Origin of the sequence: Variovorax sp. IB41 (assembly GCF_016405905.1) — a bacterium.
GTDB lineage: Bacteria > Pseudomonadota > Gammaproteobacteria > Burkholderiales > Burkholderiaceae_C > Variovorax.
The window spans coordinates 1-115,343 of the sequence record NZ_JAEFCB010000005.1 but is presented as its reverse complement, the minus strand read 5'-3'; the positions used below and the strand labels follow the sequence as shown (position 1 = coordinate 115,343).

The window sequence follows — 115,343 nt, the reverse complement described above, 5'->3', positions numbered from 1 at the left end:
GGCAATGCGCCCGCCATCGCGCGCACGCTGCCGTGCGCCGACATCAGGAGCTGCGGCCATTCGGCGAGCTCGGCCTGCCACGCGCCGAGCGCGCGCTCGTGCTGCTGCGGCATCGCGCCGAGCAATGCGGCCACGCGCTGCGGCGCGCGGTGCGCGGCGGCAATGGCGACCATCGACGCCACGGGGTTGCGTTTGTGCGGCATGGCCGACGAGCCGCCGCGGCCCGGTTCGCTGGGCTCGGCGACTTCCGCGACTTCGTACTGGCCGAGCAGCGAGATATCGACCGCCACCTTGCCGAGGCTGCCCGCGATCAACGCGAGCTCGCAGCCGAGCGCGACCCATTCGTCGCGCTGCGTGTGCCACGTCGCGCCGGGGTCGCCCAGGCCCAGTTCCTTGGCCATGCGCTGGCGCACCGCGGCGCCCAGCCCGTTCATCTGCGCGAGCGTGCCGACCGCGCCGCCCAGTTGCAGTTTCAGCGCGTGCTTCGCCGCGTTGTGCAGGCGGATGCGGCTGCGCACCAGCGGCGCCGCCCAGCCCGCGCACTTGAAGCCGAAGCTGGTGACCGAGGCCGGCTGCATCAGCGTGCGCGCGAGCATCGGCGTCTCGGCGTGCTGCACGGCCAGGCGCAGCAGCGCGCTGACCGCCTTGGACAGATCCGCCGCAATGAGCGTGACGGCCTCGCGCGTGACCAGCGCCATCGCGCTGTCGATCACGTCCTGGCTGGTGCTGCCGAAGTGAACGAACGGCGCGGCCTGCGCATTGAACAGGCCCACGGCCTCGCGCAATGCCTTGACCAGCGGAATGGCGACGCTGCCCGCGCGGCCGCTCTCGCGCACGATCTTGGCGACGTCGAACAGCTCGACCTTGCAACTGCCGACGATCGAGTGCGCGGCGCTCTCGGGGATCAGCCCCTCGGCGGCTTGCGCGCGCGCGAGCGCGGCCTCGAAGCGCAGCATCGCGTCGACGAATGCGCGGTCGCTGAAGGCGTCCAGCGTTTCGGAGGTGGAGAGAAAGCCTTCAAAAATGCTCATGCGATGGCCTTGGTGTTCATCAATATTTCAGCTGCGCAACGGCGCGCAGTTCTTCCGGGGATGCGGTGCCGAAGCCGAAGAATTCGAGGTACGCGGGGATCATCTCGAACAGCATGTCGGTGCCCACCTGCACCGCGCAGCCCTTGGCCTTGGCGGCCTGCAGCAGCGGCGTGTATTCGGTCTTCATGACGACTTCGCCGACGAAGGTGTGCGGGTCGATGCGGTCCACGTCGAACGGCAGCGGGTCGCTGTCCTTCATGCCGAGCGGCGTGGCGTTGACCACCACGTCGTAGCCGGCCGGGTCCTTCGAGCCCGTGGCGACCTTCATCTGCGGGTAGTGCTCGCGCAGCCGCGCGGCCAGTGCCTGTGCGGACGCATCGCTCATGTCGAACAGCATCAGCTCGGCCGCGCCGGCTGCGGCGATCGACGCCGCAATGGCCGAGCCCACGCCGCCCGTGCCCGACACCAGCACGCGCGCGCCCTTGAAGAGACGCCCCTTGCGCTCCACGCCGCGCACGAAACCCGCGCCGTCGAACTGGTCGCCCAAGAGCGTGCCGTCGGGCCGCTTGAGGATCGCGTTGCAGGCGCCCGCGATGCGCGCGGTGGGCGTCACTTCGTCCACCAGCGCCATCGTCGTGACCTTGTGCGGCATGGTGACGAGCGCACCGCGCAGGTTCGAGAAGCGGAACACCTGCGGCAGCGTGGCCGCGTAGTCCTCGGGCTTCACGCCCATCGGCACTACCACCGCGTCGATGCCCTGCTTGTCGAACCAGGGGTTGTAGATCATCGGCGCCTTGAAGGCCTCGGTCGGGTAGCCGAGGTGGGCGATGAGCGTTGTCTTGCCGGAAATCATGAAGACCGTTTCGTTGAAAAAATGGAAGGCTCAGGCGACGCTGGGCGAGTGGTAGCGCAAGGGATTCGCGATCTCGGCATGCATCGCCGGCGGGTAGACGATTTCGCGCAGGAAGTTCGCATCGGCCTGCAGCGCCTCGGCCGCATCGAGGTGGCCGAAGTAGCGCAGGTAGTGCGGCATCTGCTGGATCAGCATCTCGAAGCCGGCCTGCGCATGGAGCCCGCGCGCCCGTGCCGCGCGCACCAGCGGCGTGGGCTGGTTGCGCAGGAGGATGTCGAAGAGCGCCGCGTGGCTTTCCATGCGCGAGACGTCCAGCGGCAGCGCATCGCCCTCCACCAGGCCGAGCGGCGTGGCGTTGATCACGAGGTCGTAGCCCTCGGGCGCGTTGCTCTCGACCGCGACCACGGTCGCATCGAAGAAGGCATCGAGCTTGGCAGCTACGCCCGCCGCCTTGCCGGCCGCGGTGTCGTGAAAGGCGATGTGCTCCGCGCCATTCACCGTGCCGCCCTCGGCCAGCGCCACGCCGATGGCCGCGGCGCTCACGCCCGCGCCCAGGATCAGCACGCGCTTGCCGCGGAAAGGAATGTTGCAGTGGTCGAGCGCGCCGATGAGGCCCTCGCCGTCGAACAGGTCGCCCTCGAGCTGGTCGCCTTCGGTGCGGCGCACCACGTTGACCGAGCCCGCCACGCGGCCGAAGAGGCCGCAGCCGTCGAGCAGGTCGACCACCAGCGGCTTGTGCGGCGGCGCGATCACCATGCCGCGCACGTTGCGCGCGAGAAAGGCCGATTTGAAGAACACCGCGAAGTCGCGCACCGGCACCTGCATCGGCAGCAGCACCGCGTCGATGCCGAAGCGCTCGAAGGTGGCGTTGAACATGCGCGGCAGCCGCACGTTGCGCACCGGATCGCCCGGGATCAGGTAAGCCTGGGTGCTGCCGCTGATGGATTGGCTCATGTGCTGGGTTCCGTTCGTCAATCGCTCTTCGAGGGGCGGATGGCCAGCTTTATAGACCCATCAGTTGACCTTTGCGGTGTCGAAGTTTACAAAACGCTCGCTGATCGATCACTAGAATTCAATAATCGATCAAACCAAGGGTTTTTACCCGGAATGAATGCAAATCGCCGACCCGCGGCCGGAGGCACACTCCCGACCATGAGCCAGGACAACAAGGACAGCACGGACCCCATCGACGACCAGTCCCCGCCCGCCGGCCTGGACAAGCGCGATTGGATCGCCGGCCTGGAGCGCGGCGTGAGCATCATCGAAGCCTTCGACGACGCCAACCCGCGCCTGACGGCCAGCCAGGCCGGCCAGCGCACGAACATGACGCGCACCGCCGCGCGGCGCTACCTCCTGACGCTGCAGCACATGGGCTACGTGGCGAGCGACGGCAAGCTCTTCTGGCTTACGCCGCGCGTGCTGCGGCTGGGCCGCTCGTACCTGGAATCGGCCCGCCTGCCGCGCGTGGTGCAGCCCTTTCTGCAACGCGTGGCGGCCGGCACCAACGAGATTGCGTACCTGAGCGTGATGGACGGCGACGAGGTCGTCTACATCGCGCGCAACGGCCCCAACCGCAGCATGAGCACCGGCTACGTGCTGGGCGCGCGCGTGCCGGCGCAGGTCACGGCCTCGGGCATGCTGATGCTCGCGCTGCGCAGCGACGCCGAGCTGAACGCGTGGCTGGCCACGCGCGAGCTCACCGTGTTCACCTCGCACACCATCGCGAGCATGGAGCGCATGAAGCTCGAGCTGGCCCGCATCCGGGCGCAGGGCTGGGCGCTGTCGGAGCAGCAGCTGGATTTGAATTCGCGCGGCATCGCGGTGCCGCTGCGCGACCGGCACGGCGCGCTGGTGGGCGCGCTCAACATCACGATGCCGATGGGGCACGAGAGCTCCGAAGACGCGGTGGCGCGCGTGCTGCCGGTGCTGCGGGAGACAGCACAGGCGATGCGCAACCTGATCTGAAGCGGGCCGGCCGCGCGCCGGCGATGCCGGCGCTGTCGATGCGGCCTCACATCACCATTTCACGCGCACGCCCGCTGCTGCGTTGATGGAACTGCCCACGCGGGCATCGCCACTTGCGGCCCACTGCTTGCCCAGTTCGCCGTAGAGGCTCGTGCGCTGGCTCACCGACAACGTGAAGCCCGCGGCCAGTTCGGTGCTGGTGCCGCCGATCGGGGCCCCTACCGGCGTGATCGCCGCCGGGTTCACGAAGCGCGCGACGTCGTTGCCCTTGGCGCTGCGGTAGACGTTCACGCGCGCATAGGGCTGCAGCGTGCCGGCGCCCGTGGCGAAGCTGCCTTTGATGCGCACGCCCACGCGGCCGATCCAGCCGCTGTCGGCGTCCTGCTGCACGAGCGCGCCAGGAATGGACGCGTCGTCCAGCCGCAGGCGCTGATGAATCAACTGCAGTTGCGGCTCCACGGACCAGCCGCCCGAGCCGATCGCGAAGGCCTTGCCCACCTCTATCGATGCCAGGAGGCTGTTGCCCTTGCCCTCGACGCCTCCGCTCAGCAGCGGCTGCACGGTGTAGCGGTGGCGGCCGGCCTGCAGCACGGCGTCGGCATAGAAGCCGTCTTCGGTGGCATAGGTGCCGTACAGGCCCAGGTACTGGCTGCGCAGATCGTTGCGCCCCGTTGCTGTGTTCAGGAGGCCGCTGCCCAGGCCGCTCACGCGGGTGTCTCCATCGAGCTGGCCCACGTAGATGCCGGCACGCCAATCCGGATTGGCCCACAGGTCGGTGCCAGCCTGCAGCCCGGTCAGGCGACCTTCGCTGTGCGGCGAGACAGTGCCGCCCTGGCGAATGTCCATGTCGGTGGAGATCAGCCGGCCCCAGGCGCGGCGGTAGCTGCCGTCGGTGCCGGAGGTGGCGCCTGCGCCGCCGCGCACATCGTCGTCGCCGATGCGCTGGCTGCGGCTTGCGAGCATGCCCAGGTTGCTCTGGCGCAGCTGGTTGGGCAGCGCCGCGAACAGCGAGGCTTCGGCGCGGTAGGTCGGAAGGCCTGTGCCGCCAGGATTGCCCGGTGCACCCGGCGTGCCCGGCGTGTCCGGCCCGGCCTCGGTGCGCAGATACCAGTTCTCGCCGCCGCCGCCGGCGTCGCCCGCGTACAGCCGGTACTCGAAGGCACCGGCATCGACGTGGCCGCCTGCGAGCGCAAAAGCGTCCTTGGTGGTCTGGGCGGTGGTGGTCGCGCCGTTGCGTGCACTGATGAGTTCGATGCCCGCGCCGCTGGTGCGCGCGCCCAGGCCGCCGAGGTTGGCGACCTGCACGCTGGTCTTGCCGCTGGCCGCGCCGCCGTCGATCACCAGCCGGTCCGACGGCCCCGCGCCAGCGTTGAGCACGGTGCCCAGCTTCAGCACACCGTTGTTGCCGACGTAGTTGCCGTTGACCGTCAACGTGGTGCCGGCCGCAGCGCCTGCCAGTGCCACGGTGCCGCTGTTGCTCAGGCCGGCCACTGTCTGGTTGAAGCCTGCGAGGTTCAGCGTGGCGCCGCTGGCCACCACGGCGCTGGAGGCCGCGCTGAAGGCGTTGGCCGCGCCGGCCTTCAGAGTGCCCGCCGCGACGCGCGTCTCGCCGCTGTAGCTGGCTGTTCCTGCAAGCGTGAGCGTGCCTGCGCCGACCTTCACGAGCGAGCCGCCGGCACCGGTGATCGCGCCCGAGATCGTGCTGTCGCCGCCCATCGCACCGGTGGTCAGCGCCTTCGCGCCGAGCACCACGTCGCCCGCGCCGCCGAGTGCGCCGATGCTCGCGCCGGTGGTCGCCAGGTCGATACGCACCTGACCGCCAGCCGCGTTGCTCACCGTGGCGCTCGCGGCATTCGCGCCGTCCAGCAGCCGCAAGGTGCCCTGGTTATCGATGGCGAGCTTGCCCGCGTCGGCCTTGCCGCCGAACTGCAGCGCAGCGGCCGAAGCGATGCTCACGGCGCCCGTGCCCAGCGCGCCGCTGGTGTCGGTGGTGAGCGTGCCCGCATCGACCAGCGTGCCGCCGCTGTAGCTGTTGGCATTGGCCAGCGTCAATGTGCCGGTGCCGATCTTGCGCAGCTTGCCGGTGCCGCTCATCGCACCTGCGTAGGTGCCCGCGGTCGCGCCTTGATCGAACGCAACCTCGGCGTTGTTGACGATGGCGCCCTGCAGGCTGGTGGCGCTGCCCTGCAGCACGCCGCCCTTCACGGTGGTGCCGCCGGTGTAGGTGTTGGCACCGCCCAGGATCAGCCGGCCCGCGTCCTCCTTCGAGATGCCACCCGCGCCCGAGAGCGCCACATTCAGCGTGGCGGTCATGTTCGCGCCGGCAGCCGTGCCGTCGCCCACGCGAATCACCGAGTTGGCGTTGTTGACGACGATGCCGTCGCCATTCACCACGTAACCATCGACCGCGAACTGCGCGCCCGCGATGCGCACCGCGCCTGCAGCGCCGTCCACGGTGACCGTGCCGCTCTTGCCACCGAACACCGCGAACTGGTCTTGCGCCCAGTTGGCGTTGAGCTTGCCGTCCATGTCGGTCCAGCCATCGCCCGGACTGCCCACGCGCCAGGTGCCGCTGCCGCCGGCCACCTGGCCGTCGTTGTATTTCCTGCTGTCGCCGCCGTCCCAGAAGTTCAGCGACAGGCCGGCGCGGTTGAGCAGGTTGACCTGCTGCGCGACCGAGGTCTGTAGCTGCAGATCGGCCACGGCGCCCGGTGCGGTGCCGATGTCCAGCCCGTTGTCGGTGAGCGTGCCGCCGTAGCTCATGAGGCGGTACAGCCCTGGCCCGAAGGTGCCGCCGGCCGACTGCGCGATGTTCAGCGTGCCGTCCAGCTGCAGGTTGCCGCCCACGTCGATCAAGTCGTTCAGCGCGCCGCCGGGCACGCCCGCCTGGCCGAGTTCGTAGTTCAGCGTGGAGCCGCCGGCCAGCGTGAGTGCGCCCACGGTCAGCGTGCCGGGGCTGTTGCCCGCGGCAAGGATGCCGCCCTTGGCGATGGTGACCGCGCCCGCGATGGTGCCGCTGCCCGCCAGCGTCGCGCCGCTCTGGATCTGCACGAAGCCCGTGCCGGTGCCGCTGCCGCTCTTGTTGTTCACGCTCAGCGTGCCGGCGGCCACCGTGGTGCCGCCCGTGTAGGTGTTGGCGCCCGTCAACGTGAGCGTGCCGCCGCCCACCTTGACGACCGAGCCGCCGGTGCCGCTGACGGTGCCCGACAAGGCGTTGTCGCCGCCGCTGCCGCCGAGCGTGAGCGCCTTGGCCCCGAGCACGACATCGCCCGCACCGTCGAGCGCGCCGAAGCTCACGCCGGTGGTCGCCTGGTCGATGCGCACCTGCCCGCCGGCCTGGTTGATCACCGTGGCCTTGTCGGCCGAGGCGTTGCCGGCAAGGTCCAGCACGCCGCCCGCGGCGTTGGTGAGGGTCGATGCACCGGCGCTCGCCTTGTCCTGCAAGCGCACGGTGCCCTGGTTGCCGATGGCGGTGGTGCCGGCATCGAATGCGCCCCCCAGTTGCAGCGTGGCGCCCGTGGCCACGCTTGCCGCGCCGCCGCCCAGCGCACCGGTCACGTCGGTGGCCAGCGTGCCCGCATCGACGAAGGTGCCGCCCGCATGGCTGTTGGTGCTGCCCAGCAGCAGCGTGCCGCTGCCGATCTTGCGCAAGCGACCGGTGCCGCTCATCGTGCCCGCGTAGGTGCCCGCGGTCTTGTCCTGGTCGAACGCGACCTCGGCGTTGTTGACGATGTCGCCCTGCAGGCTGGCGGCACTGCCCTGCAGCACGCCGGCCTTCACGGTGGTGCCGCCGGTGTAGGTATTCGTGCCGCCGAGGATCAACCGGCCCACGTCTTCCTTCACGAGGCCGCCGGTGCCGATGAGCGCGACATTCATGGTCGCACTGCGCGTGGTGTCGGTGCCCGAGCCATCGCCCACGCGCACCACCGTGCCCGAAGCGCCGAGCTCGATCGCATCGCCCTGCACCACGTAGCCGTCGGCCGCGAACTGCGCGCCGGTGATGCGCACCGTGCCGCCTGCGCCGTCGACCGTGACGGTGCCGCCCGTGCCCGCGAACACCGCGAACTGGTCCTGCGCCCAGGCCGCATTGACCTTGCCGTCGGCGCCGGTCCAGCCGTCGCCCGGCACGCCGACGCGCCAGGTGCCCGAGCCACCGGCGATCTTGCCGTCGTTGTATTGGCCGGCGTCGCCGCCGTCCCAGAAGTTCAGCGCGAGACCCGCGCGATTGACCAGGTTGACCTGCTGCGCCACCGCGGTCTGCACCTGCAGATTCTTCGCGGCCGTGGGTGCGCTGCCGATGTCCAGGCCGTTGTCGGTGAGCGTGCCGGTGTAGTCGATCAGGCGGTAGACGCCCGCGCCGAACACGCCGCCCTTGGACTGCGCCACATTGAGCGTGCCGTCCAGCTGCAGGTTGCCGTTGACCCTGACCAGGTCGTTGAGCGCGCCGCCGGCGACGTTGGCCTGGCCCAGGTCGTAGTCGAGCACCGCGCCGTCGGCGAGGTTCAGGCTGCCCGTCGTGAGCGTGCCGGCGCCACTGTTGCCGGCCGACAGGATGCCGCCCTTGGCGATCGTCACCGCACCGGCCAGCGTGCCGGTGCCGGCAAGCGCCGCGCCGCCCTGGACCTGCACCGCACCGCTGCCGGTCGCGCTGCCGCTCGCGTTGTTCGCGGCGAGCGTGCCGGCCGCCACCGTGGTGCCGCCTGTGTAGGTGTTGGCATTGGCCAGCGTCAGCGTGCCGCTGCCGCTGTACGAGAGGGGGCCGGTGCCCGAGATGACGCCGCCGAGCCCGATGTTGTTCGCCCCGCCGATGTCCAGGCCCGCGTTGAGCAACAGCCTGTTGCTCAGGTTCACATTCGCGCTCGCGTCGAGCGCGGCGTTGCCGTTCACCGTCAGCGTGCTCAGGCCCAGCGAGGTGTTGGTCCCCACGCGCAGCGCACCGCCCTGCAGATCCACGCCGCCCGAGAAGGTGTTGGCGCCGCCCAGCGTGAGACGGCCCGTGCCGGTCTTCCTGACGATGCCCAGGCCGGTGAGGGTGCCGTTGAGCGCGAGGTCGTTGCTGCCGCCCGCCGCGAGCGTGGCGTTGAGGCGGAAGTCGTTGCCAAGGCTCACCGACTTGTTCGAAGCGAGCGAACTCGCGCCGCTGACCGTGACGCCGCTGCCGCCCAGCGCGGTGTCGTTGCCCACGGTGAGCGCGCCGCCGCCGATGTTGAAGCCGCCGGTGAAGGTGTTTGCGCCGTTGAGCGTGACGCCCGGCGCACCGGCCAGGCTGATGCCGCCCGCGCCGCTGATCACGCCGTCGAGCGTGAGCGCGCCGCCGCTGCTGCCCGCGCCGAAGTTCAGGGTGCTGTTGAGCACCACGTTGTTGGCGAGCACCACCCCGGCCGCGCCGGTCAGCACGGAGGCGCCGTTGATGGTGAGGTCGCCGGTGCCGAGCGCCGTGTTGCTGCCCACGTCCAGCCTGCCGCCGCCCAGCGTCGTGCCGCCGCCATAGGTGTTGCTGGCGGCCAGTGCGAGGTTGCTGCCGTTCACCGTCAGGCTGCCAGCCCCCGAGATGAGATTGCCCAAGGTCAGCGTGCCTGTCCCGTCGAGCGTCAGCGCGCCGTTGAGCTGCACCTGGTTGTTGAGCGTGCCGGTGAAGGTGGTGTAGAGATCGGCATTGCCGCTGACCAGGAACAGGCCCGAGCCGAGCGCACTCGCGTTGCCCAGCGTCACGCCGCCGCCGTTGAGCGCGAAACCGCCGCTGAAGTTGTTGATGCCGTTCAGCGTGAGCGTGCCGGTGCCGGTCTTGGTGATGCCGCCGCCGCCGCTGACGGTGCCGCCCAGCGTGAAACCGTTGTCGCCCAGCACCGTCAGGCCGCCCGTGAGATTCACGTTCTGGGCCAGCGTGATGCCGCCCACCGAGGCCTGCATCGCGCCGCCGTTGCCCGTCAGCGTGCCGGCGCCGAAGGCGCCCGCGTCGTCGAAGATCGTGAGGCCGCCGTTGAGCAGAGTGCTGCCGCTGACCACCGCGCCGTTCAGGGTCCAGGTGCCGCTGTCGACCTGGAGGTTCTCGAAGTTCAGGTACTGCGCGGCCTTGATCCCGCCCGTGCCGGCAGTGCCCGAACCGGGGCCGCCCACCCTGTTGCGCAGCACCAGCATGTCGGTGCCGCCGAGGCCCGCATCGACCGTGCCGCCGGCCGCGAAGTTCAGGCTGCCGCCCGAGGGCGTCGCCACCGCGATGGCCGGTGCCGACCCGCCGGTGATGCTCGAGCCTGTGACCGCGAAGAAGGTGTCGTCGCGCTCCCCGGTGCCGAGCGAAACGCTGCCGTCGATCGTGCCTGCGTTGGTGAAGGTGTGGCCGCCGCTGGCCGCGCTCTCGAACGCGATGCGGCCGGTGATCGTGCCGGTGGCGTCGTTCAGCATGTTGACCTGGCCGCCGCCATAGACGGCGACCACGGCCGCATCGGCCGCGGCCAGTGTCGCGCCGACGATGGCCCCCGTCGTCATCGTTCCCGTGTTGGTGATCGTCGTGATGCCGCCGGGGCCGTTGCGTACCGTGAGCGCCAGGCCGGCCAGGTCGACCGACGACTGCCTGGTGCCGCCTATCGTCGCGTTGTTGACGGCGACGATCGTGCTGGTGCCGGTGTTGCCCATCACGACGCCCGTGGACAGCTTCGTGGTGTTGCTGCCGAACAGCAGTGGATCGATCAGGCCGTTGTTCGTGAGCCTGACGCCGGAACCCGTCAGCGACACTGCGCTTCCACTGACGCCCAGCAACACGCCGAGGCTCGCCCCGGGGTTCATCACCAGGTTCAGATTGTTGGCGCCGTTCGCATAGCCCGGCGCCAGCGGGTTGGCAGCGCCGTTGCAGGTCACGTCGCTGCCCGCAGTCGTGCAGAAGGCCTGCGCCGGCAAGAAGCTGGTCGCAAAAAATGCAAGCGCCGTCAGCATGCCGACCTTCGTCAGCCCCCCGAGACCTGCCGTGCGACCCGCGCGCCGACTGGTGCTTCGCTTGCCCCGCGCGCGCGTCGTTTCCGAGACGGCCACCCATGCACCGATCGCGGCGTTCCAGACGGTCTTGTAGGCGGTATTCATGGACGGTTCTCCTCCGTAGGCAGCGTGCAAAAAGCGCTGCGACAAAAAGCCAATTCAGCCGAGGACCAAGGGTCGAGGGCTGTCGTACTGCTGTTCATGGGGGTCTCCTCCCGCCATGCAAGCGCGCGCGGCGCGCGGCATGTGCGGCATCACTGCGTTGCCGCTTCGAGCGAAATTCTCAAGCGCCACCCTCTCGTTTGCACCTTACTTTTTCTTGCAAACGGGCCCACGGTCACCTACGGAAAACCGTGGTTTTGCCGACGACAAAGGAGCTTGGCAGGCGCGTGGTGACACGCGTTCCGGTGGTGCCGGCTGTGCTGCAGCCAGGCGAGCCGGATGCGCGGGCGCAGGCTCACCGGTCATTCGACCAGCAGCGCTCACCGCTCGATGCGCACGTTCCCCTGGAAGCTGTAGCCCTCGCCGCGCACCGCGACGATCGGCAGCTTCTCGCCACTGGCCTGCTCGGCCTTGCGGCGCAGCCGCGAAACCGTGACGTCGAGGTTGCGTTCGTAGGCCTCCAGGCCCGGGCGCCCCATCGCCGCAAGCAGCGTGGCCCGGTCCACCACTTCACGCGGCTGCTGGATCAGGCACTGAACGAGCCGCGCTTCCGCGCTGGACATCTGCACGCGCTGGCCGGCAGGCGACAGCAGCAGCCAGGTGGCGCCGTGATAGCGCCAAGGCGCCTGCGCGGCGGGTTCCTCGGCTGCAACGGCACCCGGCTCGCGCGTGCCTTGCCCCTGCGCTTCCTGGCTGCGCTGCAGCAGGTTGTGCAGCACCATCTCGAGCTCGCGCAGGTTCACCGGCTTGACCAGGTAGTAGTCGGCGCCGAGGCCAAGGCCATGCAGCCGGTCGTTCGCCATGCCGCGCGCGGTCAGCATCACGATGCGCATGGCACTGCGCGATCGCAGACGGGCCAGCACGCTGAATCCGTCTTCGCCCGGCAGGTTGACGTCGCACACCACGGCATCGAAATCCTGTCGTACCAGTTCCGCGTCGAGCCCCTCGGCGCTCTCCAGTCCGCGGGCCAGCATGCCGACACCGCGCAGGTACCGCAGCAGCGTGTCGCGCAGGTCGTCGTCATCCTCGATGACCAGCACACGGGCCGGGGTGCTCATCATCTGCAGCCTCCCTGCCCAAGCGCCACCGCGTTGCCGGTGCCCCGGGTTTCCGGTCCCTCGGCACTTCCAAGAAGAGGCAGGGTCAGGGTCAGCACGGCGCCCTCGCCGGCTCCATTGGAGGCGACCACGCTGCCACCATGAACCGTGGCCACGCGGTGCACCATGTGCAGGCCCAACCCGATGCCCGGAATCCGCCGGGTACCGGCCGCGCGGTAGAAGCGCTCGAAGACGTGCGACAGGTCATGCGGCATGAAGCCAGGGCCTTCGTCGCACACCTGGATGCACACGTCCGGCACCGTGTCGCCTTCCGCAAGATCATTCGACCGGCCGCGCCGGATTCCCGCGCCGACCAGAATCGGTGAATGCGGCGGCGCGTACTTGATGGCGTTGGTCAGCAGGTTGTCCAGGGCGATGTGCAACAGCGTCTCGTCCGCCAGCACCGGCAATTCGCGCGCACCGAGATGCAGCGAAATGCGCCCGCCACCGACGCCTTCGTTGTGCTCCTCGATCTTCTCGCGCAGGAACCCCGCGAGCTCGATCGGGACCATGCACAGGTTTTCGCTGGACGCATCGAGCCATTCGTCGGCCAGCAGGGTGTCCACCAGATCGCGCATGCGAAGGACGGTGCGGCTGATCTTCTCGGCCTCCTTCAGGACCTCCTCGCGAGCAAGGCCGAGCCGGTCGTCCGCAAGGATCTGCGCCGCGCCGCCGATCGTGCCGAGCGGCGTGCGGAACTCGTGCGACACCATGGCCAGCAGGCCGCGCTGCTCGCGCAGCGCCAGGGCCAGTTGGTCGTGCGTGCGCTGGTGCTGCGTGATCTCCTGGCGCAGATCGAGGGTGCGCTCGTTCACGCGTTGCGCCAGCCGCGCGCGATGTCGCAGGGACAGCGAGAGCGCCCGCCGCTCGCGATGGCGCACGCGCCAGCCCAGCGCGAAGAAGAAAGCCATGATGTGGAGGATGCTGCCGAGCGCATAGCTGTACTGGGTGGCCTGCGTGTAGGGCAGCCACTGCAGGTTCTTGGCGAAGTGCACCGCGCCCATCATGAGGTAGACGACATAGCCGACCAACCCCGGCCAGACATGGCTGTTCCGGCGCAGCGCAACGGCGCACATCGGCACGATGCAGGCCGCGAAGAGCAGCCACAGCAGGTTCAGCGGTCGCGCGACGTACCCGTACCCGCCGGCCAGGGCGATCGCGCAGGCCGCCAAGCAGACGAGCGTCATCACCTGGAACACGCGGTTCATGCGCGGGAACTGCCGCTCCATGTCCAGCAGCACCCTGGCGAATCCGAACGCGGCGGCCGTGTGCAGGCAGACCGAGAGGTTGTGCAGGCGAACGGCAGCCAGGGGATTGTTCTGCAGCCACAGGGACACCGGCAGGCCCTCCGAGCTCGCGAACACCATGGCGAGCGTGAGGAGATAGCCGGCGTAGGCGACGAACCGGCGGTCGGGCAGCGCGATGCCCATCATCAGGCTGACCACCGCCATCAGCAGGGCCATGCCGACGACAGCCGCGTCGGCGTAATCGAGCCGCTGCTGCACCTCGGCCAGTTCCCGCAGCGGCGAAACGCCGCCGACGAGGCTCAGCGTGCGGTCGCCCGCCAGTCGCACCCACACCCAGCGCGGCTCGGTATCGCGCAGTTCGGGCAGGCGCGTCGCCGGGATCGACCAGGGCAGCTCGCGCTGGGAGCCGGCCCGCATTCCGCCGAGCGCCCGGTGTGTGAATCCACCACTCGCGCCGGCTTCTGCATCGGGCCACCACACGTCCAGGTAGTCGGCATACGGCGCGTTCAGCCGCAACCACCAGCCACCCTGGAGTGGGCGTGCCACCTGCTCGGGCGAAGCCTCGATACGGAAGCGCACCCACCAGGCACCGCGGTCGTAGCCGCCGTTGAAGGCGCCCTTGAGCGTCTGGAATTGCTGCGCGTAGGGCGGCGACGCCACCTGCTCACGCGTCAGCAGGCCGGTGGCGTCGTGGAAGGCCTGCGAGCGTCCCTCGAGGTTGCGCTCCAAGAGGCTCAATCCCGCATCGAGCTTCAGCGGCTCCACCTGTGCATGGCCCGGCATGGGCAGGCATGCCAGCAGGAACAGGGCGAGCCCCGCCATCGCGCGGATCGCAGCGAGCCGCAACCCGAAATTCGTCAAGCAGAGTGCGATGAACAAAGTTGCCGTCCGAGTCCTCGAAAGTGCCATCGCGGCGACGTCTGCGTCGCCGCTTCGCAACGGATTCTGGGGCGCGGCCGCGGAGTTTGCACCTTACTTTTTCTTTCATTCCGCACTGACAGCATTCCGACAGCCCCCGCCGGGCACCATGCGGCCTTCCCGACAAAAACCACGGAGACGCCTTCATGCACGCCAAGCCTTTTTCCCTGTCCTCCAGCCGCCGCCAGTGGCTGCAATCCGGCGGTGCCCTCGCCCTGGGCGGCCTTTTGCCCTCGCTGGCCTCGGCCCAGTCCGCATGGCCCAGCAAATCGGTGCGCTTCGTCGTGCCCTTCGCGCCGGGCGGGAGCTCCGAGATCGTCGCGCGCTCCACAGCCGCGGAGCTTTCCCGCACGCTCGGCCAGAGCGTCTTCGTCGATAACAAGCCCGGCGCAGCCGGCAACATCGCGATGAGCGAAGTGGCGCGCAGCACCGACCAGCACACGCTGATCCTCGGCCACATCGGCACGCTGGCTGTGAACCCGTACATCTTCGCCAAGCTGCCCTACGACCCGAACAAGGACTTCAAGCCCGTGAGCCTGCTGGCCAAGGTGCCCAGCCTCTACGTGGTGCACCCCGACGTGCCGGCCAAGAACCTCAAGGAATTCATCGCCTACGCCAAGTCGAAGCCGGGCAAGCTCAGCTACGGCTCCGCGGGCAACGGCAGCGCCGGCCACCTGGCCTTCGAATACCTGAAGATGACCGCCGACGTGTTCATGCTGCACGTGCCCTACCGCGGCACCGGCCCGATGGTGACCGACCTGCTCTCGGGCCGGCTCGATGCCTCGGCCATCGGCGCGGCGGCGATCATTCCGTTCATCAAGGCCGGCAAGGTGCGCTGCATCGCGACCGGCTCGGCCAAGCGCCTGGCGCAACTGCCCGACGTTCCGACCGTCGCGGAACAAGGCTTTCCCGGCTTCGAGATGACGCAGTGGTACGGCATGCTCGCGCCGGCCAACATCGAGCCCGCGAACCTCGCCAAGCTCTCGGCCGAGACGATGAAGGCGGTGAAATCGCCCGATTCGATGCAGCGCCTGACGGCCGATGCGGCCGAGGCGGTCGGCGGCACGCCCGAGCAGTTCGCGCAGTTCATCGCGGCGGAACAAACGCGCTGGCAAAAGGTGATCGCCCGGGCAAACATCAAGCCTGATTGAGCGCCCGAGGCCCTAGCATCGGCGCCATGCGCATCCTGCTGGCCGAAGACGAACACACCCTGGGCACCTGGCTCTGCAAGGCGCTGGAGCATGCGGGCATCCAGGTCGAATGGGTGGACGACGGCCGGCTCGCGGACCGCGCGCTGCAGCAGCGCGACCACGATGCGCTGGTGCTCGACCTGGGCCTGCCCGGCATGGACGGCCACACGGTGCTGCAGCGGCTGCGCGAACGCGACCAGCGGCTGCCGGCGCTGATCCTCACGGCGCGCGATTCGGTCAACGAGCGCGTCGCCTCGCTCAACGCGGGCGCCGACGACTTTCTCGCCAAGCCTTTTGCGCTCGCCGAACTCGAAGCGCGGCTGCATGCGCTGGTGCGACGCGCGCGCGGCGTGGAGCATCCGCGCCTGGCTTGCGGGCCGCTCGTGTACGACGGCGCGCGCCGGCAGTTCGTGCTGAACGGCGAGGCGCTGGCGCTCTCGCCGCGCGAGCACGCGGTGCTGCGCGTGCTGGTGCAGCGCAGCGGCGAGCCGCTGTCGAAGCAGCAGATCCTGGAGCGGGTGTTTTCCGACGACGAAGAGGTGCACCCCGAAGCGGTCGAGGTGTTCGTCTATCGCCTGCGCAAGCGCCTGGATGGCACCGGCGTGCGCATCGTCACATTGCGCGGCCTCGGCTATGTGCTCGAGGCCGACTGAGTGCGCGTGATGCGAAGCTTCCTGCGCCGCGCGAGCCTCTGGCAGCGGCTCGCGCTGCTGCTGTTCCCCGCCCTGCTGGTGGTGACCGGCCTCGAACTCTGGATGACGCGGCACGACGCGCTCGCCGCGGCCAACGCGGCCTACGACCGCTCGCTGCTGGGCGCGCTCAAGTCCATCGACGCCAACATCTCCACAGCTTCCGGCGGCCTCTCGGTCGAGCTGCCGTACACGATGTTCGAGTTCTTCGAGCTCACGGCGAGCGGCCAGGTATTCTTTCGCGTAGCGACGTCCGACGGGCTGGTGGAGTTGGGCAGCGCCGACCTGCCCGCGCCACCCGCCGAACTGAAGATGGGCGTGCCGGCCTTCTACGACGCCACCTATTTCGGCGAGGCCGTGCGGCTCGCGGCGTACCGGCGCGACCTGGACCGCGCGCCGGCCGGCAGCACCGGGCGCAGCGTGCTCATCCAGGTCGGCGAAAGCACGCGCTCGCGGCAGGAGTTCAGCGCGCGCTTCGTGCGCAGCGCCGCGCTGCGCGACGGGCTGGTGCTCGCGCTGCTGCTGTGCGGCACCGCCATCGCTCTGGCCGCGGCGCTGCGCCCGTTGTCGCGGCTCGCGCGCGACGTGCAGGCGCGCACGCCCGACGACCTCACGCGCATCCCCGAGGCCGACCTGCCCGCCGAAGTGCGCCCGCTGGTGGATGCGGTCAACCAGCAGATGTCGCGCACGCAAGACCTCGTGACGCAGCAGCGCCAGTTCCTGGACGACGCCTCGCACCAGCTGCGCACGCACCTCACCACGCTGCAGATGCAGGCCGACTACGCCCGGCGCGAGGAAGACCCTGCGCAGGTGCGCGCCGCGCTCGATGCGCTCGGCACCGAGATCGGCCGCGCCACGCGCAGCGCGCAGCAGTTGCTCGCGCTGGGACGCAGCGACACGGTGGCGGTGGAGCCTGCCGAGTTCGACCTCGCGGCGCTTTTGCGCGAAGTGGCGGTGGACCTCCTGCCGCTCGCGCGCGCCAAGCGCATCGACCTGGGCATCCATGCGCCCACGCCCGAATTCCTCGCGGTGGCGGACCGGGGGCTGCTGCGCGAAGCGCTCAGCAACCTCGTGGCGAACGCGATCACCTACACGCCCGCGGAAGGCACGATCACCCTCTTCGCCGCGGGCGATGCCGCGGGCTGGAGCCTCAATGTCGAGGACAACGGGCCGGGCCTGACCGACGAAGAGCGCACCGCGCTGGGCCAGCGCTTTCGCCGCGGCGCGCGCGCGGGCAAGGGCGGCTTCGGCCTCGGGCTGGCCATCGCGCGGTCGATCGCGCAGCGCCACCGGGGCGAATTGCGGCTCGAGGCGCGCGAGGCCGGCGCGGGGCTGCATGCGATCATCTGGTGGCCCCGGCCGGCCGCCAGCTAGCGGCGCACAACGCCATGCAGATGCCCTCTTCCACCCGCCGCCATGCGCTCTGCGCGCTCTCTGCATTGCTCGTGCCCGGCATCGCCACGGCGCAGTCCGGCGACCCCTCGCTGGCCGCGGCCGACTGCGTGATCCCCGCCAAGGCCGGCGGCGGCTTCGAGCTCACCTGCACCCTCGCGCGCGATGCGCTGCAGGCGGTGCGCCCTTCGCGCCCGCCACTCGGCCAGCGCTACCTGCCGGGCGGCATCGGCGCCGTCGCCTTCGATCGCATCGCCACCGGCCAGCTGGGCGGCGCGGGCACGCTGGTCGCGTTCTCCAGCGGCTCGCTGCTCAACCTCGCGCAGGGCCGCTTCGGCCCGCATCCGCCTTCGGCCGTGCGCTGGATCGCCACGCTCGGCACCGACTACGGCGTGATCGCCGTGCACCGCGACTCGCCCTACAAGCGCCTGCAGGACCTGGTCGCGGCCCTGCGCCAGGACCCTTCGCGCATGGCCTTCGGCGCGGGCGGCACGGTCGGCAGCCAGGACTGGGTGAAGGCCGCGCTGCTGGTGCGCGCCGCGGGCCGCGACCACAAGGCGATGCGCTTCGTCTCCTTCGAGGGCGGCGGCGATGCGCTGGGCGCGCTGCAGGGCAAGCACGTCGATGTGTTCCCCGGCGATGCGGCCGAGGCGCTGCAGGCCATCGCGGGCGGCGCGGCGGTGCGCCTGCTGGCGGTGCTGTCGGGGGCTCGGCTCGGCGGCGCGCTCACCGGCGTGCCGACCGCGCGCGAGCAAGGCGTGGACATCGTCTGGCCCACGGTGCGCGGCCTGTACCTGAGCGCGAACGTGCCCGACGCGGCCGTGCGCGCCTGGACCGCCGCCTTCGCCGAAGCCACGGCCTCGCCCGGCTACGCAGCGCTGCGCGAGCGCCACAGCCTTTATCCTTTCGCGCTCACCGGGGCCGCGCTCGACGACTGGGTGCAGGCCCGCATCAAGACCTACCAGGCGCTCGCGGACGACCTCGGCCTGCGCCGCTGGAAGCCCTGAGCCCACGAACATCGCCATGACCGAAGACGACATCACCCAGCACATCATCGACACGCTCGGCGGCGGCCATTTCCAGGTCGCCGACGACAACACCTTCTTCTTTCACGGCGCGGACAACAGGTTTCCGTTCGCCACCATCGTGACGAAAGACCACGAATCGGACAGCGCCTCGAAGCTGGACAGGCCCGGCGTGTTCCGCCTCAACATCGGCGTGGGCAAGGAGACGTTCCGCGCGCTGTTCGGCGAGGCGCCGGCGGGCACCGACTTCACCGCGCTCGACACGCTGATGCCGCATCCGGTGTACGCGAAGATGCATTGGGTCAGCGTGATCAACCCGAGCGGCAAGACCTTCGAGACCGTGAAACCGCTGATCGCCGAAGCCCGCGGACTCGCGGCCGCAAGAGACAAGAACAAATAGGGGCCGCGCTCACGCCGACGAACGCGACAGCGTCGCCAGCTTCTTCTTCGCACTCTGCAAGAGCCCGACCCGCTCGACGGGCAACTGCGCCTTCGTATCCCCAAGCTTGACGACCTCGAGCGCCGAAGGCTTCGGCATGAGCGCATCGCGCGGCGTGAGGCCGTTGAACCGCGCGTTCGAGATGACGTGCACCTTCAGGTGCCGGTGGATGTTCTTCGAGAGCTTCTGGCAGGCCGCCGCCATCGCGGCTTCGTCGGGCATCAGCTGGCCGTGCACGACGAGCAGCTCCAGCGTGCCGTCCTTGTCCTCGCCCAGGATGAAGGCGCGCACGACCGAATCCTTGAACTTGCCGCGCAGCATCGCACGCACCGGCTCGGCGGCGGCGAACGACTTCAGCGCGATGCTGCGCAACTCGGCGTGAAAGAGGAACGCGCGGTCGATCGAGACGGTTTCGGCGTCCTCTGCCTTGGGCTTGTGGCGCTTCAGGATGCCGCTGCCGATCAAGTGCTCCAGCGTGCGCGCCACATCGTCGGGCGCGAGCTTCGTGCGCTGGGCCAGGTCGCTGGAAGAAAACGGCTGGTCGGGCGCCGCGTAGGCGACCATCAAGAGCTTCTGCACCTCGGGGGCGAAGAGGAAATCTGCGGCACTCATTCTTTTGCGGTTCTCTACAAATGGGTTTGCATTATCGAAAGTCCGGCCCGGGCGAAGCGGTCGGCCGCACGACGCGGTTTTCTCCCCGGCATTTTCGAGGCGGATTCCGTCATGGCGCATGGCGCAGGCCTACAGCGGCGCCGGGTTGTGGCCGGTAAAAAACAGCTGAACCGAACAAGGAGCTTCAGCCATGGGCCTCGAACAGACGATCGACAAGATCAAGCAAGTGGATGCCGCGCGCGCCGACTATCCCGGCGAGCACCTCATGGTGCTCGGTGCCGGCGTGTTGCTGCTGCTGGCTGCGGGCCGCAGCCGCTCGTTCCTCATGCGCATCGCCGCGGGCGCGGCCGGCGGCGCGCTCATCGGGCGGGCCGCGAGCGGCACCGGCGGCATCGCGAAACTCGCGGGCGCACTGCAGAGCGGAGGCCTGCCATGGCCGCGGCGCTGAGCTCTCGCGCCGCACCGTCCAGCGGCGGTTCCGAACGGTACTGGGCGCCGTGCCTCGCCGTGGCGCTCGTTGCGATGTCGCTTTTCTACGTGACGTTGAAAGACCTCGTGCACGAAAGCGCGGCGCGCGCGCCCACGCCGCCGCCGGCGGTGATGCCGGCTTACGTCGAGGCCACCGAATCGGCCGGCCGCCTTGCGTTGCCCGACCCGGTGACTTCCTCGTCCGTGCGGGCGGCCATGCCCGCGTACGTTCGCGCGCCGCTGACGAATGCGAACTTCGACGCGTCGTCGACGGTGCAGCCTGCCAAGGCCGCGCCCGCGGTCACCGAGGTGCACAAGTGCGTGATGCCCGAGGGCGATGCGGTCTATTCCGATGGGCCCTGCCCCGAAGGCTCGCGCGCGAGCACGCTGCGGCTGCCGCGCGATCTGAACGCGGGCGCAAGGCTCTGAGCGGCTGAGGCCGGTCCCTGCGCAGGCGCTCAGGCCGCCTTCAGGAATACATCGTGATCCGGCGCGAAGTTCGCATGGAGCGGCAGCATCGCGCCGCCCAGCGCACAGGCCTGCGCCCCCACCCTGCCCCCGTGCAACTGCGGCGGCCACAGGCCTTCCCAGTTGCATTGCGCGAGCGCTGCGCGCGTCTGGTCGAGCAGCGCCTGCAGCAATGCGCGTGACATCGATCCATCCATCACCACATCGGCCAAATCGAGCACCGCGGTGCTGCTGACGATGGCATGCGCCAGCGCCAGCGACGCCGAGCCGAGCCAGGCCTGCGTGGCCGCGGCGTATGGCGCCTGCAACGCGCGGTCGTCGTAGGCCGCGGCGGGGTCGAGCCCTTCGCCCTGCAGGCGCTGCTCGAGCTCCCACAGCGAGGCTTCGGCCATCACCTGCGGCGGCAGCGCGCCCCCTGCACGCACCGGCTGCATCGGCAACGAAGCCAGCGCGCCGGCATTGCCGTTCGCGCCCGCGTGCAGGTGCGAATCGATGACCAGCCCGCCGCCCACGAAGGTGTCCACGAAGATGTAGAGAAAGCTCTTGAGGTCATGCCCGCGCCCGCCCACCAGTTCGGCCACGCAGGCGGCCACGGTGTCGCGCGCGAAGCTCACCGGCACCTCGGTGCGCGCGCGCACCTCGGCCAGCAGGTCCATCTGGTTCCACTCGTCCGACTGCGCTTTCGACAGGCCCAGCGTGCGGTGCCAGCCGCCCAGCAGGTACGGCGCGGCGAGCCCCGCGCCGACATTGCGCGCGGCGAGCGCACCGAGCCCGTCGCGCAGGCGATGGATGTGCTCGGCAATCGCGGGCAGCAGCGCATCGGCATCGGGAAAGTCGTAGCTCATCGCATGGCGCTCGCGCACCTGCGCGGTGAAGTCGATCAAGAGCCACTCCGCGCCGCGCCGCCCCACCTTGATGCCGATGGCAAACGCCCCGTCGGGGTTCAGCGCGAGCGGCACCGAAGGCTGCCCGATGCGCCCGCGCACCCGGTTTTGCTTGACGATGAGTTGGTCTTCTTCCAGCCGCGCGGTGATGAGCCCGATGGTCTGCGCGCTCAGCCCCGTGAGGCGCGCGAGGTCGGCCTTGGGCAGGCTCGTGTGCACGCGCAGCGCCTGCAGCACCACGCGCTCGTTGAACTGGCGCATGCCGACCTGGTTGGAGCCGCGCGGGCGCAGCAGGTCGGGCGAGCGCGCTGCAGTGGGTGCCTCCACATCAGGCATGCGCGTCCGCGGGCAGCTGGTCGGCGGTCATGGCGCCGGTCATCACGGCCACGGTGTCGCTCATGCTGATCTTCTTCGGGTTGAGCACCGCGGCGCGCTTGCCCAGCCGCGCGACGTGGATGCGGTCGGCCACCTCGAACACGTGCGGCATGTTGTGGCTGATGAGCACCACGGGCAGGCCCTTGTCGCGCACCCGGCGGATGAGTTCCAGCACCATGTTGCCCTCCTTCACGCCGAGCGCGGCGGTGGGCTCGTCCATGATGACCACGTGCCGCGCGAAGGCCGCACTGCGCGCCACGGCCACGCACTGGCGCTGGCCGCCCGAGAGCGTTTCGACCGCCTGCGTCATCGACTGGATGCCCACCTTCAGGTCGGCCATGCGCGCGGCGCTTTCCTGCAGCATCTTCTTCTTGTCGAGCATGCGCAGCACGTTGCCCAGGAACCCGGGGCGGCGCAGTTCGCGGCCGAGAAAGAGGTTCTCGTAGATGGTCATAGCGGGTGCCACGGCCAGGTCTTGATAGACCGTCTCGATGCCCGCGCGGCGCGCATCGAGCGGATTGCGAAAGTGCACCGGCGCGCCGTCCAGCAGGATCTCGCCCTGGTCGGGCACCACCGCGCCCGAGAGCGCCTTGATGAGCGAGGACTTGCCCGCGCCGTTGTCGCCGATCACCGCGAGGATTTCGCCTTCGCGCAGTTCGAAGTCGACGCCGTCCAGCGCGGTGACCTGGCCGTAGCGCTTCACGAGGCCCTTGGCCTGCATGACGATCTTGGGGTTGGCAACGGTGTTCATCAGCGTGCTCCCTTGCGCGAGAGTTGGTCGGCCGCCACTGCGAGGATCACGAGCACGCCCGTCACCAGCACCTGGTAGATCGAGGACACGCCCATCAGCGTGAGCCCGTTGCGAAACACCCCCACGATCAGCACGCCGATCAGCGAGCCCAGCACGATGCCGCGGCCGCCGAAGAGGCTGGTGCCGCCGAGCACCACCGCGGTGATGGCGTCCAGGTTCTCGGTCTGGCCCGCATTGGGGTCGCCCACGCCGGTGCGCGCCACCGACAGCAGCGAAGCGATGCCATAGAGCGCGCCCGCCGCCACGTACACGCCCAGCAGCACGCGCTGGGTCGGAATGCCCACCAGGCGCGTCGCCTCGGCGTTGTTGCCCACGGCGTAGATGTGGCGGCCCGCGCCCGTCTCGCGCAGCACGAACCACGCGAGCAGGTACAGCAGCACCATCAGCACCGCGCCCCAGGCGACCTCGGTGCCGCCGATGGCGAAGGTGGTGCCCAGCCCCGTGAGGCTCGCGGGCAAATCGGTGATGGTCTGCGACGACGAATACAGCTGCGTGATCGCGAACGCGATGTTCAGCGTGCCCAGCGTCACGATGAAGGGCGGCAGCTTGATGCGCGTGACCAGGAGGCCGTTGACCAGGCCGAAGAGCGTCGTCACGCCCACGCCGCAAAGAATGGCCACCGGCACGGGCAGCCCGAGCTCGGTGGCGAACTTGCTCATGACGATGCCGCCCAGCGCCATCACCATGCCGCACGACAGGTCGATGCCCGCCGTGAGGATGATCAGCGTCTGGCCGATGGCGATCACGCCCACCACCATCACCTGCTGCAGGATGAGCGACAGGTTCTCGCCGGTGAGGAACCGGTCGGACTGCGTCGCGAAGAAGATGCATGCGCCCAGCAGGGCCAGCCAAGGCCCGAGGGCGCCCCACGGGATGTGGTGCGTCGGGGATTTCGTCGTCGTCATTGTTGTGTGCTCCCTGCGGTCTCGTTCTTGCGGTGCCTGATTACTTCTTGCCCCAGCACAGCTCGGCGCCGGTCTTGGTGTCCTTGCTCTCCACGCCCGCCACGCTCTTGCCGGCGATCAGCGTGACACCCGTGTCGACATAGCCCGAGGCCTTCTTGCCGGTCTTGGCGAATTCGACGCCCGCGGCCACGCCCATGGCGGCCATCTTCAGCGGGTACTGCTGCGAGGTTGCGGCGATGACGCCGGCGTTGGTGTCCTTGATGCCCTGGCAGCCGCCGTCGACCGAGACGATCATCACGCCCTTCTCCTTGCCCGCGCGCTTGAGCGCGGTGTAGGCACCGGCCGCGGCGGGCTCGTTGATCGTGTAGACCAGGTTCACGTCGGGCGCTTTCTGCAGGCAGTTTTCCATCACGGTCTGCGCCTTGGCCTGGTCGCCGAAGCTGTCGGCCATGCAGACGATCTCGGGCGCCTTGGAAAGCTCGTTCGACTTGGCATCGTTCGCCGCCAGGCCGAAGCCCTTCATGAAGCCGTTGTGCCGCTGCGCGCCCACCGGGTGGCCCGGCAGCAAGTCGAGCGCGATGATCCTGGGCGTCTTGCCGGCCATCGCGGCCTTGGCGTATTCGCCGATCAAGACGCCCGCGGTGTAGTTGTTGGTGGCGAAGAGCGCATCGGTCGCGTCCGGCGGATCGGCCGGGCTGTCCAGGGCGATCACCATGATCCCCTTGTCGCGCGCCTTCTTGATGGCCGGCACGATCGCCTTGGCGTCGCTGGGCGTGATGAGGATGGTCTTGGCGCCGGCCGCGATCATGTTTTCCATCGCGGTGATCTGGCCCGCGTTGTCGCCGTCGGCCTTGCCCGCGCCCGACAGCAGCTTGGCGCCGAGCTTCTTGGCTTCTTCCTGCGCGCCCTCTTTCATCTTCACGAAGAAGGGGTTGGTCTCGGTCTTGGTGACCAGGCCGATGACCGGCTCGCCGGCCGCGAAGGCCGTGGATGCCGCAAGGGCGGCGACGGAAAGGACTGCGAGGGCCAGGGCTGGCCGGCGGCTGCGCGAACTGAGCATGGGTGTGTCTCCTTGGGATGGGCGATGGGTCTTGTGACTGGGGAACGGGGGCAACTATGTTTCAGCGCGGCGACTAAATCAAGTGCCTGTAGTTATCGAAAACCCGGGGGCCGGGCTGTCGATCGGCGAATTTCATTCCCGGCCTCCGGATTTGCGAATGTAGGGCAAACCGGCTAATCAGCCTTATAGGGATAGGCCTATTGTTTTAGAAATTCAAAGGCGTCCAATCGCGCGCCATTTAAATTTTCACAAATATTTTCAATGTTGATTTATCGTCACCTTCAATCGCCAATTCAATTCCTCCATTTATTACCGACGCAATGCTTTCAAGCATGAGAAACGCCTTGTCCCGCAAGGGAAAAACCCGGTGATGGCGGACGCGGCCGGCATCCTCAGGAGCCACCCGGAAATAGCGCTTTTTCTCGTGCTCGCCATTGGCTACGCGGTCGGACAGATCCGCTTCGGCCCTATTCAGCTCGGCGGAATTTGCGGCACCTTGATTGCCGCGCTGGTGGTCGGGCAACTCGGCATCAAGCTCGACGACAGCGTAAAGAATGTTTTTTTCATGCTCTTCATCTTTGCGCTGGGCTATGCGGGCGGGCCACAATTCTTTGCAAATCTCGATGCCAAGGGCTTGCGTCTCGGGCTCCTTTGCCTGGTCGAAGTGGTCACCGTTCTGGCGCTGGTGCTGGGCGCCACCGTCTTTCTCTCGCTCGACCAGGGCACCGCCGCCGGCCTGATGGCGGGCGCGGCGACCGAATCGGCGGTGGTGGGCACGGCCACCGACGCGATCTCCAAGCTCGCGCTGCCGCTCGCCGACATCCAGCAGCTGCAGGCCAACGTGGTGACGGCCTACTCCATCACCTACGTGTTCGGGCTCATCGCCATCGTGGTCGCCACGAGCCAGGTTTTTCCGCTGCTCCTGCGCGTGGACCTGCGCGCCGAGGCCGACAGGCTCTGGAAGACGATGGGCGGCGGCGACGAGAACCCCGCCTCGGCCAGCGCCACGCCCGAGATGGTCGGCCGCGTGTTCCTCGTCACGGTGGGCCGTGGGCGCACGGTGGGCGAGCTCATGTCGATCCTGGGCGGCCACGCGAGCATCGAGCGCGTGGTGCGGCGCGGGCAGAAGCTGAACGTGGAGCCCGCGCTGCGGCTGCAGGCCTACGACCAGGTGCTGGCCATCGGACGGCGCAGCACGCTGGTGAACGTGGCCGAGCTGCTGGGCCGCGAGTTCGCGGACACCACCGCCTTCGATGCGGTCGTGGAGACCACCGAGGTGGTGGTCAACCGGCGCGAGTGGTTCGGGCGGGGCCTGCGCGAGCTCGATGCGCAACTGCCGCCCGCGCTGCAGATCGTGGGCCTGGCGCGCGACGGCCACGTCATGCCGCTCCTGCACCAGGTGAAGCTGCAACGCGGCGACGTGCTCCAGCTCTACGGGCCGGCCGCCGACGTGGCGCGCACGCTGCCGCTGGTGGGCGACCGCGTCATCGCCTCGACGCGCAGCAACATCAGCTACGCGGCGATGGGCATTCTTCTGGGCGTATTCATCGGCGGCTTCAGCGTCAAGCTCGGCGGCATTCCGTTCTCGCTCGGCACGGGCGGCGGCGCGCTGGTCACGGGCCTGGCCTTCGGCTGGTACCAGTCGAAGAACCCGCACCGCCTGAGCGTGCCGCCCGATGCGCTCGCGCTCATGAAGGACCTGGGCCTGGCCACCTTCATCGCCTGCGTGGGCCTGGCCTCGGGGCCGCAGGCGATCGCGCTCGTGAAGAAATTCGGCGTCGCGCTGCCGCTGGTGGGCGTGGCGGTGGCGGTGGTGCCGGCGTGCATCTCGCTCTTCGTCGGGCGGCGCCTGCTCAAGCTCGAGGCGCCGGTGCTGCTGGGCGCCATCGCGGGCCAGCAGTGCAGCACGCCGGCGTTGAGCGCGGTGCAGAACGCGGCGGGCAATGCCACGCCGCTCCTGGGCTACACGATCACCTATGCCATCTCGAACGTGGTGCTGCCGCTGATGGGGCCGCTGATCGTGGCCCTCGCCGGGCTGGTTCACACCGCCAAATAACCTGAAAGGACAAAAACCCATGGAATGGCTTCATGACCTCTTCAAGAAGTCGCCCGAGATGGCGCTCTTCCTGTCGCTGGCGGTCGGCTACTGGATCGGCAAGATCAAGTTCGGCAAGTTCCAGCTCGGCGGCGTGGCCGGCTCGCTGCTGGTGGCGGTCGTCGTGAGCCAGGTGGGCGTGCAGGTCGATGCGGGCGTGAAGGCGGTGCTGTTCGCGCTCTTCATCTACGCGGTGGGCTTCGAGAGCGGGCCGCAGTTCTTCAGCTCGCTGGGCAGGCAGTCGGTGAAAGAGATCATCCTGGCCGCCGTGATGGCCGCCACGGGCCTTGCGACGGTGGTGGTCATGGCGAAGCTGTGCGGGCTGGACAAGGGCCTGGCCGCGGGCGTGGCGGCGGGCGGGCTCACGCAGTCGGCCATCATCGGCACGGCCGGCGATGCCATCGGCAAGCTCGGGCTCGCCGCAGCCGAGACCGCGCGGCTGCAGGCCAACGTGGCGATCGGCTATGCGGTGACCTATGTGTTCGGCTCCTTCGGCGCGATCATCGTGTGCGTCAACATCCTGCCCAAGTTCATGGGCCGCACGATCCGCGACGACGCCATCGCGGCCGAGACGGCGCAGCAGGCCGGCGTGAAGGTGCTCGGCGCCGACCAGGAAGCGGCGGCGCCCTCGCTCGTGGGCCGCATCTACGAACTCGCGACCGACCCGCAGCGCACGGTGGCCGACATCGAGAACGCGAACCCTGCGACCACCATCACCATCGAGCGCGTGAAGCGCGATGGCAAGTTCATCGAGGTGAGCCCCACGCTCGCGCTGCGCCAGGGCGACATCGTGCTCGCCGTGGGCCGGCGCGATGCGGTCGTGGCGAGCGCGCCGCTCTTGGGCAAGGAAGTGTTCGCCGTCGACGGCATGGAGCTCACGCTGGAGAAGCGCGAGATCGTGCTCACCAACAAGGAGTTCGACGGCAAGACGGTGGACCAGATCCGCCAGGCCACCGCGGGCGGCGTGCGCCACGGCATCTTCGTGACGGGGCTCGCGCGCATGGGCAAGGCGCTGCCGATGCAGCCCGACACCGTGGTGCAGGCCGGCGACCTGGTGTCGATCTTCGGCGCGGAACAGGACGTCAAACGCGTGGCGGCGCTGGTCGGCGACGTGATCGTGCCGAGCGCCAAGACCGACTTCGTGTATCTGGGCGCGGGCCTCGTGGTGGGCCTTCTCGTCGGCCTCTTGAGCGTGAAGCTCGGCAACATCCCGCTCACGCTCGGCTCGGGCGGCGGCGCGTTGCTCGCGGGCCTCGTCTTCGGCTGGTACCGCGCTAGGCGCCAGACCTTCGGCGCGCTGCCGCCGGCCGCGGTGCAGCTGCTGAAAGACCTGGGCCTTGCGGGCTTCGTCGTGGTGGTGGGCCTGTCGTCGGGCCTGCAGGCGGTGGAGACCGTCAAGCAGCTGGGCCTCACGATCTTCGGCGTGGGCGTGGTCGTGACCATCGTGCCGATGCTCTTGACCATGCTGTTCGGCAAGTACGTGCTGCGCTACGCCAACACGGCCGTCTTCGCGGGCGCGCTGAGCGGCTCGCGCAGCGCCAACCCGGCGTTCGGCGAGGTGCTGGGCAAGGCGGAAAACTCGATTCCCACCGTGCCCTTCGCCATCACCTATGCGCTGGCGAACGTGTTCTTGACGCTGCTCGGGCCGCTGATCGTCGCGCTGGTCTGAGCACGGCGCGGCCTCTCCCGTTTTCCCTTCTTCTTTTTCAACCAAGGAGCATCCAATGGATTTCAGCGACGTGAAGAAACTGGCGGGCCTGAGCCCGTTCGAACTGAAGGACGCCCTGATCCAGGTCGCGAGCCAGAGCGACCGCCTCATGCTCAACGCGGGGCGCGGCAACCCGAACTTCCTGGCCACCACGCCGCGGCACGGCTTCTTCCAGTTCGGCCAGTTCGCGATGAGCGAGGCCGAGCGCTCCTACATCTACATGGAGCACGTGGGCGGCTTTCCGCGGCGCGAGGGCATCGAGGCGCGCTTCGAGATCTTTGCCAAGGCGCATGCGGGCGCGCCGGGCACGCGCTTCATCGAGGCGGCCGTGTCGTACGTGCGCGACCAGCTGGGCCTGTCGGCGGGCGACTTCATCTACGAGATGTGCGTGGCCATCCTGGGCTGCAACTACCCGGTGCCCGACCGCATGCTGCGGCTCTCGGAAATCATCGTGGGCAAGTACATCCACCAGGAGATGATCGGCACCCACCCCTTCGTGGGCACCTTCGACATGTACGCGGTGGAAGGCGGCACGGCCGCCATGACCTACCTCTTCAACAGCCTGCGCGAGAACAACGTGCTCTCGCCCGGCGACACCATCGCGCTGGGCATGCCGATCTTCACGCCCTACATCGAGATTCCGCACCTGAACGACTACCAGCTCGTCGAGACGCTGATCGACGCGCCGCCCGAGAACAACTGGCAGTTCACCAAGAAGGAGTTGCAAAAACTGCTCGATCCGAAGGTCAAGGCCTTCTTCCTCTGCAACCCGAGCAACCCGCCCTCGGTGAAGATGAGCGACGAGGTGCTGGGCTACATCGCGGACATCGTCAAGCAACGGCCCGACCTCATCATCCTCACCGACGACGTGTACGGCACCTTCGCGGACAACTTTCTCTCGCTGTTCGCGATCGCGCCGCAGAACACCATCCTGGTGTATTCGTTCTCCAAGTATTTCGGTGTGACCGGCTGGCGCATGGGCGTGGTGGCCACGCACGAGGACAACGTCATCGACCGCAAGATCGCGGCCCTGCCCGAGGCGAAGAAAAAGGAACTCGACGCGCGCTACAGCTCCATCACCACCGAGCCGCGCAAGCTGAAGTTCATCGACCGCCTGGTGGCCGACAGCCGCACCGTGGCGCTGAACCACACGGCCGGCCTTTCGACGCCCGTGCAGGCGCAGATGGTGATGTTCTCGCTCTTCTGCCTCATGGACGAACCGCAGGCCTACAAGCAGTCGATGAAGCGCATCGTGCTGCGCCGCAAGGAAGCGCTCTACCGCGAGCTGGGCCTGCCGATGCAGGAAGACCCGAACTCGGTCAACTACTACCACCTGCTCGACCTGCAGGACATTGCCACGCAGATGCATGGCGAGCGCTTCGGCAAGTGGATCGCGACGAAGCTGCAGCCCAACGAAGCGCTCTTTCGCATCGCCGAGGAGACCAGCATCGTGCTGCTGCCGGGGCGCGGCTTCGGGGGCAAGCACGCGTCGGGGCGGGTGTCGCTGGCGAACCTCAACGAATACGACTACGCGAACATCGGGCGGTCGCTGCGAAAGCTCGCGTCGGAATACTTCGCGCGGTTCGAGAAGGAGAACGGGGGCGGCAAGGAGGGCAAGGGGCGCAATGCGAAGACCGCGGTGACCAAGCCGGTGAAGCGGGGCAAGAAGTAGCGCGCCGCGGCACACCGGAGCCAACGCGCGAGCGAATGACGGACGAAAAAAAGCACCGCCTGGGCGGTGCTTTTTTCGTGGGCTGTCGCTATCGATGCATCGCGTCAACGCATCGCGGCGCGCATCGGGAAACCTACCACTGGAAGCCGACGCCTGCCGTCGCGCCGACGTCGCCGCGGGTGTTGGCGGAACCGCTGAACTTGTACGTCCAGCGGGTGTCGGCGGACAGCATCGACACCCCGGCGGCGATCGCGGTCTGCCCCTTGTAGGTCGAGACTGCGGCCGAAGCCATCGGCCGGCCCGGCACCGCCGCCTGCGGCAGGCCCGCCATGGCCATCGCGGCCGCGGTGCCGCTGTCCGCATCGCGCCGCAGCTCGTTCACCTTCGAATCGGTGTACGCGTTGGCTTGCCGCAGGGCCTGGGCGGAGGTCTGGCGCGAGATCCCGACCGCCTGCTGCAGGTTGACGGCGTCCGTCGCTTCGGTGGCGGGCGCCACGTTGGCGATCTGGCGCTCGGCGCCCTGCGCGCCCACCGACACGGTGTTGGCGCGATCGGCCAGCGAACCTGCCCCGATGGCGACGGCGCCCGGCGCGGTCGCAGCGGCATTGCTGCCGATCGCCACGCTGTTGTTGGCGGCTGCCAGCGAATCCGGACCGACCGCCACTGCGCCCTGACCCTGGGCGTTCGCCTTCGGCCCCACGGCAACGCCCCGGCTGCCGGCTTGCACCACGGCGGCGTCGGAGCCATCGGGGTTGGCGTCGACCGCCACCGTCGCGCTTTGTGCCTGGATGCGATCCACGCGCTCCTTCGCGGCATCGGCGACCGTTCTGGCCGCCTTCACGTCGCCGCGGACGTCGGCGATGTCGGCGGTGTTCGTGGCCACGCGGCCGTCCAGGTCCTTCACGGACTTTTGCGCTTCGCCGGCTTGGGTCTTCGCATCGTCGGCGGTTGCCTTGGCGGTGTCCGCCTTGGCATCGGCCGTGGTCGCGGTGCGTTGGGCCTCGTCGGCCTGGGTCTTGGCGGCGGTGGCAGCGCTGGTCGCCGTGTCGGCCTTGGTTGCCGCCGCGGCGGACTCGGCCTTCGCGGCGCCGGCCAGCGACTGGGCGGCCGTTGCCTTGCCGTCCACGCCTGCGATGTCGGCGGTGTTCCTGGTCACGCGGCCGTCCAGGTCCTTCACGGACTTCTGGGCTTCGCCGGCTTGCGTCTTTGCATCGTTGGCTGTTGCATTGGCCGCGTCGGCCTTGGTGTCCGCGGTGGTCGCGACGGCGTGCGCGTCGTCGGCGCGGGTCTTCGCATCGTTGGCCGTTGCGCTGGCTGCATCGGCCTTGGTGTTCGCGGTGGTCGCCACGGCGTGCGCGTCGTCGGCGCGGGTCTTCGCATCGTTGGCGACGGAGGCAGCGGAATCGGCGGCCGACTTCGCGGCGGTTGCCTTGTCGTCGATGCGCGCGATGTCGGCGGTGTTCTTCGTGACGCGGCCGTCGAGTGCGGCCACGGACTTCTGCGCTTCGCCTGCTTGCGTCTTCGCATCGTTGGCCGTCGCATTGGCCGCGTCGGCCTTGGTATCTGCGGCGGTCGCAACGGCATGGGCGTCATCGGCGCGGGTCTTGGCGTCGGTCGCGGCGGCGGTCGCCGAATCGGCCTTGGCAGACGCGGCGGCCGACTCGGTCTTGGCCGCGTTGGCCACGGCCTCGGTGGCCGTCGCCTTCTTGTCGAGGCCGGCGATGTCGGCGGTGTTTTGCGTGACGCGGGCGTCCATGGCCGCGGCCGTTTTCTGCGCGTCGGCAGCCTGGGCCTTCGCGGCGTCGGCGGCCGATTTGGCCGAATTGGCGATATCGACCACATTGCCGGCCTTGGTGTCGGCGGCGGCGGCCGCATCCGCCGCCGCTTTCACCGAGAGGGTCAGGCGCTGATCGAGCTCGTTCAATTGGGAGCCGTTGATCGCTTCCTTGCTGTCGTTGGAAATCAGCCCGGGATTCACACCGCCGAGCTTTTGATTCTGGAAATCGACAATGCCCGTTCCGCCAATGACGGTTTTTCCATTCTTCGATGCATCGGATTCCGCGTTGATGAAAACGCCCGTCGCGCCCGCCAGATGGGAGCTCGTACCGGCAATCAAATTCATGTAGCTACCGGAAAAGAGTTCGACTTCATTTGCCGCTTTGAGGCGCGCCCAAGATCCGGCGCTCATGTCGATATTTGCATTGCTGGTCATCCTCAATTTCCCCGTGGTGTCCAAAGACAATCCACTGCTGTTTCCGGAAATACTTGCGCTGGATCCAGCGAGCGTGCCGCCACCCTCCCCGTCCAGGCCGGTCGAGATGGCGAAGTTGCTGTTGCCGTTGGCGGTGCCGCAGTCCAAGGTGGAGAGGCCGGTCGAGTCATGACCCATGCGGGCTCCCGCGGTTCCAGCCCCGCACAATTGCAGGCCCGCTGCCTGGGCGCTGCCGGGTGCGCCTGCCGAAACGATGGCCGCGACAAAGAGAATGCCGGCGCCGGCATGCACTGTGGATTTGCCCTTCCCTTTTGCGGTTTCACAAGCTGCGACCCACAGTTGCGCGGATGCATTCCAGACGAGGCGAAAAATTCGATTCATGATCTCAAAGAATAAATAATTGAATAACGGCAAATGACCTGGCCATTGCCAGCGGAAATAAATCATTTGCAAGCCCATGGATTGCGAAATTGAATTGGCAATTCGCGTCGGGGAAAATCAATCGCTGACTGCCCGAATCCGGACCGAACTTTAGGGTTTACTCGACTTGCAGCGGAATAAAAATCGCCTGAAAAGTGATGTTCAAGACAATTCAGGTTCGCAAATTACCAATTTGCCAACGAATTCACATTTGAAAAATTAGCGTTGTTTTTTGATTTTTTTGAACCTGAAAGTGATGTCCGAGACATTTAGGTATTGCGAGGACATTGCGAGAAGAAGTGCGCATTCGGATTTGCGTGTTCTCCGTGCCACAAGGCGCGGCGCGACGAACCCGATGGCGCGCGCGGCAGAAACAGCAGCGCGCCGCCGGCTTGGGGCAAAAAAAGAGGCCGCTTTCGCGGCCTCTTTGTGTTCGTGCCCCGGAGGGCCGTCGTCAGAACTTCATCGCAAAGCTCGCACGCAGGCTCTGGTCGTTCGCCTTGGCGCCATACCGGCCCGAATAGGTGAGGCTCAGGTTGGCTTGCGGCGCGACCTTGAAGTTCAGGCCGGCTTCGACAAGAGCCGCATCGCGTGCGATGGGCGTGCCCTCGATCTCGAAGCTGCGCCCGCCCGCGAGGCTGAAGCGCGCGTCGGGCACCGTGTCGCCGAGCGCGTGCTGCCAGCCCAGCGTGCCCTTGGCCGTGACCGGCACGCCGCCCAGCGCCCACTCGGCTTGCGCATGCACGCCAAGCGTGGTGAAGGCGGCGTCGTTGTCCGTGCCGCTGCTGCGCAGTGCCGCCTCGCCGCCGCGTTCGTTGAACCTGTTGGTGTGCAGGTTCACGTACGCGAGATTGGCGAAGGGCTCCAGCGCGACGGCGCCGGCCTGCACCTGGTAGCCCAGCTCGCCGAAGGCCTGCGTGGTCGAGGCGCGGTACTGGGCTTCGGGCTTGCCGCTGAAGCCGCTGAAGCTCACGTTGCGCGTGGTGTCGATGTCGTGCCGCGTGTAGGCCGTGCCCAGGCGCAGCGCGAGGTCGCCCCAGCGCGAGCCGCCGTACACGCCCAGGTGGTAGTCGTCGCTCTTGGCCGAGGCGTGGCGCGCATCGGCCTGGAACGACGAGTGGCTGTAGCCGGTCATCACGCCCAGGCGCCAGGTGTCGCCCACCGCCACGTCGGCGCCGGCCGCGAAGCCGCCGATGGTGCGATCGAGCTGCGCGGCGTGGCCCCATGAGCCGAAGGTAGAGGCCCAGACGGTCGGCGTGCTCCTGCTGGCGCTGCAGCCGCTGGCGGCATTGCACGACGCATCGCGCAGGCGCTCCAGCGCGGCGCCGCGCACGAAGCGGCTGTCGTCCAGCAGCGCGCCCTTGAGCGAGGCATGCACGTCGCCCGAGAGCTGGTCGAACGCGGCGCGGGCGGCTGCGTCGGTCTGCTGGTTGAGGAGGGCCGTGGTCAGCACGCTGCGCGGCGGTTGCGCCTGGGGGGCGCTGGGTGTCGCTGGCGGGGCCTCAGCCGGTGCGGAGGGCTGGCTTGCAGCCGCAGCGGTCGGCTGCGTCGCAACTGGCGCAACCGGTCGGACCGCAGTCGGTGCGGTTGGCCGGACGACGACCGGTGCGGTCGGCTGAACCACAGCCGGTGCGGTTGGCTGAACCACAACTGGTGCAGTCGGCTGAACCACGACCGGCGCGGTCGGCTGAACCACAACCGGTGCAGTCGGCTGAACCACGACCGGTGCAGTCGGCTGAACCACGATCGGCGCAGTCGGCTGAACCACGACCGGTGCGGTCGGCTGAACCACGACCGGTGCAGTCGGCTGAACCACAGCCGGCGCGGTCGGCTGAACTGCAACAGGCGGCGCCGGCTCGGCCGCGGTCGGCGAGGCTGGCCGTTTGCCCGCCCGAATAAAGTTAGAAGTGGGTGGAGCGATCGGCGCAGCAGGATCGATGGCATTCGCCACGGCCGTTTGGTTAGGCGTAACAGCCACCGCGGCCAGCGGCTTGGCCTGGAACGTCTCCAGGTACAGGACGTTGTCCGCTGTGCCCTGGCGCAGGCCGATGAATGCCGACAGGTCGGTGTCGCCCGTGAGGGTGTAGGCGCCCGTGATTCCGGTCTCCGCCTGGAGCACGTTGTACTTGGCACCGAGTGAGTAGTCGTGCGCCTTTGTCTTCACCACGTTCAGAACGGCGCCTTCTTCAAGCGTGGCGGCTCCGATCACGGAGATCTTGTCGGACCTGCCGAGCATCACTGGATTGACCTTGGCCTGGTAAGTCGAACCCGCCGCCTGCGTGAAGTCGCCGTTGATGATGAACGTGGCCATCCCGTCGCCGGTGCCAAGGGTGCCGCCCGGGGCGATGGTGCCGCCCGCCAGGATCCGCGTCGTCCCGATGGCGCCCTTGCCCTTGAGGGTGCCGCCGCTCGCCACCGTGATGCTCGAATCGATCAGCAGATCGTTCACCACCGAGAGCGCGCCCGCCTCGACGCGCGTGGCGCCGGTGAAAGCTGAGCCTTGGCCCACGAAGTCGAGTTGCCCCGCGCCGCGCTTGGTCAAGTTGCCCTTGCCCGACAGCGCATTGTTGAAGGCCGCATTGACCGCCTGGTCGACGACCAGTTCGCCGTCGTTGGCGATGGCGCCGCTGCCGAAGCTGGCGGCGGTGCCGGCCAGCGTACCGCCCAGGATGGCGGTGCCGCCGCTGTAGGTGTTGGCGTCGGCCAGCCGCGTGGTGCCGGCATGCACCTCGACGCTGCCCGGGCCGCTGATCACCGGCAAGAAGCGGTAGTCGGTGTTCGTGTGGTTGAACACCAGCTTGCCGGTGCCTTGGCCGAACTCGACCGTGGGCGTGTCGAGCGTGCCGGCGCCGGTGGCGGCGGCATCGGCGCCGGCGCCGATGTTCAGGGTGCCGATGGCGCCTGCTTTCTGGGCGATGGAAACCTTCGAGGCCTTGACCGAGCCGTCGTTGCCCACCGTCAGCGAACCGGTGCCCTTTGTCGCCACCTGCAAAGCGCCGGTGGTGTTCCACGCCGAGCCCCTGCCGTCGACAACGACCGCGCCTTTGGCCTTCTCGTCTTTCGCCACGTCGCTGACATCGTCCGAGACTCTGCCGCCGCCGCGGATCGTCAGAGTGCCTTCGCTTCCGTCGGCAACTTCGAGTTCGCCCTGGATCTCCCACGCGGACGCAGGCCCTTCCACCAGGACCGAACCGGTGCCGCCCGGGAACATACCGATGCGTGCAGAAATCTCGCCCGTCTTCGATGCCGCGCTCTTGACCAGCCCTGCGTTGCGGATCGTCAGCGAACCGTTCCCAGCGACGCCGACTGCAAAGCCCTCATGGCTTTCCCAAGTGGAGCCGGCGCCATCGACGACGACCGCGCCCGTGCTGCCGACATAGAACGCCGTACCCGTAAGAGCCATATTGACGACCTTGCCACCCCCGCCGATTTTCAAGGTGCCGGACCCGCTGCGACCCACATACAAAATACCGTCGCTCCTCCAGAGCGAGCCATTTCCATCGACGGTGACGGAACCGTTGGCGCCGGTCTCCATGCCTATGAATGCGTGCGTGTTCGTGACTTGACCGCCGTTGGTGACCGCCAGCGAACCCGTGCCCGCGGCGCCAACGGCCAGGTCACCTGCATTCGCCCAAGTCAAGCCCTCGAAGCGTTCTGTGCCGCCCTTGGGCGCCACGAATGCACCCGCGCTGGTCACTTCGCCAGCCTTGGGCGTCAGCGGGCCGGAGCCGCCGACGCCCACGCCCAGGTCCTTGCTGCTTGCCCACAGTGAATCTTTCCCGTCGACCACGACCGCACCCGTGGAATTCGCGACGGCTCCAATCTTTGCGCCGCCGTTCTCGACGTGTCCACCGTCGCGAATGCTCAGCGTGCCTTCGCCGGCATATCCAACGCTGAGGTCCCCTCGGTGTTGCCACGTGGAGCCGCCCCCTTGAACCACAACCGAGCCGACGGCGCCCGCCTCGGTGCCAACGTGGGCGCTGCTGTGTCCATCGGCCTGGCCGCTCCTCACGACGCCGCCGGTGCTGATCGCCAACGAGCCGGTGCCACGGGCCCCCACGAAGAGACTGCCGCCACTGGCCCACACGGAATCCTTGCCATCGACGGCGACATTGCCCACGCCGTTTTGCTGCGCGGCGATCTGCACCACGCCGTCGTTGACGACCCGCGCGCCGTCGCGAACGCTCAGCGTGCCTTCGCCAAACTGGCCGACGTCGAGCCTGCCCTTGCTCTCCCACACAGAGCCAGGCCCTTGCACCTGCACCGAGCCCGCGGCACCCGCATAGCCGCCGATCACGCCACTGACTGCGCCATCAGCCTCCGCGCTCGTCACGGTCCCCCCGTTCCTGATCGTCAGCGAGCCGGCTCCCCGCCCGCCTACGTTCAGGCCTGCGCTGCTCGTCCAGGTCGAGCCCGTGCCATCGACGGTGACCGTGCCCTTGGACTTCTCCAGGTTGCCGACGATGGCCGTGTCGTTGGTGACATGCCCACCCTCAAGAAGAGTCAACGTGCCTTCACCCTTCTGCCCGACAACGAGTTCTCCCTTGCTCTCCCATGCGGACCCCTGCCCCTGCACCTGGACCGACCCGACACCGCCCGCCTCGGTGCCAATGGAGCCACCGACATTGCCGTCGGCACTGACGCTCTTCACGACGCCTGCACCACTGATCATCAACGTCCCTGTGCCGCGGCCACCCACAACGAGATCCTTGCCGTTCGCCCACACGGAGTCCTTGCCATCGACATGGACCGTGCCATTGGATTTGTTGGCCGCTGCGATGGCGCCGGAGACGCTGGAGACACGTCCGGCGTCATGCAGGCTCAGCGCGGCCGACCCCCCGCTCGCCGTGCCGACCTTGGCGATGGCCGCTTCCAGTTTGCCCGCCGAGACGGTCAGTTCGCCCTTGGTTACCGCAAGGTCGCGGATGGCCGCCGAGGTGGCAGCGCCGATCGCCGGCGTGAAGGTGGCACCGCCAACCGTCACGTCGTCCGTGACACCCGGAACGCCCGCGGGGCTCCAGTTGGCCGCGTCGGACCAGTCGGTGCTGACCGAGCCTTGCCAAACGACCGCATGGGCCAGGGGGACAAATACACCCGCCAGCGAGGTGATGAAAAGCGAGGTGAAAAGGCGCGGTACGGTCCGGCGTGGTTTGAAATTCTTTGGGATCACGGTCAGGGCTCGATTCGGTTTTGAAAAGGCAAATCGCCTTTTGCCTTTTGAATAATCAAAAGACAAACTTTATTCAGCAGGCAAAAGCCCGCGGGCCCAACGCCATGAATAACGATTGATTTGCCGCACGATGGACGCGCGCGCGCTCGCGTTTCTCGAGCGTGCACAGAGGAGGATCGCCGCAGTCGGGCATCTCCCTGTCCGGAATCGACTTTAGGAGTTCGTGGAATTAGAGCGGAATTGAATTGGCATCGAAAGCAAGATTCAGGACGTTTGCCACGCAACAACCGTCTCGAGTGCCAAAGATCGCACAGATAGATAAGGTGCGATGTTTCCTTTTTGCCGCAGGCGTTCGGCCATTAATTCTCAAAAGAATGAATAGGCTCCATTCATTGAATGCCTGATCTGGGAAAAATTGCAAACAACCAATTCCAATGCACGCGCCTCGGTGCAATTGAAAAGCTCGCGGGCGCGGCGCCCGACAGGCGCAAGACGCACGACGCACGACGCACGATGGAATGGGGTTGGGAACGCGCCTGCGCCGGGCTCGGGGCGGGCCTAAGCGCCCGCGCGCTCGGCCTGCTCCAGCCGCACAACTCGCCACGCGCAGAGGCTGCCCACCACCGCCAGCAGCGCCGCCGCGGTGAACATCGCGCGGTAGCCAAACTCCTGCGCCACCGCGCCGCCCAGCAGCACGCCCAGCACGCCGCCGAAGCCATAGCCGATCACGGTGAAGAGTGCCTGCCCCCTGCCGCGCAGCCGCCCCGGAAAGCGCCGCGACACCACCGCGATGCAGGTGGTGTGGTGCGCCGCGAAGCTGAGCGCGTGCAGCCATTGCGCGACGACCAGCGCGGCGATGAAGCCGCCCAGGCCGGCCGTGAGCCCCAGGCGCGCGACGGCCGCGATGCCGCACACCAGCATCCAGCGCGGCATCGGCAAGAGGCCGATGAGCCGGCCCTGCAGGTAGAACCAGACGATCTCGGCCACCACCGACAGCGCCCACAAAAGGCCGATGGTGCTCTTGGTGTAGCCGATCGAATCCAGGTACAGCGAGAAGAACGCGTACACCGAGAAGTGCGACATCACCTGGAAGAACAGCGCCGCGAAGAACCACCGCACCACGGGGCTCTGCAGCACCGGGCCGATGGGTTCGCGCGCGGCGTCGTGCGCGGCCACGGGCTCGCGCACGTCGGGGAGCTTCATCGTCGCGACGAGCACGATGGCCAGCGTGCCGGCGGCCCAGGCCGGAAAGTGCTTCATGCCGAAGCGGTCGAACCACTCGCCCGCGACGAACACGGTGACCAGGAAGCCGGCCGAGCCGCACAGGCGTATGCGCCCGTAGCGGCCCCAGTCGCCGGCCACCAGCTGCGCCATGGCCGCCTCGGTGAGCGACATCATCGAGCTGGTGTGGGTGAACATGACCAGCAGCACCAGCGCGAGCCACCACGCGCCGCCGTGCCACCAGAGCCCGAACGAACTGGCCAGCGCCACCGCCGCGCTGAAGCGCAGCAGCATCACGCGGTGGCCGGTGTGGTCGCTGAGCGCGCCCCAGGCATAGGGCGCGAACACGCGCGTGACCGACTGCACCGAGGCCAGCAGGCTGATCGTGAAGATCGGCAGCCCCAGGTCCTTGAGCCACAGCGGCAGGTAGGGGTTGAAGAAACCGATGTGCGCGAAATAGCTGGCCGACAGACCAGCGAATGCCAGCAGGTGGCCGCGCTGGGCGGCCACGGGTGGCGGGGCTTGCACTAGAGGAAAGAGGCCTGCGGGGACGCGGCTTCGCTCTTCTGGGCGTCGGTCTGCACGTCGCCGCACTGGGCGCGGTTGCGCAGCACGTGCTCCATCACCACCAGCGCGAGCATCGCCTCGGCGATGGGCGTCGCGCGGATGCCCACGCACGGGTCGTGGCGGCCCTTGGTGACCACCTCGACGGGGTTGTTGTGGATGTCGATCGACTGGCGCGGGCTGATGATCGAGCTGGTGGGCTTGATCGCGATGCTCACCTCCAGGTCTTGCCCCGAGCTGATGCCGCCCAGGATGCCGCCCGCGTTGTTGGTGACGAAGCCGGTCGGCGTGATCGAGTCGCCGTGCGTGGTGCCGCGCTGGGTGACGCTGTCGAAGCCGGCGCCGATTTCCACGGCCTTCACCGCGTTGATGCCCATCATGGCGTAGGCGATTTCGGCATCGAGCTTGTCGAAGAGCGGCTCGCCGAGGCCCATGGGCACGTTGGTGGCGGTGACGCGGATGCGCGCGCCGCACGAATCGCCCGCTTTGCGGAGGCGATCCATGTAGGCCTCCAGTTCGCTCACGTCGGCGATGGGGGCGAAGAAGGGGTTGTTGGGCACGTGGTCCCAGCTCTCGAAGGGAATGGCGATGTCGCCGATCTGCGTCATGCAGCCGCGAAACACCATGCCGTATTTTTCGGCGAGCCATTTCTTGGCGACCGCGCCGGCCGCGACCATGGGCGCCGTGAGCCGCGCCGAGGAGCGCCCGCCGCCGCGCGGATCGCGGATGCCGTATTTCTTCCAGTAGGTGAAGTCGGCGTGGCCGGGGCGGAACTGCTGGGCGATCTGCCCGTAGTCCTTGCTGCGCTGGTCGGTGTTCTGGATCAGGAGGGCGATGGGGGTGCCGGTGGTCTTGCCCTCGTACACGCCCGAGAGGATCTGCACCGCATCGGGTTCGTTGCGCTGGGTGACGTGGCGGCTGGTGCCGGGGCGGCGGCGGTCCAGGTCGCCCTGGATGTCCGCCTCGCTCAATGCCATGCCCGGGGGGCAGCCGTCGATGACGCAGCCGATGGCCGGGCCGTGCGATTCGCCGAAATTGGTGACCGCGAAGAGTGTTCCGAAAGTGTTGCCGCTCATGGCCGGGATTATCCCTACAAAGCGGCGGCCCCCTCGCCCGACCCCTCAGGAGGCCGTGCTTTCGGAGGCGCCTTCCAGGCGCTTGGTGAGCGCGCCCACCTGCAGCTCGATGGAGAACAGCCGCTCGTTCAGCACGGCCGTCTGCAGCCGGATCGCCTCGATGATGGCCTTGGTCTGCGGATCGGTGGTGTTCTCGCAGAGTTCGGCCAAGTCGTGCAGCTTCTTGCGCAGTTCGTTGCTCATGGGAGGCTCCGGTGGTCTCGTCGTGGAAGCGCCAGTATGGGTGTTCGTCAGCGCTCCGGCAATGCGGCGGCACCCGGTGTTCGAGGGGCATTGGGCTCGCCGGCCTCACCCGAGTCACGCAATCGGAAGGCGACGAGGCCGGCCACGATGAGCAGCACCGCGGCGCAGATGCCGGCCGTCAGGCGCAGGCCGTGCAGCAGCGCGGCGCGGCCCGCATCGAGCAGTTCGGTGCCCGCGCTGCCCGTGAGTTGGCCAGCGAGCGCCACCGCGCCGCCGAGTGTGCTGCGCGCAGCCTCCACTTCGGCCGCACCCGCCAGCCCCGTGGGCACCGCATCGGCCATCGTGCTGCGGTAGATCGCCGCGCCGATGCTGCCGAGGATCGCGATGCCCAGCGCGCCGCCGAATTCCGAACTGGTCTCCGAAATCGCCGAGGCCACGCCGGCCCGCTCCGGCGGCGCGCTGCCCACCACCACGTCGGTGGCCAGCGTGAACACCGGCGCGAGGCCCAGCGACGAGATGACCGCGCTCGCGACCAGCCAGGCGAGCCCGCCTTGCGCGGCCGACGCGGGCAGCACCACGAGCATCGCGAACCCCACCGCCGCCACGGCCAGCCCGCCGCCCATCACGTAGGCCGGGCGCATGCGCCGCACGAGCGCCGAGACGACCATCGAGCCGACGATGAAGGCCCCCGCGCCCGGCACGCTCCACAGGCCCGCATGCAGCGGCGACATGCCCAGCACCAGCTGCAGGTACTGCGCGTTGTACAGAAAGAGCCCGAACATCACGAAGCACGCGAGCATGTAGGCCGCGAGCGAGACGGTGAAGGCCGGCAGGCGAAAGAGCTGCAGGTCGATCATCGGATTGGCCAGGCGCTTCTGCCGTCGTGCGAACACCCAGCCGAGCGCCACGCCCACCGCGATCGACAGCGCGGGCACGACGCCCGGCCCGTGCTCGGCGATCTGCTTGATGCCGTAGATGACGGCCAGCACCGCGCCCAGCGACAGCGCCACGCTGGCCAGGTCGAGCCGCCCCGCATCGGGGTCGCGGTACTCGGGCAGAAGAATGGGCCCGAGCACCAGCAGCAGCACCATCACCGGCACGCCGATGAGGAACACCGAGCCCCACGGAAAGAACTGCAGCAACACCCCGCCCAGCACCGGGCCGATGACGGCGCCGGCCGAATAGCTCGATATCCACACGCCGATGGCCACGGTGCGCTGCGCCGGGTCGAGGAACATGTTGCGGATCAGCGAGAGCGTCGAGGGCGCGAGCGTCGCGCCCGCCACGCCCAGCAGCGCGCGCGTGGCGATGAGCATGTTCGCGCTGGTCGAAAACGCGGCCAGCACCGAGGCGATGCCGAACGCGGCCGCGCCGATCAGGAGCAGCCGGCGCCGCCCGATGCGGTCGCCCAGCGTGCCCATGGTGACCAGGAGGCCCGCGACGAAGAAGCCGTAGATGTCGACGATCCACAAGAGCTGCGAGGCCGTGGGCTTGAGCTCCTCGCTGATCGAGGGGATCGCGAGGTTCAGCACCGTGAGGTCCATCGAATAGAGCATGCACGGCAGCGCGATGACGGCCAGGCCGGTCCATTCGCGCACCGTGGCGCGGGCCGGGGGCGCGGCGGGCGGCGTTGCGGGCGGCGCGCCGCTCATGGCGTTCGCTCCGCGCCACGCGTGCTGCCCTTCACGCGCCGCACTTCGACACTGCTGAAACGCGCGGACGGAATGCCGGCCGCGAGTTCGAGCGCCTCTTCGTCGCTGTCGGCTTCGACCAGGTAGAAGCCGCCGAGGTATTCGCTGGTTTCGGCGAACGGGCCGTCGGTGACCGAGAGCTTGTCGCGGCGCATGCGCACGACGGTCGCCGTCTCGGCGGGCTGCAGCGCCTCGGAGGCGACGAGCTTGCCGCGGGCCTGGAGGGCGTGGTCGTAGTCGAGGTGTTCGTTCACGTAATGGTCCATTTCGCGGGGAGAGAGGTGCGCGGTTTCGGCGTCGGTGCCGTAGATGATGCAGAGGTACCTCATGCCGCTCTCCGTTCGAGGGTTTCTACAGGCCGGACTTCGATGGCGCCGTAGCGTGCCATCGGAATGCGCCCCGCCAGCTGGATCGCCGCATTGAGGTCGCGCGCCTCGATGAGGATGAAGCCGCCAAGCTGCTCGCGCGCCTCGGCGAACGGGCCGTCGACGTGCGAGCGCTTGCCGCCGCGCACCTGCACGACCTTGGCGGTCTTACGGGTTCGAGCGCGTTCGAGGCGATGTAGTGGCCGGCCCGCTCGAGCGCGCGATCGTAGGCGGCCGATTCGTCGCCCAGCGCCTTGAGTTCATCGGGCGGCATCGTGTCGATCACCGCTTCGTCGTAGTGAACGAGGCAGAGGTATTTCATGGCGGTATCTCCTTGAAAAGGGAATGAAGGGAATGTAGACACCACTGGTCGATTGGCCATGGCGGAAATCGACATGTCCGGCACACCCGATCCAAAAAAAATTTCTACTTGAGGTGCAGCAGGGTCAGTTGCCGCTCCAGGAATTTCCGCTCGGGCAGCTGATGCGCCAGCGACAGCGCACGCTCGTAGGCGCCGCGCGCGTCGCCGATGCGCCCGAGCCGCCGGCACAGTTCGGCGCGGGCGCCGTGGGCCAGGTGGTAGTCGGCCAGCTCGCCGCGCGCGAGCAGTGCATCGATGAGCGCCAGCCCCGCCGCGGGCCCGTCGCGCATGGCGATGGCGGCGGCGCGGTTGAGCTCGGCCACGGGCGAGGGGTCCAGGCGCAGCAGCACGTCGTAGAGGCCGACGATCTGCGGCCAGTCGGTGGTGGCGGCCTCCTTCGCTTCGGCATGCACGGCGGCGATGGCCGCCTGCAGCGCGTAGGGGCCGAAGCGGCGCGACAGCAGCGCGCGCTCGACCAGCGCCGCGCCCTCTTCGATCTGCGCGCGATGCCAGAGGCGGCGGTCCTGCGCATCGAGCAGCACGAGCTCGCCGCCCGGCGAGGTGCGGGCCGCGCGGCGCGAGTCGTGCAGCAGCATCAGCGCGAGCAGGCCGAGCGCCTCGGGGTCGGGCAGCAGGCCGGCGAGCAGGCGGCCCAGCCGGATCGCCTCGGCCGAGAGATCGGCGCGCGTGACGCTCTCGCCCGACGAGGCCGCATAGCCTTCGTTGAACACGAGGTACACGACGCGCAGCACCGCATCGAGCCGCTCGGGCAGCTCTGCCAGCGAGGGCACCTGGTACGGAATGCGCGCATCGCGGATGCGGGCCTTGGCGCGCACGATGCGCTGCGCGATGGTGGGCGCGGGCACGAGGAAGGCGCGGGCGATTTCCTCGGTGGCGAGGCCGCACACCTCGCGCAGCGTGAGCGCCACCTGCGCGTCGGGCGCGAGCGCGGGGTGGCAGCAGGTGAAGACCAGGCGCAGGCGATCGTCTTCGAGGTCCTCGGCGTTGTCGTCGTCCCACGCCGGCGCGGGATCGGCCAGCGCCGCGGTGTGCTCGGCCGCGTCGTCCCACGCGGTGAAGCGCGCTCGCCGGCGGATACCGTCGATGGACTTGAAGCGCCCCGCCGACACCAGCCAGGCGCGCGGGTTCGCGGGCACGCCGTCCCGCGGCCATTGCTCCAGGGCGCTGCGGAAGGCATCGTGCAGCGCCTCTTCGGCCAGGTCGAAATCGCCGAGCAGGCGCACCAGCGTGGCGAAGATGCGGCGCGACTCGGTGCGGTAGATCGCTTCGAGCGTGTCGGCGATCGGTGCGGTGGTCATGCGGTGGTCATGCGGTGTTCATGCGGTTGCGCCGTGCAGCCGCTGTTCGAGCTTGACGAGGGCGCCGCTCCAGCCGTGCGCGTGCGCGTCGCGCGCCGCCTGGTCGAAGAACTGCTCGTGCATCAGCACCAGTTCGCAGCCGTTGCCATCGGGCTCGATCTGCACGGTGACGCGCGATTCGCGCTCGGGCGTGCTGCGCCAGGCCCAGCTGAAGACCAGCTTGCGGTTGGGCACGATCTCCAGGTAGGTGCCGCTCACGTCGTGCGTCTGGCCGTCGTCGGCGAGCATGGTCACGCGAAAGCGCCCGCCGACGCGCAGGTCGATTTCCACGAGCGGCACCGAGACGATTTCGCCGGGGCCGAACCAGAGCCTCAGCGCTTGCGGGTCGGTCCACGCGCGCCAGACCTTGTCGGGCGCGACGCGGTAGTGCCGGCGGAGGGTGAGCGCGGGGCGCTCTTGTTCTTCGGCTTCTCGGTCGGGATGGGGGTCGGGGTCGGCAGGGTGTGCCATTCGGTCTCCTCCTGGTGGTAGAGAAAGCGCGCCAGTGCATCGAGGCGCCCGGTCCAGAATTTCTCGTAGCGCGTGAGCCACACGGCCGCCTCCTGCAGCGGCCGGGGCGACAGCTCGCAGCGCACGATGCGGCCCTCTTTCGTGCGGGAGATGAGGCCTGCGTTCTCCAGCACGCGCAGGTGCTTCATGAAGCCGGTGAGCGACATGCCGTGCGGCGCGGAAAGCTCGGTGATGCTGAGGCTGCGCTCGCCCAGGGTTTCGAGCACGGTGCGGCGCGTGGGGTCGGACAGCGCGGCAAAAACGGCGTCGAGGGTGGCGGCGTCGGGGGCGGCTGCTTCGGGCGGGGCGGCGGGGTGAACCATGCGGTTGAGTATGGGAAGGGGGTCGGGGAGCGTCAAGGGTGTTCATCGAGGGCTGAGGTGGCGTGAATGCCGTGGGCCCTCACCCCGCCCTCTCCCAGAGGGAGAGGGAGAAAGTCACGAAGCGCGCCCGTCGTCAGGAACGCTTTATGCGTGCTGCGCCGCAACACAACCACCCTGCGAAGGAGCGCCCCATGCTGGACCGTACCGCCACCCAGTTCTCCCACGTCAAGCCCGGCGACACCGAGTTCGTGCCGGGGGGCCTGCGCGATTTCTTCGTGTACCGCGACCTGGGCGTGGCCGAGGCCACCAACGGCAAGGTCATCGCGCATCTGGTCAAGGCCAACATGGCACCGGAAACGGGCACCGGCTGGCACCGCCACGAGGCGGACTTCCAGATCGTCATCATGGTCAAGGGCTGGGCCCGCTTCATGTACGAGGACAAGGAAACCCTGGTCGAGGCCGGCGACGTGGTGCACCAGCGGCCGGGCATCCGGCACTTTTTGTTCGACTACTCGCCCGACATGGAGTACCTGGAGATCGTCTCGCCGGCGGACTTCAAGAGCATCGACGTCGAGCCGGTGTGCGAGATTCCGCCGCCCACGCCCTGGCCCTGAAAACGCACTGTTGGGCCTGGGCGAGTGCGCCGATAAACTCCTCGCGTCTCACAAAAACCGACAACAACCGAGGAGAGAGAACTTGCGTATTCATACTGCCCGCCTGACGGCCGGCTTGCTGCTCGCGTGCGCCCTTGCGGCCACCAACACCGGCAACGCCGCGCCCCCCGCCACTTCCACCGCGCCTGCCACGGCCTCCGCAGCGAACTCGCTCGAAGCCGAACAGGAAGCCGCCTTCAAGGCCGCCAAGGCCGTGCAGAAGGCCGGCCCCGCCGACATCCCGTTGCGCGACCAGGCGCACCTGAAGCTGCCCGAGGGCTACATCTGGGTGCCCACGCCCGCGGCCGCGCAGCTCATGCGCAGCATGGGCAACCGCACCGACGACACCTTCATCGGCGCGATCTTTCCCGCCGACGACGCCGACTGGATGGCCGTCGTCAAGTTCGTGAAAGAGGGCTACATCAAGGACGACGACGCGAAGGACTGGAACGCCGACGACCTGCTCAAGAGCCTGAAGGAAGGCACCGAGGCAGCGAACGAGGAGCGCGCCAAGCGCGGCATCCCGGGCATCGAGGTCACCGGCTGGGCGCAGAAGCCGCAGTACGAAGCGCAGACGCACCGCCTCGTGTGGTCGGCCCTCTCGAAGAAGAAGGGCGACACGGGCGACAGGCAGGGCGTGAACTACAACACCTACGCGCTGGGCCGCGACGGCTACCTGAGCCTGAACCTCATCACCAACGCCAAGGACCTGGACACCTACAAGCCCGACGCCGCCAAGCTCCTGGCCGCGCTGCAGTACGACGACGGCAAGAAGTACGCGGACTTCAATTCGTCCACCGACAAGGTCGCCGCCTACGGCCTCGCGGCACTGGTGGCCGGCGTTGCGGTGAAGAAGCTGGGCCTCTTCGCGCTCGCCCTCGCGTTCCTGGCCAAGTTCGCGAAGATCGCGGTCGTGGCCGGTGGCGCTGCGCTCTGGGGCATCGCCAAGATCTTCAAGAAGAAGACGCCCGAGGCCTGAGCGCCGAAGGACTGAAGGGCGATCCATGGTCAAGCTGCTGCTGGTCCTGCTGAGCGCGGGCAAGCTGGGCAAGCTGCTGCTCTCGGGCGGCACGATGCTGCTGTCGGTGGTGGCCTATGCCTTCGTGTTCGGCTGGCGCTACGCGGCGGGTTTCGTCGCGCTCATCCTCGTGCACGAGATGGGCCACTACCTCGCGGCGAAGCAGCGCGGCCTGGATGTCGGGCTGCCCACCTTCATTCCGTTCGTGGGCGCATGGATCGAGCTGAAGGACCAGCCGCACGACGTGGAGACCGAAGCCTGGGTCGGCTTCGGCGGCCCGCTGCTCGGCAGCCTCGCGGCGCTGGCCTGCTACTTCGTGGCGCGCGAATCCGACAGCCGGCTGCTGCTGGCGCTCGCGTATGCGGGCTTCTTCATCAACCTGTTCAACCTGATTCCGCTCTCGCCGTTCGACGGCGGGCGCATCACCGCGGTGCTCACGCCGCGCGTGTGGCTCGCGGGCGTGCCGGTGCTCGCGGCCCTCTTCTTCTGGCGGCCGAGCCCGATGCTGATCCTGGTCGCGGTGCTCGCCGCGCCGCAGGTGATGCGGGCTTGGAAGTACGACCCGAAGGACCCGGCCAACCAGCAGTACTACGCCGTCTCCACCGAGACGCGGGTGACGTACAGCGTGTACTACATCGGCCTCCTGGCGTTCCTTGCGGTGATGGCGCACGACACGCACGAGATGCTGGGCGCGGCGCGCGTGCTGGGCGGCTGAACGGCCGCGCCCGCGCGGCGCTGCGCGCACCGGAACGGCGGGTGGGCCCGTTCTGACAATGTGCGAAAAATCAGAACAATATTGACGGAATATTGATCCAAAGCGATTGGTTTCCGGGACTAATCTCGCAGCGATCCGAGCACCACAGGATCGTTCATGTCCCCTCACCTTCACGCCGTCTTCGCCCGCCTTGCCGCAGGACTTGCCACCCTGGGCCTCCTGCTGTCGGGCCCCGCTGCGCAGGCGCAGAACAAGCCGCTCAAGCCCGTGACCATCGCGCTGGGCACGCAGGTGGTCAATGTCACCTACCCCTGGCTCACGCTGCCCATCGCGCTGGGGTACTGGAAGGCCGAGGGCTACGACGTGAAGATCGTCACCACCGGCGGCTCGCTGCAGGGCATCCAGCAGATGGTGGCCGGCGGCGTCGATTTCGCTCAGGTCAACTCCACCGGCCTCATCCAGGCCAACACCGACAACAACGTCGCCGTGCGCGGGCTCATGGGCACCGGCGTGATCGACTGGGGCATCGGCGTGCCGCAGGACAGCCCCGTGAAGACGGTGGCCGACCTCAAGGGCAAGAAGATCGGCATCTTCAGCCTGGGCACGGGCGGCATGCCGCTGCTCAAGGGGTACCTGCGCGCCAACGGCATCAACCCCGACACCGAGGTGCAGATCATCGCCACCGGTGCCGGCGCGCCGGCGCTGGAGGCGATGCGCACGGGCCGCGTGCAGGCGCTGATGTTCTGGGGCTCCGCGCTCACGGGCTTCCAGAACGCGGGCGCGAACATGCGCGTGCTGTTCGATCCGGCGTGGCGCTCGCTGCCCGACTTCACTTTCGCCACCATGCAGAAGACCATCGATGCCGACCCGGCGATGGTCGAGGCCATCGCGCGCGGCGCGGCCAAGGCGACGCTGTTCGCGCAGACCGCCCCCGAGTGCGCGCGCCAGATCCACTGGAAGTACTTTCCCGGCGGCAAGCCCACGGGCGCCGACGAGGCCACGCTCGCCAAATGGGACCTGGCGCTGCTGAAGACGCAGCTGGAGACGATGGCCGATGCGCAGACCATGAACGGCGGCAAGCTGATCGGCGCGATGAGCCCCGCCGCCTACGGCCGCATGCAGGACGCGATGCAAAAGGACGGCCTCATCAAGCGCACGCTGCCGCCCGAGTCGATGCTGTACCTGAAGCCCGGCTTCGTGGAGGCCATCAACCGCTTCGACCGCAACGCCGTCATCGAGGCCGCCAAGGCCTGCAAGGGGCTGTGACATGACACCCGCGCAATTCGTGGCGGGCCTGCCCAAGGCCGAACTGCACATGCACATCGAAGGCTCGATCGAGCCTGCGCTCTTCCTGCAACTGGCCCGGCGCAACGGCGTGGCGCTGCGCTGGCAGACCGAGGCCGAGTTGCGCGAGGCCTACCGCTTCACCGACCTGCAGGACTTCCTGAACCTGTACTACGACGGCTGCCGCGTGCTCGTGCAGCCCGAGGACTTTTTCGACGTGACGCGCGACTACCTGCGCCGCGCCCACGCCGACCGCGTGCTGCATGCGGAGATGTTCCTCGGCGTGCAAGGCCACACCAGCCGCGGCGTGCCGCTGGCCGCGGTGATGGAGGGCGTGTTCGGCGCGATGGCCGCCGCGCAGGCCGGGGACGGCATCAGCGCGGGCCTGATCGTCGTCGTGCAGCGCCACCGCAGCGAAGACGAGGCGCTCGCGCTGCTGGAGGAACTGCACCCCTGGTACGGCCGGCTGCTGGGCTTCGGCCTCGGCGGCGCGGAGGTGGGCAACCCGCCGTCCAAGTTCGCCGAGTTCTTTCGCCGCTGCCGCGAGCGCGGCTTCAAGGTGGTGGCGCATGCGGGCGAGGAAGGGCCGGCCGCGTACGTGCGCGAGGCGGTCGAGCTGCTGCAGGTGCAGCGCGTGGACCATGGCAACGCCTGCCTGGACGACCCCGCGCTCGTCGCGCAACTGGTGCAACGGCGCATCCCGCTCACGGTGTGTCCGCTGTCCAACCTGAAGCTGCGGCTGGTGCCCTCGATGGCCGCGCATCCGCTGCGCAGGCTCATGGACGCGGGCCTGTGCGTGACCGTCAACTCCGACGACCCCTCCTACTTCGGCGGCTACGTCAACGACAACTACCTCGCCTGCCAGGAGGCGCTGGGCCTCGGGCGCGACGACCTGGCGAGCCTGGCGCTCAACAGCTTCGAGGCCGCCTTCATCACGCCCGAGCAGCGTTCGGCGGCGGTCCGCGCGGTCGATGCGTGGGTCGCCCTCGCCGGCGGCGAGCAGCAGGCGGCGGCATGAGCGCGCAGGTCCAGTTCCCCGTACAGCGAACGACGCTGCACGAGGCATCGGGCGCCGTGCCGGCGTTCCGCTTCCAGGGCCTGCACAAGACCTTCCGCTCGAAGGACGGCGCCGACGTGGTCGCGCTGCACGACGTGAGCTTCAGCGTCGCGCGCGGCGAGTTCGTCACCGTGGTCGGCCCGAGCGGCTGCGGCAAGAGCACGCTGCTGCGCATCCTGGCCGGGCTGGAGCGCGCGAGCCGCGGTACGGTCGAGCTGGGCGGGCGGCGCCACAGCGGGCCGAGCCGCGATGTCGGCGTGGTGTTCCAGTCGCCCGTGCTGCTGCCGTGGCGCAACATCATCGACAACGTGCTGGTGCCCGCGCAGATCCAGGGCCGCGATGCGAAGGTGGCGCGCGAACGCGCCCTGCACTACCTGCACCTGGTGGGCCTGGAAGGCTTCGAGACCAAGTACCCCGGCGAGCTCTCCGGCGGCATGCAGCAGCGCGTGGGCATTGCGCGCGCGCTGGTCAACGACCCGATGCTGCTGCTGATGGACGAGCCCTTCGGCGCGCTCGACGCCATGACGCGCGAGACCATGAACGTGGAGCTGCTCAAGCTGCGCGAGCGCACCGGCGCCACGATCATGCTGGTGACGCACAGCATTCCGGAGGCCGTGTTCCTCGGCGACCGCGTGATCGTCATGTCGCCGCGGCCGGGACGCGTCACGCAGGTGATCGAGGTCGACCTGCCCGCCGTGCGCACGCTGGACCTCATCAACACCGAGCGGTTCGGCAGCCACGTTCGCGGCATCCGGACCAACCTGAATGCCAGTGGAGGGCTCGACGGATGAACACCGCGCACATCACCAACACCACCAACACCGAAAGCATCGGGAACATAGGGAACACCGACTTCGAGCCGCCCGCCCCGTGGCTCACCCCCGCGCGCCGCAAGGCGCTGATCGTGGCCGTCTTCGTGGCCGTGGTGGCCGCGTGGCAGCTCGCGGTGAGCGCGCTGGGCGTGTCGCACCTGATCTTTCCGGGGCCCGTGGGCGTGGCCCGCTCGATCCTCGACATCTTCCAGTCGGGCGAGGTGTGGCCGCACCTGTGGGTGACGCTCTACGAGATCCTCGCGGGCTTCGCGCTCGGCGCGTTCGCGGGCTTCGTGCTGGGCGCGCTGATCGGCCAGAGCGCGCTGCTCGAGCTGGTGCTCTACCCCTACGTGGTCGCCTTCCAGACCGTGCCCAAGGTGGCGGTGGCGCCGCTGTTCGTGCTGTGGTTCGGCTTCGACACCACCTCCAAGGTGGTGATCACCGCGACCATCGTCTTCTTTCCGGTGCTCGCCAACACCATCGTGGGCCTTCGCTCGGCGCCCCGGGACCAGATCGACCTGATGCGCGCGTTCACCGCCTCGCCCTGGCATGTGTTCCGCATGGTGCGGCTGCCGCATGCGCTGCCCTATGTGTTCGCGGGGCTGGACATCGGCATCGTGCTGGCCGTGATCGGCGCGATCGTGGGCGAATTCGTGGGCGCGCAGGCGGGCCTGGGCTACCTCATCCTGCAGCGCAACTTCTCGATGGATGCGGCGGGCATGTTCGCCATCCTCATCGTGCTCTCGGCCATCGGCATCGTGCTGCACGGCCTGATGAAGGCGATCGCGCGGCGCGTGGTGTTCTGGGCCGAGGCGTTCACCGACCTGTCCCGCGGCACCTGAAGCAACAACAACCCAACCCCGACAAAAAAGGAGCAACGCAATGAACCCCGACGAACAGAAGCTCGAAGCCCCCCGCAGGGCCTCCGCGCAGGAGATGCCGATCCTGGACCTGGGCCCGTGGCTGGCCGGCGGCCCGATCGGGCCGGTGGTCGAGCAGTTCAAGGCCGCCTGCACCAACACCGGCTTTTTCTACGTGAAGAACCACGGCGTGCCGCAGGCCGTGATCGACACGGTGTTCGACGCCACCCGGCGCTACATGTCGCTGCCGATGGAGGAGCGCCTGAAGGACCGCATCGACGAGCGCTTTCGCCGCGGCTTCATGCCCATGGGCGTCACGCAGCACCCGGGCCACAAGCCGGACCTGAAGGAGAGCTACGAGCTAGGCATGGACCTGCCGCTGACCGACCCCGATGTGGCGAGCGGCCTGCCGCTGCACGGCCCCAACCGCTGGCCCGCGGACAAGCCCTGGCTCGAACCCGCGGCCATGGCGTACTTCGACGCCACCATCGCACTGGGGCGCAACCTGCTGAAGATCTTCGCCACGGCCGTCGGCCAGGACGAAGGCTTCTTCCTGCAGTACGCCACCAAGCCGATGGTGCAGTCGCGGCTCTTTCACTACCCGCCGCAGGAGTCGTTCACCAACCTGGAGCTGGGCGCCGCCGCCCACACCGACTACGGCATGCTGACCGTGCTGGCGCAAGACCCCATCGGCGGCCTGGAGCTGTGCACGCGCGGTGGCGAGTGGGTGGGCGCGCCCTATGTGGAGGGCACGCTGGTCGTCAACCTGGGCGATCTGGTGAAGGTGTGGACCAACGATGTCTACGTGTCCAACCCGCACCGGGTGGCGAACCGCACGGGCAGGGAGCGCTACTCGATTCCGACCTTCTTCAACCTCGACTACGACACGCCGGTGGCGTGCCTGCCCGAGTTCGCGCCCGGCGAAGGCGAACCGCGGCATGCGCCCATCAAGTCGGGCGACTACCTGGTGCGGCGCTTCGCGGCGGTGCAGAAGTACAAGACGCCCGCGGAGCTGGCCGCGGGTTGACGCGCCGCCGCGGCGCGCACCTTACTTGGCCTGTCGGCTGCGCGGTGCGCGGGGCTCGGCGCGCGGCTCGGCCAGCTTCTCGGCCGCCTCGAGCGCGGCGGTGAGTTCCGACAGGAAGGCGGCCACCGGGATCGGCAGGCTGCGGCCCTTGTGCACGCTCAAGGCCAGACGCTGCGGCCGGGCGCGCGGGTCTTTCAGCGGCACGTAGGAGCCCGCCCTCGGGCGCCCGAACGGGTCTTCCAGCGGCGCGGTCGTGAAGGTGAGGCACATGCCCTCGGCCGCCACGTTGCGCATGAGCTCGTAGGAGTTGGTCTCCAGCGCGATGCGCGGGCGGATCTTCGCCTTGGCGAGCATCTCGTCGTACTGCTGCCTCGCCCACAGCGACGAATCGAGCCACGACAGGCCGTACTCGGCGCACTGGGAAAGCCGCAGCGACTTGCTGCCCTCGAGCGGGTGCCCGGTCGGCACCATCACGTACAGCGGCAAGAGGCGCGAATAGACCACCGACAGGTCCTGGAACGCGATGTCGCCGAAGGTGAAGCATGCATCCAGGTCGTCTTCCAGCAGCATCTCGGCCAGCGTGGGACTGCCGCTGACCTTCACGCTGAACGAGATGCCCGGATAGCGCTTGGAGAAGGCGGAGAAGAACTGCGGCATGAAGTCGCGCGTGAGCGATTCGGGCATGCCGAAGTTGACGTGGCCGCGCTTGAGGCCCTGCAGCGCCTCGATCTCGGAGTGCAGCCGCCCGGACTCCTTGACGATGTTCTTGTGATAGCGCATCAGAAGCTCGCCGGCCGCGGTGAGCTTGACCTTGCCGCGCCCCTGGCGGCGCTCCAGCAAGGGGGCGCCCAGCGAGTCTTCCAGCATCGCCAGTTGCCGGCTGATGGCGGAGGCCGCGACATACAGGTTCTCGGACGCCGCCCTGATCGAGCCGGCGCGAACGACTTCGGCAAAGTAACGAAGCGCGGTCGTGGAGACAAGACTCAAGAGAACTCCATAGGGTGGGCGCAAGGCGAAAGGGCCGCGGCGATTCTTGCATGCGCCGCGGCGGCGCCACCCTCGCTTCAGCGGCCCGTGAAACGCGGCGCCCGCTTCGCAACGAAGGCGGCCACGCCTTCGCGCGCATCCGCACTGCCGGCTCGTTCGTGCAGCAGCTTCTGCTCCATCGCGAAGTGTTCTTCGATCGGCCGGCCCGGCGCGCCGCCGCACAGGGCCTTGATGCCTGCGAACGACGCGCTCGCACCGGCGGCCAGCCGCGCCACCAGCGCTTCGCTCGCCGCGGCGAGCCCCGCATCCGGATAGACCGCATCGACCGCGCCGGTCGCGAGACATCGCTGGCTGTCGATGGCGTCGCTGAGCATCAGCCACTGCTGCGCCCGCACCGGCCCCACGCGGCGCGAGAGGAAGTACGAGGCGCCCGCATCGGGCGAGAGGCCGATGGCCGCGTAGCCCGTGCGCAGCTTCATCGATTCGGCGGCCAGCACGAAGTCGCCGCACAGCGCGAGCCCCACGCCCGCGCCGCCGGCCGGTCCGTTCACGGCAACGACCAGCGGTGCCGGGCCTGTCGCCAGGCGCAGCAACGCGGGATGAAGCCCGTCGAGAATTTCGTTCACCAGCGCGGGCAGCCGCTCGCCGGCGGCCACGAACTCGTCGATGTCGCCGCCCGCGCAGAACGCCTTGCCCTCGCCGGTCAGGAGGATGGCGCGCGGCTTCTGTTCGAGCACCTCGTCGATCGCGCGGACCAGCGCCCGCACGCTCGCCGACGTCAGCGCGTTCGCGCTCCCGGGCCGCTGCAGCACGATGCGGCCGATGTCGCCCTGCACGCTCCAGCCGATGCCTTCGGCGGCGTTCATGTCAGATGCCCGTCAAGCCGCCGCTGCACATCAGCGTCTGGCCGCTCACGTAGTCCGACTCGGGCGTGCACAGCAGGTACACCGCGCCGGCCGCTTCCTCGGGTGTGCCCCCGCGGCCGAGCGGAATCGACTGCTCCATCATCGCGAGCAGCCCGGGGTTGATGCCGACCTTGATCTCGCGGCCCTCGATGTTCGCGGTGGACGCCTCGGTGGTGCTCGCGGTGAGCCGGGTCTGGATGAAGCCGAAGGCCACGCAGTTGACCGTGACGTTCATGCGGCCCCACTCCTTGGCGAGCGTCTGCGTCATGCCGACGATGCCGGCCTTGGCGGTCGAATAGTTGGCCTGGCCCGCGTTGCCGAAGAGCCCGGCCACCGACGAGATGTTGACCACCTTGCGCACCACGCGTTGGCCGGCCTCGCCCTCGGTCTTGGACAACGCGCGGATCACCGGCTGCGCCGCGCGCAGGATGCGGAACGGCGCCGTCAGGTGCACGTCGATCATCGCGTACCACTGCTCGTCGGTCATCTTCTGCACGACGCTGTCCCAGGTGTAGCCGGCGTTGTTCACCAGGATGTCCAGGCCTTTGTATTCGCTCACCGCGGTGCCGACGAAGCGCTCGGCGAAGTCCGGCGCCGAGACGCTGCCCACGCAGGCCACGGCCTGCCCGCCCGTCGCGCGGATGGCCTCGACGGTTTCCTCGGCCGGTTCGGCATCGAGGTCGTTGACCACGATGCGTGCGCCTTCGGACGCGAGCTTGAGCGCGATCGCGCGGCCGATGCCGCGGCCCGAGCCGGTGATGAGGGCGACCTTGCCTTCGAGCTTGAGTGCCATGTTGTTTTTTTCTTTCGTTGTTTCGTTGTTTCTTTGGAATCGCTCAGGCGAACGCCACCAGCGCCTCGCCGGCGATGCGCGCCTGGCCGTACTGGTTGGCGCTCAGCACCTCGACGCGCACGCAGCGCTCGCCGTTGTGCTCGAGCTTCTCGACCACGCGGCCGGTGCAGCGCACCGCATGGCCGATGTGGGTGATGCCCTGGAAGCGCACGTCGAAGCGGCGCAGCTGCGACTGCGGCGCCCACTGCGTGACGAGCCGGCCGAGCCAGGCCATGCCCAGCATGCCCTGCGCGAACACGTCGGGCATGCCGGCCTTGCGGGCGAAGTCGGTGTCGATGTGGATCGGGTTGTGGTCGCCCGAGGCGCCCGCGAAGAGCGCGAGCGTGGTGCGGTTGACCGGCGGCAGTTGCAGTGCGGGCAGCTCGTCGCCGATCTGCACGTCGTCGTAGCGGATGGTGGTCATGGCTGAACCTTTTTTCAGTGGCGGCACACGATGACCGTGCGCAGCTCGGCCACGAGCTCGTCGCGCTGGTTGGTCGCGCGCGAGGTCTTCACGACGAATTCGAGCGCGCCGTTTTTCTTGTCGTAGATGTCGCTGATGGTGGAGCGCACCGTCACCGTGTCGCCCACGCAGGCGGGCCGGTGGTAGCTGAAGCTCTGCTCGCCGTGCAGGAGCTTCGAGAGCGGGATCTGCAGGTCGTCGAGCAGTTGGTTCGAAGCGCCCGAATCCAGCTCGGCCGCAAAGAGGAACGTGGGTGGCGCGGGCAGGTCTGCGTAGCCCGCGTCACGTGCGGCAGCGGCGTCGGTGTAGACCGGATCGGTCTCGCCGATGGCCTTGGCGAAGAACTGCAGCCGCGTGCGCTCGATGGGGAGCACCGAGGCGGGCAGCGCGTGGCCGATCCATTTCTTGTCGATCATGTGTGTGGCCTGTTCCTCAGACGCGTTCGTACAGCGTGACCACGCACGCGCCGCCCAACCCGAGGTTGTGCTGCAGCGCCATCCGCGCGCCTTCGACCTGCCGCTTGTCTGCCGTGCCGCGCAGCTGCTGGACCAGCTCCGTGCATTGCGCAAGTCCGGTCGCCCCGAGCGGATGTCCCTTGGACAGCAGCCCGCCAGACGGATTGGTCACCACCTTGCCGCCATAGGTGTTGTCGCCGTCGACCACGAACTTCTCCGCGCCGCCGACGGGGCACAGGCCCAGCGCCTCGTAGCTGATGAGCTCGTTGTGCGCGAAGCAGTCGTGCAGCTCGACCACGTCGATGTCCTGCGGGCCGACGCCGGCCGCGTCGTACACCTTCTGCGCGGCCTCCTGCGCCATGCTGAAGCCGACGACCTCGCGCATGTCGCGGCTCTCGAAGGTCACGGGGCGGTCGGTGGTCATGGCCTGCGCCTTGATGCGCACGCTGCGGTCCAGGCCGTGGCGTTCGGCGAAGCGCGGCGAGCAGACGATGGCCGCGGCCGCGCCGCAGGTCGGCGGGCAGGCCATGAGCCGGGTCATCACGCCGGGCCACATGACGGGCGCGGCCATCACCTCGTCCTCGGTGACGACGGTGCGGAACAGCGCCACCGGGTTGTTCGACGCGTGGCGGCTCGCCTTGGCGCGGATCTTCGCGAAGGTGGACATCTGCGTGCCGTACTGCTGCATGTGCGCCAGGCCCGCGCCGCCGAAGTAGCGCAGCGCGAGCGGCACCTGCTCGTTGCCGACCAGCTCGTCGGTGATGCTCTCGAAATTGTCGAACGGGCTCGGGCGGTCGTTGAACACCGCGCCCAGCGCGCCGGGGCTCATGTGCTCGAAGCCGAGGGCGAGCACGCAGTCGGCCGCGCCGCTGGCCACGGCCTGGCGCGCGAGGAAGAGCGCGGTCGAGCCGGTGGAGCAGTTGTTGTTGACGTTGACGACCGGGATGCCGGTCATGCCCACCTCGTACAGCGCGCGCTGGCCGGCGGTGGAGTCGCCGTACACGTAGCCCACGTAGGCCTGCTGGACGAGCTCGTAGCCGATGCCCGCGTCCTTGAGCGCGGCATTGGTCGCATGCGCGGCCATCTGCGGATAGGGCTGGTTCGCGCCCGGCTTGGTGAAGGGGATCATGCCGACCCCGACCACATAGACGTCTTGACTCATAAAGGTCTCCTTGATGTTCGGATTGGAAAAATGCTTTGAAGAAATGCTTCTGAAAGAAGGTCAGGCCACGCTGCGCTGGCGGTCTTGCCAGAAGGGCTCGCGCAGCTTGGTCTTGAGCACCTTGCCGGCGCCCGACAGCGGCAGCGCCTCGACCACGGCCACGCTGCGCGGGCACTTGTAGCCGGCGATCAGGGTCTTGCAGTGCGCGATCAATTCCTCGGGCTGCACGCCCTGCCCGGGCTTGGGCACCACCACCGCATGCACCGTCTCGCCCCACTCCTCGCTGGGGATGCCGATGACCGCGCACGCCGCCACCGCGGGGTGCTGGTTGATGGCGTTCTCGACCTCGGCGGAGTACACGTTCTCTCCGCCGCTGATGATCATGTCCTTCATGCGGTCGACCACGAAGATGAAGCCGTCCGCGTCCATGTAGGCGCCGTCGCCGGTGTGCATCCAGCCACCCCGCAGCGCGGCGGCAGTCTGTTCGGGCTTGTTCCAGTAGCCCTGCATCACGTTGGGGCCGCGCACCGCCACTTCGCCCACCGTGCCGCGCGGCACCTCGGTGCCGTCGGCATCGACGATACGCACTTCCATGCACACGCTGGCGCGGCCCGCCGAGCGCAGCTTGCCGGTCTTGCGGCCCTCGGCCGTGTGGAAGAAGGCCGGGTGCAGCGTGGCGATGGGCGACAGCTCGGTCATGCCGTAGGCCTGCACGAAATCGACGCCCGGGAAAGCCTCCATCGCGCGATTGAGCACGGCCTCGGAAATCGGCGAGGCGCCGTAGGTGATGCCCTTGAGGCTGCTCAGGTCGCGCGGTTTGCGCATGGCGGGATGGTCGACCAGCATCTGGATCATGGTGGGCACCAGGAGCAGGCTGGTCACGCGGTCGCGCTCGATGGCGTCGAGCACGCCTTCGGGCGTGAACATCGGCAGGATCGCGTGCGTGTTGCCCGCGAACCAGTGCGGCGTGGCCAGGCCCATGTCGGCCAGGTGGAACATCGGCGCGGCATGCAGGTAGCAGCCGCCGTCCGGTGCCAGGCCCTCGGCCTGCGCCGCCAGCGCCGAGCTGCAGATGTTGATGTGGCTGAGCATCACGCCCTTGGGAAAGCCGGTGGTGCCGCCGGTGTAGAAGATGCCCGCCAGGTCTTCGCCGCGGCGCACGGCGTCGGGCACCGGCAAGGCGGCGTCGATGAGCCCCTCGTAGCTGTGCATGCCGGCCGGCAACGGGCCGTCGCCGCAGTAGATGACTTCGCGCAGGCTTTTCGATTGGGTGCGCATCTGCTCGACCACGGCGCGGAAGGTCTCGTCCACCAGCAGGATGCTCGAGCCGGAGTCTTCCAGCGAGTAGAGGATCTCGGCCGGCGACCAGCGGATGTTGCAGGGGTTGAGCACGCCGCCGCCCCAGGGCACGGCCATCTGGTATTCCAGGTAGCGGTCGGAGTTGAGCGACAGCATGGCGACGCGGTCGCCCGCCTGCATGCCCAGCGCCTGGAGCGCACCGGCCAGGCGCGCGACGCGTTCGGCGAAGTCGCGAAAACTGCGGGCGCGGCCGGCAAAGCGCACCGCGATGGCGTCGGGGCGTTGCTGCACGGCGCGATGAAGGCCTTGGGTCAGGTACATGGGTTTGTCTCCGTCTGGTTCTTGTGCAGTGGCATGGTAGAAATCCCCGCACTGTCCGGCGATTGCAGTTCGCTTCGATCGCATGGCAGAAAACGTCAATCCACCGACACATGCTGCAACCGCCCATCACCATTCCGATCGCCTTCGTGCAGGGCATGCTCTCGGGCGTGCAGGCGCGCGGGGCCGAGGGGGCGGTGTGCATCGACACGGCGCTGGAAGACGCGGGCATCGCGCCCTCGCTGCTGCAGGAGGCGGGTGCGCGCGTCACGGGCGAGCAGTACGTGGCCCTCTTCGCGCTGCTGATGCAGCGCATGGACGACGAGGCCCTGGGCTTTCTCACGCGGCGCCTGCGCTGCGGCAGCTTCGCGCTGATGCTGCGTTCTTCGCTGGGCGCGCCCACCTTCGAGGTGGCGCTGCGGCGCGTGGCGCACACCTTCAGCCTGCTGCAGGACGACCTTTCTCTGGTGCTGCTGGAGGAAGGTTCGCTCGCGGGCTTCGGCCTGCGGTTGAACAACCTGCAGGCGCTGCACCAGAACTTTTTGCACGAGCTGATGCTGCGGGTGTATTGGCGGCTCTTCGCTTGGCTGCACGGCGGCCGGCTGGTGGCACGGCGTTTCGATTTCGGCTTCGAGCTGCCGCCGTATGCCGATGGCTATGCCAAGGTGTTTCCCGGCCCGCTGCAGTTCGGCCAGCCGCTGACGGCCATGTGGTTCGACGCGAGCGCGCTCGCCACGCCGATGCACCGCGATGCGCACGCGATGCAGGTGTTTCTCTCGGCGTCGCCCGCCAATGTGATCCTGCCGCGGCTCGCAGAGCAAGCGGTGAGCGCGAAGGTGCGCGCGGTGCTGCAGCAGAACCGGCCCGCGTGGGCCGACCTCGCGACCACCGCGAACAGCCTGCACATGTCGGTGAGCACGCTGCAGCGTCACCTGGCGACGGAAGGCACGTCGTTCCAGTCGCTCAAGGACCAGCTGCGGCGCGACGTGGCGATCGTGCGGCTCAACACCAGCACCGTGCCGCTCGCGGCGCTGGCCGAGGAGCTGGGGTTCGCGGACAGCGCGGCCTTCCAGCGGGCGTTCAAGACCTGGACGGGCGGTGCGCCGGGCTCGTACCGGTCGGCGGCGGCGCGCGCGTCGCCTCGTGCGGGCGGCAACCCGGGCGCCGGACTGGGCGCCGAACTGGGCTAGTACGACACGGCGATGCCGCTCACCAGCAATGCGGCGAACAGCGTGAACACGGCGCGCCACGAGGCCGGGCGCGCCTCCACCCAGCGGTACAGCAGCGCCGCCGCGGCCACCGAAAGACCGAAGGTCGCGACCATGCCCAGCAGGTCGAGCCACGGCCCGTGCGGCGCGAGGTTCGCGACCAGGGCGTTCATCGCCAGCAGCACCGGAAAGTGGATCAGGAACAGCGAGTACGACATGCGCCCCAGGCGCTGCAGCGGCACCGCCGCCGCCGGCCACTTCGCGGGCGAGAGCCAGTGGCGGTGCTGCGCGAGCGCGATCAGCAGCGCCGTCACCAGCGCCGTCGCGATGCGGCTGCGCCATTCGATCGCCAGCGCGCCTGCGCCGACCAGCACCAGCAGCGCCACCGCGCCCTGCCAGGTGCTCGCGCGCGTTGCGCGGCCGATCCAGAACACCAGCATCCCGAGGCCGTAGGCGCCGAAGAAATAGAGCGCCGTGTCGTCCAGGCTGGCGTTGCGATTGAAGAGCACCAGCGAGGTCACGGCCAGCGCGAGCACCAGCAGCACGGGCATCCATCGCGACGATGGATTGACGGTGCCCGGCGTCGGCGGGCTCAGCATGGCCGGCAGGCCCACGAGCATCAGCGCCAGCGCGAAGAGCTGGAAGTCGATGGCCACGTACCAGACGCCGGTGGACAGCGACTCGTAGCCCAGCAGGTCCTGCAGCAAGAGGCCGTGCGCGAACAACTGGCCGATGGTCGGCGATGCCGGCACCACGTCTTCATCGAGCCACGGCCGCACCAGCGCGGCCACCAGCACGCAGACGGTGAGCGCGGCCAGGTACGGCATCACCAGCCGCCCATAGCGCTGCAGGATGCGCGCGATGGGACGGTCCACGCGCAAGAGGCCGTCGGGCGCCAGGCTCGCCGCCGCGAGAAAGCCCGCGATCACGAGGAACACCTGCACCGCGAGCCGGCCGTCTTCGGCCAGCCAGCCGAAGAAATCGGGCGCGAGCCCGTAGGCGCCCGCGGGCATCGGCCCGTAGCGCGAGAGGTGGTGCCCGACGATCACCGCGCAGGCGAGGCCCTTGGCCGCGTCGAGCAACGGCATGCGCCCCGCTTGCGAAGGCGGGGGCGGCAGGGGCGATGACGCGATGGCTGAAGCCACGGTCAGTCGGCGCTCAGAGCGCCAGCCGCTGCCTTGCTTCCTGGTATTCGCGCTTGAGCTTGTCGATGAAGGCCGCGGCGCTCGCCACTTCGGTCACGGCGCCGATGCCCTGGCCCGAGCCCCAGATGTCTTTCCAGGCCTTGGCCTTGCTGCCGTCGCCGCCGCCGAAGTTCATGGTCTTCACGTCGCCTTCGGGGAGGTTCGCCGGGTCCATGCCGGCCTTGACGATGCTGGGTGCGAGGTAGTTGCCATGCACGCCGGTGAAGAGGCTGGAGTAGACGATGTCGTCCGAGTTGCCATCGACGATGGCCTGCTTGTAGTCCTCGCTCGCGCGCGCTTCCTCGGTGGCGATGAAGGCGGTGCCGATGTAGGCGAAGTCCGCGCCCATGGCCTGCGCCGCGAGCACCGCGCCGCCGGTGGCGATGGCGCCCGACAGCGCGATCGGGCCGTCGAACCACTGGCGGATTTCCTGCACCAGCGCGAACGGGCTCTTCACGCCCGCATGGCCGCCGGCACCGGCCGCCACGGCGATGATGCCGTCGGCGCCCTTCTCGATCGCCTTCTGCGCGAACTTGTTGTTGATGATGTCGTGCAGCGTCACGCCGCCGTAGCTGTGCACCGCGTCGTTCACGTCGGTGCGCGCGCCCAGCGAGGTGATGACGATCGGCACCTTGTACTTCACGACCATCTCCATGTCGTGGTCCAGGCGGTCGTTGCTCTTGTGCACGATCTGGTTGATGGCGAACGGCGCGGCGGGCTTGTCGGGGTTGGCCTTGTTGTAGGCGGCCAGTTCCTCGGTGATCTCGATCAGCCACTCTTCCAGCTGCGCCGCGGGGCGCGCGTTGAGCGCGGGCATCGAGCCGACCACGCCGGCCTTGCATTGCGCGATCACGAGCTTGGGGTTGCTGATGATGAACAGCGGCGAGCCGATGATCGGCAGCGGCAGGTTCGCCAGGACGGGGGGCAGCTTGGACATGTTGTCTCCGGGAGATGGGATCGGTTTTATAAGAGAGGGAGGCCCGCGCCGCCGGTCAGATGGGCGACACGGGCCGTATGCCGTATGGCTCAGAACGCGTCGAGCGCCAGCGCCGTGACGCTCTCGGCGCCGTCCACGATGCTGTCGCGGATGCTCGGCGCCTTGTTCAGGATGTGCTCGGCGTAGAAGCGCGCGGTCGCGATCTTGGCCAGCATGAAGTCGGTGTCGAAGCTGCGCGAGGCGAGGTCTTCGGCAATGATCAGCGAGCGCGCGAGCTGCCAGCCGGCCACGAGATTCCCCGCGAGCATCAGGTACGGCACGCTGCCCGCGAACACCGCGTTGGGCGAGGCCTTGGTCTGGCCCGCGACGAAGTCGACCACTTCGATGAACGCTTCGCGCGCGGCCTTCAGGCGCTTGTGCACGGCCTTCGCGGCGGCGCTGTCGCTCCTGGCGAGCTCGGCCTCGGTCTTCTCGATCTGTGCCGCAATCGCCTTGGCGGTCTGGCCGCCGTCGCGCGCGGTCTTGCGGCCCACCAGGTCGTTGGCCTGGATCGCGGTGGTGCCTTCGTAGATCGTGAGGATCTTGGCGTCGCGGTAGTACTGCGCCGCGCCGGTCTCCTCGATGAAGCCCATGCCGCCGTGCACCTGCACACCCAGCGAAGTGACCTCCAGGCTCATCTCGGTGCTGTAGCCCTTGACCAGCGGCACCATGAATTCGTAGAAGGCCTGGTTCTGTTTGCGGGCGTCGGCATCGGGGTGATGGTGCGCGGCGTCATAGGCGGCGGCGGCCACCGAGGCCATCGCGCGGCAGCCTTCGGTGTAGGCGCGCATCGTCATCAGCATGCGCTTGACGTCCGGGTGGTGAATGATCGGTGCGCTCGCGTTGATAGAACCATCGACCGGGCGGCTCTGCACGCGGTCCTTGGCGTAGGCGACAGCGTGTTGATACGCCCGCTCTGCAATGGCGATGCCCTGCATGCCCACGGCGTAGCGGGCCGAGTTCATCATGATGAACATGTACTCCAGGCCCCGGTTCTCCTGGCCGACGAGGTAGCCCACGGCGCCGCCGTGGTCACCGTACTGCAGCACGGCGGTCGGCGAGGCCTTGATGCCCATCTTGTGCTCGATGCTCACGCAGTGCACGTCGTTGCGCGCGCCCAGCGCGCCATCTTTGCCGACCATGAACTTGGGCACCACGAACAGGCTGATGCCCTTGACGCCTTCGGGCGCGCCGGTCACGCGGGCCAGCACGAGGTGCACGATGTTCTCGGCCATGTCGTGCTCACCGTAGGTGATGAAGATCTTGGTGCCGAACACCTTGTACGTGCCATCGGGCTGCGGCTCGGCGCGGCTGCGCACCATCGCGAGATCGCTGCCGGCCTGCGGCTCGGTGAGGTTCATCGTGCCGGTCCACTGGCCGCTCACGAGCTTCTCGAGATAGACCGCCTTGAGCTCGTCGGAGCCGGCCGTGAGCAGCGCCTCGATGGCGCCATCGCTCAGGAGCGGGCACAGCGCAAAGCTCATGTTGGCCGAGTTGAGCATCTCGCCGCAGGCCGCGCCGATGGTCTTGGGCAGGCCCTGACCGCCGAAGTCCGAGGGATGCTGCAGGCCCTGCCAGCCGCCCGAGACGTACTGCGCGAACGCGTCCTTGAAGCCCGGCGTGGTGGTGACTTCACCGCCCTTGAAGGACGACGGGTTGCGGTCGCCTTCGATGTTCAGCGGCGCGACCACATCCTGGTTGAAGCGGGCGCACTCCTCGAGCACGGCCTGCGCGGTTTCCAGGCCTGCGTCCTCGAAGCCGGGCAGCTTGGCGATCTCGCCGATGTTGGCCAGGTGCTCGATGTCGAACAGCATGTCCTTGAGGGGGGCGGTGTAGCTCATGTCTTGTCTCCAGATACAGCGGATACGAAAAGGGCATCGCGAACGATGCCCTCCGGCTCAATGCAGCGATGCGATCAGAGCGCCTTCACCAGCTCGGGCACGGCCACGAACAGGTCGGCGACGAGGCCGTAGTCGGCCACCGAGAAGATCGGCGCCTCTTCGTCCTTGTTGATCGCCACGATCACCTTGGAGTCCTTCATGCCGGCCAGATGCTGGATCGCACCCGAGATGCCTGCGGCGATGTACAGCTGCGGCGCGACGATCTTGCCGGTCTGGCCCACTTGCCAGTCGTTGGGGGCGTAGCCCGCATCGACGGCAGCGCGGCTGGCGCCCAGGCCCGCGTTGAGCTTGTCGGCCAGGGGCGCCATCACTTCGGTGAACTTCTCGGCGCTGCCCAAGGCACGGCCGCCGGAGACGATGATCTTGGCGGCGGTCAGCTCGGGGCGTTCGCTCTTCGTGACTTCACGGCCGACGAAGCTCGACTTGCCGCTGTCTGCGACGCCTTCGGCCGTTTCGACCGTTGCGCTACCGCCCGTTGCGGCTGCGGCGTCGAAGCCGGTCGTGCGCACGGTGATCACCTTGGTGGCGTCGCTGCTCTGCACAGTCGCGATCGCGTTGCCGGCGTAGATCGGGCGCTCGAAGGTGTCGGGGCTGTCCACCTTGGTGATGTCGCTGATCTGGGCCACATCGAGCTTGGCGGCCACGCGCGGGGCGACGTTCTTGCCGTTGGCGGTCGAGGGGAACAGGATGTGGCTGTAGTTGCTGGCGATGGCCAGCACTTGAGCGGCGACGTTTTCGGCGAGGTTCTCTGCGAGGCTCGGGCTGTCGGCGGCGATGACCTTGGTGACGCCTGCGATCTGCGCCGCGGCCTTGGCGGCTTCCGCTGCATTCGCGCCTGCGACGAGGATGTGCACTTCACCACCGCAAGCCAGCGCTGCGGTCACGGTGTTCAAGGTTGCCGGCTTGATGCTGGCGTGGTCGTGTTCGGCAATAACAAGTGCGGTCATGTTCAGATCACCTTCGCTTCGTTCTTCAGTTTGTCCACCAGCGTTGCAACGTCAGGCACCTTGATGCCTGCGCCGCGCTTCGGGGGCTCGCTGACCTTCAGGGTCTTCAGGCGGGGTTTGACGTCCACGCCCAGGTCTTCGGGCTTGAAGACATCGAGCGTCTTCTTCTTGGCCTTCATGATGTTGGGCAGCGTGACGTAGCGCGGCTCATTGAGGCGCAGGTCGGTCGTGATGACCGCGGGCAGTGTGAGCGTCAGCGTTTCCATGCCGCCGTCGACTTCGCGCGCCACGGTGACCTTGTCGGCCGCGAGATCGACCTTCGAGGCGAAGGTGGCTTGGGGCAGATCTGCGAGTGCAGCCAGCATCTGGCCGGTCTGGTTCGCGTCGTCATCGATGGCTTGCTTGCCGAGGATGATGAGCTGGGGCTGTTCCTTGTCGACCAGCGCCTTCAGGAGCTTGGCGACGGCCAGGGGCTGCAGCTCTTCGGTCGTCTCGACCAGGATGCCGCGATCAGCGCCGATGGCCATCGCGGTGCGCAGGGTTTCCTGGCACTTGGCATCGCCGCAGGAGACGGCGATCACTTCGGTGACCACGCCCTTTTCCTTCAGGCGAACCGCTTCTTCGACAGCGATTTCGTCGAAGGGGTTCATGCTCATCTTGACGTTGGCAATGTCCACCCCGGTGCCGTCGCTCTTGACGCGCACCTTCACGTTGTAATCGACGACCCGTTTGACAGGTACAAGAACCTTCATTGACTTGACTCCATTGGATTGCAAAAAGGGGGCTTCGAGGGCAACCGGTCATTCTAGGGTTTGACCTTTGTGACCTCTGCGTTCGTTTCGATGGGGATCGGGGGCGACGAAAAAGAACGGTCGTGCTTTTTCGTGATTATAAAACAGCCCCGGCGCTCGCCGGCAGCCGCTTACCTCTTGTCGCCACTCGCCCGCAAGCGATGCGCGGCCTGCTTGGCGCGATTGCCGCAGACAGCCATGCTGCACCACCTGCGGATGTGGCCGCGCGTCGTGTCGAGAAACATCAGCGTGCAGGTCGGGCCTTCGCAGGACTTGACCTGCACGAAGTCCGCGGTGGCCAGCAGCTCGGCCATGGCTTTGGCGACCGGCAGCAGCAGCGCTTCAGGCGAACGCCAGCGCCGGCGGCGCACCCAGGTCAGCTCGGAGAGATCGTCGGGGCCGGCCGCATCCTTCGCACGCACTTCGACCTGATCGAACTCCTCGTCCCGCGCGAGCAGCCGGTTCAACGGCTCCAGGTCCTTCAGGGCCTTGCGCGTGAGCCGCGCGCCCTTGTGCGATTGCACGAATCCCCTGAACCATTCGCGCAGGGCGCGCGCCTGCGCGGCCACGGCGTCCAGCTCACCCGGACCGGCGCCTTCGCACACTTCCTTCAGTTCTTCGGGGCTGACCAATCCGGCTTCCTGGAGCCAGTTCACAAAGTCTTCCCCGGACTCCAGCCACTCCACCTCGGTGTCCACGGGGAAGCCGACGGAGTTCAGGAAATCGATGGCCAGTGAATCCGCCAGGAACATGGCCGGAGGCCGCTTCTCCTTCATCAACTCTCCTAGGTACTGCGTGTTCGCAGTGATCCGCGACGTTCGCGAAGACCTCCTGCAAGGGAGGCGATTTTATTCGGCCCTTTGCGACGACAGCGCTTGCGGCGCATGCCGCGCCCATGCAGAATAACCACTCCAATCAATTTAGACAAGTTACTGTCGATGCACGCATCAGCCGGCAGACGGCTTGTCTCTACACACGCAAAGGAACGGAATATGGCCAATCAAACGACAGTGGTGCTGGTGCACGGCGCCTGGGCAGACGGATCGAGCTGGACCCCGGTGATCGAATCTCTCGCCCACGCGGGAATCAAGTCGGTCGCGGCACCGCTGCCCCTGACCACCCTGGAAGACGATGTGAAATCGCTCAAGCGAAGCCTTGCGCGCATCGAAGGCCCTGTGCTGCTGGTCGCGCATGCCTACGGCGGCGCGGTGATCGGGGCGATCGAGAGCGACAAGGTCGCGGGGCTCGTCTACATCGCCGCGCTGGCGCCCGATGAAGGCGAGACCGTCGCAGACGTCTTCTACCGCGCGCCACCGCACGCCCTCGCGCCGAAGCTCGCACCGGACGCCGATGGATGGATCTGGCTGCCCGAAGACGCCTTCGCCTCGGCGTTTGCGCAGAACGCGTCGGCGCGGAGCCTGCAGGTGCTGGCCGCGGTGCAGCGCCCCATCGCCCCGCCCTGCATCACCGTTCCCGTGGGACGCCCGCTCTGGAAGTCCAAGCCCAGCTGGTACCTGGTTGCAGAGGACGACCGGATGATTCCGAAAGACACCCAGGTCTTCATGGCCGACCGGATGGGCGCGACCCAGCGGCTCGCCGCCGTCGACCACACCCCGAGCGTGTCGGCGCCGGACGAAGTGACCGGCTTGATCGTCCAGGCGCTTCGCTCCTTCTAGACCGATTTGACTTCGCCACCGTCCATGCGAAGGACGGTGCCGGTCATCCAGCGCGCGGGCGGCGAGACGACGAAGGCGATGAGGTCGGCGATCTCTTCCGCCTCGCCGAATCGCGCGATCCCCGCCTGCGCCAGGAAGAGCTGCTTCGCATCGTCCACGCTGACCTTGCGTGCGGCAGCCGCCTTCTCGATCATGGCCATTCGCCGGCCGGTCATGACCGCGCCGGGCGACACGCTGTTGACCTGCACGCCATCGGCAATCCCGCGGTCGGCGAACGCCTTGGCCAGCGCTTCGATGGCGGCGTTGATCGCGCCCACGGCCGCGGCGCCCGCCTTCGGTGTCTCGGCCGCATTGCCGGAGATGAAGACGACCGAACCGCCGGCGGCCTTGAGTGCTTCCCACGCGCGCAACGTCAGCCGCCGCGCGCCGTGGAATTTCAATGCCATCGCGCCGTCCCACTGCTCGTCGTTCATCTCGAAGACGTCCAGGCCGGGAACGGCGCCTGCGACATTCACCAGCGCATCGATGCGCCCGAAGGCTTCGAGCGCGCGTTCGACCACCGTGTCCGCGCTCTTCGCATGGCCGAGGTCGCCTTCGACGACCAGCGCCTCCGCGCCGGCAGACTTCACCGCGGCCGCCACGTCGTCGAGCCGTTCACCGCTTCTCGCGGCCAGCACGACGCAGGAGAAATCGCGTGCCAGGCGCAGCGCCGTGGCCCTGCCGATGCCTGAGCTTGCGCCCGTAACTATCGCGACAGACTTCGTCATCTTCATTCATTCAAAAATTTGAGGTGGTTCAAAAAAAGAAAGTGGCGCGGCTAGACCGACTTGACTTCGCCACCGTCCATGCGCACCGCCGTACCGGTCATCCACTTGGCCGCTGGAGACACAAGGAACGCGATGAGGTTGGCGATCTCTTCCGCTTCGCCGTACCGGGCAATGCCTGCTTCTTTCGGAAACTTCGCGAACGCCTCCTCGACCGTCATGTCGTGGGCCGGCGCCCAGTGCTCCAGGTACGAGCGCCGGCGCCCCGTCATCACCGGTCCGGGAAGAACGCTGTTGACGGTCACGCCGTCGCGAATTCCGAGATCGGCAAACGCCTTCGCCAGCGCCACGATCGCCGCGTTCACGGTACCGACGGCCGCATACGACGCCTTCGGAAACAGCGCCGAATTGCCCGACGTGAGAATCACCGAGCCCTTGCTCGCCTTCAGGTGCTCCCACGCCTTGACCGTCAGGCGCCGCGCGCCGTGCAGCTTCAGGCTCATGCCGTCGTCCCACTGCGCATCGGTCATCTCGAGCAGATCGACCTGCGGCACCGCGCCCGCGATGTTCACGACGGCATCGATGCGGCCGAACGCTTCGACAGTGCGTGCGACGACCTCTTCCGCGGTCGCCGGGACGCTCAAGTCCGCGGGGAGCACGAGGCTCTGCGCGCCCGCAGCCTCTACCTTTGCAGCGGTGGCATGGAGCTTCTCTTCGTTCCTGGCGACCAGCACCAGCCGGCCGAAGTCACGCGCGAGGCGAACCGCCGTGGCCTCGCCGATTCCCTGGCTCGCGCCAGACACGATGGCTACTGAATTCTTCATCTCGTTTCCCCGGTCATGCGACGCGGACTTCAGGCCAGGAAATCGCGAATCACCGCGGCGATCTGCGTGACGTGCGTTTCCAGCGCGAAGTGCCCCGTGTCGAAGAACACGACTTGCGCATCCGGCACATCCTTCTTGAAGGCTTCAGCGCCGGCCGGAAGGAAGAACGGATCGTTCGTCCCCCACACCGCCAGCACGCGCGGACGGTGCGTGCGCATGTATTTCTGGAACGCCGGATAGAGCTGCACGTTGCTCTGGTAGTTGCCGAAGAGGTCCAGCTGGATCTCGGCCGAGCCCGGGCGCGCCAGGTAGAAGGTGTCGAGCGTGTAGCCGTCCGGAGAGATCGCCGATTCGTCCGACACGCCGTGCGTGTACTGCCACTTCGTCGTCTCGGGCGAGAGGAACGCGCGCAGCGCATCGCGGTTGGCCTGCGAGGCGTCTTTCCAGTACGCACGGATGGGATTCCACCCGTCGCTCAGGCCCTCTTCGTACGCATTGCCGTTCTGCGAAATGATCGCCGTCACCCGCTCCGGATGCCGCAAGGCCAGCCGGAAGCCAACGGGCGCGCCGTAGTCGAACACGTAGACCGAGAAGCGATCGAGCTTCAGCTTTTCGGTGAAGCCGTCGATCACCTCGGCCAGGTGGTCGAAGGTGTAGGCGAACGCTTCGCGCGGCGGCATTGCCGATTGACCGAAGCCCGGCAGGTCGGGCGCCACGATGTGGAAGCGATCCGCCAGCAACGGGATCAGGTCGCGAAACATGTGGCTCGAGCTGGGAAACCCGTGCAGCAGCAGCAAGGTCGGACGGCTGCGATCGCCAGCCTCCCGGTAGAACACATTCACACCATCGACGTCGATGGATCGGTTGGCAACAACGCTCATGACTGACTCCTGAAAAAGAATTGAAAGTAACCTACCAAAATCAATTTGCAAGGTTACTTCTCGAGCAAGTAACTTGTCAAATTCTTTTGTCTGGTTACTCAGGGACGTGCGTCGGCGCGCGGCGCTGCCGAGCGAGGCTCGGGCGTCGTCCGTTGGAAATCAGGCAGCTGGGGAAGCGTCGCGGCCCTGACGGCGGGCGGCGAGATTCGGTTCTGGAATGCGCGAGGCGGCCTGCAGTGGGCGTCCCCCGCGAAAGACATGCCGCAGCGACGAGGCCCCCCCGTCAGGGCGCCCCACCGCTCACCCGGCGATTACTTTTTCTCGGGCTCTGCTGCTGCGGCAGCGGCCGGCAGCGATTCCACCCGCACCACGCGCTGCGGATACGGAATGTCGATGCCCGCGCCGCGCAGGCCTTCGAGGATCGCGATGTTGATGGCCGAGCGCAGGTTGTCTTTGCCCTTGTCCGGGTCGGCCACCCAGAAGTGCAGGCTGAACTCCAGGCCGTCGGGCGCGAAGTTCATGAGGTAGGCGATCGGCTCCGGATCGGTCATCACGCGCGCCTGCGCCTTCGCCGCCGCGCACAGGATGGCCTGCACCTGCGCCACATCGCTCTCGTAGCCCACCACGATGTTGGTCGTGATGTTGAACTTGCGATCGGCCAGCGAGAGGTTTTCCACCCGGCTCGTGATGAGCGATTCGTTCGGCACGATGGCCTCGCGCCCGTTGCCCGCGCGGATGAGCGTGTAGCGCGTCTTGATGTCGGTGATGCGGCCTTCGAAGGTGTCGACCTTCACGTTGTCGCCGATGCGGATCGAGCGCTCCAGCAGGATCACGAAGCCGCTCACATAGTTGGCCGCCAGCTTCTGCAGGCCGAAGCCCAGGCCCACGCCGAGCGCGCCGCCCAGCACCGAGAGCGCCGTCAAGTCCACCCCCACCGCCGACAGCGCGAACAGAAGGCCGATCAGGAGCAGGAAGGCGCGCACCGCGTTCGAGGCCACCTTGCGCATCGAGAGGTCGGTGACGGCTTCGCGCAGGATGCGCTTCTCGATGGTCGAGGCGATCCACAGCGCGATCACCAGCACCAGCCCGGCCGAAAGCACGCCCTGGAAGATCGTCTGCACGCTCACGCGCGTCTTGCCGAAGGCCAGCGTGATGTTGTCCAGCTCGGCCAGCACGGGCGGCAGGAGCCCGACGATCCAGAGCACGGCCGCGATCCAGGCGAGCCAGGAGATCGTGCGCTCGATCAGCCGCACCAGGTTGGAGGTGGGAAACACCGCCCGCAGCACCCGCGCGAACAGCCGGATGACCACCAGCGACAGGAACACCGACACCGCGATGCGCAGCACCAGCACCGGCTGGAAATCGATCACCACGCGCCGCGCGAGGTCGGTGAACACCAGCGACAGCAGCGGGAACAGCACGCCGTCGAAGGTGCTCTCGCCGAACCAGATGGAGTCCTTGGGCTGGTCGCGCCCGAACCATTTGCAGATGGCCCAGGCCAGCGCCACGCAGGCCACCAGCGCGGTCAGTTCGATGCCGATGCCGCGCGCATCGACCGCATTCACGCGTTGGAGGAAATCGTTGAAATTCATCGGTTCAGAAAACGGGGCGCCGTGCCGCACCCCCTGTCGTTACAGGTCCGCGAGAACGCGGATGTGCGCTTCCACGCTGCGCGCGAGCGCATCGAGGTTGTAGCCGCCCTCCAGCATCGAGACGATGCGCCCGCGCGCATGGCGCTTGGCAATGTCGTGGATGCGGCCGGTGATCCAGGCGAAGTCGTTCTCGGTGAGGCCCAGCTGGCCCAGGTCGTCTTCGCGGTGGGCGTCGAAACCCGCGCTGATGAAGACCATCTGCGGGCGGAATTCCTCCAGCCGCGGCATCCAGGTGGCTTCGATGAGTTCGCGCACATCCATGCCGCGGGTGTAGGCCGGGATCGGCAGGTTCAGCATGTTCGGCGCCGGATGCTCGGTGCCGCTGTACGGATAGAACGGATGCTGGAAGAAGCCGACCATCAGCACGCGCGGATCGTTCGAGAGGATGTTCTCGGTGCCGTTGCCGTGGTGCACGTCGAAATCGACGATGGCCACGCGGTCGAAGCCGTGCACCTCCAGCGCATGGCGCGCCGCGATGGCGATGTTGTTGAAGAAGCAAAAGCCCATCGCCTGCTCGCGGCAGGCGTGGTGGCCGGGCGGGCGCACCGAGCAGAAGGCGTTCTCGATGTCGCCGGCGATCACCGCATCGGTCGCGGCGATGGCCGCGCCGGCGCCGCGGCGCGCGGCCAGCAGCGTGAAGCGGTTCAGCGAGGTGTCGGGGTCGAGCTGCGCGTGATCGGGGCCGCCGGCGGGCTCGTCGGCCACCAGGCGCATGTGGAGTTCTTCGAGGAGCTCGACATGCTCCACGCTGTGGGCCCGGGTGAGCTGCTCCAGGGTGGCCAGCGGCACTTCGCAGTGCTCCAATGCATCGCTGACGCCCGTCAGGAGCAGCCGGTCTTCGATGGCATCCAGTCGCTCGGGGCACTCGGGATGGCCCCGGCCCATGTCGTGCTTCCAGAAGTCGCGGTGTGTGAAGTAGCCTGTCTTGCCCATGTGTCTCTGTCGCCACGTCTAGACCTCACGCGGCATGGGGCCGCCAGGTCTTACGGTATCGTTTGCATATGGATACAAATATGGACGTTGCTGCGAAGCTTGCCACTTTGCTGAGTCAGCTTAACACGGTGATCGTGGGCAAAGAGGCGCAAGTGCGCGACTGCGTGGCCTGCCTGCTCGCGGGCGGCCACCTCTTGATCGAGGACGTGCCGGGGGTCGGCAAGACCACCCTCGCCCACGCGCTTTCGCACACATTCGGTTTGCAATTTTCGCGTGTCCAGTTCACCGCGGACCTGATGCCGGGCGACCTGTCGGGAGTGGCGATCTACGACCGGGGCCAGCAGGCCTTCGTGTTCCACCCCGGGCCGATCTTTGCGCAGGTGCTCCTGGCCGACGAAATCAACCGCGCGAGCCCCAAGACCCAGAGTGCGCTCCTCGAGGCGATGGAAGAAAAGCAGGTCACCATCGAGGGCGAGACCCGCCCGCTGCCCACGCCCTTCTTCGTGATCGCCACGCAGAACCCGCAGGACCAGTTGGGCACTTTCGCGCTGCCCGAATCGCAGCTCGATCGCTTCCTCATGCGCATTTCGCTCGGCTATCCCGACCGCGCCGCCGAGCGGCTGCTGCTCTCGGGCGTGGACCGGCGCGAGATGCTCGCGAGCCTGCCCGCCATGCTGACCGCCGGCGAGCTCACCGCCATCCAGCAGCGCGTGCAGCAGGTGCATGCCTCCGAGCCGCTGCTGAACTACGTGCAGGACCTGATTGCCGCCACGCGCTCGGGCCGCTGGTTCCTGCAGGGCCTGTCGCCGCGCGCCGGCATCGCGGTGCTGCGCGCCGCCAAGGCGCAGGCGCTGCTGGCCAACCGCAACTATGTGGCGCCCGACGATGTGCAGGCCGTGCTGCCGCAGACGATCGCGCACCGCCTCACGCCCGTGGGCGACGCGGGCCGCGGCGCCGTCGAGCAGGTGCGCGCGATGATCGCGGCGGTGCCACTGCCGTGAGCCCGGTCGGCGCCCTGCGCTCGCGCATCGATGGCTGGTTCCTGTCCCGGCGGCCGCCGTCGGACACGCTGGAGCTCACCCAGCGCAACGTCTACATCGTGCCCACGCGGGCCGGATGGACGCTGGCCGCCACGCTGCTCGTGCTGCTGATCGCGTCGATCAACTACCAGCTCAACCTCGGCTACCTGCTGACCTTCCTGCTGGCCGGCAGCGTCGCTGTCGGCATGCACGTGTGCCACGCCACGCTGCGCGGCCTCGCGATGCGCATGATGCCGCCCGAGGCGCACTACGCCGGCGCCGCGGCCGTCTTCCGGGTGGTGCTGCACAACGAGCGGCGCAGCGTGCGCTACGGCATCGGCATGGCGGTGCGCGGCAGCGGACAGTGGGCGTGGACCGACGTGCCGGCCGAAGGCATGTCGACGGTCGAGATCGCGTTCCTGCCCGAGCGGCGCGGGCTGCATCCGGTGCCGCCGCTCACCGCTGAAACACGTTTCCCGCTCGGCACGTTCCGCGTGTGGACGGTCTGGCGCCCGGCCGCGCAGATGCTGGTGTATCCGGCGCCCGAGGCGCACCCGCCGCCGTTGCCGCCCGGCGAGCCGCTGTCGGGGCCGGCCGCGCTCTCCGCCGCGCAGCGCGCGCACAGCGCCGGCGAGTACGACGGCGTGCGCGCATACCGGCGCGGCGACCCGTTGAAGCTCGTGGTCTGGAAAAAGGCCGCGCGCGCGCAAGCGGCCGGCTCGGAAGACCTCGTGAGCCGCGACACGCAGCACACGCAGCGCGAAGAGCTCTGGCTCGATGCGCAGGGCGCCGCGCTCCCCGACACCGAAGCCCGCCTGTCGCGCCTGTGCGCCTGGGTGCTGATGGCGGACCGGCTGGGCGTGGACTACGGCGTGCGGATCGCCGGCCGGGTGATGAAGCCCTCCCAGGGCGAGGCCCACAAGCGCGCCTGCCTGGAGGCGCTCGCCTTATGTTGAGCCGCACTGCATGAACAAGCTGATGCTCAAGCTCGCGGCCCTGCCGCGGGACGCCCGAGACACCCTCTTCCTGCTGACGGTCATCGCGCTGATCGTGCTGCCGCAGGTGGAGAACCTGCCGTGGTGGTGCACGGCGCTCACGGCGCTGGTGCTGCTCTGGCGCGGCTCGCTCGCCGTCGAGGCCCGTCCGCTGCCCAGCCGCTGGTGGCGCATCGCACTGCTTGCGCTGGCACTCGCGGGCACCTACGCCACCCATCGCACGCTGCTCGGGCGCGACGCGGGCGTCACGCTGATCGTGATCCTTCTGGCGCTCAAAACGCTGGAACTGCGCGCGCGCCGGGACGCCTTCGTCGTTTTCTTCCTGGGCTTCTTCGCGATGCTCACGAATTTCTTCTATTCGCAGTCGCTCTTGACGGCCTTCACGATGCTGCTCGCGCTGCTGGGCCTGCTCACGGCGCTGGTCAACGCGCACATGCCCGTCGGCCGGCCGCCGCTGATGCAGGCCGCGCGCACGGCGGGGTGGATGGCGATCGCGGGCGCGCCGATCATGCTCGCGCTCTTCCTGCTGTTCCCGCGCTTCGCGCCGCTGTGGGGCACGCCGGGCGATGCGATGGCCGGGCGCATGGGCCTCTCGAACACGATGCGCGTGGGCACCATCGCCGAGCTGGCGCTGGACGACAGCATCGCCGCGCGCGTGAAGTTCGACGACAACCGCGCGCCGCCGCAAAGCCAGCTCTATTTCCGCGGCCCCGTGCTCGGCCAGTTCGACGGCCGCGAATGGACCGCGCTGCCGCCGTGGGGACGCGGCGGCCAGAGCCTCGCCAACCTGCGCGTGACGGGCGAGCCCGTGCGCTACGAAGTCACGCTCGAACCCAGCAACCGCCCCTGGCTGCTGACGCTCGATGCGGCGCAGAAGGCGCCCGAAGCGCCCGGCCTCGAAGTCCTGGGCACGCCCGATCTGCAATGGATCTCGAACCGCCCCGTCACCGACCTGCTGCGCTATCGCGCCGAGAGCTACCCGCGCTTCCAGAGCGGCCCGGTGCGCCGTGCGGGCGGGCAGTTGCAGGCCTACCTGGCGCTGCCCCCCGGCACGAACCCGCGCACCGCCGCGCTCGCCGCCCAGATGCGCAACGATCCGGCACTGGCGAGCGCCGCCACGCCCGCCCTCGTGCAGGCCGTGCTGCAGCGCCTGCGCACCGGCGGCTACACCTACACGCTGGAGCCCGGCCTCTACGGCAACGACACGGCCGACGAATTCTGGTTCGACCGCAAGGAGGGCTTCTGCGAGCACATCGCCTCGGCCTTCGTCGTGCTGATGCGCAACCTGGGCATTCCCGCGCGCATCGTGACCGGCTACCAGGGCGGCGAACTCAACAGCATCGACAACTACTGGATCATTCGCCAGCGCGATGCGCATGCCTGGGCAGAGGTCTGGCAAGAAGGCGCGGGTTGGGTGCGCGTCGATCCGACAGCGTCGGTCGCGCCCGGCCGCATCGGCCAACTGCAGCGCCTGACACCGCAGCCGGGCCTCTTCGCCGGCGCCATCGGCGCGATGAGCCCGACGCTGGTGCAGAACATGCGCGCCGCCTGGGAGGCGATGAACAACGGCTGGAACCAGTGGGTGCTCAACTACACGCAGAGCCGCCAGCTCAACCTGCTGAAAAACCTCGGCTTCGAAGCGCCCAGCCTCGAAGACCTCGCCTACGTGCTGCTCTACCTGGTCATTGCCGCGAGTCTCGCGGGCGCGGGCTGGACGCTCTGGGAGCGCAGCCAGCACGACCCGTGGCTGCGCCTCCTGGCCCAGGCGCGCGCGCGTCTCGCGAAAGCCGGCCTCGCCGTGCCCGAGACCGCGCCGCCGCGCCAGATCGCCGCCGAGGCCGATGCGCGCTTCGGCCCCGCCGCGCAACCCGTTCGCGACTGGCTGCTGAAGCTCGAAGCCCAGCGCTACGCCCAGGCCGCGCCGCAGACCCTGTCGGCGCTGCGCGCGGAGTTCCGCCGGCTGGCCTGGCCCACGGCAAATTCGCGCGGCTGAAACCACTTGTGTCCCGCCGGCAGCGCCGCGCGGGCGGGCGGCACAATCGGCCGATGCGATCCTTTCTCCCCAGGTTTCTCCCCACGCCCTCCCGCACCGCCGCCGCCCTCGTTCTTCTCGCCGCGTGCTGTGCATGGTCCACGGGGGCTTCGGCCCAGAAATCCGCCAACGGCCGCAACGGCGCCGCGAGCCCCGTGCGCGGCACCATCCCCTACGCCACGCGCGACGACGCGATGCAGTTCGCCGACGACGTGGCCGCGCGGCGCGGCCTCGATCGCGAATGGGTGCGCGCCACCATCGGCAGCGCGCGGCTGCTGCCCAATGTGCCGCGGCTCATGCTGCCCGGCCCGGTGGGCACGGTGAAGAACTGGCAGACCTACCGCGGCCGCTTCATCGACCCGGTGCGCATCGCGGCCGGCGTGCGCTTCTGGCGCGACAACGCGGCCACGCTGGCGCGCGCCGAACAGGTGTACGGCGTGCCGCCCGAAATCATCGTCGGCATCATCGGCGTGGAGACCATCTACGGCCGCAACATGGGCAACTTCCGGGTGATCGATGCGCTGGCCACGCTGTCGTTCGACTTCCCGCAGGGCCACCCGCGCGCGGCCGAGCGCGAGGCGTTCTTCCGCGGCGAGCTCGAGAGCTTCCTGAGCACCGAGAGCCGCACCGCCGAAGACCCGCTGGTCCCCCTGGGCAGCTACGCCGGTGCCATGGGCATGCCGCAGTTCATGCCCAGCAGCATCGCCAAGTACGCGGTCGATTTCGACGGCGACAGCCGCATCGACCTGGTCGGCAACACCGCCGACGTGATCGGCTCGGTCGCGAGTTATTTCAAGGCCTTCGGGTGGAAGGCCGGCATGCCCGCAACGTACCCCGTGCATTTCGATGAAGCGCGCCTTCAGAAGGCGCTGCTGCTCGCGCCCGACATCCTTCCCAGCTTCAGCGCCGACAGCTTCGTGGCCGCCGGCGCGGTGCCCGAAGGCGAGGGCCTGCGCCACAAGGGCCTGCTCGCGCTCGTCGAGCTGCAGAACGGTGCCGACGCACCGCCGACCTACGTGGCCGGCACGCGCAACTTCTACGTGATCACGCGCTACAACTGGAGCAGCTACTACGCGATGTCGGTCCTGGATCTCGGGCAAGAGGTCAAGGCCGCGATGGAGCAATAGCACCGTGACGCCCGAGGCGCTGCTGGCGAACTGGACCGAGGCCTGGCGCGCGTTGGGCATCGAAGCGCCCGACGCGGCGCTGTGCCTCGACCTGCAGCGCCGCTACGGCGAGCCGCAGCGCCGCTACCACACGATGCAGCACCTGGGCGAATGCCTCGCCTGGTTCGAGCGCGAGAAAGCGCTGGCCGAGCGCCCCGGCGAAGTGGCGCTCGCGCTCTGGTTCCACGACGCCATCTACGACGTGCATGCGCACGACAACGAAGCGCGCAGCGCCGACTGGGCACGCGAGGCCCTCAGGGCCGCGGGCGCGAACGAAGAAGCAGCCGAACGTATTCATGCGCTCGTGATGGCCACGCGCCACGACGCGGTGCCCGAGGGCCACGACGCCGAACTGCTGATCGACATCGACCTTTCCATCCTCGGCGCCGAAGAGGCGCGCTTCGCCGAGTACGAGCGCCAGGTCCACGCGGAATACGCCTTCGTGCCCGACGAGGTGCGCCTGCCGCGCCGGCGCGCGATCCTGCAGCGCTTTCTGGACCGCCCGGCGATCTACGCCACGCCGCGGATGCACGCGCTGCTCGAAGCCCGCGCGCGCACCAACCTGCGGCAATCCATCGACGCACGCTGAGCGCTGCAACGGGCATGTCCGCGCCGCTGCGGCGGGCTGCGATCCTTGTTGCGTTGCCAACGCTGTGTTGCGTGCGGGAAATCACACTGCGCATCGCGAAACCGCGCCCCTACACTGCGGCCGAAACACGCACAGGCTCCCTCGGGAAACGCCCCTCCGCGCACACGAACACCCCAAGACGCTGCCGATGAGAAGCAGAAAGAACTGAGGAGATACAGCATGCCGACGACCTGCTCGCTCACCCGTCGCGATGCGACGCGCGTACCGCCGCTCATAGCGCTCCTCATCGCGCCCCTCGTGCTTCGCCGCCGGGCCGCGTAGCGCGCTTTCCCTGACACCGCCGACGCGAAAGGCCACGGCCCTTCGCGGGGGATACGCGCGCCCTTTTTTTTCACGCCTCCATCCACCGCACGCCAACAGAAGGAGTCGATCCATGGACCTTTGACGAACGCCGGTCGCGTCGCTCGATGAAGCGGTAGCGCGCCCTTCTCCCTTTGTTGCGCCTGCATCCGTCACTGCCGCCAGCGGCCGGTGTGGGCCTGCTTTTGCCCGGCGCAGCCGACCCCTGCCTCCACAACCAAACCCAACCAAGGAGACATCCCCTGTGAACACCAGACTGACCCAACTCGCCACCGCCGTGCTGCTGCTCGTCGGCCTGCATGGCCATGCCAACGCACAGACCGAACAGACCGACGAGCCACCGCAAGCCGAAGCCAAGGACCCCACCAAGGAGTTCGTCAAGAAGATCAACGACGCCACCGGCCTGGAGTTCTGGGGCTACGGCCGCGGCGGCTTCTACAGCACCGGCAAGGGCAACCTCAAGGGCGGCTACTCGCTGGGCGGCGACCTGCAGAAGTACCGCCTGGGCAACGAGGGCGACAACTACCTGGAGTTCGGCATCGGCAAGAAGTTCGACCTGGGCGACGGCATCAAGTGGGGCGTGTTCTACATGCCCACCATCTACAACGGCAAGAGCGGCACCGCGCAGGCGTACTTCTCGCTCAGCGGCATCTTCGGCAACGCCGCGTCGCTCTGGGCCGGCCAGCGCTACCACCGCATCCAGGACGTGCACATCGTGGACAAGTGGGTGGTGGAAGACGGCGACAACTACGGCGCAGGCATCGACGACATCCCGCTGTGGGGCGTGGGCCGGCTGAACGTGGCCGTGCACACCGCGGACTCGGTGGACAACAAGAGCGGCAACCCCAACAACGCCAAGCGCATCAACCTGCAGTGGCGCGACATTCCCACCAACCCCGGCGGCAAGCTCACGGTGACGGGCGGGTTGATCTCGGGCGACTTCGCCAAGGGGCGCGATGGCGGTGCGCTCGGGCTCATGCACATCCAGAAGAACCTCGTGCCGGGCCTGAACAACATCGTGATCCTGCAGGCCTCCAGCGGCCATGCCTCGCTCAGCGGCAAGTTCTACAACCTGGACAACAGCACCACCACCACGGGCCTCCTCCTGCCACCGGGCTTCGGGCTGGAGAACACGCTGCTGTTCGCGCCGCTGGTGGAGCGCACGGTGATCACGCCGCAGTCGGGCGCCAAGCAGCGGCGAATCCTGGACTCGATGGACTTCCAGTTCGGGCGCTTCGGCGGCCAGGGCCTCATCGGCTACCAGACCACGCGCCCGGACAACGGCCCGGAGACCAAGGACTTCTCGCTGGGCGGACGCGTCTCCTACGGCATCGCCAAGTACACCAAGCTGCTGGCGGAGGTCTCGACCACGCGCCGCAGCACCGACGACCAGCCGCGGCAGACGCTCAACAAGGGCACGATCGCGGTGGCGTTCTCGCCGAACACCGATTTCTGGACGCGCCCGGAATTGCGCATCTACGCCACGCGCGCGAGCTGGAACAAGGCGGCGGGCGATGCCAACGCCGGCAGCTTCGGCGCCGATGGCCGCAGGCACGCAACCACTTTCGGCATCCAGATGGAAGCGTGGTGGGAGTGACGGTGGGGGCGAAGCCCCTCCGCTGAAAAGAGGCTCGCCCCCAGGCTGCGCGCACTTCGTGTCGCTTCGCCAACCCCCTACCGGGGGCAACACCTGCGGCCCGGCAAAGCCGGTTCCGCGGTGTTTCTGAAAAGGGGTCGGATCAGGCAGGCACGAGCCGCCACCACTCGGAGCGCGGCAACTCGTCGTTGCGCGCCTCCTCGACGATGCCGAACAGCAGGCCGTCGCGCGGGGTGCCGAGCTTGGCCAGCTGCAGCAGGCGCTCGGGGTCGCGGCACAGCATGAAGCTCGCGTCGCCCTGCCATTCGAGGCAGCGGCCGACCTCGGCGAGCATCAGCGCGGGCTGGCTCTGCATGAAGGTGAAGGGCATCGGCAGGCCGGCATCGAGCTGCTCCAGACCGGCATGCGTGGCGCCCCAGGCGCCGCGCTTGCTGGCCACGCGCAGGCGCGCGGCCTGAGGCAGCGCGGCTTCGTCGGCCGCATCGAGGCAGCGGCGCGCGCCGTACATCGCGAGCTCGGTCCACAGGCCGACGCGGCGCGGCCGGCGGCCCAGGCGCCTGGCGAGGTCGTCGCGCCATTCCGCGGGCGGCGGATGAACGACGAAGTGGGCGACGGTGCGCCAGGCGGTTGCGGTTCCGGCATTCATGGCGATCTCTCTGGGCAAGGCGCTCATGCGTGGCAGTCCCTCAGAAGCAGCGATGCGTGTCCGCCGCCGAAGCCGACCACGTTGAGCAGGATGTTGCGCAGCCTCGTGGGCGCCCGGGTGCTCAGCGCAATGCCCAGCGTGTCGTCCAGCGGATAGTCTGTCGACGGCCAGGCCCCGCCCTCGATGCAGCCCACCAGCAAGGCCAGCTCGGCGGCGCCCGCGGCGCCCAGCGTGTGGCCGAGCGAGGACTTGAGCGACACCAGCGGCGGCAGCTGTCCGAACACGTCCTTGAGCGCCTCCACCTCGATGGCGTCGTTGACCGGGCTGCCCGCGGCCTGCACCTTGATGAGGTCGATGTCTTCGGGGCGCAGGCCGCTCTGCGCGAGTGCCGCCTGGCACATGGCGCGCACGGCGCTGGCCTCGGTGCCCGAGGGGTTGCGCCCATCGACCACGTTCGCGCCGCCCGTGATGCGCCAGCGCGCGGGCCGTGCGCCCAGGCGCAGCGCGGCCACGGCCTCGCCGAGCACCAGCCCCCTGCGCTCCGCGCCGAAGGGCTGGGCGCTGCCCGAGGCGAGCAGCTGCATCGCGCGAAAGCCCGCGGCAGTGAACCGGTTGTCCAGCTCGGCGCCGAGCACCAGCGCCTCTTCGGCGCCGCCGCTGCGGATCAGGTCGGCGGCCGCCAGCACGGCGTTGAGCGCCGAGGTGCAGGCCGTGGAAATGGTGAAGACCGGGCCTTCCCAGTCGAGCGCCGCAGCCACGATGCCGGCAAAGTCCTGCAGGTCGCCGCCCAGTCGCAGGTCGGGCTTCTCGTACTCCATGTAGCCGATGTCCAGCGACGACGAGGCGACAAAGAGCGGCGCCGTGCGGTCGCCCCAGTCGCCGGTCTGCGCGACCACGTTGCGCACGGTGCGCCGCAAGCGCTCGAGCCAGCCGCCCTCTTGCGGCGGCAGCTTGTAGACCGGCCAGCCGACGCCCCGCGCGGTGGTCACCGGCGTCGGCGCCACGCCGCCGCGCCGCAACGCGTCGAGCGCGCCGGGCATGTCGTTGCCGAGCACGCAGGCCAGGCCGGTGGCGGCCAGGTAGACGCCGCCGCTCATGCCTTTCCCGTCTGTGCGAGATGTTGCGCGAGGTGAGCGATCGAGGTCAGCGCGCGGCGCGTTTCCTTGCTGTCGGGCATGCGCACGCCAAAGCGCTGCTGGATCGTCATCGACACCTGCAGGGCATCGAGCGAATCGAGGTCCAGCCGCGCCTCGGGGCCGAACAGCGGCTCGTCGTCGCCCAGGCCCCCGGGGGGCGCCTCTCGCTCGACGGATTCGAGCACCATCGTCTTGAGGCTGGCGATGAATTCGGGGGTGACAGGGTGAACGGTACTCACGGGTGACTCACTGGTGACTCAGGGGTTGCTTACGGTGTGCGCCTGCGAAAAAGAAAGACCGCGAGAAGGAACATGGCCGCCGCAAACACGATCAGCCGGCCGATCTGCGGCCATGCATCGGCCACGCCGCCGCCGCGCAGCAGCACGGTCAGCAGCGCCTCGAGCCCCCAGTTCATCGGCGAGACCTCCACCAGCCGCTGCATGAAGCCCGGCATGACGAACTTGGGCACCATGATGCCGCCTGCGGCCGCCATCAGCACGTTGACCATGGGCCCGAGCGTAGCGGCCTGCGCATGGGTTCGCACGAGGCATGCCAGCGCGAGCGACAGGCTCACCGCGGCCAGGCTCACGGCCGCCAGCGACAGCAGCAAGGCGCCCCAGTGGATGCCCGCGAGCGAGAGCGCATCGCCCCCGACGAGCGGCATGAACCAGATGCCGGCCGCCAGCATCAGGATCGCCTGCAGCGCGTTCACGCCGAGGTAGGGCAAGGCCTTGGAGGCCAGCAGCATCGTGCGCGAGACGCCCAGGCTCTGCAGCCGGCCGAGTGCGCCCGAGCCGCGCTCCTGCACGAAGAGGCTGGAGAGCGAGGCCACCACGAAGAACATGCCGAAGACCAGCCACGCCGGCACGTTCTGCTGCACCGAAGTGGGCCGCGGGCCGGCGGTGGAGAAGCGCTCGGCCTGCACCATCGCCTGGATGGAGGCATCGGGCGCGGGGCTCGCGGTGCCGGGCACGGCCAGCGCGAGGCGCGCCTTCAGCTCGCCCGATGCGCCGATGAGTTCCGCGCGCAACGCGTTGAAGAGGTTGGCGTCGATGCCGGGCTCGGCCAGCAGGCGGATGTACGGCTTCGTCGAGAGCGCGGCCGATTCAAGTTCGTCCGAGAGGCCCGGCTCCAGCACGATCACGTACTTGAGCGAGCCGCTGCGAAGGCGCTCCTGCCAGTGCGCGCCCAGCGGCTGCGGCGCGCCGTGGCCGCGCTGCCAGATCTGCAGCAGCCACTGGGCGGGCGTCGCGGTGTCGCGCGCATCGACGGCATAGGTCAGCTCGGCCAGCGGCGGGCGGTAGATGTCCTTCAGCGTGAGCGACATCAGCACGATGAAGACCATCGGCATGAGGAACAGCACGGCCAGGCCGTGCATGTCGCGCACGAGGGCGAGCAGTTCCTTCCTGATGAGCGCGATGAGCATTGGCGTCGGTCAGTCGCGCAGCGAACGGTGGGTGAGGGTCATGAAGAGTTGCTCGAGGTCGTGGCGGCCGAACTCGGCGTGGCGCACCTGGATGCCCGATGCCTCGAGCGCCGCCAGCACCGGACCGGGGCCGCTGCCGGGGTTCAGGTGGATGCGCCATTGCGCCGCGCCCTGCTCCACCGTGCCGAAGCGCGACAGCATGTCCATGTCCAGCCCGTCGGCCGCCAGTGTCAGCAGCATCGCACTCCTGGACAGCAGATCGTCCAGAGACCCTTCGCGCAGCACACGGCCGTGGTCGAGGATCGCGACGCGGTCGGCAATGGCCTCGATCTCTTCCATGTAGTGCGAGGCATAGATCACCGCCGCGCCCGCCGCTGCCAGGCTCTTGATGGCATCCAGGATGAACGCGCGCGACTGCGGATCGACGCCGACGGTGGGCTCGTCGAACAGCATGAGCTCGGGCTCGGGCAGCAAGGCGATCGCGAGGTTGAGCCGCCGCTTGAGGCCGCCCGAGAGCCGGTCGGCGCGCACGCCGGCGAACGCCTCCAGCTGCGAAAAATGCATGCAGGCGTCGATGCGCGTCTTCTTGCGCGCGCCCGACAGCCTGCTCGCGGCGGCAAAGCACGCGAGGTTCTCCGACACCGTGAGCATCGGATAGAAAGCCTGCTCCTGCGGCGCGACAGCGATGCGCGTCGGCGTCTTCGCGCGCACCGCGTGCAGCGGCTGGCCGTCGACGAGGATCTCGCCCGACTGCACCGCGAGCGCACCCGAGAGGTGCGAGATCAGCGTGGTCTTGCCCGCGCCGTTCGGGCCGAGCAGCCCCAGCACGCAGCCCCGCGGCACGGCGAGCGAGACATCGGCCAGCGCGGGGGCCGTGGCGTGCGGGTAGAGGTGTCCGAGATTCTTCAGCGCGAGCATCGGTTCAGGCGACGGCAGCCTTCAGGTCGCGAAAGAACGTCTCCTCCTGCTGCGCTTGCTCGCGCAGCTTGCCGGCCAGCGCGGCCGGATCGACGGGCTCGCGCCCCTTCACCATGCGCGCCGCCTTGAGCGCGAAGGCGCGCCAGCCGTCGCCGATGGCGATGAGCCGCTCCGACATCTGCGTGAGCTGCGGCTTGTCGAGCAGTTGCGCGGCCTCTTGCAGGAAACCCGCGTAGATGAAGCGAAAGCCCGCCCCGCCCGTGCCGATTTCTTCCTGCATGCGCACCAGGTGGCCGATGAAATCGACGCTGCGCGGATCGGCGGCCGAAAGCCGCTGCATCCGGTTGGCCAGCGTGCGCATGCCGCGCACGCCGACGATGGGAATGGGCGCGAGCATGTTGCGCACCGTCTTGCGGATGGCCTTGGTCACCGAGGCGGCATCGACCGCCTTGCGATCGATGGCCTGCGGGTAGTACATGAGCCCCTTGGGCGCGAGCACGCCCTTGGCGAAGCGAGCTCGGGAAAGGTCCGCGCTCGCGCAGCGCACGGGTTCCTCGAACACCGGGTCGCTGATCAGGTAGTCGTCGCCGTCCTTGCCGTAGACCAGGAGGTTGTGCGCGTTGAAGTGAAAGCGCATGTTCGGCGGAAAGTACGGCAGCCAGTAGACCGAGGTCTGCAGGCCCACCAACCGGCCGTCGGCCAGCAGCGCATCGAGCCGCTGCTGCCCGGCCTCGGGGCTTCGGAAGGTCTCGAAGCTGAAGCGCGCGGCCATCGGTGCCAGCAGGCCCTTGATGATCGCCTTAGGCGGCATGCGGTAGGAGATGAGCGGCAGGCCCGACAGCTTGATGAACGGCAGGTACGCGAACGACAGCGCCGACGAGAGGCCCAGCGCCATGGCCTCGGTCATCGGCGCGCCGTGGTGGCGCATGAGGCTGGAGATGACGCCGCTTTCGCAGTGCGCCGCCTGTTGATGCTGGAAGTTCACGGCAGGGCCTGCAAGGTGGAAATCGGAAGGCCCAGCGCCTGGGCGTAGCGCGCCAGGTGCGCCTGGGAGAGCGCGGCGAAATGCCGGGGCTGCAGGTGGCGCCGCACGCGCCATTGCCAGAAGCCGCTCGTCTGCGAGAGCAGCGCCACGTCCATGCGGCGCTCGTACATCCAGTATTCGAGCGGCGATGCGAGGCCGGCCTGCGCCCGCGCCTTCGCTTCTTTCGCCTGCTCGACCAGCACGTCGACCGCATGGCTGGTGACGATCTCTTCCGCCTCCCAGCCGCGCGAGGTGGTGGTGACGACGCGGCCCTGTGCATCGCGCGCGTACATCAGCTTGGAATGGCCGTCGAGGGTCGCGTTGCCCTCCTGCGGAACTGCGTCGAGGTCCATGGCTATACCGCTTCCATATGGATGAAGCCGCTGGAGAAGCGGCCGCTTTCGGGCACGAACATCAGGAGCTTGTGCCCGGGCTGGATGCGCCCCGAACGGAACAACTCGTCGAGCATGATGTATGGCGAGGCCGACCCGGTATTGCCCTTGCGCGCGAGGTTGCTGAACCAGCGCTCGCGCGGAATCGAAAAACCCATCGCATCGAGGCAGCGGCTCACGGGCTCGACGAAATAGTTGGACGACAGGTGCGGCAGGAACCAGTCGATCTCCTGCGACTTCAGTCCGCGCTTCTCGATGATGGCCGCGAGCGGCTCGCCGAGCGTGGCGCGCACGATGTTCTCGTTGAGCAGCCGCACGTCCTGCTTGACCGCGAAGGTCGAGTCGCGGTGCCAGTCGGCGGGCGCGGTGCGGGCCCAGCCGTCGAGGCCGCCGCCAGCGTTCTTGTCGGCGCCGGCGTACATGCAGACCGGCAGTTCGTGCGCGGCGGACGACAGGTCGATCCAGTTCACCCGCAGCGACAGCGGACCGCGCGGCTCGCGCTCCAGCAGCACGGCGCCCGCGCCGTCGGACAGCATCCAGCGCAGGAAGTCTTTCTCGAAGGCCAGCTCGGGGCGCTCCTGGAGCGCCTCGAGCTTGTGCTCGAGCTCGGCCTCGAAGTTGGCGCCGCGCATCACGGCCGATGCGAGCTCCGAGCCAGTGGCCACCGCGCGGCGCGCGTCGCCCGCGCGCACCGAGAGCCACGCGTGCTTGAGCGCTGTGGTGCCGGCCAGGCAGATGCCCGCGCAGGCCACCACTTCCAGGCGCGGCCACCCGAGTTCGCCGTGCACCATCACCGCATGGTTGGGCATGAGCTGGTCGGGGAGCGACGTGCCGGTGGCCAGGCAATCGACCGGGCCGATGTCGTCGCCCAGGCCGCGGATGGCCGAGGCGGTGAGCTGCGCATTGGTCATGGCCAGCTGGCCGGTGGCGCGGTCGATGGCGTAGTGGCGCGACTGGATGCCGTTGCTGCGAAGGATCAGCCGCCGCGCGCGCGATGCCTTGCCGGCGATGCGTCCGAGGACTTCTTCGATGTCTTCATTGCTGACCGGGGAAAAGGGCAGGAAAGCGGCGGTGCGGGTCAGGAAGACATCAGTCGTCATAGAGATGGGAGCGGTCCGTGGCGGAGCCCGACGGGCACTCGAATTGGGCTGTCATTTTAGTCAGCCACCCCTTGAACAACGGTCGCAGCAGCGCCTGCAGCGTCAAGCTCACGGGCACGACCGTGACAATGAGCGCAAGCAGGAACACCACGTAGAGCAGCAACAGGGGCTTGCGCTGCCAGGCCCCGGGCCCGCCGGCCGCCATGATGAGCTTGCCCCAGAGGAAAAAGCTGCGCGTGCCGGCCTTCTCGCTGATGAGCAGCCGCGCATTGGCCTCAACCGCGCCCAGGCCCGCCAGCAACGGCCCGGTGCCGCGCTCCAGGTCGCCATGCAGCGCGTCGCGCAGCGCGCGGCCGAAACGGCCCGAGCTACGAATTTGCGTAGTGCTGAGCCCCGCATCGGGCATGCCCCAGAAGCCGCGCTTGCGGCCCCAGATGAGCCACGCGGGCGTGGTGAAGAAGGTGGCGAGCGTCGGGCCGGGGTCGGTCAGCACCACGTTGTCGATGAGGCGCGCGCCCGCGTCGTCGAGCATGCCCTTGAGCTTTTCATGGGCCAGCAGCCACATGTTGCGGCACGCGATGACCGTGACCACCGGCTTGCCCGCGAGCAGGCGCGTGGCCAGCGGGTGCTTGAGGAACGCGGTGACCGGCTGCGAAGGCGCGAGAAACCACACCTGGTACGGGAGGATGACGAGGTCGAAGTCTTCCTCGCCCGTGAGCGAGAGCGGCGCGAGCGGCGGCGGCTTCAGGTGGGCCGATTCCGGGAACGCGTCGAAGAAGGTGATGAAGGGCCAGGGGAACGGGAACGGCGCCTCTGGGCGCAGCGTTTCCTCGTGCACCGCGATCGACGGATCGGCCCTGAGCGGCACGACGATCTGCTCGGCGACGCTGTCGAGCTGTCCGGATTGCGAGTAGTGGATCACCAGGACGCGCTTGGGGCGTGCGGCAAGGCCGGGGCTGCTGGCGGGGCCGGTGGAGCTGGCGGAGCTTGGAGAACTGGAGGTCACTGGGTGGGCGGTTTCGAGGGCCGTCGAATGTAAGCCAAGCATCGGCCGAACGCATCTGCCATTGGTCATGCCGTCGCGCCGATCCCACGACCGGGGCTGTTCCCGATAGGCATAGCAAAAAAGGGGCCGCGCCCTGCGGCACGGCCCCTTTCACTCAAGCGGGCTCTCTCTTTTCAGGCAGGCGCGCTCAGCGCACCTTGCCTTCCTTCCAGGCGCCCAAGAGCTTGTTGTAGTCGATGGTCTCGCCCTTGGGCTTTTCGTTGGCCAGCTTCTTCCACGGGGCGTGGTCGTCGCTCAGGTACTTGGCCGGATCGCCCTTGGGGTTGAGCTTGGGCGCGCAATGGGCCATGCCGGCGCGCTCCAGGCGGGCCATCACGTTGTCCATCTCGTCGGCCAGGTTGTCCATCGCCTTCTGCGGGGTCTTCTCGCCGGTCACGGCTTCGGCCACGTTCTTCCACCACAGCTGCGCGAGCTTGGGGTAGTCGGGCACGTTGGTGCCGGTCGGGGTCCATGCCACGCGCGCGGGGCTGCGGTAGAACTCGATCAGGCCGCCGTACTTGTTGGCGTTCTGCGTGAAGTAGTCCGAGCGGATGTCGCTGTCGCGGATGAAGGTCAGCCCCGTGATCGACTTCTTCAGCGAGGTGGTCTTGGCCGTGATGAACTGCGCGTAGAGCCAGGCTGCGGCCGTCTTGTTGGCGTCATGGCCCTTGAAGAAGGTCCACGAGCCCACGTCCTGGTAGCCGTTCTGCATGCCCTGCTTCCAGTACGGGCCGTTGGGGCCCGGGGCCATGCGCCACTTGGGCGAGCCGTCGTCGTTCACGACCGGCAGGCCCTTCTTGGTCATGTCGGCGGTGAAGGCCGTGTACCAGAAGATCTGCTGGGCGATCTGGCCCTGCGCGGGCACCGGGCCGGATTCGCCGAAGGTCATGCCCATGGCTTCCTTGGGCGCGTACTTCTTCATCCAGTCGATGTACTTGGTGAGCGCGTACACGGCCGCCGGCGAATTGGTGGCGCCACCGCGCGAGACCGAGGCGCCCGTGGGCGTGCACTTGTCGGCGGCCACGCGAATGCCCCACTCGTCGATCGGCATGCCGTTGGGGATGCCCTTGTCGGCCGCGCCGGCCATGGAGAGCCACGCGTCGGTAAAGCGCCAGCCGAGCGACGGGTCCTTCTTGCCGTAGTCCATGTGGCCGTAGATGGGCTTGCCGTCGATGGTCTTCACGTCGACGCTGAAGAATTCGGCGATGTCCTCGTACGCGCTCCAGTTCAGCGGCACGCCCAGGTCGTAGCCGTACTTGGCCTTGAACTTGTCCTGCAGGTCCTTGCGCGCGAACAGGTCGGCGCGGAACCAGTACAGGTTGGCGAACTGCTGGTCCGGCAGCTGGTAGAGCTGGCCGTCGGGCGCGGTGGTGAAGCTGGTGCCGATGAAGTCCTTCAGGTCCAGGCCCGGGTTGGTGAACTCCTTGCCGGCGCCTTTCATGTAGTCCGTGAGCGACATGATCTTGCCGTAGCGGTAGTGCGTGCCGATCAGGTCGGAGTCGGACACCCAGCCGTCGTAGATCGACTTGCCCGACTGCATCGAGGTCTGCAGTTTCTCGACCACGTCGCCTTCCTGGATCAGGTCGTGCTTGACCTTGATGCCGGTGATTTCCTCGAAGGCCTTGGCCAGCGTCTTGGATTCGTACTCATGGGTGGTCAGCGTTTCGGAAACGACCGACACCTCCTTCACACCCTTGGCCTGCAGCTTCTTGGCGGCGTCGATGAACCACTTCATCTCCTCCATCTGCTTGTCCTTGGACAGGGTCGACGGCTGGAATTCGCTGTCGATCCATTTCTTGGCCTCGGCCTCGCCGGCCGACGCAGCACCGTGCGCGGCGAACATCGCCGCTGCCAGTGCCAATGCCGTGTAGCGCATCTTCATGAATGTGTCTCCTCGGTTGTGCTTCCCCGGTTTTTTCATCGCGGCTCCGGGGAGGCGGAGAGCCGGACGCGTCTCGAAAATCGGTGGGCTAGCCTTTGCGCATGACGAGGGCGAGCACGAACATCGACAGCACGAAGCTGATCCAGATCGAGGGCTCGGCTTCCAGGCTCATCCATTCCTGGAACTTGCCGGCCAGGCCGATGAAGACCAGGTTCACATAGGCGGCCGACAAAAGGCCGATGAAGAGCCGGTCGCCGCGCGTGGTGGCGATCGGCAGCCAGCCGCGGCGCATCGTGGTGGGCGACTTGAATTCCCACACCGTCATGCCGACCAGCATGAGCGCGATGCAGATGAAGAAAACGGCCACGGGCGTGGTCCAGACCATCCAGTCGAACATGTCGCCTGTCTCCTCTTAAACGCGGCCCATCGCGAAACCCTTCGCGATGTAGTGACGCACGAACCAGATCACGATCGCGCCCGGCACGATGGTGAGCACACCGGCTGCCGCGAGCGTCGCCCAGTCCATGCCCGAGGCGCTGACCGTGCGCGTCATCGTCGCGACGATGGGCTTGGCGTTCACGCTCGTGAGCGTGCGCGCCAGGAGCAGCTCGACCCAGCTGAACATGAAGCAGAAGAACGCCGCCACGCCCACGCCGGCCTTGATGAGCGGCAGGAAGATGGTGAGAAAAAAGCGCGGGAACGAGTAGCCGTCGATGTACGCGGTCTCGTCGATCTCGCGCGGAATGCCGCTCATGAAGCCTTCCAGGATCCACACCGCCAGCGGCACGTTGAAGAGCAAATGCGCGAGCGCCACGCCCAGGTGCGTGTCCATGAGCCCCACGGTGCTGTAGAGCTGGAAGAACGGCAGCAGGAACACCGCGGGCGGCGTCATGCGGTTCGTGAGCAGCCAGAAGAACACGTGCTTGTCGCCGAGGAACGAATAGCGCGAGAACGCATAGGCCGCGGGCAGCGCCACGGTGAGCGAGATCACCGTGTTGATCGCCACGTAGATCAGGCTGTTGATGTAGCCCGAGTACCACGACTCGTCGGTGAAGATGCGCGCGTAGTTGGCCCAGGTGAGCTGCTGCGGGAAGAACGAAAAGCTCGAGAGGATTTCCTCGTTCGTCTTGAAGCTCATGTTGATCATCCAGTAGATGGGCAACAGCGCGAACAGGATGTACAGCACCAGAAAAATGCTGCGCTTGTGAAACCTTTTCTCGTTCATTTTTCCACCTCCACTTCCTGCGTACCGACCCGCTGCATCCAGTTGTAGAGCACGAAGCAGAACAACAAAATGATCAGGAAATAGATGAGCGAGAACGCGGCCGCCGGCCCCAGGTCGAACTGCCCCACGGCCTTCTGCGTGAGGTACTGGCTCAGGAACGTGGTCGCATTGCCCGGCCCGCCGCCCGTCAGCACGAAGGGCTCGGTGTAGATCATGAAGCTGTCCATGAAGCGCAGCAGCACCGCGATCATCAGCACGCCGCGCATCTTGGGCAGCTGGATGTAGCGGAACACCGCGAACTTGCTCGCGCCGTCGATGCGCGCGGCCTGGTAGTAGGCGTCGGGAATCGAGCGCAGGCCCGCATAGCAGAGCAGCGCCACGAGCGGCGTCCAGTGCCACACGTCCATCACCAGCACCGTGAGCCACGCGTCGGTCGCGCTGCCGGTGTAGTTGTAGTCGATGCCCATGACCTGCAGCGCATGGCCCAGGAGGCCGATATCGGCGCGGCCGTAGATCTGCCAGATGGTGCCCACCACGTTCCATGGAATCAAGAGCGACAGCGCCACCACCACCAGCACCGCCGACGACTTCCAGCCCTTGGCCGGCATCGACAGTGCGAGGCCGATGCCCAGCGGAATCTCCACCAGCAGCACCGACAGCGAGAAGCCCAGCTGGCGCCACAGCGCCTGGTGCAGCTCGTCGTCGCGCATCACCGAGGCGAACCATTCGGTGCCCACGAACACGCGGCGCTCCGGCGAGATGATGTCCTGCACCGAGTAGTTGACCACCGTCATCAGCGGCACGATGGCCGAGAAGGCCACGCAGATCAGCACCGGCAGCACGAGCCACCAGGCTTTCTGGTTGATGGGTTTGTTGGTGGCGTTCATGCGACCAGTTCCTCGTCTTTGTAGTAGCAGGTGTGGGCATCCAGCACCCGCAGCCACACCGTGTCCCCCGCGGCCGGCGGCTGCTCGTCGGAGTGCAGCCGCACCTTGATCACGATGCCGTCGACTTCGGCGCTCAGCATCGCGTGCGTGCCGACGTCCTGCACCTGCTTGACCACCGCCGGCACGGCGCCCGCGGCGCCGGCGTTCGACAGGCGCAGGTACTCGGGGCGGATGCCGATCTTCAGCGGCCCTTGCGGGAGCTCGCGCGTCGGCACGAGCGGCGTGCCCGCCACTTCGAGCGCGCCGTTCGTGCTCTTGGCCGAGAGGAAGTTCATGCCCGGCGAGCCGATGAAGTGGCCGACGAAGGTGTGGGCCGGCCGCTCGAACAGCGCCTCGGCGCTGCCCACCTGCACGGCCTTGCCGCGCGTCATGACCACCACCTCTTCGGCGAAGGTGAGTGCCTCGACCTGGTCGTGCGTCACGTAGATCAGCGTGAGCTTGAGCTCGCGATGGATCTGCTTCAACTTGCGGCGCAGCTGCCACTTCAGGTGCGGATCGATCACGGTGAGCGGCTCGTCGAAGAGCACCGCCGACACGTCGCTGCGCACCAGGCCGCGGCCCAGGGAGATCTTCTGCTTGGCGTCGGCCGCCAGGCCCGCGGCGCGCTGGTTGAGCTGGCCGCTCATGTCGAGCATCTCGGCGATCTCGCCCACGCGCTTCTTGATCTGGTCTTCGGGCACCTTGCGGTTGCGCAACGGAAACGCGAGGTTCTCGGCCACGGTCATGGTGTCGTAGATCACCGGGAACTGGAACACCTGCGCAATGTTGCGCTCCTGCGGCGTGGCGCGCGTCATGTCGCGGCCGTCGAAGGTCACCGTGCCCTGCGAGGGCACGAGCAGCCCCGAGATGATGTTGAGCATGGTCGTCTTGCCGCAGCCCGAGGGGCCGAGCAAGGCGTAGGCGCCGCCGTCGCGAAAACTCATCTTCAGCGGCAGCAGCGCATAGTCGCTGTCCTGCGTGGGATTGGCGCGGTAGGCGTGGGCCAGGTCGAGATCGATGCGTGCCATGTCAGCTCTCCTTCACGCTCTCGCGTGATTCGCAATGCATGAAACAGGCGAGGTCTTGTCGTGGAACACCGCGGAACCGGCTTTGCCGGGCCGCAGGTGTTGCCCCCTGGAAGGGGGTTGGCGAAGCGACACGAAGTGCGCGAAGACTGGGGGTCATGCTAGGTCCTTCGCCATGCGGGCGCCAGCGCCAGTTTTTCACTGGCATCGAACACATAGGCTTGCGAAGCGCTGAAGTACAGCGTGATCGAGGCGCCCAGCTCGAAGCGGTGCACGCCGGTGAGCTGCGCCACCAGTTCGCCCACCGCGGTATCGACGTGCACGAAGGTGTCGGAGCCCGAGATCTCGGCCAGCTCCACCTTGCCGGGCAAGGCGATGTCGCCCTCGCCCGCGCCCACGTTCAACGCACTCGCGCGCAGGCCGACGGTGACCGCGCCCGAAACGCTTTCGGGCAACGCCAGCGCCAGCGCCGGGCCGCCCGCCAGTTGCACCTGGCCCGCGGTTGCGGTGCCGGTCAGAAGGTTCATCGGCGGATCGCTGAAGGCGCGCGCCACGCGCAGCGATTGCGGCGCATGGAACACCTCGGCGGTCGGGCCGTATTGCAGCAATTCGCCCGCATCCATCACCGCGGTGTAGCCGCCGAGCAGCAGCGCCTCGCCGGGTTCGGTGGTCGCGTAGATCACTGTCGAATCGCCGGTGGCGAAGAGCTGCGTGAGCTCTTCGCGAAGGCCTTCGCGCAGCTTGTAGTCCAGGTTCACGAGCGGCTCGTCCAGCAGCATGAGCGGCGCGTTCTTGGCGAGCGCGCGCGCCAGCGCCACGCGCTGCTGCTGCCCGCCCGAGAGCTCGGCCGGCAGGCGGTCCAGGAACATGCCGATGTGCAGCTTGTCGGCCAGCGCCTTCACGCGCGCGTCGATGTTCTTCTCGCCGCGCAGCTTGAGCGGCGAGGCGATGTTGTCGGACACCTTGAGCGAGGGGTAGTTGATGAACTGCTGGTAGACCATCGCGACGTTGCGCTCGCGCACCGGCATGCCGGTCACGTCCTTGCCGTCGACCAGCACCTTGCCCGTCGTGGGCGTATCGAGCCCCGCCATCAGGCGCATCAGGCTGGTCTTGCCGGCCTGCGTGGCGCCCAGCAGCACGGTCACCGCGCCGCTCTTGGGGGCGATGCTCTGTTCATAGAGCCATGTCTGCGCGCCGACCTTCTTGGTGACGTGCTCCATCGTCAGCTGCATCAGCTCACCTCCACTTCCACTTTGTCGTTGTTCTTCGCGCCGGCATTGGCCTGCAGCCAGGCCGCGACCTGTTCGCGCTCGGCCGGCGTGTAGTGCAGGCCGAGCTTGGAGCGGCGCCAGAGCACGTCGTCCGCGCTCACGGCCCATTCATGGGTTTGCAGGAAACGCAGCTCGCGCTCGTGCAGGTCGGGCGCCACCGCGGGGCCCAGGTCGGCGAGCGATTTCGCATCGCCGAGCAGCTCGGACACCCGCGCCCCGTAGGCGCGCGCGAGGCGGCGCGTGAGCTTGCCGTAGAGCCATGGGTATTTCGCCTGCACGGCCGAGACGAAGCGCTCGAAATCGTCGTCGGGCCGGCGCGCGGCGCCGATCCATGCCGACAGGTCGCCGCCGGCGAGGAACGCGCCGTCGGTCCACGCGGGACGCTGCGCATTCGACTGGCCCAGCATCTTGCCGACCTCGTCGGCCGCGTCTTCCGCGAGCTTGCGGAAGGTGGTGATCTTGCCGCCCCACACCGACAGCAGCGGCGCGGCGGTGGTGTTCGACTCGAGCATGTAGTCGCGCGTGACGGCCGAGGGGTCGCCCGAGGCGTCGTCCAGCAGCGGGCGCACGCCCGAGTAGGTCCACACCACGTCGGCGGGCACGATGGGCCTCTCGAAATAGCGGCTGGCCTGCGTGCAGAGGTAGTCGATCTCTTCTTGCGCGATGCGCGCGGCGCCGGGGTCGTCGCCGTTCAACTCGATGTCGGTGGTGCCGATCAGCGTGAACTCGTCCTGGTAGGGGATAGCGAAGATGATCCGCTTGTCGGGGTTCTGGAAGATGTACGCGTGGTCGTGCTCGAACAGGCGCGGCACGACGATGTGGCTGCCTTTCACCAGGCGCAGACTCTTGGTGGCCAGCGATTCGCCCTTGGCCGACTGCGCCACGCCGCGCAGGAACGATTCGGCCCACGGCCCCGCGGCATTCACCACGGCGCGCGCGCGCACGGTGCGCGTTCCTTGCGGACCTTCGAGCGTGGCGGTCCAGCCGTCGGCATCGCGCCGGGCATGGGTGCAGCGGGTGCGCGTGAGCACCTCGGCGCCGCGTGCTTTCGCATCGAGCGCGTTCAGCAGCACCAGGCGCGCATCGTCGACCCAGCCGTCGGAGTAGACGAAGCCGCGCTTGTACTGGTCCTTCAATGGCTTGCCGGCCGCGTGCTTGCGCAGGTCGACGCTGCGCGAGCCGGGCAGCACCTCGCGCTTGGCGAGATGGTCGTACATGAACAGGCCGATGCGGATCATCCAGGCCGGCCGCATCGAGGGGTCGTGCGGCATCACGAAGCGCAGCGGCCACATGATGTGCGGCGCGCTCTTGAGCAGCACCTCGCGCTCTTGCAGCGCCTTGCGCACGAGCGAGAACTCGTAGTACTCCAGGTAGCGCAGGCCGCCGTGGATCAGCTTGGTGGAGGAAGAAGACGTGTGCGAGGCGAGATCGTCCTTCTCGCACAGCACGACGCGCCAGCCGCGGCCGGCGAGGTCGCGTGCGATGCCGCAGCCGTTGATGCCGCCGCCCACGATCAGCACGTCGCAATCGATCGGTGGCAGAGGCGAACCAGAAGAGAAATCGCTCACAGGAATGGGGCCCGTTGAATCGTGACTTTGGTCACTGGAGGGCGCCATTGTATTTTCGGATTTTTTCATTTGGATTCCTTTTGGCGCGATTTTCCTCCGAGTTTTCCCTTAGTCCGGTTCGTTTTCTTTCGCTTTAAAGTGACGCGCCCTGTACGCTGCCCACAGTCTTTACGCACTCCACGACGCCCCTGTGAATTCCAACCCGCGCCAGATCAACCTCCTGGACACCGTGCGCACGCGCGGCTCCGTCACCGTCGAGCAACTGGCCGACATGCTGGGCGTGACCTTGCAGACCGTGCGGCGCGACGTGCAGCGGCTGGCCGACGAGGGGCTGCTCACGCGCTTTCACGGCGGCGTGCGCATGCCCAGCTCGACCACCGAGAACATCGGCTACCAGCAGCGCGAGACGCTGCACGCCGAAGGCAAGGCGCGCATCGCGCAGCGCGTGGCCGAGCTGGTGCCCAACGACTGCTCGCTGATCCTGAACATCGGCACCACCACCGAGGCCATCGCCAAGGCGCTGATGCGCCACACGGGGCTGCGCGTGATCACCAACAACCTGAACGTGGCGACCATCCTGAGCGGCAACGCCTCGTGCGAGGTGATCGTGGCGGGCGGCTCGGTGCGCGCGCGCGACCGCGCCATCGTGGGCGAGGCCACCATCGATTTCATCCGCCAGTTCAAGGTGGACATCGCGCTCATCGGCGTCTCCAGCATCGAGGCCGACGGGTCGCTGCGCGACTTCGACCTGCGCGAGGTGAAGGTGGCGCAGACCATCATCGCGCAGGCGCGCGAGGTGTGGCTCGCGGCCGATGCGAGCAAGTTCAACCGGCCGGCGATGATCCAGCTGGGCACGCTCTCGCAGATCGATCGCCTCTTCACCGACGCGGCGCCGCCCGCGCCGTTCGCCGACCTGCTGCATGCCGCGCAGGTGCGCCTGGAAATCGCGCGCGGCCACTGAAGCACGGGCATGACACAAGGAACAACGACCGAATGACGACCACCTACCTGCTCGCCCTCGACCAGGGCACCTCCAGCTCCCGCAGCATCGTGTTCGACCGCGAAGGCCGCATCGTCGCCATCGCGCAGAAGGAGCTCACGCAGATCTACCCGCAGCCGGGCTGGGTCGAGCACGACCCGATGGAAATCTGGCGCAGCCAGCTGGCCACCGCGCGCGAAGTGCTCGTGAAGGCGAAGCTCAAACCCACGGACATCCACGCCATCGGCATCACCAACCAGCGCGAGACCACCGTGCTGTGGAACCGCAAGACCGGCCAGCCGATGCACCACGCCATCGTCTGGCAGGACCGCCGCGCCGAGCCGCTGTGCGCGCAGCTGCGCGACGAAGGCATGACGGACACCATCCGCGAGAAGACGGGCCTGGTGATCGACGCATATTTCTCCGGCACCAAGCTGCGCTGGCTGCTGGACAACGTGCCCGGCGCGCGCGCCGATGCCGAGCGCGGCGAGCTGGCCTTCGGCACCGTGGACAGCTGGCTCATGTGGCAGCTCACCGGCGGCAAGGCGCATGTGACCGACGTGAGCAACGCCTCGCGCACGATGCTCTTCAACGTGCACACGAACGAATGGGACGCCGACCTCTTGAAGGCGCTCGACATCCCGGCCGCGCTCCTGCCGAAGGTACAGCCTTCGAGCTCGCATTTCGTCGACACCGATGCGGCGCTGCTCGGCCACAGCCTGCCCGTGGGCGGCGTGGCGGGCGACCAGCAGAGCGCCCTCTTCGGCCAGGCCTGCTTCGAGGCCGGCATGGCCAAGAACACCTACGGCACCGGCTGCTTCCTGCTGATGCACACGGGCGGCGCGTTCCAGCCCTCGCACAACGGGCTCTTGGTGACCAGCGCGGCGCAGACCGATGCGACGCCGCAGTACGCGATGGAAGGCAGCGTGTTCGTCGGCGGCGCGGTCGTGCAGTGGCTGCGCGACGGCCTCAAGGCCATCAAGGGCAGCGCCGAGGTGCAGTCGCTCGCCGAGAGCGTGCCCGATGCGGGCGGCGTGATGATGGTGCCCGCCTTCACCGGCCTGGGCGCGCCGTACTGGGATGCCGATGCGCGCGGCACGATCACCGGCCTCACGCGCGGCACGACCGTCGCGCACATCGCGCGTGCGGCGCTGGAGAGCATCGCCTACCAGAGCGCCGCGCTGCTGCAGGCCATGAGCCGCGATGCGGTGGCCGCGGGCGGCAAGCCGGTGGCCGAGCTGCGCGTGGATGGCGGCGCGAGCGTCAACGACCTCTTGATGCAGTTCCAGGCCGACCTGCTGGGCATTCCGGTGGTGCGGCCCGAAGTCATCGAGACCACCGCGCTCGGCGCCGCGTACCTCGCGGGGCTGTCGACCGGCGTCTATGCCGATGCGCGCCAGCTCTCCAAACTGTGGAAGGTGGAGCGGCGCTTCCTGCCGACCATGGGCCGCGCGCAGGCCGAGGAATCGATGGCGCGCTGGGAGCGCGCGGTGCGTCAGGCCACCGCGACCTGATCCGATGAGTGCCGGGGCCTACCAGCCCCAGACCAGGCGCCGCGCCACCCACCCGGTGCCGCCGCCTTCGTGCCGCACCTTGACCCAGTCGCCGCGGCGCTCCAGCGTGCGCAGCACGTCGCCGTAGCCCGCGCGCTTCACGATGGGGCTGCGCGTGCTCGGCGACTTGCGCAGCACCGCCACCTTCGCCCTCACCACGTGATGCGGCGTCCTGGCGGTCATCGGACGGTAGACCCAGGCCTTGTCGTTCTCGAAGTCGCTGACGTGCAGCCAGTTGCCCTTGCGGCCGATCACGCGGAACGGATAGCCCTTGCTCACGGTCCAGTGGGATTCGTAGCGCTGGCCGGGGCCAGTGCGCATGTTCAGGGTGTCGACCGCGGCGCTGACCATCTGTCGTTGAGGTGCGGCCGACGCGGACGGCAGGGCCATCCACGAGAGGGCGAAGGCGAGCAGGAGCGCGGGCAGCCGGCTGAATCTGGACATGGAGAGAGGGTTCCTTTCAAAGGGGATCGAAGTTTTTACGGCGAGGCCGCGCCTTGCCGGGCGAGCCCATCTGGGCGCGTGAGGCGCGATAAGTTCCTTGAGGGATATCCCGACGTGCCACCGGCATGGCCCCCGCAGCCGTCGGGGCACTGGCCTTCGCGGCGCATCGGCGGACGCAGAATCCGAACGCCCCATCGACTCGCATCCCACGCTTGACTTCCGCTCCCTCCGACGCCCCCGCATCGCGCGGCAATGCCCTGCTCGCCTGCGGCGTGGTCGGCGCCACGCTGCTCGCACTGATCGCGCTGGGCCACGACGGCCGCCGCATCGCACAGCTCGCGGTGCTCGCCGCGCCGGTGGTGCTGTGGCTCGCATGGCCGTTGAAGAGCGCGCGCATGCGGCGCGTGCGCACGGTGCTCGTGTGGCTCTGGGCCATGGGCTTCGCGCTCGACGGCGCGGTGCGCGCCTACCTGCTCGACACCTACCAGGCCGCGCCCGACGGCGCGATGGTGCTCGGCGCGGCGGCCAACACCAATGCGCGCGAGAGCACCGAATACCTGTGGATGCATTGGCGCTCGGCCGTCGTCTGGTCGGCCGCGCTCGCCGTGGCCGGCGTGCTCGTGGGCATGTTCGCGCGACGCGGCGCCGTCTTCGATGCGGCTGCATCGTCTGTGCGCACGCGGTCGCCGTTCTGGCTCCGGTCGCTGGTGCTGGTCCTGCTGCTCGTCGCCTGCGTGGCCTATGCGAGCAAGCCATGGCGCCGGCTGCATCCCGCGATCTTCTGGGCCGGCTGGTCGCAGTCGGTGCACACGCTGCGCGCCGCCTGGGCCGACCAGGAGAAGGTGCGCGACCGTGCGATGGCGCAGGCCCGGGCCATCGCGCCGGTGGCATTGCAGGCCGGCCCTTCCACGGTGGTGCTGGTCATCACCGACAGCATCAACCGCGACAACATGGCGCTCTACGGCTACGGCCGCCCGACCACGCCGCGCTTGCTGGCGCACAAGGCGCAGGCCGGCGAGCAGATGGCGGTGCTGAAGAACGCCTGGTCGGTGGACGCGAGCACCCTGCCCGCGCTGCGCAACATGTTCCACTTCGGCCTGCCCCACGCTGAGAACGCCGAGAACGGCAAGGACGGCGACAACCCGCCGCACCTGCTGGCCCTGGCGCGCGCCGCTGGCTACAAGGTCTGGTGGATCAGCAACCACGACGACCTGGCCATCGAGCAGCAGCATGCGCGCTTCGCCGACGTGGTGGACATGGTCAACCGCACGCCCGGCCGCGCCAGTGCCTCGCTGGACGGAGAGATCCTCGATTGCGTGCAGGAGGCCTTTGCCGACACGAGCACCGATCGCAAGCTCATCGTGGTCCACCTGATGGGCGCGCACCCGCACTACAGCTTGCGCTTTCCCGAGAACGCCAACCCGTTCGACGACGACGTCGATGCGGTCGAGACCGGTCTGGTGAAGGACGGCCGCTCCGCCTGGGTGCGGCGCTTTCGCCAGGAGTACGACGCGGCGCTGCTGTACCACGACTTCGTGGTGTCGGAGCTGCTGCAGCAGACGCGCACCGCGGGCAAGCCCGACGAGTACCGCGCATGGATGTACCTCTCGGACCACGGCCAGGAGGTCGGCCATGGCAGCGACCGCGCGGGCCACAGCCCGTCGACCGCGTCGGGCTACCGAATTCCGGCCGTGGTCTGGCGCAGCCGCGAGCCGCTGCTGGGCGGCGCCGCGCAGCAGCAGCCCTTTCGCGCGGACTGGACCGGATGGACGCTCATGGACCTGCTCAAGATCCAGTGGAGCGGGCAGATGCCCGAGCGCAATGTGCTGGGTGACGCCTACCGCTGGCAGGCGCCGAAGATCCCGGTGGCCGTCGAGTCGTTTTCACGCTGACGGCCCCGGGGCTCGCTCAGTGCGCGGGGACCAGGAAGTCCTGGCTGATGCGCCCGCCCAGTTCGTTCACCCGGTCGAGGAACTGCGTGAGGTACGCATGCAGCCCCGTCGCAAGAATCTCGTCCACCCGCGCGTACTGCAGGTCGGCCAGGAGCTTGCCGGCGCGGCGCTGCGTTTCGGCGCTCTGCTCGTTCTGCACTTTCGCGAGGTTGTTGACCACCTCGACCAGGCTCGCGTGCAGCGAGCGCGGCATGTCGGCGCGAAGGATCAGGAGCTCTGCCACGCGCTCGGGCTTGATCACGTCGCGGTACACCTTGCGGTAGACCTCGAAGGCCGAGACGCTGCGCAGGATCGCGCTCCAGTGATAGAAGTCGTACTCCTGGTCTTCCTCGGTGGCGGCGCCGAAGAATTCGCTGTTGAGCGCGTGGAACTTCACGTCCACCAGGCGCGCGGTGTTGTCGGCGCGTTCGAGGAAAGTGCCCAGGCGCGAGAAGTAGAACGCCTCGTCCTGCAGCATCGTGCCCAGCGTCACGCCGCGCGAGAGGTGCGAGCGGAACTTGACCCATTCGAAGAACTGGCCCGGGTCGCGCTCGAAGTCGCCCTGGCGCAGCATGCGGTTCACTTCGAGCCAGGTGGTGTTCTGCGTTTCCCACGCTTCGGTGGTAAGCGCGCCGCGCACTGCGCGCGCGTTCTCGCGCGCGGCCTTCAGGCACGAGACGATCGAGGAGGCATTGCTCTCGTCCTTGACCATGAACTCCATCACCTCGTTGGGCGTGATCTGCTCGTACTTCTTGTTGTAGAGCGGCAGCAATTCGCTGATGGACAGCACGCCCTGCCAGCCGTACTTGGCCACTTCGGCCGACTGCGGCAGCAGCGAGGTCTGGTAGTTGACGTCGAGCATGCGCGCGGTGTTCTCGGCGCGCTCGGTGTAGCGGGACATCCAGTAGAGGTGATCGGCGGTGCGTGACAGCATTGTTTGTTCTCCTGATTTCCTGCTTGCACTCAGACCGATGACGAGGCGCTCTGCGACTGCGACTGGGACTGCGATTGCGCCCTGGGCGCACGCTCGGCCTCCAGGATCCAGGTGTCCTTGGTGCCGCCGCCCTGCGAGGAATTGACCACCAGCGAACCCTCTTTCAGCGCCACGCGCGTGAGGCCGCCGGGCACCATCTGCACCTCCTTGCCCGAGAGCACGAAGGGCCGCAGGTCGATGTGGCGCGGCGCGATGCCCGCGTCCACGAAGGTCGGCGAGGTCGACAGGCTCAGCGTGGGCTGCGCGATGTAGCCGTCGGGCTTGGCGATCACAGCTTTCTTGAAGTCCTCGATCTCGGCGTGCGTGGCGGCCGGGCCGATCAGCATGCCGTAGCCGCCGGCGCCGTGCACCTCCTTGACGACGAGGTCCTTCATGTTGTCCAGCGTGTACTGCAGCTCGTCCTTGTTGCGGCACATGTAGGTCGGCACGTTCTTCAGGATCGGCTTCTCGCCGAGGTAGAACTCGATCATCTTGGGCACGTAGGGGTAGATCGACTTGTCGTCGGCCACGCCGGTGCCCACTGCATTGCAGATCACCACGTTGCCTGCGCGGTAGGCGCGCATGAGGCCGGCCGTGCCGAGCGTGGAGGTGGGGCGGAACACGTCGGGGTCGAGGAAGTCGTCGTCCACGCGGCGGTAGATCACATCGACGCGCCGCGGTCCGCGCGTCGTGCGCATGTAGACGAAGTCGTCCTTGACGAACAGATCCTGCCCCTCGACCAGCTCGATGCCCATCTGCTGCGCGAGGAAGGCGTGCTCGAAGTAGGCGCTGTTGTACATGCCGGGCGTGAGCACCACCACCGTGGGCTCGGCCGTGGCGGGCGGCGCGCTCGCGCGCAGCGTTTCCAGCAGCAGGTCGGGGTAGTGCGCGACGGGCGCGATGCGGTTCTGGTTGAAGAGCTCTGGGAAGAGCCGCATCATCATCTTGCGGTTTTCCAGCATGTAGCTCACGCCGCTGGGCACACGCAGGTTGTCTTCGAGCACGTAGTACTCGCCGTTGCCGTCGGCATCGGGGGCGCGGACGATGTCGATGCCCGAGATGTTCGAGTAGACGTTGTGCGGCACGGTCACGCCCATCATCTCGGGGCGGAACTGCGCGTTGTTCAGGATCTGCTCGGCCGGGATGATGCCGGCCTTGATGATTTCCTGGTCGTGGTAGACGTCGTGCAGGAAGCGGTTGAGCGCCGTCACGCGCTGCACCAGCCCTTTTTCCATGCTGTCCCACTCGTGGGCGGGAATGATGCGGGGCAGCAGGTCGAACGGAATGAGCCGCTCGGTGCCCGAGCCGTCCTCGTCCTTGGCGCCATACACCGCGAAGGTGATGCCGACCCGGCGGAAGATCAGTTCCGCCTCTTCGCGCCGCGATCGCATCACCTCACCGGGTTGCTTCGCAAGCCATTGGTCGTAGCGCTTGTAGTGCTGTCGGATTGCAGCCCCCGCATAGGGCAACTGCTCATACATCTCATCGAATTTGTGCATGGAACGACCAATCTCCTTGAGCCATAGCTTAGCAAGTTCGAGGCCAGTAGAACCCCTTATGCATCGCCGAAAGGCCCGTAAACAGTCGCTCCCGCGCTATCGCTTCTGGCGGGCCGTGAGAAATTCCTTGATGCGCTTGCCGCTTTCGTCGCTGTAGAGGCTCTCGACCAGCACGCCGCGCTCGGCCTCGAGTTGCTCCCGGCGGCTGCGGCCGCGGGCCGCATACACCAGCTCCTTGATGCGGGCCTGCACGTCGAACGGGCCTTGCGCGAGCTTCTGCGCCCAGGCGAGCGCGGCGGCGTAGGCCGTGCCGCGCGGCACGATGCGGTTCACCACGCCCCAGTCATGAAGCCGGCGAGCGTGATGGACCGAACCGCCCAGGAGGATCTCGAGCACGGCCTGCGGCGGCAGCGAGCGCACCAGCGAATCGGTGCCGCCGCCGTCGATCGACAGGCCGAAGTTGACGTTGGACATCACGAACTCCGCGTCCTCGGCCGCGACGACCAGGTCGCACGCAAGGCACAGCGAAAAACCGCTGCCCGCCGCCGTGCCCTCGACCGCGGCGATGACGGGCTGGGGCGCTTCCTGCATCGCCATGACCCATTCGTTCAGCGCGTCCGAATGCGCCAGCTGCTCCGATTGCGGGAGCTTGCGCTGCCGCACGAGCCGCCGCAGGTCGCCGCCGACGCAGAAATGTTCGCCCTCCCCGGTCAGCACGATGGCGCGCACAGTGCGAAAACCCGAGGCGGCGCGTATCGCCTTCGCGGCGGCCCGGTAGATCGATGGATTGACGGTGTTGCGCGCCGCGGGATTGCTGATGGTCAGCACGAGCACCGCCCCCTCGCGGTGCATCTGGAGCCTGGCGGTGGGGGTCGCGGTGGCCCCGGCGCCGGTGATGGTGGGAACGGCTGCGGCCATCATGGCGTCCGCCTGCCGATCGGTTGGTGCTGACGCCTGTTCTTGTGAAACATGCGGCCTCCTCATGTTGTTTCGGATCGATACAACGCATCAGGCGCCGCGATCCGCGACGAGGCAATCGGCCATACCCCTTTGGTTTAACAATTAGTTCACATTTTTCAGCAATTCCCCTTCAACGCGACCGTGGCGGCGAACCGCGCCGGATGGCGGGAATCGGCCAGCGACGGCACGTCAGGGCACGCGGTGCTGCCAGTAGCGCGCATGGCGATCGCGCTCGCAGGCCACCTCGGCGGGCCGCACGCTGGTCCATTGCGCGGCGCCGCAGCGCACGCTCTCCACCACCCGCACGCCGCGCGCCGTGTAGCGCGCAACCACCTCCTTCGCCGGATGCCCGAAGCGGTTGCGGTAGCCCGCCTGGACCAGCGCGATGCGCGGGTGCACCGTATCGAGCAGCGCTTCGCTCGACGATGTCTTGCTGCCGTGATGCGGCACCAGCAGCACGTCGGCCGCGAGCGCGCCGCCGCGCTGCACGAGCGCGCGCTCCTGGTCGCGCTCGATGTCGCCGGCCAGCAGCACGGCCGCGCGGCCATTGCCGATGCGCAGCACGCACGAGACCGCGTTCGATTTGGCCGTGGCCGTGTAGTCCGAGGCGAGCGGATGCAGCAGCTCGAAATGCACGCCGTCCCAGTTCCATTGCCGGCCGGCTTCGCACACCGCTCCCGGGTGCTGCGCGCGCAGCGGATGCGTCGCCTCGATCGAGCTGAGCAGCAGGGTTCCGGGCTGCATCGCGAGGACCGCAGGCGCGCCGCCGGTGTGATCGATGTCGCGGTGGCTCAGCACCAGCATGTCGAGCCGCTCGTCGAAGGCGCGCAGCAGCGGCACGAGCACGCGATGGCCCGCGTCGCTCTCCAGGCTGTAGCGCGGCCCGGCGTCGTAGAGCAGGCTGTGCGTCGCGGTGCGGACCAGCACGGCGCTGCCCTGCCCGATGTCGGCCGCGAGCAGTTCGAATTCGCCGGTGGCGGGCCGCGGCATCTGCCACAGCAACACGGGCAGCAGCAATGGCAGGCCGAGTGCGCGCATCGACCGCGGCAACGGCATGGCGAGCAACGCGCCGCCGGCCACGCCGCAGGCCGCCATCCACCACGGCGGCGCGGCCATCGACAGCGTGGCGAACGGCAGCCCCGCGAGCCATTGCAGCAGGACGGCGAGCGCCTGCACGGCCCAGGCCGCGACATCCCACAGCGGCGCCGCGACCGCGCCCAGCATGACCAGCGGCGTGATCACGAGCGTGACCCAGGGAATCGCGATCGCGTTGGCCAGCAGCCCCACCACCGACACCTGCTGGAACAGCAAGAGGCTCAATGGCGTGAGCGCCAGTGTGATCACCCATTGCTCGCGAAAGAACAGGAACAGCCGCTGCGCGGCGCCCGTTTTCCGCTCGCCGGCCTCCGTCGAATCGGTGGCGAAGAGCACGCCCACCGCGACGAAGCTGAGCCAGAAGCCCGCCTGCATCAAGGCCCACGGATCGATCGCCACCACCACCGCGGCCGTCAGCAGCCAGACATGCGGCCACGGCCAGCGCCGGCCGGTCAGGCGCAGCAGCGCGACCGTGGCGAGCATCCACACCGTGCGCTGCGAGGGCACGCCCCATCCGCTGAAGAGCGCGTAGAGCGTGGCCAGCAGCACGCCGCCGATCAGCGCGGCCTGGGGTGCGGGAAGGCGCAGCATCAACCGCGTGCTGCGTCGCCACAGCGCGCCGGCGATGTGCGCGGCGAGCCACGCGAACATCGTGATGTGCAGGCCCGAGATCGACATCAGGTGCGCCACGCCGGTCGCCCTGAACACGTCCCAGCCGGCACGGTCGATGGCGCCCTGGTCGCCGGTGACCAGCGCGGCGATCACACCGGCCTGGCGGCGGTCGGCCACGCGCTCGAACACCGCATCGCGCACCGCTTCGCGTGCGCGCTCGATGGGATGCCACCACGTGTTCGCGACATACGCCGGCGCCGCATCGTGCGTGCCGGTCCGAACGTAGCCGTTGGCATGCACGCCCTGCTCCCACAGCCAGAGTTCGCTGTCGAAGCCATGCGGATTGAGGTTGCCGTGCGGTGCCCTGAGCCGCACCGTGAGTTGCCATCGCTCGCCGGCATGCAGCGCGCCGACTGCAGCGGAGGAAGTGGCCCGTCCCTCCATGGCATGCCCCCAGAGTCCGGTGTTCTCGCCGTACCAACCGAGCGCGATGCGCGAAGGCACCACAGGCGGCGCATCGTTGCGCGCATCGGCCCAACGCGCGGATTCGACATCGAGATGAAACCGCGTTCCAGTCTCGTTGCGCTGCGGCATCTGCGAGACCACGCCGGTCACCTGCAGGTCGCGCCCTTCGAGCGACGGATCGAGCGCATCGCCTGCGTAGGCAACGGCACGCCACCCCGCAAGCCCCGCACCGGCCAATGCGCCGCACACCAGTGCCGCGACCAGCAACAGCCGCCCGAAGGCACGCCGCCACCACAGCCCCGCGACACCCGCGAACAGCAAGGCCGCATAGGCCCCCGCCCGCCACAGCGTTGGCTGATGCAACTGCAACGCCGCACCGGCGAGCGATCCCCCCAATGCGGCAAACGCCCACGACACGCCCCTGCCGGACGCACGCGACGGCGTCAGCACACGACTCCACGACACATGATGCAAACCCTCCCCGAACCCGCGCTCGATGGCGCGTTAATTGCTTGGCTTCTGGGCTAGTATGCGTCTCACAAGAGACATCTTTTCGATGCAATCTCGCAGTACTGCACATAAAAACGCATGTCCATTCACGCCGCACTCCACCACGTCACCCACTACAAATACGACCGCCTGGTGCAGTTGGGCCCGCAGGTCGTGCGCCTGCGGCCCGCGCCGCATTGCCGCAGCAACGTGATCTCGTACTCGCTCACCGTCGAGCCGGCCGAGCACTTCGTCAACTGGATGCAGGACCCGTTCGCCAACTACCAGGCGCGGCTGGTGTTCCCCGAGAAAACACGCGAATTCAAGGTCACCGTCGACCTCGTGGTCGAGATGGCGGTCTACAACCCCTTCGACTTTTTCCTCGAGCCGCAGGCCGAGAACTTTCCGTTCAAGTACACCGCCTCGCAGGCCGAGGAGCTCGCGCCCTACCTCGTGGCCGATCCGGCAACGCCGCTGGTGGAGGCCTACCTCGAGAAGATCGACCGCAAGGAGCAGCGCACCATCGACTTCCTGGTGGGCCTGAACCAGCAGGTGCAGCAGGACGTCAACTACCTCATCCGCATGGAGCCCGGCGTGCAGTCGCCGGAAGAGACGCTCACCAACGGCAGCGGCTCGTGCCGCGACTCGGGCTGGCTGCTGGTGCAGCTGCTGCGCCACATGGGGCTGGCCGCGCGCTTCGTCTCGGGCTACCTGATCCAGCTCACGCCCGACGTGAAGGCGCTGGACGGCCCGAGCGGCACGACGGTCGACTTCACCGACCTGCACGCCTGGTGCGAGGTGTTCCTGCCGGGCGCGGGCTGGATCGGCCTCGACGCGACCTCGGGCCTCATGGCCGGCGAAGGCCACATCCCGCTCGCCTGCACGCCCACGCCGTCGAGCGCGGCGCCCATCGAAGGCGGCGTGGACGAATCGGAGGTCGAGTTCGGCCACGAGATGAAGGTCACGCGCATCTACGAATCGCCGCGCGTCACCAAGCCCTACACCGAAGAGCAATGGGCCGAGGTGCTCTCGCTCGGCGATGCCGTCGATGCGCGCCTGAAGGCCGGCGACGTGCGCCTCACGATGGGCGGCGAGCCCACCTACGTTGCCACCGCCGACCGCGACGCGCCCGAGTGGAACACCGACGCGCTCGGCCCCACCAAGCGCGGCTACGCGACCGAACTCGTTCACAAGCTGCGCGCCGAATACGGCAACGGCGGGTTCCTGCATTTCGGCCAGGGCAAGTGGTACCCGGGCGAGCAGCTGCCGCGCTGGGCCCTCTCGATCTTCTGGCGCGCCGACGGCCAGACGCTGTGGCACGACCCGGCGCTCTTCGCCGACGAGCGCTTTCCCACGCACTACACGAGCGAGGACGCACGCCGCTTCACCAGCACGCTGGCCGGCAATCTCGGCCTCACCGAGCGCTACATCCAGCCCGGCTACGAAGACACCTACTACTACCTCTGGCGCGAACGCCGCCTGCCGGTGAACGTCGACCCCTTCGAGTCGAAGCTGGACGACGAGCTCGAACGCGTGCGCCTGCGCCGCGTGTTCACGCAGAAGCTGGACGCGGTGATCGGCTACATGCTGCCCATCGAGCCGGGCAATGCGAACGGCGATGCGCCCGCGCTCGCCGGACCCGGCTGGAAGACCGGCCCCTGGTTCCTGCGCGACGACCGGCTCTATCTCATTCCGGGCGATTCGCCCATGGGCTACCGCCTGCCGCTCGACTCGCAGCCGTGGGCCAGCAAGGGCGACTACCCCTACCTGATCGAGCGCGACCCGACCGCGCCGCGCGGTGCGCTGCCGAGCGCGGCCGACTACCGTGCGCGCTACAGCACAGGCGCTGTGGGTGCAGCCGGCTCCACGGGTGCCAACCTCGGCGACGTGCCCTACACCTTCGGCACGCCGCCCGTGGTGCCCGCATCGTTGCGCATGCAGAGCCCCGGCGATGCGGCCAGCGGTGATGCCGCAGCGGCCGCCGCACGTGCCGCCGACGCGAACGCCGATGCCTCGGCCGCGTCCGCCACCTCCGCCCCGTCCGCCACACCGGCCACCCGCCAGCCCCTGCGCGGCGAATCGGCCCACTGGGTCACGCGCACCGCGCTGTGCGTGGAGGTGCGCGATCCGCGCCGCGCCAACGGCCCGTCGGCCGAGAAAAAGGGCAGCGCCTCGGGCGTGCTCTACGTCTTCATGCCGCCGCTCGCGCGCCTGGAGGACTACCTGGACCTGGTCGCCGCCATCGAAGCCACCGCGCGCGAGCTGGACATGCGCATCGTGATGGAAGGCTATCCGCCGCCGCGCGATCCGCGCCTGAAAATGCTGGCCGTCACGCCCGACCCGGGCGTGATCGAAGTCAACATCCACCCGGCCCACAACTGGAAGGAACTGGTCGCGCACACCGAGTTCCTCTACAACGCCGCGTTCGAGACGCGCCTGTCGGCCGAGAAGTTCATGACCGACGGCCGTCACACGGGCACCGGCGGCGGCAACCACTTCGTGATGGGCGGCGCCACGCCGGCCGACAGCCCGTTCCTTCGCCGGCCCGAGCTGCTCGCGAGCCTCTTGCTGTACTGGCACAACCACCCGTCGCTGAGCTACCTCTTCTCGGGCATGTTCATCGGCCCGACGAGCCAGGCGCCGCGCGTGGACGAGGCGCGCAACGACCAGGTCTACGAACTGGAAATTGCCCTGCAGGAAATCGCGAAGAACCGCGAGATCTACGGCCAGAACATGCCCGCATGGCTGGTCGACCGCACGCTGCGCAACATCCTGATCGACGTGTCGGGCAACACGCACCGCAGCGAGTTCTGCATCGACAAGCTCTACTCGCCCGATTCGAGCACCGGGCGCCTCGGCCTGCTGGAGCTGCGCGCCTTCGAGATGCCTCCGCATGCGCGCATGAGCATTGCGCAGCAACTGCTGATTCGCGCGCTGGTGGCCCGCTTCTGGGACGAGCCCTACAAGGCACCCGTGACGCGCTGGGGCACCGAATTGCACGACCGCTTCCTCTTGCCGACCTTCGTGAAGATGGACTTCGACTACGTCATCAGCGAGATGCGCCAGGCCGGCTTCGCGTTCGATCCCGACTGGTTCGCGCCGCACTTCGAGTTCCGCTTCCCGCTCGTGGGCCAGATGCAGGCGATGGGCGTGGAGCTGTCGCTGCGCAACGCCCTGGAGCCGTGGCACGTGATGGGCGAGGAAGGTTCGGCGGGCGGCACGGTGCGCTATGTCGATTCGTCGCTCGAGCGCATCGAGGTGCGCGTGACGGGCCTGAACGAGAGCCGCCACGTCGTCACCGTCAACGGCAAGGTGCTGCCGCTGCAGCCCACGGGCGTGACCGGCGAATTCGTCGCGGGCGTGCGCTACAAGGCGTGGAACCCGCCCTCGGCGCTGCACCCGAGCATCGGCGCCCACGCGCCGCTGACCTTCGACCTGGTGGACACCTGGATGAAGCGGTCCCTCGGCGGTTGCCAGTACTTCGTGGCCCACCCGGGCGGACGCAACTACGACAGCTTCCCGGTCAACGCCTACGAGGCCGAGAGCCGCCGCCATTCGCGCTTCACGCGCATGGGCCACACGCCCGGCCTCATGCGCACGCCGCCGGCCACCATCGAGCTGCCGGGCAGCCGCGAATTCCCGTTCACGCTCGATCTGCGCCGATAAGGGGTCATTTAGCACACTGCCCGAGCGGCCGCGCCGTGACGGCGGTGTGACAATCCACCCCCTGTGGAACCTTTGAACGAATCCCTGTTCGACGCCCAGGCCCTGGAGTTTCCAGCGGCCCTGGCGTCGGCGCTCGCACCGGCCGCGCTGCCCGGCCACTTCGACGAGCTGCGTGGCCAGGCCACCGCGGCTGCGCCCGCGAGGCCCGCTTCCGGTGGTGCGGCGCCGGCGACTGCGCCGGCCCCGCTGCTGTACGACGCGGCGGCGGAGCGGCCGGCGGCCACGCCGTCGCAGTCCCAATCGCAATCGTCCCAATCGCAGTCCCAGTCCCAGTCGCAGTCCCAGTCGCAACAGCAAACGTCGTCCAACGACAAACCGCCGCTCACTCCCGCCTGGAACGCCTTCTTCGACCAGCTCGGCCCGGGCGGCTTCAACGACCTGCCGCGCCGTGCGGTGAGCCTGGAGCGGCAGATCCGCGACAACGGCGTCACCTACAACGTCTACGCCGACGCCAACGGACCGCAGCGCCCCTGGTCGCTGGACCTCTTTCCGCTGATCGTCTCGCCCGAGAGCTGGAGCCAGATCGAGGCCGGCGTGCTGCAGCGCGTGCGCGTGCTCGACCGCGTGATGGCCGACGTGTACGGCCCGCAGCAACTGCTGAGCGAAGGGCTCCTGCCGCCGGCGCTGGTGCGCGGCCATCCGGGCTACCTGCGCGCGCTGCACGGCGTGAAGCCGCCGGGCGACACCTGGCTGCACATCGCGGCCTTCGACCTCGCGCGCGGCCCCGACGGCAACTGGTGGGTGGTGTCGCAGCGCACCCAGGCGCCCTCGGGCCTGGGCTACCTGCTGGAGAACCGCCTGGCCATCACGCGGCAGTTTCCGCAGGCCTTCGAGGCGCTGCACGTGCAGCGCCTGGCCGCCACCTACAGCGCCATGATGGACGGCCTGCAGCGCATGTGCCCGGCCGGCGTGCCGCCCCACATCGCCCTCCTCACCCCCGGCCCGTACAACGAGACCTACTTCGAGCACGCGTACCTCGCGCGGTATCTGGGCGTGACGCTGGTCGAAGGCAGCGACCTCACGGTGCGCGACCAGCGGCTCTACCTGAAAACACTGCAGGGCCTGCGTCCGGTGCACGGCCTCATCAAGCGGCTGGACGACCAGTTCCTCGACCCGCTGGAGCTGCGCCCCGATTCCACGCTCGGCGTGCCCGGCCTCCTGCAGGCGATTCGCGCCGGCAACGTGCTGGTGGCCAACATGCCGGGCTCGGCCTTCCTCGAATCGCCCGCGCTGCTCGGCTTCCTGCCGGGCCTCGCACGCCGGCTGATTGGCGAGAAGCTCAAGCTCCCGGCCCTACCCACCTGGTGGTGCGGCGAGCGCGCCGCGCTAGAAGCCGTGCTGCCGCAGTTGGGCGACTGCGCCATCAAGCCCACCTATCCCGGCTTCGACGGCCAGACCAGTTTCGACGCGGTGCTCGGCAGCCAGCTCGGCCGGCGCGAACTCGACGAATGGGCCGGCCGCATCGTGCGCGAGGGCGATGCCCACACCGTGCAGAGCTACCTGCCGCTGTCGCAGATGCCCACCTGGGCGAGCGACCTGGGCCCCGGCCACATCGCGCCGCGCGCGGTGCTGCTGCGCGTGTTCGCGGTGAGCGACGGCGCGCAGTCGTGGCGCGTGCTGCCCGGCGGGCTCGCGCGGCTTGCGGGCGCGAATGCGCAGATCGCCTCGATGCAGCGCGGCGGCAGCAGCGCCGACGTGTGGGTGCAGACGCACGGCGAGGTCGATCGCACCACGCTGCTGCAGCCGCACGCGACGCCCGCCTCGCTCGCGCGGCACCGCGCGCCGGTCACCAGCCGCGCGGCGGAGAACATGTTCTGGCTCGGCCGCTATACCGAGCGCGCCGAGAACGCGGTGCGCCTGGCGCGCCTCACGCTCAACCTGCTGGGCGGCGAAGACCAGTCGTCGCGCCCGCTGCTCGAATGGCTGCACCGCATGGCTGTGCGCAATGCGCTGGTGCCGGCCGAGGCGCCGAGCGCGCCGCAGTCGCGCCGGGTGTTCGAACGCGCGCTGGTGGCCGAGCTCGGCGACGTGGACAAGGGCGGCAGCGTCGGCTACAGCCTTCGTTGCATCCGCGAGGCCGCTGCTGCCGTGCGCGAGCGGCTCTCGCAGGACAACTGGAACCAGATCGTGCGCGCCGAGGCCGACTTCCTGCGCCGCGCGGCCGAGCAGGCCGGCGAAGGCAGCTTCGCCGCCAGCGCCGCGCTGCGCGCGCTCGAATCGGCCAGCACCGCGCTGGCCGCGATGACCGGCGCGCAGACCGACCGCATGACGCGCGACGACGCCTGGCGCCTGCTCTCCATCGGCCGCCACATCGAGCGCCTGGGCTTTTTGTCGAACGCCCTGGAAGCAGGCTTCGACAACGGCGCCGTGCACGAGGTCAGCGGCTTCGAGGCGATGGTGGCGCTGTTCGACAGCACCATCACCTTCCACGCGCGCTACCAGCAGCGCCGCGACGTGGCCACGCTGGTCGACCTCTTGGTGCTCGATGCCGAGAACCCGCGCTCGCTGGCCTGGGTCACGCAGACCCTGCGCGGGCGCATCGCGCGGCTCGCGGGCAGCGCGCCGGGCAAGCTCACCGCGCTGTCGTACGAGTTGCCCGACCCGGCCACCTGGACGCTGGAACACCTTTGCGCCACCGGCCCCGAAGCGAACTATCCCGCGCTGGTGCAGTTGCTCGCCAACTGCGAGACGGCGGCCTACCATGTGTCGGACGCCATCGGCACGCGCTACTTCACGCTCACCTCCGAATCGCTGCGCTCGGTCGGCGCGTGATCTCACAACGATATTTCGAAGGAGGCATTTTCATGTCAGGCATCGCCATCAACCGCCGATTCACACTGACCGCCGGGGTACTTGTCGCCGGCCTCATGCTCGCCGGCTGCGGCAAGCAGGAGGCCGCTGCGCCCGCGGCCGCCTCCGCACCGCCGCCGCCCGCCACGGCCCGCGTGCTGGTCGTGGGCACCGACGCCGCCTACGCGCCCTTCGAATCGCAGAACGAAAAGGGCGAGGTCGTGGGCTTCGACATCGACGTGGTCAAGGCCGTCGCGCAGAAGGCCGGCATCGAGGTGAAGTTCGTCAACACGCCGTGGGAAGGCATCTTCAATTCGCTCGACCAGGGCGACCGCGACCTGCTGGTGTCGTCCATCACCATCACCAACGAGCGCCGCCAGACCATGGACTTCTCGCAGCCCTACTTCGAGGCCCGGCAGCTCATCGCGGTCAAGAGCGATTCGCCGGTCGCGAAGTTCGAGGACCTCAAGAACCTGAAGGTCGGCGTGCAGAACGGCACGACCGGCGATGAGGTCGTGGGCAAGCTGCTGGGCAAATCGAGCACCGCCATCAAGCGCTTCGAATCCACCCCGCTCGCGCTGAAGGAGCTCGAAGCCGGCGGCGTGCAGGCGGTGGTGGCCGACAACGGCGTGGTGGCGCACTACCTGGCCAACAACGCCGGCGGCGGCTTCAAGACGGTGAGCGACGCGGGCTTTCCGGCCGAGCAGTACGGCATCGCGGTGAAGAAGGGAAATGCCGAGCTGCTCGCCAGGATCGACAAGGGCCTGGCGGACATCAAGGCCGACGGCACCTACGCGAAGATCTACGCCTCGCACTTCGGCGCCGAGTCGAAATAAAAAAAACAACCCACGGCCTCGCCATGCTGCTGCACGTCACCCACGAAACCCGCTACGAGTACGCACCGCCGGTCGAGACGGCGCAGCACCTAGCCCACCTGAAGCCGCTGGCCACCGGTTCGCAGCGGCTGGTGAGCCACCAGCTCGCGATCGATCCGGCGCCCGCGCAGCGCAGCGAGCTGCCCGACGTCTACGGCAACACCCGCGCCTTCTTCGCGCTCGAAGCCACGCACGACCGGCTGGTGGTCACCGCCGAGAGCGTGGTCGAGACCTCGGTGCCGGTGCTCTCGAGCGCGGTGGCGCGCGAGCTGCCCTGGGAGGCCGTGCGCGAGCGCTTTCGCTTTCGCAAGGACGCCACCTTCGACGCGGCTTCCGAGTTTGTCTTTCCCTCGCCCTACGTGCCGCGCCACGACGATTTCGCCGCCTATGCGCGCGCGAGCTTCGTGCCCGGCCGGCCCACCTTCGACGTGGCGATGGACCTCACCGAGCGCATGTACCGCGACTTCGACTACGACG

General features: G+C 68.3%; 94 protein-coding genes and 1 pseudogene (1 of these 95 running past the window's edge). 34 read left to right on the top strand and 61 right to left on the bottom strand.

What is annotated here, in order from left to right; all coding sequences use genetic code 11:
* The 3 genes in view from pcaB to JC881_RS12285 are tightly spaced (at most 30 nt apart) and all read right to left on the bottom strand, a layout consistent with a single transcriptional unit that may run on beyond the window.
* Positions 1–1,031: the 5' portion of a 3-carboxy-cis,cis-muconate cycloisomerase gene (gene pcaB / locus JC881_RS12295; protein ID WP_198785989.1), read on the bottom strand. It extends 181 nt beyond the left edge of the window; the window shows 1,031 of its 1,212 coding nt (coding positions 1–1,031); the start codon lies at positions 1,029–1,031; the stop codon falls past the left edge of the window.
* 19 nt (positions 1,032–1,050) lie between these two features.
* Positions 1,051–1,884 (bottom strand): shikimate dehydrogenase family protein, encoded by an 834-nt coding sequence (locus tag JC881_RS12290; protein WP_198785988.1) that lies wholly within the window; start codon positions 1,882–1,884, stop codon positions 1,051–1,053.
* 30 nt (positions 1,885–1,914) lie between these two features.
* Positions 1,915–2,838, bottom strand: a complete 924-nt coding sequence (locus tag JC881_RS12285) for a shikimate dehydrogenase family protein (protein WP_198785987.1) — start codon at positions 2,836–2,838, stop codon at positions 1,915–1,917.
* 198 nt (positions 2,839–3,036) lie between these two features.
* Here JC881_RS12285 and JC881_RS12280 point away from each other — a divergent pair, with 198 nt between their 5' ends.
* Positions 3,037–3,849 carry an IclR family transcriptional regulator domain-containing protein gene (locus JC881_RS12280; RefSeq protein ID WP_198785986.1) on the top strand — a complete coding sequence of 271 codons (813 nt, stop codon included), beginning with the start codon at positions 3,037–3,039 and terminating at the stop codon, positions 3,847–3,849.
* Between the two features lie 51 nt (positions 3,850–3,900).
* Here JC881_RS12280 and JC881_RS12275 read toward each other — a convergent pair whose 3' ends face one another.
* The 3 genes from JC881_RS12275 to JC881_RS12265 all read right to left on the bottom strand — a co-directional run bounded on the left by JC881_RS12275 (position 3,901) and on the right by JC881_RS12265 (position 14,185).
* Entirely contained in the window at positions 3,901–10,923 is a 7,023-nt protein-coding gene (locus JC881_RS12275; RefSeq protein WP_198785985.1) for an autotransporter outer membrane beta-barrel domain-containing protein, read from the bottom strand.
* 377 nt (positions 10,924–11,300) lie between these two features.
* Entirely contained in the window at positions 11,301–12,038 is a 738-nt protein-coding gene (locus JC881_RS12270; RefSeq protein WP_233101738.1) for a response regulator transcription factor, read from the bottom strand.
* Positions 12,038–14,185 carry a sensor histidine kinase gene (locus tag JC881_RS12265; RefSeq protein ID WP_233101737.1) on the bottom strand — a complete coding sequence of 716 codons (2,148 nt, stop codon included), beginning with the start codon at positions 14,183–14,185 and terminating at the stop codon, positions 12,038–12,040. The genes JC881_RS12270 and JC881_RS12265 overlap by 1 nt, the downstream gene beginning before the upstream one ends.
* 203 nt (positions 14,186–14,388) lie before the next feature.
* Here JC881_RS12265 and JC881_RS12260 point away from each other — a divergent pair, with 203 nt between their 5' ends.
* From JC881_RS12260 to JC881_RS12240, 5 genes are read left to right on the top strand one after another with little or no spacing between them, the layout of a single operon-like run.
* Positions 14,389–15,393 (top strand): Bug family tripartite tricarboxylate transporter substrate binding protein, encoded by a 1,005-nt coding sequence (locus JC881_RS12260; RefSeq protein WP_198785983.1) that lies wholly within the window; start codon positions 14,389–14,391, stop codon positions 15,391–15,393.
* A gap of 26 nt (positions 15,394–15,419) precedes the next feature.
* On the top strand, positions 15,420–16,085 hold the full coding sequence (locus JC881_RS12255) for a response regulator (RefSeq protein ID WP_198785982.1): 666 nt from the start codon (positions 15,420–15,422) through the stop codon (positions 16,083–16,085).
* A gap of 9 nt (positions 16,086–16,094) precedes the next feature.
* Positions 16,095–17,495: a sensor histidine kinase gene (locus JC881_RS12250; RefSeq protein WP_198785981.1), complete on the top strand. Its 1,401-nt coding sequence runs from the start codon at positions 16,095–16,097 to the stop codon at positions 17,493–17,495.
* Between the two features lie 14 nt (positions 17,496–17,509).
* The gene (locus tag JC881_RS12245; RefSeq protein ID WP_198785980.1) at positions 17,510–18,520 is read left to right on the top strand and encodes a Bug family tripartite tricarboxylate transporter substrate binding protein; all 1,011 of its coding nucleotides are present in this window, start codon (positions 17,510–17,512) and stop codon (positions 18,518–18,520) included.
* A gap of 16 nt (positions 18,521–18,536) precedes the next feature.
* Positions 18,537–18,938, top strand: coding sequence for a DUF6194 family protein (locus tag JC881_RS12240; protein ID WP_198785979.1), 402 nt, complete (start codon positions 18,537–18,539; stop codon positions 18,936–18,938).
* A gap of 9 nt (positions 18,939–18,947) precedes the next feature.
* On the opposite strand, the gene JC881_RS12235 is transcribed toward JC881_RS12240, so the two are convergent.
* Positions 18,948–19,589 (bottom strand): hypothetical protein, encoded by a 642-nt coding sequence (locus JC881_RS12235; RefSeq protein WP_198785978.1) that lies wholly within the window; start codon positions 19,587–19,589, stop codon positions 18,948–18,950.
* A 190-nt stretch (positions 19,590–19,779) separates the two neighbouring features.
* Here JC881_RS12235 and JC881_RS12230 point away from each other — a divergent pair, with 190 nt between their 5' ends.
* Both JC881_RS12230 and JC881_RS12225 read left to right on the top strand, forming a co-directional pair.
* Positions 19,780–20,037 carry a hypothetical protein gene (locus JC881_RS12230; RefSeq protein ID WP_198785977.1) on the top strand — a complete coding sequence of 86 codons (258 nt, stop codon included), beginning with the start codon at positions 19,780–19,782 and terminating at the stop codon, positions 20,035–20,037.
* Entirely contained in the window at positions 20,022–20,486 is a 465-nt protein-coding gene (locus JC881_RS12225) for a hypothetical protein (RefSeq protein ID WP_198785976.1), read from the top strand. Before JC881_RS12230 ends, JC881_RS12225 begins: the two co-directional genes overlap by 16 nt.
* 29 nt (positions 20,487–20,515) lie before the next feature.
* Here JC881_RS12225 and JC881_RS12220 read toward each other — a convergent pair whose 3' ends face one another.
* Genes JC881_RS12220 through JC881_RS12205 form a run of 4 tightly spaced genes read right to left on the bottom strand, consistent with a single transcriptional unit; the run spans position 20,516 to position 24,560 of the window.
* Positions 20,516–21,745 (bottom strand): ROK family transcriptional regulator, encoded by a 1,230-nt coding sequence (locus JC881_RS12220; protein ID WP_198785975.1) that lies wholly within the window; start codon positions 21,743–21,745, stop codon positions 20,516–20,518.
* Positions 21,738–22,535, bottom strand: a complete 798-nt coding sequence (locus tag JC881_RS12215) for an ATP-binding cassette domain-containing protein (protein WP_198785974.1) — start codon at positions 22,533–22,535, stop codon at positions 21,738–21,740. Before JC881_RS12215 ends, JC881_RS12220 begins: the two co-directional genes overlap by 8 nt.
* On the bottom strand, positions 22,535–23,500 hold the full coding sequence (locus tag JC881_RS12210) for an ABC transporter permease (RefSeq protein ID WP_198785973.1): 966 nt from the start codon (positions 23,498–23,500) through the stop codon (positions 22,535–22,537). Before JC881_RS12210 ends, JC881_RS12215 begins: the two co-directional genes overlap by 1 nt.
* Before the next feature lie 40 nt (positions 23,501–23,540).
* Positions 23,541–24,560: a sugar ABC transporter substrate-binding protein gene (locus JC881_RS12205; protein ID WP_198785972.1), complete on the bottom strand. Its 1,020-nt coding sequence runs from the start codon at positions 24,558–24,560 to the stop codon at positions 23,541–23,543.
* Between the two features lie 370 nt (positions 24,561–24,930).
* Here JC881_RS12205 and aspT (JC881_RS12200) point away from each other — a divergent pair, with 370 nt between their 5' ends.
* The 3 genes from aspT (JC881_RS12200) to JC881_RS12190 are packed head-to-tail and all read left to right on the top strand — an operon-like array spanning position 24,931 to position 30,035.
* On the top strand, positions 24,931–26,616 hold the full coding sequence (aspT, locus tag JC881_RS12200) for an aspartate-alanine antiporter (RefSeq protein WP_198785971.1): 1,686 nt from the start codon (positions 24,931–24,933) through the stop codon (positions 26,614–26,616).
* 19 nt (positions 26,617–26,635) lie between these two features.
* Positions 26,636–28,324: an aspartate-alanine antiporter gene (aspT, locus tag JC881_RS12195; RefSeq protein ID WP_198785970.1), complete on the top strand. Its 1,689-nt coding sequence runs from the start codon at positions 26,636–26,638 to the stop codon at positions 28,322–28,324.
* A gap of 55 nt (positions 28,325–28,379) precedes the next feature.
* Positions 28,380–30,035 carry a bifunctional aspartate transaminase/aspartate 4-decarboxylase gene (locus tag JC881_RS12190; protein ID WP_198785969.1) on the top strand — a complete coding sequence of 552 codons (1,656 nt, stop codon included), beginning with the start codon at positions 28,380–28,382 and terminating at the stop codon, positions 30,033–30,035.
* A 133-nt stretch (positions 30,036–30,168) separates the two neighbouring features.
* Here the strand turns inward: JC881_RS12190 and JC881_RS12185 are convergent, their stop codons facing one another.
* The 11 genes and pseudogenes from JC881_RS12185 to JC881_RS12135 all read right to left on the bottom strand — a co-directional run bounded on the left by JC881_RS12185 (position 30,169) and on the right by JC881_RS12135 (position 45,549).
* Entirely contained in the window at positions 30,169–32,694 is a 2,526-nt protein-coding gene (locus JC881_RS12185; protein WP_198785968.1) for a YadA-like family protein, read from the bottom strand.
* 427 nt (positions 32,695–33,121) lie between these two features.
* Positions 33,122–37,837, bottom strand: coding sequence for an autotransporter domain-containing protein (locus tag JC881_RS12180; protein WP_198785967.1), 4,716 nt, complete (start codon positions 37,835–37,837; stop codon positions 33,122–33,124).
* Positions 37,838–38,395: 558 nt separating this feature from the next.
* Complete coding sequence (locus tag JC881_RS12175) at positions 38,396–39,568, bottom strand: MFS transporter (protein ID WP_332875234.1); 1,173 nt, start codon at positions 39,566–39,568, stop codon at positions 38,396–38,398.
* Between the two features lie 17 nt (positions 39,569–39,585).
* Positions 39,586–40,698, bottom strand: coding sequence for a chorismate synthase (gene aroC, locus JC881_RS12170; protein WP_198785965.1), 1,113 nt, complete (start codon positions 40,696–40,698; stop codon positions 39,586–39,588).
* A gap of 45 nt (positions 40,699–40,743) precedes the next feature.
* The gene (locus tag JC881_RS12165) at positions 40,744–40,941 is read right to left on the bottom strand and encodes a hypothetical protein (RefSeq protein WP_093433918.1); all 198 of its coding nucleotides are present in this window, start codon (positions 40,939–40,941) and stop codon (positions 40,744–40,746) included.
* Positions 40,942–40,988: 47 nt separating this feature from the next.
* The gene (locus JC881_RS12160; RefSeq protein WP_198785964.1) at positions 40,989–42,593 is read right to left on the bottom strand and encodes an MFS transporter; all 1,605 of its coding nucleotides are present in this window, start codon (positions 42,591–42,593) and stop codon (positions 40,989–40,991) included.
* Positions 42,590–42,961, bottom strand: a complete 372-nt coding sequence (locus tag JC881_RS12155) for a YciI family protein (protein WP_198785963.1) — start codon at positions 42,959–42,961, stop codon at positions 42,590–42,592. The genes JC881_RS12160 and JC881_RS12155 overlap by 4 nt, the downstream gene beginning before the upstream one ends.
* Entirely contained in the window at positions 42,958–43,152 is a 195-nt protein-coding gene (locus tag JC881_RS32400) for a YciI family protein (protein ID WP_332875233.1), read from the bottom strand. Before JC881_RS32400 ends, JC881_RS12155 begins: the two co-directional genes overlap by 4 nt.
* 271 nt (positions 43,153–43,423) lie before the next feature.
* Positions 43,424–44,677, bottom strand: a complete 1,254-nt coding sequence (locus tag JC881_RS12145; RefSeq protein ID WP_198785962.1) for an RNA polymerase sigma factor — start codon at positions 44,675–44,677, stop codon at positions 43,424–43,426.
* Between the two features lie 18 nt (positions 44,678–44,695).
* Positions 44,696–45,058: pseudogene (locus JC881_RS12140) on the bottom strand (SRPBCC family protein); the annotation flags it as partial.
* Positions 45,049–45,549: an ArsR/SmtB family transcription factor gene (locus tag JC881_RS12135; RefSeq protein WP_198785961.1), complete on the bottom strand. Its 501-nt coding sequence runs from the start codon at positions 45,547–45,549 to the stop codon at positions 45,049–45,051. The gene JC881_RS12135 and the pseudogene JC881_RS12140, both read right to left, overlap by 10 nt.
* Before the next feature lie 191 nt (positions 45,550–45,740).
* On the opposite strand from JC881_RS12135, the gene JC881_RS12130 reads away from it, so the two are divergent.
* The 8 genes from JC881_RS12130 to JC881_RS12095 all read left to right on the top strand — a co-directional run bounded on the left by JC881_RS12130 (position 45,741) and on the right by JC881_RS12095 (position 52,975).
* The gene (locus JC881_RS12130; protein WP_198785960.1) at positions 45,741–46,163 is read left to right on the top strand and encodes a cupin domain-containing protein; all 423 of its coding nucleotides are present in this window, start codon (positions 45,741–45,743) and stop codon (positions 46,161–46,163) included.
* Between the two features lie 82 nt (positions 46,164–46,245).
* The gene (locus JC881_RS12125; protein ID WP_198785959.1) at positions 46,246–47,181 is read left to right on the top strand and encodes a DUF2167 domain-containing protein; all 936 of its coding nucleotides are present in this window, start codon (positions 46,246–46,248) and stop codon (positions 47,179–47,181) included.
* 25 nt (positions 47,182–47,206) lie between these two features.
* Entirely contained in the window at positions 47,207–47,935 is a 729-nt protein-coding gene (locus JC881_RS12120; RefSeq protein WP_198785958.1) for a site-2 protease family protein, read from the top strand.
* A 156-nt stretch (positions 47,936–48,091) separates the two neighbouring features.
* The gene (locus JC881_RS12115; RefSeq protein ID WP_198785957.1) at positions 48,092–49,201 is read left to right on the top strand and encodes an ABC transporter substrate-binding protein; all 1,110 of its coding nucleotides are present in this window, start codon (positions 48,092–48,094) and stop codon (positions 49,199–49,201) included.
* A 1-nt stretch (position 49,202) separates the two neighbouring features.
* Complete coding sequence (locus JC881_RS12110) at positions 49,203–50,237, top strand: adenosine deaminase (protein ID WP_198785956.1); 1,035 nt, start codon at positions 49,203–49,205, stop codon at positions 50,235–50,237.
* Positions 50,234–51,067: an ABC transporter ATP-binding protein gene (locus tag JC881_RS12105; RefSeq protein ID WP_233101735.1), complete on the top strand. Its 834-nt coding sequence runs from the start codon at positions 50,234–50,236 to the stop codon at positions 51,065–51,067. The genes JC881_RS12110 and JC881_RS12105 overlap by 4 nt, the downstream gene beginning before the upstream one ends.
* The gene (locus JC881_RS12100; protein ID WP_198785955.1) at positions 51,064–51,930 is read left to right on the top strand and encodes an ABC transporter permease; all 867 of its coding nucleotides are present in this window, start codon (positions 51,064–51,066) and stop codon (positions 51,928–51,930) included. Before JC881_RS12105 ends, JC881_RS12100 begins: the two co-directional genes overlap by 4 nt.
* A 40-nt stretch (positions 51,931–51,970) precedes the next feature.
* Positions 51,971–52,975 carry an isopenicillin N synthase family dioxygenase gene (locus JC881_RS12095; protein WP_198785954.1) on the top strand — a complete coding sequence of 335 codons (1,005 nt, stop codon included), beginning with the start codon at positions 51,971–51,973 and terminating at the stop codon, positions 52,973–52,975.
* A gap of 21 nt (positions 52,976–52,996) precedes the next feature.
* On the opposite strand, the gene JC881_RS12090 is transcribed toward JC881_RS12095, so the two are convergent.
* The 7 genes from JC881_RS12090 to JC881_RS12060 form a co-directional block, all read right to left on the bottom strand.
* Positions 52,997–53,962: a LysR family transcriptional regulator gene (locus tag JC881_RS12090; RefSeq protein ID WP_198785953.1), complete on the bottom strand. Its 966-nt coding sequence runs from the start codon at positions 53,960–53,962 to the stop codon at positions 52,997–52,999.
* A 77-nt stretch (positions 53,963–54,039) separates the two neighbouring features.
* Entirely contained in the window at positions 54,040–54,828 is a 789-nt protein-coding gene (locus tag JC881_RS12085; protein WP_198785952.1) for an enoyl-CoA hydratase/isomerase family protein, read from the bottom strand.
* 1 nt (position 54,829) lies between these two features.
* A complete protein-coding gene (locus JC881_RS12080; protein ID WP_198785951.1) occupies positions 54,830–55,660 on the bottom strand; it encodes an SDR family NAD(P)-dependent oxidoreductase in 831 nt (276 codons plus the stop codon).
* A 43-nt stretch (positions 55,661–55,703) separates the two neighbouring features.
* The gene (locus tag JC881_RS12075) at positions 55,704–56,123 is read right to left on the bottom strand and encodes a MaoC family dehydratase (RefSeq protein WP_198785950.1); all 420 of its coding nucleotides are present in this window, start codon (positions 56,121–56,123) and stop codon (positions 55,704–55,706) included.
* A gap of 14 nt (positions 56,124–56,137) precedes the next feature.
* Positions 56,138–56,578, bottom strand: coding sequence for a MaoC family dehydratase N-terminal domain-containing protein (locus JC881_RS12070; protein ID WP_198785949.1), 441 nt, complete (start codon positions 56,576–56,578; stop codon positions 56,138–56,140).
* A gap of 16 nt (positions 56,579–56,594) precedes the next feature.
* Positions 56,595–57,779: a lipid-transfer protein gene (locus JC881_RS12065; RefSeq protein WP_198785948.1), complete on the bottom strand. Its 1,185-nt coding sequence runs from the start codon at positions 57,777–57,779 to the stop codon at positions 56,595–56,597.
* A 60-nt stretch (positions 57,780–57,839) separates the two neighbouring features.
* Positions 57,840–59,399 (bottom strand): long-chain-fatty-acid--CoA ligase, encoded by a 1,560-nt coding sequence (locus JC881_RS12060; protein ID WP_198785947.1) that lies wholly within the window; start codon positions 59,397–59,399, stop codon positions 57,840–57,842.
* Positions 59,400–59,509: 110 nt separating this feature from the next.
* Here JC881_RS12060 and JC881_RS12055 point away from each other — a divergent pair, with 110 nt between their 5' ends.
* Positions 59,510–60,586 (top strand): AraC family transcriptional regulator, encoded by a 1,077-nt coding sequence (locus tag JC881_RS12055; RefSeq protein ID WP_198785946.1) that lies wholly within the window; start codon positions 59,510–59,512, stop codon positions 60,584–60,586.
* On the opposite strand, the gene JC881_RS12050 is transcribed toward JC881_RS12055, so the two are convergent.
* The 6 genes from JC881_RS12050 to JC881_RS12025 form a co-directional block, all read right to left on the bottom strand.
* Positions 60,583–61,692 carry an acyltransferase family protein gene (locus JC881_RS12050; protein ID WP_198786159.1) on the bottom strand — a complete coding sequence of 370 codons (1,110 nt, stop codon included), beginning with the start codon at positions 61,690–61,692 and terminating at the stop codon, positions 60,583–60,585. The two genes, JC881_RS12055 and JC881_RS12050, sit on opposite strands and share 4 nt — an antisense overlap.
* A gap of 70 nt (positions 61,693–61,762) precedes the next feature.
* Positions 61,763–62,725, bottom strand: coding sequence for an NAD(P)H-dependent flavin oxidoreductase (locus tag JC881_RS12045; RefSeq protein ID WP_198785945.1), 963 nt, complete (start codon positions 62,723–62,725; stop codon positions 61,763–61,765).
* 89 nt (positions 62,726–62,814) lie between these two features.
* Positions 62,815–64,605: an acyl-CoA dehydrogenase gene (locus JC881_RS12040; RefSeq protein ID WP_198785944.1), complete on the bottom strand. Its 1,791-nt coding sequence runs from the start codon at positions 64,603–64,605 to the stop codon at positions 62,815–62,817.
* A gap of 74 nt (positions 64,606–64,679) precedes the next feature.
* Positions 64,680–65,612, bottom strand: coding sequence for an electron transfer flavoprotein subunit alpha/FixB family protein (locus tag JC881_RS12035; protein WP_198785943.1), 933 nt, complete (start codon positions 65,610–65,612; stop codon positions 64,680–64,682).
* Positions 65,613–65,614: 2 nt separating this feature from the next.
* The gene (locus JC881_RS12030) at positions 65,615–66,364 is read right to left on the bottom strand and encodes an electron transfer flavoprotein subunit beta/FixA family protein (RefSeq protein WP_198785942.1); all 750 of its coding nucleotides are present in this window, start codon (positions 66,362–66,364) and stop codon (positions 65,615–65,617) included.
* Positions 66,365–66,534: 170 nt separating this feature from the next.
* Positions 66,535–67,155, bottom strand: coding sequence for a CGNR zinc finger domain-containing protein (locus tag JC881_RS12025; protein ID WP_233101734.1), 621 nt, complete (start codon positions 67,153–67,155; stop codon positions 66,535–66,537).
* 240 nt (positions 67,156–67,395) lie between these two features.
* Here JC881_RS12025 and JC881_RS12020 point away from each other — a divergent pair, with 240 nt between their 5' ends.
* On the top strand, positions 67,396–68,079 hold the full coding sequence (locus tag JC881_RS12020) for an alpha/beta fold hydrolase (protein WP_198785940.1): 684 nt from the start codon (positions 67,396–67,398) through the stop codon (positions 68,077–68,079).
* On the opposite strand, the gene JC881_RS12015 is transcribed toward JC881_RS12020, so the two are convergent.
* The 5 genes from JC881_RS12015 to JC881_RS11995 form a co-directional block, all read right to left on the bottom strand.
* Positions 68,076–68,846 carry an SDR family oxidoreductase gene (locus tag JC881_RS12015; protein ID WP_198785939.1) on the bottom strand — a complete coding sequence of 257 codons (771 nt, stop codon included), beginning with the start codon at positions 68,844–68,846 and terminating at the stop codon, positions 68,076–68,078. The two genes, JC881_RS12020 and JC881_RS12015, sit on opposite strands and share 4 nt — an antisense overlap.
* Before the next feature lie 50 nt (positions 68,847–68,896).
* Positions 68,897–69,667, bottom strand: coding sequence for an SDR family oxidoreductase (locus tag JC881_RS12010; RefSeq protein WP_198785938.1), 771 nt, complete (start codon positions 69,665–69,667; stop codon positions 68,897–68,899).
* A gap of 29 nt (positions 69,668–69,696) precedes the next feature.
* On the bottom strand, positions 69,697–70,548 hold the full coding sequence (locus JC881_RS12005) for an alpha/beta fold hydrolase (protein WP_198785937.1): 852 nt from the start codon (positions 70,546–70,548) through the stop codon (positions 69,697–69,699).
* A gap of 311 nt (positions 70,549–70,859) precedes the next feature.
* Positions 70,860–72,140 carry a mechanosensitive ion channel family protein gene (locus tag JC881_RS12000; RefSeq protein WP_198785936.1) on the bottom strand — a complete coding sequence of 427 codons (1,281 nt, stop codon included), beginning with the start codon at positions 72,138–72,140 and terminating at the stop codon, positions 70,860–70,862.
* A 39-nt stretch (positions 72,141–72,179) separates the two neighbouring features.
* Complete coding sequence (locus JC881_RS11995) at positions 72,180–73,133, bottom strand: histone deacetylase family protein (RefSeq protein WP_198785935.1); 954 nt, start codon at positions 73,131–73,133, stop codon at positions 72,180–72,182.
* 80 nt (positions 73,134–73,213) lie between these two features.
* Here JC881_RS11995 and JC881_RS11990 point away from each other — a divergent pair, with 80 nt between their 5' ends.
* The 6 genes from JC881_RS11990 (at position 73,214) to JC881_RS11965 (ending at position 80,891) form a co-directional block, all read left to right on the top strand.
* Positions 73,214–74,134, top strand: a complete 921-nt coding sequence (locus JC881_RS11990; protein ID WP_093433976.1) for an AAA family ATPase — start codon at positions 73,214–73,216, stop codon at positions 74,132–74,134.
* On the top strand, positions 74,131–75,108 hold the full coding sequence (locus tag JC881_RS11985) for a DUF58 domain-containing protein (RefSeq protein WP_198785934.1): 978 nt from the start codon (positions 74,131–74,133) through the stop codon (positions 75,106–75,108). Before JC881_RS11990 ends, JC881_RS11985 begins: the two co-directional genes overlap by 4 nt.
* A 10-nt stretch (positions 75,109–75,118) precedes the next feature.
* On the top strand, positions 75,119–77,140 hold the full coding sequence (locus JC881_RS11980) for a transglutaminase family protein (RefSeq protein ID WP_198785933.1): 2,022 nt from the start codon (positions 75,119–75,121) through the stop codon (positions 77,138–77,140).
* 53 nt (positions 77,141–77,193) lie between these two features.
* Positions 77,194–78,306, top strand: coding sequence for a lytic murein transglycosylase B (gene mltB / locus JC881_RS11975; protein WP_198785932.1), 1,113 nt, complete (start codon positions 77,194–77,196; stop codon positions 78,304–78,306).
* A 4-nt stretch (positions 78,307–78,310) separates the two neighbouring features.
* Positions 78,311–78,934, top strand: a complete 624-nt coding sequence (locus tag JC881_RS11970; protein ID WP_198785931.1) for an HD domain-containing protein — start codon at positions 78,311–78,313, stop codon at positions 78,932–78,934.
* A 604-nt stretch (positions 78,935–79,538) separates the two neighbouring features.
* The gene (locus tag JC881_RS11965) at positions 79,539–80,891 is read left to right on the top strand and encodes a carbohydrate porin (RefSeq protein ID WP_332875232.1); all 1,353 of its coding nucleotides are present in this window, start codon (positions 79,539–79,541) and stop codon (positions 80,889–80,891) included.
* A 142-nt stretch (positions 80,892–81,033) separates the two neighbouring features.
* Here JC881_RS11965 and JC881_RS11960 read toward each other — a convergent pair whose 3' ends face one another.
* From JC881_RS11960 to glpD, 16 genes are all read right to left on the bottom strand, one after another.
* Positions 81,034–81,537 carry a hypothetical protein gene (locus JC881_RS11960; protein ID WP_198785930.1) on the bottom strand — a complete coding sequence of 168 codons (504 nt, stop codon included), beginning with the start codon at positions 81,535–81,537 and terminating at the stop codon, positions 81,034–81,036.
* A gap of 23 nt (positions 81,538–81,560) precedes the next feature.
* Positions 81,561–82,634: a beta-ketoacyl synthase N-terminal-like domain-containing protein gene (locus JC881_RS11955; protein WP_198785929.1), complete on the bottom strand. Its 1,074-nt coding sequence runs from the start codon at positions 82,632–82,634 to the stop codon at positions 81,561–81,563.
* Positions 82,631–82,861, bottom strand: coding sequence for an acyl carrier protein (locus JC881_RS11950; RefSeq protein ID WP_198786157.1), 231 nt, complete (start codon positions 82,859–82,861; stop codon positions 82,631–82,633). The genes JC881_RS11955 and JC881_RS11950 overlap by 4 nt, the downstream gene beginning before the upstream one ends.
* 80 nt (positions 82,862–82,941) lie before the next feature.
* Complete coding sequence (locus JC881_RS11945) at positions 82,942–84,099, bottom strand: ABC transporter permease (protein WP_198785928.1); 1,158 nt, start codon at positions 84,097–84,099, stop codon at positions 82,942–82,944.
* Between the two features lie 9 nt (positions 84,100–84,108).
* Positions 84,109–85,017 (bottom strand): ABC transporter ATP-binding protein, encoded by a 909-nt coding sequence (locus tag JC881_RS11940; RefSeq protein ID WP_198785927.1) that lies wholly within the window; start codon positions 85,015–85,017, stop codon positions 84,109–84,111.
* 4 nt (positions 85,018–85,021) lie between these two features.
* A complete protein-coding gene (locus tag JC881_RS11935) occupies positions 85,022–86,002 on the bottom strand; it encodes a BtrH N-terminal domain-containing protein (RefSeq protein WP_198785926.1) in 981 nt (326 codons plus the stop codon).
* The gene (locus JC881_RS11930) at positions 85,999–86,394 is read right to left on the bottom strand and encodes a hypothetical protein (protein WP_198785925.1); all 396 of its coding nucleotides are present in this window, start codon (positions 86,392–86,394) and stop codon (positions 85,999–86,001) included. The genes JC881_RS11935 and JC881_RS11930 overlap by 4 nt, the downstream gene beginning before the upstream one ends.
* A gap of 2 nt (positions 86,395–86,396) precedes the next feature.
* The gene (locus JC881_RS11925; protein ID WP_198785924.1) at positions 86,397–87,533 is read right to left on the bottom strand and encodes a beta-ketoacyl-ACP synthase III; all 1,137 of its coding nucleotides are present in this window, start codon (positions 87,531–87,533) and stop codon (positions 86,397–86,399) included.
* Positions 87,523–88,581, bottom strand: a complete 1,059-nt coding sequence (locus JC881_RS11920) for a dialkylrecorsinol condensing enzyme (protein ID WP_233101733.1) — start codon at positions 88,579–88,581, stop codon at positions 87,523–87,525. The genes JC881_RS11925 and JC881_RS11920 overlap by 11 nt, the downstream gene beginning before the upstream one ends.
* Before the next feature lie 145 nt (positions 88,582–88,726).
* A complete protein-coding gene (locus JC881_RS11915) occupies positions 88,727–90,460 on the bottom strand; it encodes an ABC transporter substrate-binding protein (RefSeq protein WP_198785923.1) in 1,734 nt (577 codons plus the stop codon).
* A gap of 88 nt (positions 90,461–90,548) precedes the next feature.
* Positions 90,549–90,857: a DUF2160 domain-containing protein gene (locus JC881_RS11910; protein WP_198785922.1), complete on the bottom strand. Its 309-nt coding sequence runs from the start codon at positions 90,855–90,857 to the stop codon at positions 90,549–90,551.
* Positions 90,858–90,872: 15 nt separating this feature from the next.
* Positions 90,873–91,685 carry a carbohydrate ABC transporter permease gene (locus tag JC881_RS11905; RefSeq protein ID WP_019656045.1) on the bottom strand — a complete coding sequence of 271 codons (813 nt, stop codon included), beginning with the start codon at positions 91,683–91,685 and terminating at the stop codon, positions 90,873–90,875.
* On the bottom strand, positions 91,682–92,572 hold the full coding sequence (locus JC881_RS11900; RefSeq protein ID WP_093434003.1) for a carbohydrate ABC transporter permease: 891 nt from the start codon (positions 92,570–92,572) through the stop codon (positions 91,682–91,684). Before JC881_RS11900 ends, JC881_RS11905 begins: the two co-directional genes overlap by 4 nt.
* On the bottom strand, positions 92,569–93,639 hold the full coding sequence (locus JC881_RS11895; protein WP_198785921.1) for an ABC transporter ATP-binding protein: 1,071 nt from the start codon (positions 93,637–93,639) through the stop codon (positions 92,569–92,571). The genes JC881_RS11900 and JC881_RS11895 overlap by 4 nt, the downstream gene beginning before the upstream one ends.
* A gap of 158 nt (positions 93,640–93,797) precedes the next feature.
* Positions 93,798–94,868: an ABC transporter ATP-binding protein gene (locus JC881_RS11890; RefSeq protein WP_198785920.1), complete on the bottom strand. Its 1,071-nt coding sequence runs from the start codon at positions 94,866–94,868 to the stop codon at positions 93,798–93,800.
* Positions 94,868–96,544, bottom strand: a complete 1,677-nt coding sequence (glpD, locus tag JC881_RS11885; protein WP_198785919.1) for a glycerol-3-phosphate dehydrogenase — start codon at positions 96,542–96,544, stop codon at positions 94,868–94,870. Before glpD ends, JC881_RS11890 begins: the two co-directional genes overlap by 1 nt.
* Before the next feature lie 121 nt (positions 96,545–96,665).
* Here glpD and JC881_RS11880 point away from each other — a divergent pair, with 121 nt between their 5' ends.
* Together JC881_RS11880 and glpK are read left to right on the top strand one after the other, a co-directional pair.
* On the top strand, positions 96,666–97,436 hold the full coding sequence (locus tag JC881_RS11880; protein ID WP_198785918.1) for a DeoR/GlpR family DNA-binding transcription regulator: 771 nt from the start codon (positions 96,666–96,668) through the stop codon (positions 97,434–97,436).
* 32 nt (positions 97,437–97,468) lie between these two features.
* Positions 97,469–98,968, top strand: a complete 1,500-nt coding sequence (gene glpK / locus JC881_RS11875) for a glycerol kinase GlpK (RefSeq protein WP_198785917.1) — start codon at positions 97,469–97,471, stop codon at positions 98,966–98,968.
* Positions 98,969–98,986: 18 nt separating this feature from the next.
* On the opposite strand, the gene JC881_RS11870 is transcribed toward glpK, so the two are convergent.
* Positions 98,987–99,451: an SH3 domain-containing protein gene (locus JC881_RS11870; RefSeq protein ID WP_198785916.1), complete on the bottom strand. Its 465-nt coding sequence runs from the start codon at positions 99,449–99,451 to the stop codon at positions 98,987–98,989.
* Between the two features lie 212 nt (positions 99,452–99,663).
* Here JC881_RS11870 and JC881_RS11865 point away from each other — a divergent pair, with 212 nt between their 5' ends.
* A complete protein-coding gene (locus tag JC881_RS11865) occupies positions 99,664–101,343 on the top strand; it encodes a phosphoethanolamine transferase (protein WP_198785915.1) in 1,680 nt (559 codons plus the stop codon).
* 16 nt (positions 101,344–101,359) lie between these two features.
* Here JC881_RS11865 and JC881_RS11860 read toward each other — a convergent pair whose 3' ends face one another.
* The 4 genes from JC881_RS11860 to JC881_RS11845 form a co-directional block, all read right to left on the bottom strand.
* Positions 101,360–102,316, bottom strand: a complete 957-nt coding sequence (locus JC881_RS11860) for an alpha-E domain-containing protein (RefSeq protein WP_042580506.1) — start codon at positions 102,314–102,316, stop codon at positions 101,360–101,362.
* 29 nt (positions 102,317–102,345) lie between these two features.
* Complete coding sequence (locus JC881_RS11855; RefSeq protein WP_198785914.1) at positions 102,346–103,854, bottom strand: circularly permuted type 2 ATP-grasp protein; 1,509 nt, start codon at positions 103,852–103,854, stop codon at positions 102,346–102,348.
* Between the two features lie 96 nt (positions 103,855–103,950).
* Positions 103,951–104,772, bottom strand: coding sequence for an oxepin-CoA hydrolase, alternative type (locus JC881_RS11850; RefSeq protein WP_233101732.1), 822 nt, complete (start codon positions 104,770–104,772; stop codon positions 103,951–103,953).
* A gap of 231 nt (positions 104,773–105,003) precedes the next feature.
* A complete protein-coding gene (locus JC881_RS11845) occupies positions 105,004–107,433 on the bottom strand; it encodes a DNA internalization-related competence protein ComEC/Rec2 (protein ID WP_198786155.1) in 2,430 nt (809 codons plus the stop codon).
* Positions 107,434–107,574: 141 nt separating this feature from the next.
* On the opposite strand from JC881_RS11845, the gene JC881_RS11840 reads away from it, so the two are divergent.
* The 4 genes from JC881_RS11840 to JC881_RS11825 all read left to right on the top strand — a co-directional run.
* A complete protein-coding gene (locus tag JC881_RS11840; protein ID WP_198785912.1) occupies positions 107,575–111,141 on the top strand; it encodes a transglutaminase family protein in 3,567 nt (1,188 codons plus the stop codon).
* A 63-nt stretch (positions 111,142–111,204) separates the two neighbouring features.
* Entirely contained in the window at positions 111,205–113,973 is a 2,769-nt protein-coding gene (locus JC881_RS11835) for a circularly permuted type 2 ATP-grasp protein (protein ID WP_198785911.1), read from the top strand.
* A 32-nt stretch (positions 113,974–114,005) separates the two neighbouring features.
* Complete coding sequence (locus JC881_RS11830) at positions 114,006–114,827, top strand: basic amino acid ABC transporter substrate-binding protein (RefSeq protein WP_198785910.1); 822 nt, start codon at positions 114,006–114,008, stop codon at positions 114,825–114,827.
* A gap of 23 nt (positions 114,828–114,850) precedes the next feature.
* On the top strand, positions 114,851–115,343 hold a 493-nt coding region (locus tag JC881_RS11825), incomplete at its 3' end, for a transglutaminase N-terminal domain-containing protein (protein WP_332875231.1).

Bases quoted from the DNA above. Each gene is read 5' to 3' on its own strand.
- JC881_RS12080 (WP_198785951.1), bottom strand. From the start codon at position 55,660: ATGGCACTCAAGCTCGAAGGCAAGGTCGCCCTCATCACCGGCTCGGGC.
- JC881_RS11905 (WP_019656045.1), bottom strand. From the start codon at position 91,685: ATGAACGAGAAAAGGTTTCACAAGCGCAGCATTTTTCTGGTGCTGTAC.
- JC881_RS11940 (WP_198785927.1), bottom strand. From the start codon at position 85,017: ATGCTCGCGCTGAAGAATCTCGGACACCTCTACCCGCACGCCACGGCC.
- JC881_RS12130 (WP_198785960.1), top strand. From the start codon at position 45,741: ATGCTGGACCGTACCGCCACCCAGTTCTCCCACGTCAAGCCCGGCGAC.
- JC881_RS12185 (WP_198785968.1), bottom strand. From the start codon at position 32,694: ATGATTTATTTCCGCTGGCAATGGCCAGGTCATTTGCCGTTATTCAAT.
- JC881_RS12145 (WP_198785962.1), bottom strand. From the start codon at position 44,677: ATGACCACCGCACCGATCGCCGACACGCTCGAAGCGATCTACCGCACC.
- JC881_RS12035 (WP_198785943.1), bottom strand. From the start codon at position 65,612: ATGACCGCACTTGTTATTGCCGAACACGACCACGCCAGCATCAAGCCG.
- JC881_RS12020 (WP_198785940.1), top strand. From the start codon at position 67,396: ATGGCCAATCAAACGACAGTGGTGCTGGTGCACGGCGCCTGGGCAGAC.
- JC881_RS11915 (WP_198785923.1), bottom strand. From the start codon at position 90,460: ATGAAGATGCGCTACACGGCATTGGCACTGGCAGCGGCGATGTTCGCC.
- JC881_RS11925 (WP_198785924.1), bottom strand. From the start codon at position 87,533: ATGACGACTGATGTCTTCCTGACCCGCACCGCCGCTTTCCTGCCCTTT.
- JC881_RS12120 (WP_198785958.1), top strand. From the start codon at position 47,207: ATGGTCAAGCTGCTGCTGGTCCTGCTGAGCGCGGGCAAGCTGGGCAAG.
- JC881_RS12010 (WP_198785938.1), bottom strand. From the start codon at position 69,667: ATGAAGAATTCAGTAGCCATCGTGTCTGGCGCGAGCCAGGGAATCGGC.
- JC881_RS12215 (WP_198785974.1), bottom strand. From the start codon at position 22,535: ATGAACACCGTTGCCAACCCCAAGATCGTCATGCAGGCCAAGGGCCTC.
- JC881_RS11895 (WP_198785921.1), bottom strand. From the start codon at position 93,639: ATGGCACGCATCGATCTCGACCTGGCCCACGCCTACCGCGCCAATCCC.
- JC881_RS12230 (WP_198785977.1), top strand. From the start codon at position 19,780: ATGGGCCTCGAACAGACGATCGACAAGATCAAGCAAGTGGATGCCGCG.
- JC881_RS12290 (WP_198785988.1), bottom strand. From the start codon at position 1,884: ATGATTTCCGGCAAGACAACGCTCATCGCCCACCTCGGCTACCCGACC.
- JC881_RS12280 (WP_198785986.1), top strand. From the start codon at position 3,037: ATGAGCCAGGACAACAAGGACAGCACGGACCCCATCGACGACCAGTCC.
- JC881_RS12050 (WP_198786159.1), bottom strand. From the start codon at position 61,692: ATGCCGTTGCTCGACGCGGCCAAGGGCCTCGCCTGCGCGGTGATCGTC.
- JC881_RS12105 (WP_233101735.1), top strand. From the start codon at position 50,234: ATGAGCGCGCAGGTCCAGTTCCCCGTACAGCGAACGACGCTGCACGAG.
- JC881_RS11840 (WP_198785912.1), top strand. From the start codon at position 107,575: ATGTCCATTCACGCCGCACTCCACCACGTCACCCACTACAAATACGAC.
- JC881_RS12220 (WP_198785975.1), bottom strand. From the start codon at position 21,745: ATGCCTGATGTGGAGGCACCCACTGCAGCGCGCTCGCCCGACCTGCTG.
- JC881_RS12250 (WP_198785981.1), top strand. From the start codon at position 16,095: ATGCGAAGCTTCCTGCGCCGCGCGAGCCTCTGGCAGCGGCTCGCGCTG.
- JC881_RS12190 (WP_198785969.1), top strand. From the start codon at position 28,380: ATGGATTTCAGCGACGTGAAGAAACTGGCGGGCCTGAGCCCGTTCGAA.
- JC881_RS12155 (WP_198785963.1), bottom strand. From the start codon at position 42,961: ATGAGGTACCTCTGCATCATCTACGGCACCGACGCCGAAACCGCGCAC.
- JC881_RS12240 (WP_198785979.1), top strand. From the start codon at position 18,537: ATGACCGAAGACGACATCACCCAGCACATCATCGACACGCTCGGCGGC.
- JC881_RS11955 (WP_198785929.1), bottom strand. From the start codon at position 82,634: ATGAGCGGCGGCGTCTACCTGGCCGCCACCGGCCTGGCCTGCGTGCTC.
- JC881_RS12025 (WP_233101734.1), bottom strand. From the start codon at position 67,155: ATGTTCCTGGCGGATTCACTGGCCATCGATTTCCTGAACTCCGTCGGC.
- JC881_RS12015 (WP_198785939.1), bottom strand. From the start codon at position 68,846: ATGACGAAGTCTGTCGCGATAGTTACGGGCGCAAGCTCAGGCATCGGC.
- JC881_RS12110 (WP_198785956.1), top strand. From the start codon at position 49,203: ATGACACCCGCGCAATTCGTGGCGGGCCTGCCCAAGGCCGAACTGCAC.
- JC881_RS11930 (WP_198785925.1), bottom strand. From the start codon at position 86,394: ATGGACCTCGACGCAGTTCCGCAGGAGGGCAACGCGACCCTCGACGGC.
- JC881_RS12160 (WP_198785964.1), bottom strand. From the start codon at position 42,593: ATGAGCGGCGCGCCGCCCGCAACGCCGCCCGCCGCGCCCCCGGCCCGC.
- JC881_RS12005 (WP_198785937.1), bottom strand. From the start codon at position 70,548: ATGAGCGTTGTTGCCAACCGATCCATCGACGTCGATGGTGTGAATGTG.
- JC881_RS12115 (WP_198785957.1), top strand. From the start codon at position 48,092: ATGTCCCCTCACCTTCACGCCGTCTTCGCCCGCCTTGCCGCAGGACTT.
- JC881_RS12055 (WP_198785946.1), top strand. From the start codon at position 59,510: ATGCTGCAACCGCCCATCACCATTCCGATCGCCTTCGTGCAGGGCATG.
- JC881_RS12075 (WP_198785950.1), bottom strand. From the start codon at position 56,123: ATGACCACCATCCGCTACGACGACGTGCAGATCGGCGACGAGCTGCCC.
- JC881_RS12225 (WP_198785976.1), top strand. From the start codon at position 20,022: ATGGCCGCGGCGCTGAGCTCTCGCGCCGCACCGTCCAGCGGCGGTTCC.
- JC881_RS12060 (WP_198785947.1), bottom strand. From the start codon at position 59,399: ATGTACCTGACCCAAGGCCTTCATCGCGCCGTGCAGCAACGCCCCGAC.
- JC881_RS12245 (WP_198785980.1), top strand. From the start codon at position 17,510: ATGCAGATGCCCTCTTCCACCCGCCGCCATGCGCTCTGCGCGCTCTCT.
- JC881_RS12135 (WP_198785961.1), bottom strand. From the start codon at position 45,549: ATGGTTCACCCCGCCGCCCCGCCCGAAGCAGCCGCCCCCGACGCCGCC.
- JC881_RS11855 (WP_198785914.1), bottom strand. From the start codon at position 103,854: ATGCACAAATTCGATGAGATGTATGAGCAGTTGCCCTATGCGGGGGCT.
- JC881_RS11960 (WP_198785930.1), bottom strand. From the start codon at position 81,537: ATGAATGCCGGAACCGCAACCGCCTGGCGCACCGTCGCCCACTTCGTC.
- JC881_RS11910 (WP_198785922.1), bottom strand. From the start codon at position 90,857: ATGTTCGACTGGATGGTCTGGACCACGCCCGTGGCCGTTTTCTTCATC.
- JC881_RS11890 (WP_198785920.1), bottom strand. From the start codon at position 94,868: ATGCAGCTGACGATGGAGCACGTCACCAAGAAGGTCGGCGCGCAGACA.
- aspT (WP_198785970.1), top strand. From the start codon at position 26,636: ATGGAATGGCTTCATGACCTCTTCAAGAAGTCGCCCGAGATGGCGCTC.
- mltB (WP_198785932.1), top strand. From the start codon at position 77,194: ATGCGATCCTTTCTCCCCAGGTTTCTCCCCACGCCCTCCCGCACCGCC.
- JC881_RS12260 (WP_198785983.1), top strand. From the start codon at position 14,389: ATGCACGCCAAGCCTTTTTCCCTGTCCTCCAGCCGCCGCCAGTGGCTG.
- aspT (WP_198785971.1), top strand. From the start codon at position 24,931: ATGGCGGACGCGGCCGGCATCCTCAGGAGCCACCCGGAAATAGCGCTT.
- JC881_RS12285 (WP_198785987.1), bottom strand. From the start codon at position 2,838: ATGAGCCAATCCATCAGCGGCAGCACCCAGGCTTACCTGATCCCGGGC.
- JC881_RS12210 (WP_198785973.1), bottom strand. From the start codon at position 23,500: ATGACGACGACGAAATCCCCGACGCACCACATCCCGTGGGGCGCCCTC.
- JC881_RS11950 (WP_198786157.1), bottom strand. From the start codon at position 82,861: ATGGTGCTCGAATCCGTCGAGCGAGAGGCGCCCCCCGGGGGCCTGGGC.
- JC881_RS12070 (WP_198785949.1), bottom strand. From the start codon at position 56,578: ATGATCGACAAGAAATGGATCGGCCACGCGCTGCCCGCCTCGGTGCTC.
- JC881_RS12205 (WP_198785972.1), bottom strand. From the start codon at position 24,560: ATGCTCAGTTCGCGCAGCCGCCGGCCAGCCCTGGCCCTCGCAGTCCTT.
- JC881_RS12275 (WP_198785985.1), bottom strand. From the start codon at position 10,923: ATGAATACCGCCTACAAGACCGTCTGGAACGCCGCGATCGGTGCATGG.
- JC881_RS12065 (WP_198785948.1), bottom strand. From the start codon at position 57,779: ATGAGTCAAGACGTCTATGTGGTCGGGGTCGGCATGATCCCCTTCACC.
- JC881_RS11995 (WP_198785935.1), bottom strand. From the start codon at position 73,133: ATGGGCAAGACAGGCTACTTCACACACCGCGACTTCTGGAAGCACGAC.
- JC881_RS12255 (WP_198785982.1), top strand. From the start codon at position 15,420: ATGCGCATCCTGCTGGCCGAAGACGAACACACCCTGGGCACCTGGCTC.
- JC881_RS11850 (WP_233101732.1), bottom strand. From the start codon at position 104,772: ATGGCCGCAGCCGTTCCCACCATCACCGGCGCCGGGGCCACCGCGACC.
- glpD (WP_198785919.1), bottom strand. From the start codon at position 96,544: ATGAAAAAATCCGAAAATACAATGGCGCCCTCCAGTGACCAAAGTCAC.
- JC881_RS12030 (WP_198785942.1), bottom strand. From the start codon at position 66,364: ATGAAGGTTCTTGTACCTGTCAAACGGGTCGTCGATTACAACGTGAAG.
- JC881_RS12040 (WP_198785944.1), bottom strand. From the start codon at position 64,605: ATGAGCTACACCGCCCCCCTCAAGGACATGCTGTTCGACATCGAGCAC.
- glpK (WP_198785917.1), top strand. From the start codon at position 97,469: ATGACGACCACCTACCTGCTCGCCCTCGACCAGGGCACCTCCAGCTCC.
- JC881_RS11830 (WP_198785910.1), top strand. From the start codon at position 114,006: ATGTCAGGCATCGCCATCAACCGCCGATTCACACTGACCGCCGGGGTA.
- JC881_RS11990 (WP_093433976.1), top strand. From the start codon at position 73,214: ATGGACGTTGCTGCGAAGCTTGCCACTTTGCTGAGTCAGCTTAACACG.
- JC881_RS11945 (WP_198785928.1), bottom strand. From the start codon at position 84,099: ATGCTCATCGCGCTCATCAGGAAGGAACTGCTCGCCCTCGTGCGCGAC.
- JC881_RS12165 (WP_093433918.1), bottom strand. From the start codon at position 40,941: ATGAGCAACGAACTGCGCAAGAAGCTGCACGACTTGGCCGAACTCTGC.
- JC881_RS12100 (WP_198785955.1), top strand. From the start codon at position 51,064: ATGAACACCGCGCACATCACCAACACCACCAACACCGAAAGCATCGGG.
- JC881_RS11900 (WP_093434003.1), bottom strand. From the start codon at position 92,572: ATGAACGCCACCAACAAACCCATCAACCAGAAAGCCTGGTGGCTCGTG.
- aroC (WP_198785965.1), bottom strand. From the start codon at position 40,698: ATGAGCGGCAACACTTTCGGAACACTCTTCGCGGTCACCAATTTCGGC.
- JC881_RS12085 (WP_198785952.1), bottom strand. From the start codon at position 54,828: ATGAACGCCGCCGAAGGCATCGGCTGGAGCGTGCAGGGCGACATCGGC.
- JC881_RS11920 (WP_233101733.1), bottom strand. From the start codon at position 88,581: ATGCTTGGCTTACATTCGACGGCCCTCGAAACCGCCCACCCAGTGACC.
- JC881_RS12045 (WP_198785945.1), bottom strand. From the start codon at position 62,725: ATGTCCAAGCTGCCCCCCGTCCTGGCGAACCTGCCGCTGCCGATCATC.
- JC881_RS11980 (WP_198785933.1), top strand. From the start codon at position 75,119: ATGAACAAGCTGATGCTCAAGCTCGCGGCCCTGCCGCGGGACGCCCGA.
- JC881_RS11860 (WP_042580506.1), bottom strand. From the start codon at position 102,316: ATGCTGTCACGCACCGCCGATCACCTCTACTGGATGTCCCGCTACACC.
- JC881_RS11870 (WP_198785916.1), bottom strand. From the start codon at position 99,451: ATGTCCAGATTCAGCCGGCTGCCCGCGCTCCTGCTCGCCTTCGCCCTC.
- JC881_RS12095 (WP_198785954.1), top strand. From the start codon at position 51,971: ATGAACCCCGACGAACAGAAGCTCGAAGCCCCCCGCAGGGCCTCCGCG.
- JC881_RS12000 (WP_198785936.1), bottom strand. From the start codon at position 72,140: ATGAATTTCAACGATTTCCTCCAACGCGTGAATGCGGTCGATGCGCGC.
- JC881_RS12270 (WP_233101738.1), bottom strand. From the start codon at position 12,038: ATGAGCACCCCGGCCCGTGTGCTGGTCATCGAGGATGACGACGACCTG.
- JC881_RS12235 (WP_198785978.1), bottom strand. From the start codon at position 19,589: ATGAGTGCCGCAGATTTCCTCTTCGCCCCCGAGGTGCAGAAGCTCTTG.